At 51.4% G+C, this 99,658-nt stretch carries 105 protein-coding genes and 1 pseudogene (1 of these 106 running past the window's edge); 51 read left to right on the forward strand and 55 right to left on the reverse strand.

The features are described from left to right. Window positions 1–239, reverse strand: the 5' end (the start) of a protein-coding gene (gene zwf / locus DBZ16_RS11310; protein WP_107814064.1) for a glucose-6-phosphate dehydrogenase. 1,207 nt of this gene lie to the left of the window's left edge; 239 of the gene's 1,446 nt are visible here — the first part of the coding sequence; its start codon is at window positions 237–239; its stop codon lies beyond the left edge, outside the window. Between the two features lie 464 nt (window positions 240–703). Between zwf and edd the strand changes: the two genes are divergently transcribed. After that, complete coding sequence (edd, locus tag DBZ16_RS11315; protein WP_003741552.1) at window positions 704–2,539, forward strand: phosphogluconate dehydratase; 1,836 nt, start codon at window positions 704–706, stop codon at window positions 2,537–2,539. Window positions 2,540–2,752: 213 nt separating this feature from the next. After that, a complete protein-coding gene (locus DBZ16_RS11320) occupies window positions 2,753–3,391 on the forward strand; it encodes a bifunctional 4-hydroxy-2-oxoglutarate aldolase/2-dehydro-3-deoxy-phosphogluconate aldolase (RefSeq protein WP_107814065.1) in 639 nt (212 codons plus the stop codon). A 473-nt stretch (window positions 3,392–3,864) separates the two neighbouring features. Here the strand turns inward: DBZ16_RS11320 and DBZ16_RS11325 are convergent, their stop codons facing one another. After that, window positions 3,865–5,175 (reverse strand): sulfate adenylyltransferase subunit 1, encoded by a 1,311-nt coding sequence (locus tag DBZ16_RS11325; protein ID WP_107814066.1) that lies wholly within the window; start codon window positions 5,173–5,175, stop codon window positions 3,865–3,867. 192 nt (window positions 5,176–5,367) lie between these two features. Here DBZ16_RS11325 and DBZ16_RS11335 point away from each other — a divergent pair, with 192 nt between their 5' ends. Next, window positions 5,368–7,002 (forward strand): CTP synthase, encoded by a 1,635-nt coding sequence (locus tag DBZ16_RS11335; RefSeq protein WP_003740734.1) that lies wholly within the window; start codon window positions 5,368–5,370, stop codon window positions 7,000–7,002. Between the two features lie 126 nt (window positions 7,003–7,128). On the opposite strand, the gene DBZ16_RS11340 is transcribed toward DBZ16_RS11335, so the two are convergent. The 4 genes from DBZ16_RS11340 to DBZ16_RS11355 all read right to left on the reverse strand — a co-directional run bounded on the left by DBZ16_RS11340 (window position 7,129) and on the right by DBZ16_RS11355 (window position 11,266). Continuing rightward, the gene (locus DBZ16_RS11340; RefSeq protein ID WP_107814068.1) at window positions 7,129–8,046 is read right to left on the reverse strand and encodes a lysophospholipid acyltransferase family protein; all 918 of its coding nucleotides are present in this window, start codon (window positions 8,044–8,046) and stop codon (window positions 7,129–7,131) included. A gap of 222 nt (window positions 8,047–8,268) precedes the next feature. Continuing rightward, window positions 8,269–8,709: a TIGR01244 family sulfur transferase gene (locus tag DBZ16_RS11345; RefSeq protein ID WP_107814069.1), complete on the reverse strand. Its 441-nt coding sequence runs from the start codon at window positions 8,707–8,709 to the stop codon at window positions 8,269–8,271. Window positions 8,710–8,745: 36 nt separating this feature from the next. Continuing rightward, complete coding sequence (locus DBZ16_RS11350) at window positions 8,746–9,438, reverse strand: hypothetical protein (RefSeq protein ID WP_107814070.1); 693 nt, start codon at window positions 9,436–9,438, stop codon at window positions 8,746–8,748. Window positions 9,439–9,502: 64 nt separating this feature from the next. Further along, window positions 9,503–11,266 (reverse strand): M61 family metallopeptidase, encoded by a 1,764-nt coding sequence (locus DBZ16_RS11355; RefSeq protein ID WP_107814071.1) that lies wholly within the window; start codon window positions 11,264–11,266, stop codon window positions 9,503–9,505. Between the two features lie 329 nt (window positions 11,267–11,595). Here DBZ16_RS11355 and ccoN point away from each other — a divergent pair, with 329 nt between their 5' ends. Genes ccoN through ccoP form a run of 4 tightly spaced genes read left to right on the forward strand, consistent with a single transcriptional unit; the run spans window position 11,596 to window position 15,225 of the window. Next, window positions 11,596–13,029: a cytochrome-c oxidase, cbb3-type subunit I gene (ccoN, locus tag DBZ16_RS11360; RefSeq protein ID WP_197067790.1), complete on the forward strand. Its 1,434-nt coding sequence runs from the start codon at window positions 11,596–11,598 to the stop codon at window positions 13,027–13,029. A 23-nt stretch (window positions 13,030–13,052) separates the two neighbouring features. Then, window positions 13,053–13,664: a cytochrome-c oxidase, cbb3-type subunit II gene (gene ccoO / locus DBZ16_RS11365; RefSeq protein WP_003741675.1), complete on the forward strand. Its 612-nt coding sequence runs from the start codon at window positions 13,053–13,055 to the stop codon at window positions 13,662–13,664. A gap of 4 nt (window positions 13,665–13,668) precedes the next feature. Further along, window positions 13,669–13,836, forward strand: a complete 168-nt coding sequence (locus tag DBZ16_RS11370) for a cbb3-type cytochrome oxidase subunit 3 (protein ID WP_019270010.1) — start codon at window positions 13,669–13,671, stop codon at window positions 13,834–13,836. 30 nt (window positions 13,837–13,866) lie between these two features. Continuing rightward, window positions 13,867–15,225, forward strand: coding sequence for a cytochrome-c oxidase, cbb3-type subunit III (gene ccoP, locus DBZ16_RS11375; RefSeq protein ID WP_107814072.1), 1,359 nt, complete (start codon window positions 13,867–13,869; stop codon window positions 15,223–15,225). A gap of 66 nt (window positions 15,226–15,291) precedes the next feature. Here ccoP and DBZ16_RS11380 read toward each other — a convergent pair whose 3' ends face one another. The 6 genes from DBZ16_RS11380 to ychF form a co-directional block, all read right to left on the reverse strand. Then, complete coding sequence (locus tag DBZ16_RS11380) at window positions 15,292–15,849, reverse strand: NADAR family protein (protein ID WP_107814073.1); 558 nt, start codon at window positions 15,847–15,849, stop codon at window positions 15,292–15,294. A gap of 481 nt (window positions 15,850–16,330) precedes the next feature. Beyond that, window positions 16,331–17,629 carry a tyrosine--tRNA ligase gene (gene tyrS / locus DBZ16_RS11390; RefSeq protein WP_107814075.1) on the reverse strand — a complete coding sequence of 433 codons (1,299 nt, stop codon included), beginning with the start codon at window positions 17,627–17,629 and terminating at the stop codon, window positions 16,331–16,333. 19 nt (window positions 17,630–17,648) lie between these two features. Further along, the gene (locus DBZ16_RS11395; RefSeq protein WP_049248514.1) at window positions 17,649–18,191 is read right to left on the reverse strand and encodes a hypothetical protein; all 543 of its coding nucleotides are present in this window, start codon (window positions 18,189–18,191) and stop codon (window positions 17,649–17,651) included. Further along, entirely contained in the window at window positions 18,184–18,999 is an 816-nt protein-coding gene (locus tag DBZ16_RS11400) for a DNA-methyltransferase (protein ID WP_107814076.1), read from the reverse strand. Before DBZ16_RS11400 ends, DBZ16_RS11395 begins: the two co-directional genes overlap by 8 nt. Further along, window positions 18,989–19,807, reverse strand: coding sequence for a Dam family site-specific DNA-(adenine-N6)-methyltransferase (locus DBZ16_RS11405; RefSeq protein ID WP_107814077.1), 819 nt, complete (start codon window positions 19,805–19,807; stop codon window positions 18,989–18,991). Before DBZ16_RS11405 ends, DBZ16_RS11400 begins: the two co-directional genes overlap by 11 nt. A gap of 2 nt (window positions 19,808–19,809) precedes the next feature. Further along, complete coding sequence (ychF, locus tag DBZ16_RS11410; RefSeq protein ID WP_107814078.1) at window positions 19,810–20,901, reverse strand: redox-regulated ATPase YchF; 1,092 nt, start codon at window positions 20,899–20,901, stop codon at window positions 19,810–19,812. A 176-nt stretch (window positions 20,902–21,077) separates the two neighbouring features. On the opposite strand from ychF, the gene DBZ16_RS11415 reads away from it, so the two are divergent. After that, window positions 21,078–21,332 carry a hypothetical protein gene (locus DBZ16_RS11415; protein WP_107814079.1) on the forward strand — a complete coding sequence of 85 codons (255 nt, stop codon included), beginning with the start codon at window positions 21,078–21,080 and terminating at the stop codon, window positions 21,330–21,332. Between the two features lie 141 nt (window positions 21,333–21,473). Here DBZ16_RS11415 and ubiB read toward each other — a convergent pair whose 3' ends face one another. The 3 genes from ubiB to DBZ16_RS11430 form a co-directional block, all read right to left on the reverse strand. Next, window positions 21,474–22,985: a ubiquinone biosynthesis regulatory protein kinase UbiB gene (ubiB, locus tag DBZ16_RS11420; protein WP_107814080.1), complete on the reverse strand. Its 1,512-nt coding sequence runs from the start codon at window positions 22,983–22,985 to the stop codon at window positions 21,474–21,476. Between the two features lie 212 nt (window positions 22,986–23,197). Then, window positions 23,198–25,261: a glycine--tRNA ligase subunit beta gene (gene glyS / locus DBZ16_RS11425; protein ID WP_107814081.1), complete on the reverse strand. Its 2,064-nt coding sequence runs from the start codon at window positions 25,259–25,261 to the stop codon at window positions 23,198–23,200. A gap of 456 nt (window positions 25,262–25,717) precedes the next feature. Beyond that, entirely contained in the window at window positions 25,718–27,196 is a 1,479-nt protein-coding gene (locus DBZ16_RS11430) for a transferrin-binding protein-like solute binding protein (protein WP_240600363.1), read from the reverse strand. A gap of 323 nt (window positions 27,197–27,519) precedes the next feature. On the opposite strand from DBZ16_RS11430, the gene DBZ16_RS11440 reads away from it, so the two are divergent. Further along, a complete protein-coding gene (locus tag DBZ16_RS11440) occupies window positions 27,520–28,050 on the forward strand; it encodes a tyrosine-protein phosphatase (RefSeq protein ID WP_107814084.1) in 531 nt (176 codons plus the stop codon). A gap of 143 nt (window positions 28,051–28,193) precedes the next feature. Then, window positions 28,194–28,811, forward strand: coding sequence for a PAQR family membrane homeostasis protein TrhA (gene trhA, locus DBZ16_RS11445; RefSeq protein WP_107814085.1), 618 nt, complete (start codon window positions 28,194–28,196; stop codon window positions 28,809–28,811). A gap of 154 nt (window positions 28,812–28,965) precedes the next feature. On the opposite strand, the gene rplS is transcribed toward trhA, so the two are convergent. The 7 genes from rplS to misR all read right to left on the reverse strand — a co-directional run bounded on the left by rplS (window position 28,966) and on the right by misR (window position 35,769). Continuing rightward, window positions 28,966–29,331, reverse strand: coding sequence for a 50S ribosomal protein L19 (gene rplS, locus DBZ16_RS11450; protein WP_003740828.1), 366 nt, complete (start codon window positions 29,329–29,331; stop codon window positions 28,966–28,968). 13 nt (window positions 29,332–29,344) lie between these two features. Next, entirely contained in the window at window positions 29,345–30,094 is a 750-nt protein-coding gene (gene trmD, locus DBZ16_RS11455) for a tRNA (guanosine(37)-N1)-methyltransferase TrmD (protein WP_107814086.1), read from the reverse strand. Next, window positions 30,094–30,603, reverse strand: a complete 510-nt coding sequence (gene rimM, locus DBZ16_RS11460) for a ribosome maturation factor RimM (RefSeq protein WP_107814087.1) — start codon at window positions 30,601–30,603, stop codon at window positions 30,094–30,096. Before rimM ends, trmD begins: the two co-directional genes overlap by 1 nt. A gap of 18 nt (window positions 30,604–30,621) precedes the next feature. Continuing rightward, complete coding sequence (rpsP, locus tag DBZ16_RS11465) at window positions 30,622–30,870, reverse strand: 30S ribosomal protein S16 (RefSeq protein WP_003740833.1); 249 nt, start codon at window positions 30,868–30,870, stop codon at window positions 30,622–30,624. A gap of 76 nt (window positions 30,871–30,946) precedes the next feature. Further along, on the reverse strand, window positions 30,947–33,340 hold the full coding sequence (locus DBZ16_RS11470) for a bifunctional acetate--CoA ligase family protein/GNAT family N-acetyltransferase (RefSeq protein ID WP_107814088.1): 2,394 nt from the start codon (window positions 33,338–33,340) through the stop codon (window positions 30,947–30,949). Between the two features lie 320 nt (window positions 33,341–33,660). Next, window positions 33,661–35,076 (reverse strand): HAMP domain-containing sensor histidine kinase, encoded by a 1,416-nt coding sequence (locus DBZ16_RS11475; RefSeq protein WP_107814089.1) that lies wholly within the window; start codon window positions 35,074–35,076, stop codon window positions 33,661–33,663. Window positions 35,077–35,091: 15 nt separating this feature from the next. Then, window positions 35,092–35,769, reverse strand: coding sequence for a two-component system response regulator MisR (misR, locus tag DBZ16_RS11480; RefSeq protein WP_003740839.1), 678 nt, complete (start codon window positions 35,767–35,769; stop codon window positions 35,092–35,094). A gap of 369 nt (window positions 35,770–36,138) precedes the next feature. Between misR and pheA the strand changes: the two genes are divergently transcribed. Then, window positions 36,139–37,227, forward strand: a complete 1,089-nt coding sequence (pheA, locus tag DBZ16_RS11485; protein ID WP_107814090.1) for a prephenate dehydratase — start codon at window positions 36,139–36,141, stop codon at window positions 37,225–37,227. 67 nt (window positions 37,228–37,294) lie between these two features. Here pheA and DBZ16_RS11490 read toward each other — a convergent pair whose 3' ends face one another. Continuing rightward, window positions 37,295–37,744 (reverse strand): SRPBCC family protein, encoded by a 450-nt coding sequence (locus DBZ16_RS11490; RefSeq protein ID WP_107814091.1) that lies wholly within the window; start codon window positions 37,742–37,744, stop codon window positions 37,295–37,297. 173 nt (window positions 37,745–37,917) lie between these two features. Then, window positions 37,918–38,379, reverse strand: a complete 462-nt coding sequence (locus DBZ16_RS11495) for a type IV pilin protein (protein ID WP_107814092.1) — start codon at window positions 38,377–38,379, stop codon at window positions 37,918–37,920. A 365-nt stretch (window positions 38,380–38,744) separates the two neighbouring features. On the opposite strand from DBZ16_RS11495, the gene DBZ16_RS11500 reads away from it, so the two are divergent. From DBZ16_RS11500 to DBZ16_RS11695, 37 genes are all read left to right on the forward strand, one after another. Continuing rightward, entirely contained in the window at window positions 38,745–39,926 is a 1,182-nt protein-coding gene (locus tag DBZ16_RS11500) for an efflux RND transporter periplasmic adaptor subunit (RefSeq protein ID WP_107814093.1), read from the forward strand. 96 nt (window positions 39,927–40,022) lie between these two features. Beyond that, on the forward strand, window positions 40,023–41,960 hold the full coding sequence (locus tag DBZ16_RS11505) for a MacB family efflux pump subunit (RefSeq protein WP_107814094.1): 1,938 nt from the start codon (window positions 40,023–40,025) through the stop codon (window positions 41,958–41,960). 248 nt (window positions 41,961–42,208) lie between these two features. After that, window positions 42,209–42,880: a glutathione S-transferase family protein gene (locus DBZ16_RS11515; RefSeq protein WP_107814095.1), complete on the forward strand. Its 672-nt coding sequence runs from the start codon at window positions 42,209–42,211 to the stop codon at window positions 42,878–42,880. Between the two features lie 165 nt (window positions 42,881–43,045). Further along, complete coding sequence (locus DBZ16_RS11520) at window positions 43,046–43,522, forward strand: DUF1877 family protein (RefSeq protein WP_107814096.1); 477 nt, start codon at window positions 43,046–43,048, stop codon at window positions 43,520–43,522. Between the two features lie 96 nt (window positions 43,523–43,618). Next, the gene (locus DBZ16_RS11525) at window positions 43,619–43,993 is read left to right on the forward strand and encodes a hypothetical protein (RefSeq protein ID WP_240600365.1); all 375 of its coding nucleotides are present in this window, start codon (window positions 43,619–43,621) and stop codon (window positions 43,991–43,993) included. Continuing rightward, window positions 43,990–44,319 (forward strand): hypothetical protein, encoded by a 330-nt coding sequence (locus DBZ16_RS11530; RefSeq protein ID WP_107814098.1) that lies wholly within the window; start codon window positions 43,990–43,992, stop codon window positions 44,317–44,319. The genes DBZ16_RS11525 and DBZ16_RS11530 overlap by 4 nt, the downstream gene beginning before the upstream one ends. Before the next feature lie 78 nt (window positions 44,320–44,397). After that, on the forward strand, window positions 44,398–44,688 hold the full coding sequence (locus DBZ16_RS11535) for a helix-hairpin-helix domain-containing protein (protein ID WP_107814099.1): 291 nt from the start codon (window positions 44,398–44,400) through the stop codon (window positions 44,686–44,688). Window positions 44,689–44,763: 75 nt separating this feature from the next. Next, on the forward strand, window positions 44,764–46,146 hold the full coding sequence (locus DBZ16_RS11540; protein WP_107814100.1) for a TolC family protein: 1,383 nt from the start codon (window positions 44,764–44,766) through the stop codon (window positions 46,144–46,146). Between the two features lie 293 nt (window positions 46,147–46,439). After that, a complete protein-coding gene (gene thiD / locus DBZ16_RS11545) occupies window positions 46,440–47,246 on the forward strand; it encodes a bifunctional hydroxymethylpyrimidine kinase/phosphomethylpyrimidine kinase (RefSeq protein ID WP_107814101.1) in 807 nt (268 codons plus the stop codon). 107 nt (window positions 47,247–47,353) lie between these two features. After that, window positions 47,354–47,773, forward strand: coding sequence for an OsmC family protein (locus DBZ16_RS11550; RefSeq protein WP_003741038.1), 420 nt, complete (start codon window positions 47,354–47,356; stop codon window positions 47,771–47,773). Between the two features lie 362 nt (window positions 47,774–48,135). Further along, window positions 48,136–48,852 carry a GntR family transcriptional regulator gene (locus tag DBZ16_RS11555; protein WP_107814102.1) on the forward strand — a complete coding sequence of 239 codons (717 nt, stop codon included), beginning with the start codon at window positions 48,136–48,138 and terminating at the stop codon, window positions 48,850–48,852. 159 nt (window positions 48,853–49,011) lie between these two features. Then, window positions 49,012–49,788, forward strand: coding sequence for a DeoR/GlpR family DNA-binding transcription regulator (locus tag DBZ16_RS11560; protein WP_107814103.1), 777 nt, complete (start codon window positions 49,012–49,014; stop codon window positions 49,786–49,788). A gap of 304 nt (window positions 49,789–50,092) precedes the next feature. Next, complete coding sequence (locus DBZ16_RS11565) at window positions 50,093–50,716, forward strand: hypothetical protein (protein ID WP_107814104.1); 624 nt, start codon at window positions 50,093–50,095, stop codon at window positions 50,714–50,716. A gap of 106 nt (window positions 50,717–50,822) precedes the next feature. Then, window positions 50,823–51,422, forward strand: a complete 600-nt coding sequence (locus DBZ16_RS11570; RefSeq protein ID WP_107814105.1) for a hypothetical protein — start codon at window positions 50,823–50,825, stop codon at window positions 51,420–51,422. Window positions 51,423–51,545: 123 nt separating this feature from the next. Next, complete coding sequence (locus tag DBZ16_RS11575) at window positions 51,546–53,234, forward strand: glutamine--tRNA ligase/YqeY domain fusion protein (RefSeq protein ID WP_107814106.1); 1,689 nt, start codon at window positions 51,546–51,548, stop codon at window positions 53,232–53,234. An 83-nt stretch (window positions 53,235–53,317) separates the two neighbouring features. After that, complete coding sequence (locus tag DBZ16_RS11580) at window positions 53,318–54,220, forward strand: DMT family transporter (RefSeq protein ID WP_107814107.1); 903 nt, start codon at window positions 53,318–53,320, stop codon at window positions 54,218–54,220. 130 nt (window positions 54,221–54,350) lie between these two features. Further along, entirely contained in the window at window positions 54,351–55,247 is an 897-nt protein-coding gene (locus DBZ16_RS11585; protein WP_107814108.1) for a hypothetical protein, read from the forward strand. Between the two features lie 69 nt (window positions 55,248–55,316). Then, window positions 55,317–55,922, forward strand: a complete 606-nt coding sequence (locus DBZ16_RS11590) for a DNA glycosylase (protein ID WP_009311214.1) — start codon at window positions 55,317–55,319, stop codon at window positions 55,920–55,922. Between the two features lie 75 nt (window positions 55,923–55,997). Further along, a complete protein-coding gene (trpB, locus tag DBZ16_RS11595) occupies window positions 55,998–57,200 on the forward strand; it encodes a tryptophan synthase subunit beta (RefSeq protein ID WP_107814109.1) in 1,203 nt (400 codons plus the stop codon). A 32-nt stretch (window positions 57,201–57,232) separates the two neighbouring features. Continuing rightward, window positions 57,233–57,700, forward strand: coding sequence for a DUF4279 domain-containing protein (locus DBZ16_RS11600; RefSeq protein WP_107814110.1), 468 nt, complete (start codon window positions 57,233–57,235; stop codon window positions 57,698–57,700). Between the two features lie 321 nt (window positions 57,701–58,021). Continuing rightward, window positions 58,022–59,317 (forward strand): adenosylmethionine--8-amino-7-oxononanoate transaminase, encoded by a 1,296-nt coding sequence (bioA, locus tag DBZ16_RS11605; RefSeq protein ID WP_107814111.1) that lies wholly within the window; start codon window positions 58,022–58,024, stop codon window positions 59,315–59,317. Continuing rightward, a complete protein-coding gene (gene bioD / locus DBZ16_RS11610) occupies window positions 59,314–59,982 on the forward strand; it encodes a dethiobiotin synthase (protein WP_107814112.1) in 669 nt (222 codons plus the stop codon). Before bioA ends, bioD begins: the two co-directional genes overlap by 4 nt. Window positions 59,983–60,175: 193 nt before the next feature. Then, window positions 60,176–60,703 (forward strand): DUF4189 domain-containing protein, encoded by a 528-nt coding sequence (locus DBZ16_RS11615; RefSeq protein ID WP_240600367.1) that lies wholly within the window; start codon window positions 60,176–60,178, stop codon window positions 60,701–60,703. Between the two features lie 154 nt (window positions 60,704–60,857). Beyond that, window positions 60,858–61,373 (forward strand): DUF4189 domain-containing protein, encoded by a 516-nt coding sequence (locus DBZ16_RS11620; protein WP_107814113.1) that lies wholly within the window; start codon window positions 60,858–60,860, stop codon window positions 61,371–61,373. 182 nt (window positions 61,374–61,555) lie between these two features. Beyond that, a complete protein-coding gene (locus DBZ16_RS11625) occupies window positions 61,556–62,068 on the forward strand; it encodes a DUF4189 domain-containing protein (protein ID WP_107814114.1) in 513 nt (170 codons plus the stop codon). A gap of 64 nt (window positions 62,069–62,132) precedes the next feature. After that, window positions 62,133–62,675, forward strand: coding sequence for a chorismate--pyruvate lyase family protein (locus tag DBZ16_RS11630; RefSeq protein WP_107814115.1), 543 nt, complete (start codon window positions 62,133–62,135; stop codon window positions 62,673–62,675). 157 nt (window positions 62,676–62,832) lie between these two features. After that, window positions 62,833–63,750 (forward strand): 4-hydroxybenzoate octaprenyltransferase, encoded by a 918-nt coding sequence (gene ubiA / locus DBZ16_RS11635; protein WP_107814116.1) that lies wholly within the window; start codon window positions 62,833–62,835, stop codon window positions 63,748–63,750. A gap of 387 nt (window positions 63,751–64,137) precedes the next feature. Then, complete coding sequence (ptsN, locus tag DBZ16_RS11645) at window positions 64,138–64,587, forward strand: PTS IIA-like nitrogen regulatory protein PtsN (protein ID WP_003743926.1); 450 nt, start codon at window positions 64,138–64,140, stop codon at window positions 64,585–64,587. A 3-nt stretch (window positions 64,588–64,590) separates the two neighbouring features. Then, window positions 64,591–65,553, forward strand: a complete 963-nt coding sequence (gene hprK / locus DBZ16_RS11650; RefSeq protein WP_003756089.1) for an HPr(Ser) kinase/phosphatase — start codon at window positions 64,591–64,593, stop codon at window positions 65,551–65,553. Further along, on the forward strand, window positions 65,534–66,388 hold the full coding sequence (rapZ, locus tag DBZ16_RS11655; RefSeq protein ID WP_070612983.1) for an RNase adapter RapZ: 855 nt from the start codon (window positions 65,534–65,536) through the stop codon (window positions 66,386–66,388). Before hprK ends, rapZ begins: the two co-directional genes overlap by 20 nt. A 43-nt stretch (window positions 66,389–66,431) precedes the next feature. Then, window positions 66,432–66,662: a protocatechuate 3,4-dioxygenase gene (locus DBZ16_RS11660; protein WP_107814117.1), complete on the forward strand. Its 231-nt coding sequence runs from the start codon at window positions 66,432–66,434 to the stop codon at window positions 66,660–66,662. Window positions 66,663–66,818: 156 nt separating this feature from the next. Further along, window positions 66,819–67,760 (forward strand): ribosome biogenesis GTPase YlqF, encoded by a 942-nt coding sequence (gene ylqF, locus DBZ16_RS11665; RefSeq protein ID WP_016687478.1) that lies wholly within the window; start codon window positions 66,819–66,821, stop codon window positions 67,758–67,760. Between the two features lie 328 nt (window positions 67,761–68,088). Then, window positions 68,089–68,691, forward strand: a complete 603-nt coding sequence (scpB, locus tag DBZ16_RS11675; protein ID WP_107814118.1) for an SMC-Scp complex subunit ScpB — start codon at window positions 68,089–68,091, stop codon at window positions 68,689–68,691. Between the two features lie 204 nt (window positions 68,692–68,895). Further along, window positions 68,896–70,557: a DNA repair protein RecN gene (recN, locus tag DBZ16_RS11680; protein WP_107814119.1), complete on the forward strand. Its 1,662-nt coding sequence runs from the start codon at window positions 68,896–68,898 to the stop codon at window positions 70,555–70,557. Window positions 70,558–70,712: 155 nt separating this feature from the next. After that, window positions 70,713–71,669, forward strand: a complete 957-nt coding sequence (gene gshB, locus DBZ16_RS11685; RefSeq protein ID WP_107814120.1) for a glutathione synthase — start codon at window positions 70,713–70,715, stop codon at window positions 71,667–71,669. Window positions 71,670–71,774: 105 nt separating this feature from the next. Continuing rightward, window positions 71,775–72,167 (forward strand): diacylglycerol kinase, encoded by a 393-nt coding sequence (locus DBZ16_RS11690; protein ID WP_107814121.1) that lies wholly within the window; start codon window positions 71,775–71,777, stop codon window positions 72,165–72,167. Between the two features lie 195 nt (window positions 72,168–72,362). Further along, the gene (locus tag DBZ16_RS11695) at window positions 72,363–72,842 is read left to right on the forward strand and encodes a copper chaperone PCu(A)C (protein WP_049229883.1); all 480 of its coding nucleotides are present in this window, start codon (window positions 72,363–72,365) and stop codon (window positions 72,840–72,842) included. A gap of 337 nt (window positions 72,843–73,179) precedes the next feature. Here DBZ16_RS11695 and xseA read toward each other — a convergent pair whose 3' ends face one another. The 18 genes and pseudogenes from xseA to prfA form a co-directional block, all read right to left on the reverse strand. Continuing rightward, on the reverse strand, window positions 73,180–74,529 hold the full coding sequence (gene xseA, locus DBZ16_RS11705) for an exodeoxyribonuclease VII large subunit (RefSeq protein ID WP_107814122.1): 1,350 nt from the start codon (window positions 74,527–74,529) through the stop codon (window positions 73,180–73,182). Window positions 74,530–74,652: 123 nt separating this feature from the next. After that, a complete protein-coding gene (rfaD, locus tag DBZ16_RS11710; protein WP_107814123.1) occupies window positions 74,653–75,657 on the reverse strand; it encodes an ADP-glyceromanno-heptose 6-epimerase in 1,005 nt (334 codons plus the stop codon). A gap of 60 nt (window positions 75,658–75,717) precedes the next feature. Then, complete coding sequence (locus DBZ16_RS11715) at window positions 75,718–76,221, reverse strand: hypothetical protein (RefSeq protein ID WP_107814124.1); 504 nt, start codon at window positions 76,219–76,221, stop codon at window positions 75,718–75,720. A 79-nt stretch (window positions 76,222–76,300) separates the two neighbouring features. Beyond that, window positions 76,301–77,263, reverse strand: a complete 963-nt coding sequence (gene hldA / locus DBZ16_RS11720; protein WP_101809647.1) for an ADP-heptose synthase — start codon at window positions 77,261–77,263, stop codon at window positions 76,301–76,303. A gap of 105 nt (window positions 77,264–77,368) precedes the next feature. Further along, window positions 77,369–77,761, reverse strand: a complete 393-nt coding sequence (locus DBZ16_RS11725) for a DUF2185 domain-containing protein (protein WP_070496853.1) — start codon at window positions 77,759–77,761, stop codon at window positions 77,369–77,371. A 96-nt stretch (window positions 77,762–77,857) separates the two neighbouring features. After that, on the reverse strand, window positions 77,858–78,589 hold the full coding sequence (pyrF, locus tag DBZ16_RS11730; protein WP_070496850.1) for an orotidine-5'-phosphate decarboxylase: 732 nt from the start codon (window positions 78,587–78,589) through the stop codon (window positions 77,858–77,860). Window positions 78,590–78,704: 115 nt separating this feature from the next. Further along, window positions 78,705–79,352 (reverse strand): adenylate kinase, encoded by a 648-nt coding sequence (gene adk / locus DBZ16_RS11735; protein WP_107814125.1) that lies wholly within the window; start codon window positions 79,350–79,352, stop codon window positions 78,705–78,707. Window positions 79,353–79,434: 82 nt separating this feature from the next. Next, complete coding sequence (locus DBZ16_RS11740; RefSeq protein WP_107814126.1) at window positions 79,435–79,953, reverse strand: 3-deoxy-manno-octulosonate cytidylyltransferase; 519 nt, start codon at window positions 79,951–79,953, stop codon at window positions 79,435–79,437. Between the two features lie 98 nt (window positions 79,954–80,051). Next, window positions 80,052–80,711 (reverse strand): hypothetical protein, encoded by a 660-nt coding sequence (locus DBZ16_RS11745; RefSeq protein WP_107814127.1) that lies wholly within the window; start codon window positions 80,709–80,711, stop codon window positions 80,052–80,054. A gap of 137 nt (window positions 80,712–80,848) precedes the next feature. Beyond that, on the reverse strand, window positions 80,849–81,610 hold the full coding sequence (gene kdsB / locus DBZ16_RS11750) for a 3-deoxy-manno-octulosonate cytidylyltransferase (RefSeq protein ID WP_107814128.1): 762 nt from the start codon (window positions 81,608–81,610) through the stop codon (window positions 80,849–80,851). Continuing rightward, window positions 81,607–81,789: a Trm112 family protein gene (locus DBZ16_RS11755; protein ID WP_002221286.1), complete on the reverse strand. Its 183-nt coding sequence runs from the start codon at window positions 81,787–81,789 to the stop codon at window positions 81,607–81,609. Before DBZ16_RS11755 ends, kdsB begins: the two co-directional genes overlap by 4 nt. A gap of 70 nt (window positions 81,790–81,859) precedes the next feature. Continuing rightward, window positions 81,860–82,435, reverse strand: coding sequence for a DUF2059 domain-containing protein (locus tag DBZ16_RS11760; protein ID WP_107814129.1), 576 nt, complete (start codon window positions 82,433–82,435; stop codon window positions 81,860–81,862). A gap of 34 nt (window positions 82,436–82,469) precedes the next feature. Further along, window positions 82,470–82,565: pseudogene (locus DBZ16_RS16640) on the reverse strand (Trm112 family protein); the annotation flags it as partial. Window positions 82,566–82,601: 36 nt separating this feature from the next. Continuing rightward, window positions 82,602–83,183 carry a DUF2059 domain-containing protein gene (locus DBZ16_RS11765; RefSeq protein WP_107814145.1) on the reverse strand — a complete coding sequence of 194 codons (582 nt, stop codon included), beginning with the start codon at window positions 83,181–83,183 and terminating at the stop codon, window positions 82,602–82,604. A gap of 26 nt (window positions 83,184–83,209) precedes the next feature. Next, window positions 83,210–83,746, reverse strand: a complete 537-nt coding sequence (locus tag DBZ16_RS11770) for a DUF2059 domain-containing protein (protein ID WP_107814130.1) — start codon at window positions 83,744–83,746, stop codon at window positions 83,210–83,212. A gap of 48 nt (window positions 83,747–83,794) precedes the next feature. Next, window positions 83,795–84,820 carry a tetraacyldisaccharide 4'-kinase gene (lpxK, locus tag DBZ16_RS11775; protein ID WP_107814131.1) on the reverse strand — a complete coding sequence of 342 codons (1,026 nt, stop codon included), beginning with the start codon at window positions 84,818–84,820 and terminating at the stop codon, window positions 83,795–83,797. 65 nt (window positions 84,821–84,885) lie between these two features. Continuing rightward, entirely contained in the window at window positions 84,886–85,893 is a 1,008-nt protein-coding gene (locus DBZ16_RS11780; protein ID WP_107814132.1) for an FAD:protein FMN transferase, read from the reverse strand. 245 nt (window positions 85,894–86,138) lie between these two features. Then, window positions 86,139–87,215, reverse strand: a complete 1,077-nt coding sequence (prfA, locus tag DBZ16_RS11785; protein ID WP_070440566.1) for a peptide chain release factor 1 — start codon at window positions 87,213–87,215, stop codon at window positions 86,139–86,141. 72 nt (window positions 87,216–87,287) lie between these two features. On the opposite strand from prfA, the gene DBZ16_RS11790 reads away from it, so the two are divergent. After that, window positions 87,288–87,452: a nitrogen fixation protein NifZ gene (locus tag DBZ16_RS11790; protein WP_240600369.1), complete on the forward strand. Its 165-nt coding sequence runs from the start codon at window positions 87,288–87,290 to the stop codon at window positions 87,450–87,452. A 6-nt stretch (window positions 87,453–87,458) separates the two neighbouring features. Here DBZ16_RS11790 and DBZ16_RS11795 read toward each other — a convergent pair whose 3' ends face one another. After that, window positions 87,459–88,727, reverse strand: coding sequence for an NRAMP family divalent metal transporter (locus tag DBZ16_RS11795; protein ID WP_107814146.1), 1,269 nt, complete (start codon window positions 88,725–88,727; stop codon window positions 87,459–87,461). 606 nt (window positions 88,728–89,333) lie between these two features. Between DBZ16_RS11795 and DBZ16_RS11805 the strand changes: the two genes are divergently transcribed. Next, window positions 89,334–89,672 carry a P-II family nitrogen regulator gene (locus DBZ16_RS11805; protein WP_003756171.1) on the forward strand — a complete coding sequence of 113 codons (339 nt, stop codon included), beginning with the start codon at window positions 89,334–89,336 and terminating at the stop codon, window positions 89,670–89,672. Window positions 89,673–89,920: 248 nt separating this feature from the next. On the opposite strand, the gene nfsB is transcribed toward DBZ16_RS11805, so the two are convergent. The 12 genes from nfsB to DBZ16_RS11870 form a co-directional block, all read right to left on the reverse strand. After that, window positions 89,921–90,571 carry an oxygen-insensitive NAD(P)H nitroreductase gene (gene nfsB / locus DBZ16_RS11810; RefSeq protein ID WP_107814134.1) on the reverse strand — a complete coding sequence of 217 codons (651 nt, stop codon included), beginning with the start codon at window positions 90,569–90,571 and terminating at the stop codon, window positions 89,921–89,923. Window positions 90,572–90,767: 196 nt separating this feature from the next. Next, complete coding sequence (gene tatC, locus DBZ16_RS11815) at window positions 90,768–91,544, reverse strand: twin-arginine translocase subunit TatC (protein ID WP_107814135.1); 777 nt, start codon at window positions 91,542–91,544, stop codon at window positions 90,768–90,770. A gap of 8 nt (window positions 91,545–91,552) precedes the next feature. Then, entirely contained in the window at window positions 91,553–92,227 is a 675-nt protein-coding gene (gene tatB, locus DBZ16_RS11820; protein ID WP_080614406.1) for a Sec-independent protein translocase protein TatB, read from the reverse strand. Between the two features lie 3 nt (window positions 92,228–92,230). Next, window positions 92,231–92,434 carry a Sec-independent protein translocase subunit TatA gene (gene tatA, locus DBZ16_RS11825; protein WP_003679438.1) on the reverse strand — a complete coding sequence of 68 codons (204 nt, stop codon included), beginning with the start codon at window positions 92,432–92,434 and terminating at the stop codon, window positions 92,231–92,233. 45 nt (window positions 92,435–92,479) lie between these two features. Further along, entirely contained in the window at window positions 92,480–92,803 is a 324-nt protein-coding gene (locus DBZ16_RS11830; RefSeq protein ID WP_003740880.1) for a histidine triad nucleotide-binding protein, read from the reverse strand. Window positions 92,804–92,916: 113 nt separating this feature from the next. Beyond that, a complete protein-coding gene (locus DBZ16_RS11835) occupies window positions 92,917–93,240 on the reverse strand; it encodes a phosphoribosyl-ATP diphosphatase (protein ID WP_080614407.1) in 324 nt (107 codons plus the stop codon). A gap of 160 nt (window positions 93,241–93,400) precedes the next feature. Further along, window positions 93,401–93,799, reverse strand: coding sequence for a phosphoribosyl-AMP cyclohydrolase (hisI, locus tag DBZ16_RS11840; protein ID WP_107814136.1), 399 nt, complete (start codon window positions 93,797–93,799; stop codon window positions 93,401–93,403). Between the two features lie 122 nt (window positions 93,800–93,921). After that, complete coding sequence (gene hisF / locus DBZ16_RS11845; RefSeq protein WP_003776869.1) at window positions 93,922–94,689, reverse strand: imidazole glycerol phosphate synthase subunit HisF; 768 nt, start codon at window positions 94,687–94,689, stop codon at window positions 93,922–93,924. Window positions 94,690–94,833: 144 nt separating this feature from the next. Further along, window positions 94,834–95,151 (reverse strand): hypothetical protein, encoded by a 318-nt coding sequence (locus tag DBZ16_RS11850; RefSeq protein WP_003740874.1) that lies wholly within the window; start codon window positions 95,149–95,151, stop codon window positions 94,834–94,836. A gap of 333 nt (window positions 95,152–95,484) precedes the next feature. Next, entirely contained in the window at window positions 95,485–96,222 is a 738-nt protein-coding gene (gene hisA / locus DBZ16_RS11860; RefSeq protein WP_107814138.1) for a 1-(5-phosphoribosyl)-5-[(5-phosphoribosylamino)methylideneamino]imidazole-4-carboxamide isomerase, read from the reverse strand. 197 nt (window positions 96,223–96,419) lie between these two features. After that, window positions 96,420–96,779 (reverse strand): STAS/SEC14 domain-containing protein, encoded by a 360-nt coding sequence (locus tag DBZ16_RS11865; protein ID WP_107814139.1) that lies wholly within the window; start codon window positions 96,777–96,779, stop codon window positions 96,420–96,422. A 27-nt stretch (window positions 96,780–96,806) separates the two neighbouring features. Further along, entirely contained in the window at window positions 96,807–97,703 is an 897-nt protein-coding gene (locus DBZ16_RS11870) for a DMT family transporter (RefSeq protein WP_107814140.1), read from the reverse strand. 452 nt (window positions 97,704–98,155) lie between these two features. Here DBZ16_RS11870 and rho point away from each other — a divergent pair, with 452 nt between their 5' ends. Continuing rightward, complete coding sequence (gene rho, locus DBZ16_RS11875) at window positions 98,156–99,415, forward strand: transcription termination factor Rho (protein WP_070496795.1); 1,260 nt, start codon at window positions 98,156–98,158, stop codon at window positions 99,413–99,415. Window positions 99,416–99,658: the final 243 nt, after the last annotated feature.

Consider the following 99,658-nt stretch of genomic DNA (forward strand, 5'->3'; position numbering starts at 1 on the left):
ACGAACGATGCCCAAGCGTCGTCTGAAAAGTTTTGTTTGACATGGATTTTGGAGTTGGTTTCCACTTTTGCCAAAAAGTCCGCCGTATCCAAATCGCTGCGGCTGACACCCAAAATACGACCCTGAGGATTGAGCAACCCTGCAACGTGCGCCTGATACAGACAAGGCAGCAGCTTGCGCATTGCCAAATCGCCGGTCGCGCCGAACAACACCAAATCAAAATTTGTTTGTGTACTCATCGTTTTATCTCTCGTTGAGGAGGGCTTTGTGCCGGTGCCGTTAAATGCCGTGAAAGACGGGCGGCTTGCGGCGTAAAAGCTATGGAAACCAATCGCCTGCACCAAAATTTCAAAACAGGCGGGCTAGTGAGTAGTAATACTACACATGGCTACACATTTTGTCTATTCTCATTTTTACAAATTATTTGACTTAGTTTAAAAGTTTGATGAGTTTGGTCGGGTAGATTTTCACAAATGACGCATATCACGATTTAAATCAAATTTCTTACATTTAGCGGATTATTTTGTAACTAAATTACAAGTTTTATATTATAATAGCCTACATATATAGAGTGAGGCTTTCAGACGACCTCTATATGGTTTGAAAGGTCGTCTGAAACGCCAAACGCCCCACACCCAATACAAAAAATCAGAAACGCGCAAACAAAATCCCCATACCACCCCCTTCCGACAGGAGATCGAACATGAACCCCACTCCTATCCACCCCAAGCTCGCCGAAATCACCGAGCGCATCATCGAGCGCAGCCGTCCGACCCGCGAAAAATATCTGGCGAAAATCCGCAGCGCCAAACAAATGGGACGGCTGGAGCGCAACCAGCTCGGTTGCAGCAACTTGGCGCACGGTTACGCCGCCATGCCCAAAAGCATCAAAATCGAAATGCTCCAGGACACCGTTCCCAACTTAGGCATCATCACCGCCTACAACGACATGGTTTCCGCACACCAGCCGTTTAAAGACTTCCCCGACCAAATTAAAGACGAAGCGCAGAAAAACGGCGCAACCGCGCAAGTTGCCGGCGGCACGCCCGCCATGTGCGACGGCATCACGCAAGGCTATGCCGGTATGGAATTGTCGCTGTTCTCCCGAGATGTGATTGCCATGAGCACCGCCGTCGGCTTGTCGCACCAAATGTTCGACGGCAGCCTGTTTATGGGCGTGTGCGACAAAATCGTACCGGGTTTGATGATAGGCGCGCTTTCGTTCGGTCATATTCCCGGCATCTTCGTCCCCGCAGGCCCGATGTCCAGCGGTATCGGCAATAAAGAAAAAGCCCGCACCCGCCAACTTTTCGCCGAAGGCAAAGTTGGCCGCGACGCATTGCTCGAAAGCGAAATGGGTTCCTACCACAGCCCCGGCACCTGCACTTTCTACGGTACGGCAAATTCCAACCAAATGATGATGGAAATGATGGGCGTACACCTGCCCGCCGCCGCCTTCGTCCATCCTTATACCGATTTGCGCGAAGCCCTGACCCGCTACGCTGCCGGACACCTCGCTCGCGGCATCAAAAACGGCACCATCAAACCTTTGGGCGAAATGTTGACCGAAAAATCCTTCATCAACGCCCTGATTGGTCTGATGGCGACCGGCGGTTCGACCAACCACACCATGCACCTCGTTGCTATGGCGCGCGCCGCAGGCGTGATTTTGAACTGGGACGACTTCGACGAAATTTCTTCTATCATCCCATTGCTGATCCGCGTGTACCCCAACGGCAAGGCTGACGTGAACCACTTTACCGCAGCGGGCGGCCTGCCTTTCGTTATCCGCGAATTGCTGGACGCAGGCCTGTTGCACGACGATGTCGATACCGTCGTCGGACACGGTATGCGCCACTACACCAAAGAGCCTTTCCTCATCGACGGCAAACTCGAATGGCGCGAAGCCCCCGAAACCAGCGGCAACGACGACATCCTGCGCAAAGCCGACAACCCGTTCTCCCCAGACGGCGGTCTGCGCCTGATGAAAGGCAACATCGGACGCGGCGTGATTAAAGTGTCCGCCGTGCGCGAAGGTTGCCGCATCATCGAAGCGCCCGCCATCGTGTTCAACGACCAACGCGAAGTGTTGGCTGCGTTTGAGCGCGGCGAGTTGGAACGCGATTTTGTCTGCGTTGTCCGCTACCAAGGCCCGCGCGCCAACGGTATGCCCGAGTTGCACAAATTGACCCCGCCTTTGGGCATCCTGCAAGACCGCGGCTTTAAAGTGGCGCTGCTGACCGATGGCCGTATGTCCGGCGCGTCCGGCAAAGTGCCCGCGTCCATTCACATGACGCCCGAAGCCCTGATGGGCGGCAACATCGCCAAAATCCGTACCGGCGACCTGATCCGCTTCGACTCCGTTACCGGTGAACTCAACGTCCTGATTAACGAAGCCGAATGGAACGCCCGCGAAGTCGAGCGCATCGACTTGAGTGCGAACCAACAAGGTTGCGGCCGCGAACTCTTCGCCAACTTCCGCAGCATGACCAGCAGCGCAGAAACCGGCGCCATGAGCTTCGGCGGCGAATTTGCCTGATGCACGTTTCAGACGACCTTTTCAAACGGAAGGTCGTCTGAAAAATTATTGGAGCCGTTTAAAATAGATGCAGACGTAGCGTGGGCTTTGCCCGCGAACAAAACCCAAGCAACATCAGAATGTTTTACCCCAAAGGTCGTCTGAAAACTTAACCCCCCCCATCCCGTTTGACCTCAACAAAAACGACAACCCCATTCCACCTGGAGAACCGAAATGTCCAAACTGACCCCCCGCGAAATCCTGAGCGCAGGCGCAGTTGTGCCTGTGATGGCGATTGACGACTTAAGCACTGCCGTCGATTTGTCCCACGCCCTCGTCGAAGGCGGCATCCCCACCCTCGAAATCACCCTGCGCACCCCCGTCGGCCTCGACGCCATCCGCCTGATTGTCAAAGAAGTGCCCAACGCCATCGTCGGCGCGGGTACGGTTACCAACCCCGAACAACTCAAAGCCGTCGAAGACGCAGGTGCGGTTTTCGCCATCAGCCCGGGCCTGCACGAATCCCTCGCCAAAGCCAGCCACAACAGCGGCATCCCACTGATTCCCGGTGTAGCCACTCCGGGCGAAGTCCAACTGGCTTTGGAACACGGTATCGACACCCTCAAACTCTTCCCCGCCGAAGTCGTCGGCGGCAAAGCCATGCTCAAGGCCCTCTACGGCCCTTATGCCGACGTACGCTTCTGTCCGACCGGCGGCATTAGCCTCGCCACCGCCCCCGATTACTTGGCACTGCCCAATGTCTTGTGCGTCGGCGGCTCATGGCTGACACCGAAAGAAGCCGTGAAAAACAAAGACTGGGACACCATCACCCGCCTCGCCAAAGAAGCGGCGGCGTTGAAACCCAAAGCCTGATGCTTCAAGAACTCAGTCATATTTAGAAGCCATCTTGTCTGACTGTTAGGGTTATACAAGCAATACAAAGGTCGTCTGAAAATCTGATTTTGGATTTTCAGACGACCTTTTGCCATGTGTCCAAATATAGTGGATTAACAAAAATCAGGACAAGGCGACAAAGCCGCAGACAGTACAGATAGTACGGAACCGATTCACTTGGTGCTTCAGCACCTTAGAGAATCGTTCTCTTTGAGCGAAGGCGAGGCAACGCCGTACTGGTTTAAAGTTAATCCACTATAAAAAATGCCATGCCGCGATTCCGTTATTTAATCCGCTGTAATTTCCATCGCGTTGGATGAAGACAAGGCAACGCCGCAGGCTTAAAGCCGACTGGCGATATTTTCTGCCTTAGTCTGTCATACTAAAGAGGTCGTCTGAAAAACTCTGCTTCGGATTTTCAGACGACCTCTTCAATTCAAGATGCCTCTGTTTCAAATTTCAAAACTGTCCGCTTGGTCAGCCTTGCGTATCATGCCTGCGGCGACGGTGTGGTTGGTGGCTTCGTCTATCAGGATGAACGCGCCGAGGGCGTGGTTTTCTTCGTAGGGCGCGGCGGCGATCGGCTGCTGGGTTTTGAGACTGACGCTGCCGATGTCGTTGAGTTTGAGCGTGTCGGCGGATTCGACGCGGCTGAGGGTGTTCACGTCCCAAACGTAGGAAATCGCGCTGATTTTGACGGGGGTGGTTTGGGTGGTGTGTTTCAGCAGGTATTTGCGGCGCAGGTTGAGCGGGATGTCGTCGAACCAGCACAGCGCGGCTTGGAACTGCTGTTCGGGCGCGACGGGGCTGTCGGCGGCGGCGATGCTGTTGCCGCGCGAGATGTCGAGATCGTTGTCGAGCGTGACGGTCAGCACTTCGCCCGCTTCGGCGGATTCGGTTTTGCCGTTGGGATTATAAATTTCGGCGATTTTGGCGGTGTGTCCGCTAGGCAGGACTTTGATTTCGTCGCCGGTTTTCAGACGGCCTGCTTCCAGTCTGCCTTGATAGCCGCGGAAGTCGTCGCTGCTGCTGCCGTCTTGCCGTGCGACGCGCTGTACGGGGAAATGGGCGGCTTGGTCGGCGGCGTTTTGGCGGTTGACAGGCAGGCTTTCGAGCAGGGGCAAAAGCGGCAAACCTTGATACCACGGGGTTTGGCTGCTGGCGTTGACGATGTTGTCGCCTTTTAACGCGCTGATGGGCAGGAAGTGGATTTGGGCTTGGAGGCCGATTTGTTCCGCCAGCTTGCGGTAGGCTGCGGTGATGACCTGATATTTGGTTTCATCGAAGTCGAGCAGGTCGAGTTTGTTGACGGCGACGATGATGTTGGGGCAGCCTAAGAGTTTCAGAATCGCGCTGTGGCGTTTGGTCTGAGGCAGAAGGACGGGTTCGCTGCCGGAAAAATCGACGCGCGTTGCGTCTATCAGGACGATGGCGGCATCGGCGGTCGATGCGCCCGTTACCATGTTGCGGGTGTATTGTTCGTGTCCGGGCGTGTCGGCGATGATGAATTTGCGCTTGGGCGTGGCGAAATAGCGGTAGGCGACGTCGATGGTGATGCCTTGTTCGCGCTCGGCGGCAAGTCCGTCGGTAAGGCTGGCGAAGTCGGGTGTTTCGCCGTTTTCAGCAGCGCGGTTGAGTTTGTCGAGCTGGTCGGTCAGCAGGGTTTTGCTGTCGTAGAGCAGGCGGCCGATGAGGGTGGATTTGCCGTCGTCGACGCTGCCGGCGGTGATGAAGCGCAAAAGTGGGGCGGTGGTTGCGGTCATGGTTCTTTCCTTAATTCTCGGATTGCACGTTACTTTAATGAGGTCGTCTGAAAATGGGAAAGAACGCTTGGTTTTAAAAAAAGATGATTTCGTTATATTCGGGCGTTTTCTTTCAGACGAGGTCGGCTTCCCGCGTTTGCCAGAAAACCCGCTTAAAGGTAAAATTCCGTATTCCAACATGGGTACTGCATCATGACTAAATTTATTTTCGTAACCGGCGGCGTCGTATCTTCACTCGGAAAAGGTATCGCCGCCGCTTCTATTGCCACCATCCTCGAATCGCGCGGTCTGAACGTGACCATGCTCAAGCTCGACCCTTATATCAACGTCGACCCCGGTACGATGAGTCCGTTCCAACACGGCGAAGTGTTCGTGACCGACGACGGCGCGGAAACCGACCTCGACTTGGGACACTACGAACGTTTCATCAACGCCACCATGACCCGCCGCAACAGCTTCAGCACGGGGCAGGTGTACGAAAACGTCATCGCCAAAGAACGCCGCGGCGACTACCTCGGCGGCACGGTCCAAGTCATCCCGCACATTACCGACGAGATCAAACGCCGCATCCACGAAGGCGCGGCGGGTTACGATGTTGCCATCGTCGAAATCGGCGGTACGGTCGGCGACATCGAATCGCTGCCGTTTTTGGAAGCCATCCGTCAGATGCGCAGCCAGTTGGGACGCAACAACACCTTGTTCGCCCACTTGAGCTACGTCCCCTACATCGCCGCCGCCGGCGAAATCAAAACTAAGCCGACCCAGCATACCGTTAAAGAAATGTTGAGCATCGGTTTGCAGCCCGACATCCTGATTTGCCGCATGGACAGGGAAATGCCGGCGGACGAACGCCGCAAAATCGCCTTGTTCTGCAACGTGGAAGAGCGCGCGATTGTCGGCAGCTACGACGTGGACAGCATCTACGAATGCCCCGAAATGCTGCACGACCAAGGCATCGACAACATCATTACCGAGCAGTTGCAGCTGAACGTACAGCAGGCGGATTTGACCGCGTGGAAAAAAATCGTCCATGCCATCAAAAATCCGAAACACACCGTCAAAATCGCCATGGTCGGCAAATACGTCGATTTGACCGAATCCTACAAGTCGCTGATCGAAGCCTTGAAACACGCGGGTATCCACACCGAAACCGACGTGCAAATCACCTTCGTTGACAGCGAAAACATCGAGAAAAACAACGGCGACGTTTCCATGCTCAAAGACATGGACGCTATCCTCGTTCCCGGCGGTTTCGGTTCGCGCGGCGTGGAAGGTAAAATCGCCGCCGTGCGCTACGCCCGTGAAAACAATGTGCCATACTTGGGCATCTGCCTCGGTATGCAGATTGCGCTGATCGAATATGCCCGCGATGTGGCAGGCTTGAAAGGCGCGAACTCCACCGAGTTCGACCTCAAATGCGCCGCGCCCGTCGTCGCCCTGATTGACGAATGGCAAACCGCCGACGGCAGCGTCGAAACCCGCGACGAATCCGCCGATTTGGGCGGCACCATGCGTTTGGGCGCGCAAGAGGTTGAATTGAAAGCGGGCAGCCTCGCCGCCAAAATCTACGGCAGCGAACACATCCGCGAGCGCCACCGACACCGCTACGAAGTCAACAACAACTACGTTCCCACGCTAGAACAGGCAGGCTTGGTTATCGGCGGCGTATCCGCAGGACGCGAACGCTTAGTCGAAACCATCGAGCTGCCGAACCATCCTTGGTTCTTCGCCTGCCAGTTCCACCCCGAGTTCACCTCCAACCCGCGCAAAGGCCATCCTTTGTTCACCGCGTTTGTCAAAGCCGCGTTGAACAATAAAAAAGGCTGATGCTCGGCAAAAGGTCGTCTGAAAATAGAAAAAGCACTTCGATTGAGGTGCTTTTTTGTGTTTGCATGGTGATGGTGAAGAGAAGCAGGGTATCAGTCGCCTTTTCAGACGACCTATAAGGAATGTTCAGTCTTCTACTTGCTCAGGTTTCCAACCGGGTTCCGGTTTCCAATCGGGCGGAAGCGGTGCGCCTGCGGGCTGTTTGTAGCGGTTGTACATAAACAGATATTGGGTTGGGAAGCGGCGTATCCAGTATTCGGTGTTTTCATTGATAATTTGCGCGTCGTGTTGTTTGTCGCCGTTCAGCTCGCCGCGCATAGGCTCGATGTGCAGCGCAAACCCTCTGCCGTTCGGCAAACGCTCGCCGCAGAAAAACAGCGCCTTCACGCCCTTGACTTGCGCCAGTTTGCCCGCCAGCGTCATGGTGTAGGCGTATTTCCCGAAAAAAGGTACCCATACGCCGTCGCCGCCTTCTTCAGGGGAGGGTGCATGGTCGGGCAGGACAATCGTCGCTTCGCCGGAGCGTAAAGCCTTAATGACTTGTTTGACCCCTTGAATATTGGTGGGGGCGGTTTTCCCTTTGCCGCGAACGCGCCCTGCCTGCATGACGGAATCCAAGGCTTTGATTTTAGGCGGTTTGTACATGGCGGTCAGCGGAAACGGCAGCTGCTGGCTGATATAGCGTCCGGCGAGGTCGTAGCTGCCGATGTGCGGGGTAATAAACAACAGTCCTTCTCCGGCGTCCAAAGCCGATTGGACATGTTCCCAACCGTGCACTTCTTTAAACAGCGTTTCAATGCTTTCAGGTCGTCTGAAAAAGGCGACGGGCAATTCCAGCCCGCCTTTCGCCGTTTCGCGGAAAACGGCTTTGACCGACGAAGGCTCGGGATTCAATCCGGCAAGCCGCATATTGTCGAACACACGCTGCCGGTCGCTTTTGAGCAGATGATAGCCCAAACCGCCCGCCGCATTCCCCAGCGCGTGTAAAAGCGGCAAAGGCAGCGCCGCAAAGCATTTAAACAAAAAAGTGAGCAGGATTTGCATAATATAGTGACGAGATGGAACGGGAGGATTGTAAATGAAAACGGCAGGTCTGGATATTGAGTTTCGTCCGAATGTATCGGATTGCCGCCATGCTTAAAATGTCGGATGCGTTCATTCGGTTCGCCAAACGGCATGGCGCATAAAAAGGTCGTCTGAAACCAGTTTCATTTCGTTGAAACGGTTTTTCAGACGACCTTTGCGTTTGGGTAAACGGATAGCGTGTTACGCCAGACCGTTTTGTTGCGCGTCTTGTAGGCGGGCTTCGAAGTTGCTCAGATTGACGCCTGCTTGTTGTGCGGCAGCGACGACTTCGGCGACGCTTGCGCCGTTTTGCACCTGATGATAGCCCCAGAGCAGTGAACAGCGGGTGCCGGTGCGGCAGTAGGCGAGAACGGGTTGGGGAACGCTTTTGAGCAGGTTTTGGAAGGCGGCGACATCGGCGGCGTTGATGGCGGGCGCGACAACGGGTTGATGGTGGTGCTCGCGGATGCCCGCAGCTTCAAGCCAGCCTTCGACTTGTTTGAAAGTCACTTGGTTTTCTTCTTCGCCGTCAGGACGGTTGCAGATGACGGTTTGGATGCCGAGTTTGGCGGCTTCTTGTACATCTGCTTCGGTCAGTTGTGGAGCGATGTAGAGGTTGTCGGCAAGTTTTTGGATAGACATGGGTTTTCCTTTTCTACGTTTGAAGATGGATTGATTTTAGTCGTCTTGAGGGGTTAACAGGGCTTGTTCCAATAGTTTTTTATTGGCTTCGGACTGTTTTTGTATGTATTTGCGGACAATGCTGTCAATGGCTGTATCTTGTTCCATGTTGGATCGGGTTGACCAAATGGCAGCGGCAAGTGTGAGGTCTACATGGTCAGGGCGTTGGGCGGCAGCCGTTTGGGCTTTGATGATGTAGTCAACGATACGTTCGACCGCTTTCGGATTGCCGGTGGCGAAATAAGTTACCCAATGAAAATCCAGTGATGCAGGGGAGATGATGGGTTCTTGAAGCGGATGGAAGCTTTTGTTTTCTTTAAGGTTGTTTTTAAGCTCGGTATTTAATGTCAGGCTGTCGAGACAGGTTTGGGCTTGAGACGTGCCTGTCAGGGCGAGGGTGTAGGCGGAAAAGGTTAGGGCGTCGCCTTGATAAGTTTGGATGTTGTCACACCAAATGGTACTGCCTTGAGGATATTTTTGTAGCGCTTGCGTCCCCCATGCAAGGGTGGTTTCGCGCATGAGATCGGCTTTGACAAGCTGGTCCATCAAAGAGGCAGCGCGTTCGGCAGAGGGATTTTTGTAGAAGACGGCAATTTCTTTTCCTACCTTGATTGCCGAATCTGATTTGGGGGCGGCAGTGGCGTGCAAACTGAGTAACAGGGCGGTGATGCCGATAAGGAGTTTTTTCACGGTTGTTTCTTTCGGTGTAGATGTTTCAGACGACCTCGATCTGGCATTTAAGGTCGTCTGAAAATCAGGCTCGGTCATTATAAAGCCAGTTTTCAAATAATTCGCGGTCGGTAATGTAGAGGACGGCGGTGTCGGCTTCGGCGGCTTGGACGGTGATGTCGGCGACGTACAGGATGCCGGTGCGGAAGTAGTGGAGGCGGGCGCTGGCGCCGATGGGGAGTTGCGCCCACTGTGCGGCAAGGTCGGTACAGGCGTAGCCGTCGATGGCGATGATTTTATCCTGCGGGCAGAGGGCGGCGTTTTCTGCGCTGCCGCTGTTGAAGACGTGAGTCAGGGTGGCATGGTCGCTGTTTTGTTTGAACCTTGCGCCGAAGTCGGACGCGGGGGCAGGCGTTTCGGTTGGTGGTTCGGGCAGGAATGCGCCGCCGTGGCTGTGCGGTTGCGCCTGCCATTGCAGTCCGATGCCTATGGTGGCGAGGAGTTCGGCGAGGGGCAGGTCTGAGGTGGTGTAGAGGGTCGTCTGAAAAAAGTCTTCGAGGTCCAGACCGGTAAACGCTTGGCAACGAGCTTGCCATTGTTTTTCGGGGATGCCTTGCCGGGTGTCCAGCCAATCGCGGTAGTGTTGCTGCATGACGCTGTCGAGGGTGTGTTGCCCACTGCTTTTGCTGCGGATGGCGAGGTCGAGGCAGAGGGCGGCGAGTGCGCCTTTTTGGTAGTAGCTGACGATGGCGTTGGGGCTGTTTTCGTCTTGTTTGTAGAATTTGTTCCAAGCAGTGAAGCTGGATTCAGCAAGGCTTTGTTTCAGACGACCTTTGGTTTGCTGCACGCGGGTGATGCTTTGGGCGAGCAGGCGCAGGTAGGCTTCGGGGGCGATGGTGCGGCTGCGGGCGAGGAAGAGGTCATCGTAGTATGAGGTGATGCCTTCAAACGCCCAGAGTTGCTCGGTGTAGTTTTCGCGGTCGAGGTCGTAGGGGGCGAAAACAGCGGGTTTGATGGATTTGACGTTCCAAGCGTGGAAGTATTCGTGTGAGAACAGTTCGAGCAGTTGGGTGTAGGCGTCGTTGGCTTCGGTCATGCCGTGCGGCGGCAGGCTGTGGCGGTCGGCGAGCAGGGCGGTGCTGCTGATGTGTTCAAGTCCGCCGTAGATGTTGTCGCCGACGTGGAGCAGAAAGAGGTAATGCGTGAACGGGGCAGGGGATGGGAACATTGCCAGTTCGGTTTCGCAGATTGTGCGGATGTCTGACACGAGGCGGTCGCGGTCGAAATCGGGATAGTGGCCGCTTAAGGCGATGCGGTGTGGGATGCCGCCGGCTTCAAAATCGAGAAATTCGATGTTGCCCAGTTCGACAGGGTGGTCGATTAAGTCGTGGTAGGAGGTCGTCTGAAAGCTGTGGACGTTGGTTTGGGGCAGAGTGGTGGCAATCCGCCATGTTTTCGGCAGGATGGGGAATTCGATTTGGTGTGTGCTGTTTTCTTGTCCGTTTACCTGCAAAAAGAGGCATGCGCCGTCAAAGAACCCGCGTTCGGCAGTCAAAAACGAGCCACGGACGGACAGGTCGTAGGCGTAAATGGTGTAGTAAATTTCCCACTCGCCGGACTGTGGGGCAGTGTGCCATCGGTTTTTTTTGACTTGGGTCAGATGGGTATATTCGCCATTGCAAAAGGCGCGGATGGTTGTAATGTGGCGCGAGAAATCGCGTATCAGATAGCTGCCGGGAACCCAGTTCGGAAGGCTGATTTCTGTTTCCAAATCATGTTCTTGTCGGAATGTTAGGCGGATGTGCCACTCGTGGGCGAGCGGGTTAGGGGTGATTTTGTAATTAATCATGTCTATTGGTACATTTGTTAAATTTTATGAATATGGAGATTAGGTTATGCAATTTAATTTATATCAATAAAGCCTTATTCAAAAGGGAGGCTTGAAAAAATAAAGTAGTACTATTGGGAGGGTTTTAAAATAATATTATGATTATAAAGTAAAAAATATAAAAAATCGATGGTGTGGCCATATGGTGTGAAATGTAATTCCGCTTGGCTAGGCTTGTCTTATATGTTAAATTTAGAAAAATTTAAACTTAGCCCTTATTGCGTTTTTTCAAAATGCATACGGCAAAGTGAGATAAAAAATTTTTATTCCCATAATTCATGGAGACTCTCATGGACACACAAACTTATAACTACAAAGTGGTGCGCCAGTTCGCCATCATGACCGTAGTTTGGGGCATTGTGGGCATGTTGGTCGGCGTCATTGTCGCCGCCCAATTGTTTGCCCCCGCCCTCGATTTATCAGATGTCGGCCCCTGGTTCCACTTTGGCCGTCTGCGTCCGTTGCACACTAACGCAGTAATTTTTGCGTTCGGCGGTTGCGGTCTGATGGGTACATCATACTACGTTGTTCAACGTACCTGTAATGCACGCCTGTTTGGCGGATGGCTGCCGGCATTTACCTTCTGGGGTTGGCAGGCGGTTATCGTTGGCGCAGTCGTCAGCCTGCCTTTGGGTTATACCCAAGCTAAAGAATATGCTGAATTGGAATGGCCTATCGACATCCTGATCGCTTTGGTTTGGATTGCTTACGCCATCGTATTCTTCGGTACGATTGCCAAACGTAAAATCAAACACATCTACGTTGCCAACTGGTTCTACGGCGGTTTCATTTTGGCCGTTGCCCTGTTGCACATCGTCAATAACCTGAGCATTCCTGCGGGCTTCATGAAATCCTATCCGGTTTATGCGGGCGCAATCGATGCCATGGTTCAATGGTGGTATGGTCACAATGCCGTAGGTTTCTTCCTGACTGCAGGCTTTTTGGGCATGATGTACTACTTCGTGCCGAAACAAGCAGGCCGTCCGGTCTACTCTTACCGCCTGTCCGTCGTCCACTTCTGGGCTTTGATTTTTACCTATATGTGGGCAGGTTCTCACCACTTGCACTATACCGCTCTGCCTGACTGGACCCAGTCCTTGGGTATGGTGTTGTCCCTGATTCTGTTCGCACCTTCTTGGGGCGGTATGATCAACGGTATCATGACCTTGTCCGGCGCATGGGACAAACTGCGTACCGACCCTATCTTGAAATTCTTGATCGTCTCTCTTTCCTTCTACGGTATGTCCACCTTCGAAGGTCCGATGATGTCCATCAAAACCGTCAATGCTTTGAGCCACTACACTGACTGGACCGTTGCACACGTTCATGCCGGCGCATTGGGCTGGGTAGGTTTCGTGACCATTGGTTCCGTGTACTATATGATTCCCCGCCTGTTCGGCAAAAATGAAATGTACAGCACCAAATTGGTGGAAGCACACTTCTGGATCGCGACCATCGGCGTGGTTCTGTATATCGCCTCCATGTGGATTGCCGGTGTATTGCAAGGTCTGATGTGGGGTTCTCTGAATGCGGACGGTACTTTGACTTATTCGTTTGTAGAGTCAGTTAAACGCACTATGCCTTACTACATGATTCGTTTCACCGGCGGCCTGCTGTACCTGAGCGGTATGTGTATCATGGCATACAACGTTTACCGTACAGCCATCAGTGGCAAAGCGGTTGATGCCGAGATTCCCGCGGTGTCTCAAACCCAGCACCACTAAAAACATAAGAAAAGGCTACCAAAATGAAATTACAACAATTAGCTGAAGAAAAAGTCGGCGTCCTGATTGTATTTACCCTGCTTGTAGTCAGCGTAGGTCTGTTGATTGAAGCCGTGCCGCTGTTCTTCTCCAAGGCTGTAACCCAGCCTATTGAAGGTGTGAAACCTTATAACGCTTTGCAAGTGGCTGGTCGCGACATCTATATCCGCGAGGGTTGTTACAACTGTCACTCTCAAATGATTCGTCCGTTCCGTGCAGAAACCGAACGTTACGGTCACTACTCCGTTGCCGGTGAGTCTGTTTATGACCATCCGTTCCAATGGGGTTCCAAACGTACCGGTCCGGACTTGGCTCGTGTGGGCGGCCGCTATTCCGACGAATGGCACCGCATCCACTTGCTGAATCCGCGCGACGTTGTGCCGGAGTCCAATATGCCTGCTTTCCCATGGCTTGCACGCAACAAAGTTGATGCCGAAGCAACCGTGGCGCATATGAAAGCCCTGCGTAAAGTTGGTACGCCTTACAGCGATGAAGAGATTGCAAAAGCTCCTGAAGCTTTGGCAGACAAATCAGAGCTGGATGCGGTGATTGCATACCTGCAAGGCTTAGGCTTGGCATTGAAAAACGTAAGGTAACATCATGGACGCAAACTGGGCTCGCTCGCTCTTCACTGTTTGGGTTTTTATCAGCTTCATCTTAGTGCTTTATATTGTTTTTAATCGACGTAATAAAAAGAACTACGATGATGCTGCCAACAGTATTTTCGACAATGATGATAAAGAGTCGTCTGAAAAAGACGGGCGATAACAGTTTAGTCCGTGATCACGGAGCAAAAGAATGAACACAACATCCCAATTTACCAGCAATTTCTGGAATATATACATTGCAGTTATTGTCGTGCTCAGCTTTATCGGCTTGGCATGGCTGCTGCTTTCCCAAAACGTTGTGAAGCGTCCTAAAAAGGGCGAAGAAGTCAAAACGACAGGTCATGAATGGGACGGTATTGAAGAATACAACAACCCACTGCCGCGTTGGTGGTTTTGGCTGTATGTCTGTACTTGGCTGTTCGGTATCGGCTACCTGGTCATGTATCCGGGTTTGGGCGATTATAAAGGACAGTGGAAATGGAGCAGCAAGGGACAATACGAGAAAGAAATGGCTAAAGCTGATCAAGAGTACGGCAAAGTTTATGCCAAATTTGCCAAAATGCCGATTGAGAAAGTGGCAAAAGATCCTGAAGCACGCGCCATCGGTCAAAACCTCTTCAATACCTACTGTATCCAATGTCACGGTTCTGATGCCAAAGGTTCCAAAGGCTTCCCGAATTTGACCGACAACGATTGGTTGTGGGGCGGCGAGCCTGAGAAAATCCATGAGACCATTGAAAAAGGCCGTACGGCACAAATGGCTGCATGGGGTCCTGCACTGGGTGAAGAACGCGTAAAAGATGTGGCAAACTATGTCATGTCCTTGTCCAAACCTAAAGACCAATACGATGAAGAACGCGCTGCCCGCGGTAAAGCATTGTTCAGCGGTCCTCCGGCAAACTGCTTTACCTGTCACGGCGATAAAGGTCAAGGTATCCAAGGTTTGGGTCCGAACCTGACTGACGACGTATGGTTGTGGGGTGGTACTCAAAAATCGATTATCGAAACCATCACCAACGGTCGACACAGCCAGATGCCTGCTTGGGGTCATTTCTTGGATAAAGACAAACTCCACATCATGACTGCGTATGTATGGGGTCTGTCTAACAAAGACGGCAAAGCGCCCGTGAAAAAAGCTGAACCTGCCCCAGCACCTGCTTCTACCGCTGCATCATCTACTGCCGCTTCATCTGCTTCCGCTCCGGCTCAAGATGAAAAAGCTGCTTCAGCAACTGATGCAAAAGCGGCTGCTCCTGCTGAGGCCAAACCTGCAGAAAAAGCAGACGCTTCTTCTGCTAAAGTAGACGGTAAAGCTGTTTTTGAAGCCAACTGCAAAATGTGTCACGGCGGCACCATCCCCGGTGCTCCAGGCATAGGCAAGAAAGACGATTGGGCTCCGCGTATCAAACAAGGTAAAGATACCCTGCACAAACACGCGATTGAGGGCTTCAACTCCATGCCGGCAAAAGGCGGTAACTCAAGCCTGAGCGATGACGAAGTCAAAGCTGCGGTTGACTATATGGCCAACCAATCCGGCGCCAAATTCTAAATCGTAGAAATTAAAACGCACCTTTAAATAAGGTGCGTTTTTTTATGGGGTCGTCTGAAGTTGCTTTCAGACGACCTGAAGTTCGTCCCGTACTTTCATTAAAGCAAAGCCAAGCAGGTTTAAGCCTCGCCATTGCAGCGGATTTTGAACGCGTGGGTCATCTTGAGCAAGTCCGATTCCCCAGATTGTATCTACTGGACTGGCTTCCACTAGAATGCGGCTGCCTGTGCCAAGTAGAAAGCGTTTCAAATAGGGGTGTTGGCTAAATTTTGCATGGTTGCCCTTGCAAACGATATCGAAGCGGTGGGCGTTCCAAATGTCGTCTTTAAATCCGATGACTTGTCGCCCTAAATCCTTCGCCTGTTTTGGATGCGCAGAAGCGATGATTTGGCGTCGGATATCTTCTGCACCGAATAATTTTGCCTTTTCAGCCATCATATAGTGTTCGGCAGTCGCATAGCGGATGCCGTCGATTTCAAAGGGTGCCGGATACCATTGGCTGAAAACGGCTTTGTCTGTTTCATTTTTATGTTTTGGAGTATGTCCCCAGAAGTATAGATATTTCAGCTTTTCTTTGCGCTGATAGGCGGCTTTCAAATCAGCAAGAGAGTAGAGTGCAGGCATGGTATTTCTTTCTTATTGTGTATTATAGTGGATTAAATTTAAATCAGGACAAGGCGACGAAGCCGCAGACAGTACAGATAGTACGGCAAGGCGAGGCAACGCCGTACTGGTTTAAATTTAATCCACTATAAATTCAGATCGATAGGGTGTTGCGTGATTTAAGACTCATGATATGCGCAGGCGCAGGAGATTAACCTTAAATCAGGACGGGATGAAACCTCAGAGAATATAGATGGTACAACAAGAGAAGAGGATACCATACTGATTGAAAGTTAATTTACTGTATCGCGGAAGATATAGATGAAAGTATTTAAACCAGTACGGCGTTGTCTCGCCTTGCCGTACTATCTGTACTGTTTGCGGCTTCGTCGCCTTGTCCTGATTTAAATTTAATCCACTATATATCCGCTATTCATGCCATTACCGATAGAAAAAAAGGTCGTCTGAAAAACGTTTTCAGACGACCTTTATCATTTAAGGCTTATTTCCAAACCAAGAGCGCGTGGTTGCGTTTGCCGCGTCGTACGATGGTGTATTTGCCGAAGCGTTTGTGCGCGTCGGTCAGCAGATAGGCATCGTCGGGGCGTTCGGCGGCGTGGTTCGGGTTGTTCGATTCGGCGGCTTGTCCATTGAGCAATACCGCTTTGCTGTTCACAAAACCGCGCGCTTCTTTGTTGGAAGATGCCAAGCCGGTTTTGACCAAGGCTTCGACGACGTTGAGGCCGTCTGAAACTTCAAATGCGGGCAGGCCGTCGAGGGCGAGCTGTTCGAAGTCGCTTTCTGTCAAGCTGCTTTGGTCTTCGGCAAACAGGCTTTCGGAAATGCGCTGCGCGGCTTGCAGGGCGGCTTCGCCGTGAATCAGGCGGGTCATTTCTTCGGCAAGGATGCGTTGCGCTTCGGGCTTGGTGCCGCTGGCTTTGTCTTTCGCTTCGATGGCGTCGATTTCTTCGATAGACAGGAAGGTGAAGTATTTCAGGAATTTATACACATCGGCATCGGCAACTTTCAGCCAGAATTGGTAGAACTGATACGGCGAAGTTTTCTTCGCGTTCAGCCATACCGCGCCGCCTTCGGTTTTACCGAATTTGGTGCCGTCGGATTTGGTGACCAGCGGCAGAGTCAGACCGAATACTTGTTTTTGATTCAGACGGCGGGTCAGGTCGATACCGGCGGTAATGTTGCCCCATTGGTCGGAGCCGCCGATTTCCAAAACCGCGCCATGGCGTTTGTTCAGTTCGGCAAAGTCGTAGCCTTGCAGCAGGGAATAGGCGAATTCGGTGAAGGAAATGCCCACATCGTCGCGTTCGATACGCTGTTTGACGGATTCTTTGTTCAGCATAGCGTTGACGGAGAAATGCTTGCCGATGTCGCGCAGGAAGTCGAGGCAGTTCATGCTGCCGAACCAGTCGGCATTGTTCGCCATAATGGCGGCGTTTTCGCCTTCAAAGCTCAAAAACGGTTTCAGTTGGTTGCGGATGCTTTCTACCCAGCCGGCAACAGTTTCGGCGGAATTCAAGCTGCGCTCCACCGCTTTGAAGCTGGGGTCGCCGATCATACCGGTCGCGCCGCCCACCAAGGCAATCGGCGTATGCCCCGCCTGTTGGAAACGGCGCAATGCCAATACGGGCAGCAAGTGGCCGATATGCAGGCTGTCGGCGGTCGGGTCGAAACCGCAGTAGAGGGCGATTTTTTGCTCGTTTAACAAAGCGTCTAAAGCATCGATGTCGGTCGTTTGCGCGATAAGGCCGCGCGATTGGAGGTCTTTGATGACTGATTTCATTGTGGTTGTCCTGTGAGAGTTATTTGTGTGGTAATCCGAGCCACTTTAAAGGAATTTCATCAAATAGGTAATGACAGTTCATGGAATGGATGTAATCTAATGTATCTTTATAAACAGGATTTTTGAACCATTCATTCAATACATAAACATATTCGACACGCCAGCCTAAATTCCGTACTAATTTACTATATTGTTTACGTTTGAAATCACAGGTTTGCAGTTTTTCATCTACAGAACCCGGGACTTGCTGAAATTTGATTTCAATGATAAACAGGGTATCCCGCACTATGACAAATAGTGCATTGTCAGGTTCTAAACGTTTGGAAAGATGCTCTCGCCAATTAATATTATATGGTTCCTGTTCTAGAAAGCGATACAGTTCCTGTTTTTTAAAACAGTATGCTAATTTTTCATTTTTAAACCAAATTTCATATCCGGTTTTATTGGTGGAGTTTTTGATTTCATAGCCGTCAATTTGTTCAAATAACTGCTTAATATCTGTTCGTTGTTCAAAATGTAATCCGGTAGTGGTATTACCGCCACCTTTTCCGCCTTTAATCATTTTTCAATCTCTTTTTAGCTAATTCAAAATAATCCGGTTCCCATTCGCATCCGCAAAAATTCCGCCCATTCTTTAATGCCGCAACACCTGTCGTGCCGCTGCCCATAAATGGGTCGAAAATCAAATCTCCGATATTGGAAGCAGCCTGAATGCAGCGTTCCGCCAAAGCTGTCGGTTTCTGTGTCGGGTGTTTGCCAAATTGTTTCTCTGCTTTGTTCGGCGGAGCAATTTGCCAAACACTTTTCATTTGTTTGCCTCCGTTTTGTGCTTTCATCACTTCATAATGAAAAATATGTTTGGCTTTTTTGTTTTTCTTTGCCCAAAGCAGTGTTTCGGTGGAGTGGGTAAAAAAGCGGCAGGATAGATTGGGCGGTGGGTTGGTTTTTTCCCATGTGATGTTGTTTAAAAGATGGTAACCAATGACTTGCATCAGATAACCTGTTAAGTAAATATTATGCTGTGTGCCGCAAACCCAAATCGTACCGTTTGGTTTTAAAAGTGCGTAGCACAAACGTAGCCATTCTTCGTGAAATTCCAAATCTGCTGCCAAGCCTTTGGATTTGTCCCAGTCCCCTTTGTTTACAGAAACCATTTTTCCGTTTTGGCAAGAGAAACCGTTATTGGAAAGCAGATAAGGAGGATCGGCGAATATCATGTCAAAGCAACCTTCCGGATATTTGTCCAAAATCCGACGCATCACTTTGAAAGTGTCCTCGTTATAAATCACAATGCCGTTTGAAACGTATTTTTTCAGACAGGTATGGTAACGGGTGGCTTCTTCTTTCAGAATATTAAATTCATTTGCCATAAATTGCCAATAATTCGCCTACTTTTTGTCTGCTGCTGCCGTTTGCGGCAATATTTCTTTGTACATCAATGGTTTCTATTCGTGCGCCTTGATATATTTTTCGGGTGAATTCAGTGTCGTGATTGGAAATCAACACACCTTGGGTTTGCTCTGCGGTTTGTTGTGCGATGGTTGCCAAGCGGATTTGATCGTTAAAATCGAAGCCGCCTGTTGCATAAGCAGTAAATGAAGCAGTTTCACTTAAAGGTACATAAGGTGGATCACAATATACTATATCATCGCTGCCTGCCAGCATTAAGGTCGTCTGAAAATCTCCGTTCATCAATTCCATGCGATCAGCTTTACAGATAAACCCCTGCATTTCCGTTTCAGGAAAATAAGGAGATTTATATTTTCCAAACGGTACATTAAATCTGCCTTTGCTGTTGTAACGGCACAAGCCGTTAAAAGCATGACGGTTCAGATAGATAAATATTGCGGAACGTTCGGCAACATCATTGCTGTTGTTGAATTGCTCGCGCAGTTCATAAAAGCGGGCTTCTTGATTATTTGAAGGGGTAAAAAACGAATGAGCAAAGTCAATGAAACTTTGCTTTTCTGATTTCAAAATACGATACAGGTTAATCAAATCGGCATTGGTATCATTCAATATGTAGGCATCAAAATCCAAAGCCAGAGATACAGCCGCCGAACCGGCAAACGGCTCAATCAAACGTTTGCCGGTTCGGTTAGGCAGGTTTTTGTGAATAAAAGGAGCAAGTTTGAATTTGCCGCCTGCCCATTTTAAAAACGGTTTGAGTACTGCCATGTTTACACGTTAAACAAGAAGTGCATCACATCGCCGTCCTGCACGACATATTCCTTGCCTTCTACGCGCATTTTGCCGGCTTCTTTGGCTTTGGCTTCGCCGCCGAGCGACACAAAATCGTCGTAGGCAATCACTTGGGCGCGGATGAAACCGCGTTCGAAGTCGGTGTGGATGACGCCGGCGGCTTGCGGGGCGGTGTCGCCTTTGTGGATGGTCCAGGCGCGGACTTCTTTGACGCCGGCGGTGAAGTAGGTTTGCAGGCCCAAGAGGTCGTAGCCCGCGCGAATCAGGCGGTTGAGGCCGGGTTCTTCCAAGCCCATTTCGGCGAGGAACTCGGCTTTTTCGTCGTCTTCCAATTCGGCGATTTCGCTCTCCATCGCGGCGCAAACGGCGACGACGGGGGCGTTTTCTTTTTCCGCCAATTCTTTCAGGCGGTCGAGGTGCGGATTGTTTTCAAAACCGTCTTCGGCAACGTTGCCGACATACATGGCGGGTTTGGCGGTGAGTAGGAACAGCGGTTTGAGCATGGCGAGTTCTTCCGCGTCCAAACCGAAGGAGCGGACGGGCTTGCCTTCATCCAGATGCGGCAGCAGTTTTTTGCACAGTTCGACCAGTTTTTGCGCGTCTTTGTCGCCTGAGCGGGCGCGTTTTTCTTCGCGGATGATGGCTTTTTCGACGCTGGCGAGGTCGGCAAGCGCCAGTTCGGTGCCGATGGTTTCGATGTCGGCAATCGGATCGACTTTGCCTGCGACGTGGACGATGTTGTCGTCGTCAAAGCAGCGCACGACGTTGACGATGGCGTCGGTTTCGCGGATGTTGGCGAGGAACTGGTTGCCCAAGCCTTCGCCTTTGCTCGCACCTGCAACCAAACCGGCAATATCGACGAACTCGACGATGGCGGGCTGCATTTTTTGCGGATTGACGATTTTCGCCAGCTCCGCCATGCGCGGGTCGGGCACTTCGACGATGCCGACGTTGGGTTCGATGGTGCAGAAGGGATAGTTCGCTGCTTCGATGCCCGATTGGGTCAGCGCGTTAAAGAGGGTGGATTTGCCGACGTTGGGCAGGCCGACGATGCCGCATTTCAAGCTCATGGTTTTTCCTGAAAAGATAAAAGTTTAACGGCGGATTATAGCATATCGGGGAATGACTCAAAAACTGTAAAGGTCGTCTGAAAAGCGCGGTTTCCATGCGATGGGAACGGTTTAGCGTTTTCAGACGACCTCGATAATGAGTGGAAAAGTAGCGTGGGCTTTGCCCGCGAGAAATTATGTTGGTCAATTTTGTTTGGGACGAGGGGCAAAATATCCTGATTTTAGTGGGCGAAGCCCATGCTGCGGTTGAAGTGCGCGTTTTATTCAAATCCATAATCCAAGGTCGTCTGAAAACAAGGGTAGCGGGTTTGCCTAGCCGTAATCCGTGTTTTCAGACGACCTCGGTAATGAGCGGAAGAAGTAGCGTGGGCTTTGCCCGCGAGAAACGTATCGGTCTATTTTGTTTTTGGGCGATGGACAAGATATCCTGATTTTCGTGGGAGAGGCCCACGCTACGGTTGTGGAGGGTGTTTTATTTAAATCTATAATAAAAAGGTCGTCTGAAAACGCAGTAGCGGGTTTTTCTAAAACCACCACTTCATTTTCAGACGACCTTTTGTGTACATAGATTTTTAATCAAACAGCAAAATCAGAAACAAAATAACCGCAATCACGCCCAGCCACATGCTTTGCCGTTGCTGCACTTTGACCAAATGGATATAGGCATCGCGCATTTCCTGCTGGCGGTTTTCGTCAACCAGCGCGCTGATTTTGCGCGGTAGGGAAGGGATGATTTGCGCCCAATCGGGGGCTTCGTTTTTGAGGTTGCGCAAAAAGGCTTTCGGACCGACCTGTTCGTTCATCCACTTCACTAAAAACGGTTTGGCAGTTTTCCACAAGTCCAAATCGGGATCAAGCTGCCGTCCCAAGCCTTCGATGTTGAGCAGCGTTTTTTGCAGCAACACAAGCTGCGGCTGGATTTCGACATTGAAGCGCCGGCTGACTTCAAACAGGCGCATCAGCACCAAGCCGAAGGAAATTTGTGAAATCGGTTTGTTGAACACAGGCTCGCATACGGCGCGGACGGCGGCTTCCAATTCTTCCGCGCGCGTGTCGGCAGGCACCCAGCCCGATTCGATGTGGGCGGTGGCGACGCGGTGGTAGTCGCGGTTGAAAAAGGCGAGGAAGTTGATAGCGAGATAGCGTTTGTCGTAATCGGTCAGCGTGCCGACGATGCCGAAGTCGAGGGCGATGTAGCGGTTGTCGGCGGCGACCAAAATGTTGCCGGGGTGCATATCGGCATGGAAAAAGCCGTCGCGGAAGACTTGCGTGAAGAAGATTTCCACGCCGTAATCGGCGAGTTTGTGCAAATCAATGCCGTCGGCTTTGAGTTTGGCGATTTCCGATACGGGCGTGCCGTCCATCCATTCGATGGTCAGCACGTTGCTGGTGCAGTAGTCGTAAAACACTTTAGGCACAATCAGCATATCGCTGTTTTGGAAATTGCGTCCGAGCTGGCTGGCATTGGCGGCTTCGCGCATCAAGTCCAACTCGTCATGCAGATATTTGTCAAATTCCGCTACTACTTCGCGCGGTTTCAAACGCTTGCCGTCGGCAAACAGACGCTCGACCCAAGCCGCGCCGAAGCGCATCAGCGACAAATCCTGTTCAATCACGGGCAAAAGGTTGGGGCGCAAGACTTTGACCGCCACTTGTTCGCCCGAATGCAGGCGGGCTTTGTGTACTTGGGCGATGGATGCGCTGGCGACGGGTTCGGTTTCAAATTCAGCATACAGCGTTTCGATGGATTGCCCCAGCGATTTTTCGATTTGCTTCCGTGAAAGCTGCGCGTCAAACGGCGGGACTTTGTCTTGCAGCTTTGCCAATTCGACCGCGTAATCATGCGGAATCAAATCGGGGCGCGTGGACAGAACTTGTCCGAATTTGATGAAAATCGGCCCTAGGCTTTCTAGGGCAAGGCGCAGGCGGACGGCAGGCGCTTCGTTTTCAAATTCAGACGACTGCGGCAACATTTTCAACAGCGTCCGCGCCCAGCCCGGACGGACAAGCGCGGCAAACAGCTCGGCGAGGTGGTAGAGGTAAAGCGTGCGGAGGATGGTTTTGATGCGTTTGAGCCGTTTCATGATTAAGCGCGGAAAATGCTGAAAGTCGAAATTATATAGTAAATAGGCCTTGCCCACACGGAATGGTATGGGGCTAGGACAAGGATGTGGGCAGGAATTGGCTTTGTGCGTGGGCGGATGGCGTTAGATTCATAGAATCAAAAAGGTCGTCTGAAAACGTTGGGCAAAGCTGCTTGCCCGTTTTCAGACGACCTTTTGTTTACGGCTTTATATTATTCGCCCAAGAGCGCAATATCCGCTACCGCGTTCATTTGCTCTGCCAAGCGGTTCAGCAGGTTCAGGCGGTTTTGTTTTACGGCGGAATCTTCAGCCATTACCATCACGCCGTCGAAGAAAGCGTCGACTTGCGGCTTGACGGAAGCCAGTTCGGACAAGGCAGTTTGGAAATTGCCATCGGCAACGGCGGCGGCGATTTTCGGCTGCAAGCCTTGTGCGGCGGCGTACAGGGCTTTTTCTTCATCCTGTTGCAGCAGGCTTTCATTGACTTCGCCCAACTCGGCATCGGCTTTTTTCAGCAGGTTTTGCACGCGCTTGTTGGCGGCGGCGAGCGCGGCGGCTTCGGGCAGTTGTTTGAACGCGGCAACGGCTTGCAGTTTGGCGGTCAAATCGTCCAAACGGCGCGGCTGTTTGGCGAGTACAGCGGCGACGATGTCTTGCGGATAGTCGTTTTGCAGCAATACGGCAAGGCGCGCCTGCATGAAGTCGGCGGTTTCAGACGACGTTTTCTCGTTGAGCAAACCTTTGGGGAAGCTGTCGAAGGTCGTCTGAATCAGCTCGTTCACGTCCAAACCATACTGCATCAGCATCCGCAGGATACCCAAGGCAGCGCGGCGCAGGGCGTAGGGGTCTTTGTCGCCGGTCGGAATCAGACCGATGCCCCAAATGCCGACCAAGGTTTCCAATTTGTCGGCAAGTGCAACGGCAGTAGCGACTTTGCCGTTCGGCAGATTGTCGCCGGCGAAACGCGGTTGGTAGTGCTGCTCGACGGCTTCGGCGATTTCTTCGGTTTCGCCGTCCAAACGGGCATAGTATTTGCCCATCGTGCCTTGCAGTTCGGGGAATTCGCCGACCATTTCGGTCACCAAGTCGGCTTTCGCCAAACGCGCGGCGCGTTCGGCTGCGGCAGCGTCCGCGCCTAAAGCTTTAGCGATGTGGGCGGCGATGCTTTGCAGGCGTTCGATGCGTTCGGCTTGCGAGCCGATTTTGTTGTGGTACACCACGTTTGCCAACTTGGGCAGGCGGCTTTCCAAAGTCGCTTTCTGGTCTTGTTTGTAGAAGAACTCGGCATCAGACAGGCGCGCCCGCAAAACGCGTTCGTTGCCTTGGATGATGTGCGACGGGTCTTCGGTTTGCAGGTTGGAGACCAGCAGGAAGCGGTTCATCAGCTTGCCGTTTTGGTCGAGCAGCGGGAAGTATTTTTGGTTTTGCTGCATGGTCAGAATCAGGCATTCCTGCGGCACGGCGAGGAAATGTTCTTCAAAACCAGCTTCCAAAACAACGGGGTATTCGACCAGCGCGGTAACTTCGTCCAACAGGGCTTCATCTGCGGCAACGGTCGCTTTCAGACGACCTGCCTGCTCGTTCAAGGCCGTCTGAATCGCGGCTTTGCGCTCGGCAAACGAAGCGACGACTTTGCCTTGCTCACGCATTTGTGCAGCGTAGCTGTCGGCGTTTTCAATGGTGATTTCGCCGCTGGAAAGGAAGCGGTGTCCCAAGGTTTGATTGCCGCTTTGCAGGCCCAAGACGCTGACGTTCACAATGTCGTCGCCATGCAGCACAATCAGCCCGTGAACGGGGCGCACAAAGGTAAACGTGCTGCTGCCCCAACGCATCACTTTCGGAATCGGCAGTTTCTTAACGGCTTGATTGATAATGTCTTCCAAAAGTTCGCCCAGCGGTTTGCCGGTTTGGACATATTCGTAGGCGTACACATCCTGCTTGCCGTCGTGGACGATGGTCAAGTCTTCGATTTTCGCCCCCGCACCGCGCGCGAAGCCTTCCAAAGCCTTGGTCGGCGCGCCGTCTTTCATGGCATTCGCCACGGCAGGACCTTTTTTCACGATTTTCTGATCGGCTTGAACGGCTTTGACGTTTTTGATTTGAACGGCCAAACGGCGCGGCGAGGCGTAGGCGGTAAATTCGGCTTCGCCGTCAATCAGTTGCGCTTTTTCCAAGCCTTCGGCAACAGAAGCGGCGAAGTGATTGCCTAAATTATTCAGGGCTTTGGGGGGGAGTTCTTCGGTAAGGAGTTCGATTAAAAGGGTTTGGGTTGTCATGGGAGACTTTCTGCTCTTTACATTTGTCGGTTTTAATTTCGTTGAAGCGGATACTTTCAGACGATCTCTGGCTGGAAACCCCGTCTTGATTTGATTTGTCTGAAAGTTTGGTGATAAAGCCATCGGATCGGCGCGCCGGTATGGTGTGCATTGCCGATGTCTGTTTGATTTGGTGCAGATTATGCCACAATTGCGCCTTCTCTGCGGCGTGATTATTAGAGAAGTTGGTAATAGAAGCGGGTAGAGGGTGATGAAGATAAGAGGCAAAGCTGCCGGATAAGGATAACTTCCTTGTTTTTCGCTGATTTCAAATCAATTTGTCGCTGCATTGGGTAATCGTGTTATGCGCTTTCATATTGGTGCGGGTATGTTTGGTAGGTAAAAGAAAAAGGTCGTCTGAAACTGCAAACAGTCTTTCAGACGACCTTTTTTATTTAAAGGAAACGGTAATTAGGATTATTGACGTTTCGCGCCGTAACCACCGATGAGGTGTTCGCTGCCGTCTTGGTTTTTCAGACCGTAAGTACCGCCGATTTCAGCAGCTTTTGCACCGTAGAATTTACCGCTCAAATTACCTTTCAGACCTGCTGCGGCTGCTTCAACCGAACCCAGGAAGAGGTTGCCGTTTTCCCATTTTGCCGTACCTTTCATGTCGTACTTCGCATCAGCTTCGCTTACACGGCGGCCGTTGGCGTCGAGGGAGTGGAATTGGGAATTGGAAGTCTCAAAGCGTACGCCTTTCAAGCCGAAATCAGCAATGGCTTTAACATCCGCTGTCAGCTGACGGCTTTGGTTACCTTTCACAACATAGGCAGTAGTCAAGCCGTTGTAAGTTGCCGTACCTTTTTCAGGCAGGTCGGTGAACTTGGTTTCATCGCCCAGGCTTTGATAGCCGAATGCGACATCGTTTTTGGGATCAAAATAGTATGCAAAGGTTTGATAAGCCCAACCGGCTGCAGCGGGGTCGTGCATAACGATTTGTGTGCCATCAGTAAATTGAATGATGTATACACCGTCGAAGCGTTTGTCAAAAACGAGATGCTTACCATCCCCGGTAACCAAGTTGCCTTTTCTAAAGTATGCCAATTTATCTGCCAAGCTTTTGGCTTCGGTAGCTATAGCAGGACGCGCATCACGAAGACGACCATATAAATCGTTCAATTCGTCAAGTTTTGCCTGAGCTTTTGCGATAGCATCAGCATCGCCTTTCTCTTTAGCTTGTTTTAAAGTCTCTTTGGCTGTTTCGATTTGAGTGTACAGTTCGGTAATCTTCTCGTCGATTGAGGCGCGACCATTAATAAAGTTTTTGCTGTCACCACCTATCTTACCGTTTTGTGGACCACCATCACTTTTCGTATTTCCGCCTGAAAATACTTTCATAATCAGGGAATATGGTGTAGTCCAATTGACTTGAGTGGCATTTTGGTTGGCAATTACTACGCCGTCCAATTTTACTTCGTCATTGTTTTTGAAATCCAATGAGCTAATTAAACCGTTTTGATTGTTTTCTTTGCTGTCGGTAAGGTAGAAATCACCTGTATATTCTTTTCCGTCTGCTGTTCTGGTAAGACGTAACTGGGCATTTGGATTGCCTTGTTGTGCAGTGGCGGAGGAGATAAAGCTGGTGTGCAGTGGTGTAGCGCCATTTACTGCTTCAAGCGGTGCTTCATCAATCAAGTCCGCGAGATTGTCAGCGCGGTTATGACTAGGGGTAGCTGCTGCTACGGTATTGCCATTATTGTTGTTGGTAGCGCTGGGGGCGGCATTGCTTGGGCTGCTGTTTTTAGCAGGGCTGCCGTTGCCACTTGTGCTGGTTGATCCAGTGGAAAGAGTGGATGCGCCACCGCTGCCACCGCCGCCTCCACAGGCAGACAGGATTGCCGCGCTGATGGCGGTTAAAATGATGGTTTTGATTTTAGTGTTGATTGCAGACATATTGTCCCCTTTTTTGTTGATTGGAATGGTGCTTTTTATCAAATGGCATAAAGTATTATCATAGATATAATTATGACAAAAATAAACTGTTTTTTACATTTGTTGGGATAATTGTCCATCGATATACAGTTTGTGTTTGATTTGTACGACATAAAGGTCGTCTGAAAATGCTTGAAGCTGCCGGTTGCGGTTGTCTGCTTTAATCGGGCTTCGTTTTCAGACGACCTGCCATTACAATCACGTTTTATTTTAGAGAAGAATTTATGCGTCATTTTGTGTCTGTAATTTTGTGTTCATGTTTCCTCGCTGCGTGCTCCACTCCTATGACTCCTCAAGATATTTCTACCGCTTCCGCCCGTTGGGCGACTTTGGTAAAGCAAGATGCTAATTTGTACCGTATTGACGATAAGCTTTACCGCAGTGAGCAGCCGGTTGCGGAAGATGGGGAGCTGATTGAGCAACTCGGTATCCGTAGCGTAATTAATCTGCGTTTTTTTGATCGGAACGACAATGAAACACATTTAAAAGGCCGCAATTTGATGCTGCTGAACCGTCCTTTGTTGACGTGGAAAATTAAGCCTAAAGATATCGCGCAAACTCTTTTCTTAATTGAAAAGCAGCAGAAATACGGTCCTGTATTGGTTCATTGCTACCATGGTGCTGACCGTACGGGTTTGATTTCCGGAATGTACCGTATTATTTATCAGGGTTGGTCAGTGGAAGAGGCTAGGTTGGAAATGCAACACGGTCCTTATGGTTACCATAGTATCTGGAAAAATATTGAGAATTTGTTTACCGAAGAAAAGGTACAGGAAGTGCGCGAACATTTGGAACGTTTGCGAAAAGAGGGATGATGTTGAATGTAAGGTAAGGCCTGGATTAGGCGTCTTGGAATGATAACGGTGTTGGTTTTAACTTATCTTTATCATTTTCTTGCGCTTGTGACATTGTGTTTGGCGTACACTTTGCCGTTCTCTTTAAGCTAAGAACGATTCTTATGTATCACGGTGAACGCTTTAATGCGTATACTCATTTAATCGGCGCCATACTGGCCGTTGCGGCATTGGTGCTGATGATTATCAAGGCGGATGATTCATATCAACTTGCTAGTGCGATCACTTATGGCGTTTGCCTGTCTTTGCTTTATCTGGGCTCAACGTTGTACCACAGTATTCCCCAACCTAAAATCAAGGCTGTTTTGCAAAAAGTAGATCATTGCATGATTTATCTGTTGATTGCAGGCAGCTATACCCCGTTTACTTTGATTCCTCTTAAGGGGGAATGGGGTTGGTCGCTCTTCGGTGTGTCGTGGGGGTTGGCGTTTTTAGGGATTATTCAAGAGCTTACGATAGGGAGAAAGAGTGAAAAACGGCTCTTGTCCATGATTATTTATGTGGTGATGGGATGGTTGATTTTGGTTGCTTTATTTCCATTGGTTCAATCGCTTTCATCTGCAGGGCTGTTTTGGCTTGCGTTGGGCGGTATATTGTATAGCGTCGGTATCTATTGGTTTGTGAATGATAAAAAGATTAAACATGGTCATGGTATTTGGCATTTGTTTGTTCTTGGTGGAAGCTTGGCTCAATTTATCTGCATCTATTTTTATGTACTTTAAGAGGCTGACGGTTTACAGAAGTTATTCTAAGGTTTTGGTTGTAGGGTGGTAACCGAAATCTTATCTGTGATTGAATTTGTTGCAGAATGATAGAAAGATAATGTAAAAAAAATCCCCACTGAAAAGTAGGGATTTTGTTTTGCAATTCTTTTGCTTAACCTTTACGGGCAGGTAATTTTTCTTTAATGCGGGCCGCTTTACCGGTCAGGCCGCGCAGGTAGTACAGTTTGGCGCGACGGACGTCACCGCGGCGTTTTACTTCGATTTTTTCTACGGTAGGGGAGTAGAGTTGGAAGGTACGCTCAACGCCTTCGCCGCTGGAAATTTTGCGGACGATGAAGTTGCTGTTCAAGCCGCGGTTACGACGGGCGATAACAACGCCTTCGTAAGCTTGCAGACGGCTGCGTGAACCCTCTACTACGCGTACGGAAACGACTACGGTGTCGCCCGGTGCGAATTCGGGGATATCTTTGTTCAGGCGAGCAATTTCTTCTTGCTCTAATTGTTGAATCAGGTTCATTGTTTTTCCTAAATTATGATTGGATTTCCTGTTGCTCTTGCAAGATTTCTTTTAAGAGGCGGGATTCCTTTGGGATTAAACTGCGCTTTTCCAGTAGGTCTGGTCTGCGCTCCAGAGTGCGCCGCAGCGATTGTTTCAACCGCCATTCGGCTATCAAGCCATGATTGCCTGAACGCAATACGTCGGGAACAGTCATGCCTTGGAATTCTAAAGGTTTGGTGTAATGGGGGCAGTCTAGCAGGTCGTCTGAAAATGAGTCCTGCTCGGCTGACTGTATATCGCCCAATACGCCGGGTATCAGTCTGAGTACGGCATCCATCAGCATCATGGCGGGCAGCTCTCCGCCGGAAACGACAAAATCGCCTATGCTGATTTCTTCATCTACGCTGCTTTGCAACAGGCGTTCGTCAATTCCTTCGTATCGTCCGCAAAGCAGTATGAGATGCGGAGATTTTGCAAGTTCTACGGCTTTTTTATGGGTTAGCGGCTGACCTTGCGGACTAAGATAGATGACTTTTGCAGGAGCTGAAGATGTTTGTTTGGCTTCTTCTATCGCTGCTTGCAGCGGCGGCGCCATCATAATCATTCCCGGACCTCCGCCAAAGGGGCGATCGTCAATATAACCGAGTTTGTTGTCGGCGAATTTACGGGGATTGATGGCTTGGAATTGCCAAAAGTTTTGTTTTTTTGCGCGACCGGTTACGCCGTATTCGGTAATGCTGTCGAACATTTCGGGGAAGATGGTGATGGCTTGAATCAACATCAGTAGTCTAAGCCCCAGTCGGCGGTAATGGTTTTGCTTTCGGTATCGACGGTTTCGATGTAGTTGGATACGAACGGGATCAGAATTTGACCATGTTCCCCATTAATCATCAAAACATCGTTGGCACCAGTTTCCATCAGGTTTGTTACTTTGCCGAGCACGATATCGTTTTTGTTGACAACGGTCATGCCGACTAAATCTGCCCAATAGTATTCGTCTTCCTCGGTAGGGGCGAATTCTTCTCGGGGGATTTCGATGGTATAGCCGCGCAGGGCAAAAGCTTGATCGCGATCGTCTATCCCTTCGAATTTGACCTGAAGCTCTCCGCTGACAATTTTGCCGGCTTCGAGTGTAACATTCAGGGTTTTACCGTCTTTGCTTAACTGCCACTCAGGGTAGTCCAGGAGGCTGTCGGCGTATTCTGTATTGGCGGCTATTTTGAGCCAGCCTTTGATGCCGAATACGCCTTTGATGTAGCCCATGGCTACCCGTTGTCGAGTGTCGGTCATAGCAAGATTAGCCGGTGATTAAGCAGCAGCTTTTTGTTCTTTAATCAGTTTTGCAACTGCGTCGCTGACTTGTGCGCCTTGGGCAATCCAGTGGTTCAGGCGGTCGGCTTGGAGGCGTACGCGCTCTTGTTTTTCATTGGCAACAGGGTTGTAGAAGCCAACGCGTTCAATGAAGCGACCGTCGCGACGGTTGTGGGAGTCGGCAACGACTACGTGGAAGAAGGGACGGTGTTTAGAACCACCGCGAGCCAAACGGATAACTACCATTTTGAGTCCTTTTGAGAAAATCGGATAGATAAGAAACCGCTAATTTTAGGATATTTTGCGTTGTTCATGCAAGTTTTTATTTGTTTTTGTTGCTGTTTTGCGGAGTGGTCAGGCTGAGGTGCGCTTGGCACAAAGTGTTGTCTTCTTCGGAGGGGGTGATGGTAAAGCCTGATTTTTCAGCAAGTTTAAGCATAGGGGTGTTGGATTTGAGTATTTGGGCACTCATGACGCGGTAGCCTTGTTGTGTTGCCGATTGGATAATCAGCTTCATCATTTCTGCTGCTAACCCTTTGCCGCGCACGTTTTCGGCAAGCGTGATGCCGAATTCGCATTCGTTGCGGTTGATGCGGCTGAAGCGGCTGACGGCGACGATGAGGTCGTCTGAATTGCGTGCCGTCCATGCGGCTTCGCTGTGGTAGTCGAGTTTGCTGAAGCGCGCGAGGGTGGGGATGGGCAATTCGTTGGTGTGGGTCATGAAACGGGTGTAGCGCGCTTGCGGAGAAAGGCTGCGGACGAATTGTTGCTTGGCTTCTGCGTCTTCGGGGGTGAAGGGGCGGATGGTTACGGTTTCGCCGTTTTTCAGGGTAAACGTGGCAGGATGCTCGGTCGGGTAGGGGGCGAGTACGTTTTGGATGGGGGCGTCGCTTTCGGTTTTTGCGCCCAAAAGTTCGGCGGCAGCTTCGCCGGTATTGCGGAGGAACTCGGCGGCAGCAGGATTTTTGCTGCGCAGGTATTCCGCTGCGGTCTGTACTTTGGCGGCGGCTTGTTCGAGCTTGAGGGTGGCTATATTGGTTGATTTGTTTTTCGGGGAGGGGCGTTCGTCAGCCTGCAAGATAAAGTCGCTGCTGTATTGGTCGCCGTTGAGGTTGAGCAGGATTTCGCCGATGTATTGTTGCCGTTGGCCGAGTGTGTTTAAGGTGTGCAAGAGTTGGTTGAGGATATGCGTGTTTTCAAGTTGGGCGAAATGGGCGATGTGTTCAATGTCCAGCGTAGAAAACGGCGGGAGCGCGGCGGTGGTTCTACCTTGATGGCATACGGTCAGGATTTCGCCATAGACGGTATGGCGTTGAAAACGGAATTGCACCGCGTTATGCGTGGTGTGCTGATAAGCGGGCAGGCACAGGGCTTCGGCAAGCAAGGGTAGGTCTTTTGAAGCGAGGGCTTTGGTAATGTTTCTTGCTTGCGGGGTTTTCAGACGACCTTTTTTAGGCGTGGCGATGCGTAACTGCTCTTTTTGGAGTTGGTCGGCAATGTTTCGGAACGATAAGGCTTGCAGGGCTTGTTCAGGACGGTCGAAATGCAGGAGGTCGTCTGAAAAGCGGCTGCTGACAAGTAGGGGTTTGGCAGTGTGTTTCGCCAGCATGCTCAGGGTGCGGGTCAGATTTTTTTCGTCAGGGCTGTCGGTCGGGGAGACGATGGCGAGCAGGGCTTCGGTATGGGTGTTTTGAAGTTGTTGGCTGGCGATGCTGTGGTAATGGGCGGGCGTGGGTGTGCTGCCGATGTAACCTTGGCGGATGTTTGGCTGCTCGGTGGGGAATTGGAGTTTTAGGTTTTGAGGCGCGCAGGTTTCCAGCCACTCGGCAGGGGTGTTGGACAGGATGTCGATGCTGTTCAGAGGAGGGAGGTCGGATAAACGTGCATGCAGGGCGGCTTCGAGTTCGCTGCTGCTGAATGTGGCGAGGAAGTTGCAATGACGTGCAAGACAGCGCAACACGGCTTTTTCAGTGTCGTCTGAACAGTGAGTAACGTGGAGGATGAGCGGGGTGTGACGGGCGAAATGGCGGATGGCGCTGAACAGGTTGCGTTGGTTTTCGGCTGGGTTATGCTCGATGACGGCGACTTTGGTGTGGCGGTTGTGGCCGAAACGGTTGAGCCAGTCGGCGGAAGTGGTGGGGCTGAGTGGATAGTTGAGGCTGATATGGCGCGAAATGCCCTGTCCCATTTTTTGCAGCATGAGGTTAATTTCGCTGCTGACGGAGGCGTGTCCGGTCAGAAGGGCGGTGTAGCCTGCCGGATGGTCGGGTTGTGAGCTGATGTTGAGGCTTTGCGATGGAAGCTGTACGCCGGCGGGACTGCACACGCTGATGTTGAGCTCGTCGCCGTGGTGTTTTTTGATGGCGGCTTCAGCGGTCTGCCATTCGTCGTCGGACAGGCTTTCCCAGTCTTGGATGAGGATGATGTGGCCGAACTGTTTTTTGCGGCAGGATTTAAACAGGGCGTCGTAGCTGTCAGGCGGCGTTACGGCGATGACGAGGTCGGCGCTGCCGGGGATTTTGTTGAGATTGGTGTAGGAGGTGAGTCCGGCAACCGTGCGGTGGCGGAGGTTGACGGGTGTGATTTGACCTTGAAACGGTGCGCTCAGGAGGTTGCTCAGGATGCGTTCGCCCAAGCTGTATGGGCGTTCGCTCGCGCCCACGAGGATGATGTGGTTGGGCATGAAGAAGTAGCCGGACATGGATTGGGCGGACATGGTGCCTCCTTTTCAGTGTGTAGATGGTGCGTTTCAGACGACCTTTCGGGCGGTTTGGGTTGGAAGGGTTGCCGTGTGTAAATGAACCGGATTCGGTGTTTATTATTTGTTTTTGTTGTAAATGAAAAGTTTGTTTGTTGCTTGGAATGGCGAACATGCAAACTATAAATGATTTAATTATTTATATGAATTATATATGACAAATGGCATAAAAGGTCGTCTGAAAGGCGGGAACGTAAGGGTTTGTTCTTTTCAGACGACCTTTTATAGGTTTGGGGTGTGGCAATTTGTTTACAAACCCCGATTGGCAACATTCATGGTCAAGTGGTTTTAGGATGCGGCTTTTCCGCTTTGCCGTTCGCTTTCTTTTTGGGCAGGATAAAGTGCATTTTCAAACCATTCGGCTTGATGTTTTCAGCCATGATTTTGCCGTTGTGCTGCTCCATGATGTGCTGGGTCAGGGCAAGACCTAAGCCCGTGCCTGGTTTGCTGGCGCTGGAATCGGCACGGTAAAAGGCGGTGAAAATGTGCGGCAGTTGCATTTCGTCCACGCCGGGACCGTTGTCGGTAACGTCCACAATCCAATGCTTGCCGTCTTGTCCGATATTGACGCGGATGGTACTGCCTTCGGGGCTGTAATTGATGGCGTTGCGGATAACGTTGTCAAACGCGCGGTACAAATAGCCTTCGTTGGCGCAGACCGTGGCATTTTCGGGGATTCTGGGTTCGACCGAAAGGGTAACGGTTTGTTTGTTCTGCTGGGCGATGCTTTGGTTGTCTTCCACGATGTTTTTCAGGAAGGGGACGAGCTTCAGGCTTTCTTTTTCCAACGGGATGTTGGATGTTTCCAAACGGGAAAGCGTCAGCAATTCGCCAACCAAGGTATCCATGCGGGTCAATTCGCCTTCCAGCCTTTTCAGATATTGTTCCTGCTTTTGCGGCTGCGCCTGAATCAGTCCGACAATCGCCTGCATCCGCGCCAAGGGGGAGCGCATTTCGTGGGAGACGTGGTGCAGCAGGTGGCGTTCTTTGGCAACGAGTTTTTCCAGTTTTTCCGCCATTTTGTCGAACTGGATGGCAAGGTGGGACAATTCGTCGTCGCGGTCATCCACTTGTTGTGAAATACGGGTTTCAAGTTCGCCGTTTGCCACTCTGTCCATACCGCCGCCCAAGATTTTGATGGGCTTAGTAATGTTGCTGGCGAGGATGTACGCCATCAGCAGACCGACGACGATGATGAAGGATAGGATGATGAATTCGTGCCAAATCGGGGCGAGCGGCAGGCCCGGGATAAAGAGCGGGCTGGGCAGGCGTTGCGCCTGATGGCTGTCCCAACCTTTGATAAAGAAGAGGTATTCCTCGCCGAAACGGTCGTATTCGATGTGCGCCAAATCGGAATTGGGATTATTGATGGCAAACACGCGGGCGCGTTCGATGGTGTGTCCGTCGATGTTGCGGTCGAGGATGTCTTTTTTCTCGTCGCCCAAAATGACGTAAACGGAATTGGAGACGGGGCTGTCTTCCCATTCCGCCAAAATTTCGCGCGCACCGCTGTCCCCGCGCGCCCTAAAGGCGGAGAGGATGCTGTTCATCAAAGTGGTTTCGATGGTGCGGCGTTGGTTGAATTGGTTTTCGGCAAGGGTGTTTTGCACCAGCCAAAAAGAAAAACTCGCCACAAAGATTGCGCAGACGATGACTGCGCAAAATGTGGCGAAGATGCGTTGAAACAGTTTCATTGATCTGTTTAATCTTTAGTTTTTAACAAACAGGTAGCCCAAGCCCCGTACGGTCTGAATCAGCGAGGCATCGCCCAGTTTGTGGCGGATGCTGGAGATATGGACGTCGATGCTGCGGTCGAATTTTGCCAGTTTGCGGTCAAGCGCTTCGATGGACAAAGTTTCTTTGCTGACAACTTGTCCGGCGTGGCGCATCAGGACTTCGAGCAGGTTGAACTCGGTGCTGGTCAGCTCAAGCGGAGTGTCTTTGATGGTCGCCTGACGTTTGGCAGGGTAGAGTACAACATCGCTCACGGAAATGCTGTTTGGCGCGTTGTTCGGCTCGCCGCTTTGTTGCGCACGGCGCAGGATGGCGTTGATGCGTGCCAACAGTTCGCGCGGGGTGCAAGGTTTCGGAACATAGTCGTCCGCACCCATTTCCAATCCGATGATGCGGTCGATGTCGTCGCCTTTGGCGGTCAGCATGATGATGGGAACAGTGCTTTGGGAGCGGACGTTTTTCAATACGTCCAAGCCGTTCATTTTCGGCATCATGGAGTCTAATACGACGACATCGTACTGACCGGTCAGGATTTCGTGTACACCGGCTTCGCCGTCCGGAACGCTGTGGACGTTCAATCCTTCGGCGGTAAGGTATTCGGTGAGCAATTCAGTCAGCAAAGCGTCGTCATCTACGAGTAATACGCGACTCATGGGATTTCCTTTTCGTGATTGTATGCGCTGCGCAAACCCGAAATAAACGGGTGCGGCGGATAGTGATGGCTAATCTTAACACGCATTTTGAGTTTTTTGATAGCTTGTTTTCCTATGTTTTTGCGCTTTTTTGCATTGCAGGGACGCTGTCTTTACATTTTCAGACGACCCCTGTACCAAATCCCCAAAATATACGCCGGATACGCGCCAAACGGACGGCAAAATGATGCCGGTAAAGGCTGTGTTCGAGAAAGGACAGAGAGATTCTAAAACAGGTCGTCTGAAAACGTATTCAGGCTTTCAGGCGACCTGTTTGGTGTTAGAATGATTGTTTATATCTATGAATGAATCACAAAGGGGCTTGTCGATATGTCCTTATCCATTGACGAACAGCTTTTGCCGCACCGCAATGCCATCGATGAAATCGATGCCGAGATTTTGCGCCTGTTGAACGAGCGCGCAGGCCATGCGCACGCCATCGGCGAATTGAAAGGAACGGGTGCGGTGTACCGTCCCGAGCGCGAAGTGGCAGTATTGAGGCGGATTCAGAGTTTGAACCAAGGCCCGCTGCCTGACGAGTCCATCGCAAGACTGTTTCGCGAAGTGATGAGCGAATGCTTGGCGTTGGAGCGTCCGCTGACGATTGCCTACCTCGGTCCACAGGGAACGTTTACCCAGCAGGCAGCCATCAAACATTTCGGCCATGCCGCCCATACCGCCGCATTTCAAACCATAGACCAGTGTTTCCGACAAGTTGAAACGCGGCAGGCGGATTATTTGGTTGCGCCGGTTGAAAACTCGACCGAAGGCTCGGTCGGACGCACTTTGGATTTGCTGGCAGTAACCGCATTGAAAGCCTGCGGCGAAGTCATTGTCCGCATCCATCACAACCTCTTGCGTAAAGGTACGCACGAATTGGGCGGCATCACAAAAGTCTTCGCACATGCCCAAGCGCTGGCGCAATGCAACGACTGGCTCGGGCGCAACCTACCCAACGCCGAGCGCATCGCCGTTTCCAGTAATGGAGAAGCAGCAAGGCTGGTGGCAGAATCAGACGACCCCAGTATCGCCGCCATCGCAGGACGTACCGCTGCCGATATTTATCATTTGAACTATGTCGCCGAATGTATCGAAGACGAGCCGAACAACACCACGCGCTTCTTGGTCATGGGGCATCAAGATACAGGCAGCAGCGGCAACGACAAAACCTCGCTGGCAGTCTCCGCGCCCAACCGCGCCGGTGCTGTCGCTTCGTTGTTGCAGCCGTTTACCGAATCAGGCATTTCCATGACCAAGTTCGAAAGCCGCCCGAGCAAATCCGCGCTGTGGGAATACCTGTTCTTCATTGATATCGAAGGACATCAAAACGACGAAAAAGTCCAAAACGCACTGCGGCTCTTGAGTAAACGCGCATCGTTTGTCAAAGTCATCGGCTCTTATCCGGCAGCCGTTTTGTAATGTAATGAGAATGAGGAAGGTCGTCTGAAAACGGAGATACCGGTTTCAGACGACCTTTTCTACATCTTTAATATGCTGCATTCTCAGTGTAACCAGCCCATTCTTCCAATAAACGGTGGCGTTTTTCAAATGTCCGACGCAAAGTCGGTAGTCCGATTAGCCGATCAATCGTTTTCCCCAAACCGAAAGTAAATTCCACCGTATCCGTCACACAGGTACGCCCTCTGGAAAAATTGAATTCATGCGTATGGCGGAAGGAGCGGTAAATCCCTTGCAACATCAAGTCGGTAAACGATTGGTTCGGCTCAAGCGAAATGATTTCGGCACGATGCCGCAACCAAATCCCGCAAACTCTGTATCTGAAATCCAAAATATCTCCACGTGCCCAGTATTCCTTTTCCGACAGCCATTGCACGTCAAACGGGAACTGACGGGCAAATCCATGTCGGGAAGTGCAGTAGCGGAATATCGGTTCGAGCGGCGCATCCAGCCAGACGCTGCGGGTATAAGTCAGCATGATATCGACCGTTGTGGGTAAAAATGGGGATATTGATAAGAGTGGTGCGGTTGGTATCAGTTCATGATTACTTTGAACGGTGTGGGTTGGTTTTGTATGGATAAAGGGATAAATAAAGGTCGTCTGAAAATTTTCAGACGACCTTTATGATGAATCGCGGCGACAGGTTCAAATTATTCTTGGCTGATGGGTTCGAAGCCCGGGCAGTCTTCATTATTTTTGGAATTGCTTGCCCAGAAGATGCCGTCGCTGTTGAGGTAAACGGAGCAGGTCTCGGTGGACTTGTATTCGTCTGTGGGTTTGGCTTCGAGGATGTATCTTGAGGAGGCGGAGTTTACGATTTGATTAGCGCTATCGTCCGGACCTTCGAAGTTGAAGATGGAAATATTGAAATATTGGTTTTGAACCAAGGGGGGCAACGAGGGATTGCCTGCTTCGGCTTTTACGGTCGCATGCTGGGCGTAGTAACGCTCGAGGTTTTGGGCGTTGATCAGCAGCTCGGAACGGACGCTTTCCAAGCGTGTTTTGCGGACGTAGCGTTGGTAAGAGGGATAGCCGATCGTCGCTAAAATCGCGATGATCAGGACGACAACGAGTAGCTCGGGGAGAGTAAAACCTTGTGATTTGTTTTTCATAGTAAGTGTCATTGTGTTGTTATATTTATCATGCCGGGTCGTCTGAAAGGTTTGAGGAAGCGGCTGTTGTGGTATTCGATAGATGTTGAATTATAGTTCTTTTCTCTTGTTTTGAATGTTTGGATAAATATTGAGATTGGGAAAATATGTAAATACGTTGAAATATTCTGGAAAAGGGTTTTGATTATTTTTATTTAAAACAATAAGTTAAATTTTAGTTTGGGTGGTTATTGTCTTGGCTGGTGTGGATGTTTACAGTAAAATTTGTCCGTTTTCAGCGTTTTCGGCGGATAAGTGTTGGGATTATGCGACATGAGTCGAATGCCGGATTGAACAGATGAAATGGATGAATCAGAAAGTCAGTTATGGCAAAAATTATTAATAAATGGACGGTTGGAATAACGGTTGCTGCGGTGCTTGGGTTTGCCGCGTGGTCTTATTTTCAGCCCGAACCTCAAACTTCTTACATCACGGAAACGGTCAAACGCGGCGACATCAGCCAGACGGTATCCGCTACGGGCGAGATTTCGCCGTCGAACTTGGTGTCGGTGGGCGCGCAGGCTTCGGGGCAGATTAAGAAGCTGTACGTCAAGCTCGGACAGCAGGTTAAAAAAGGCGATTTGATTGCGGAAATTAATTCGACCACTCAGGTGAACACGCTGAATACGGAAAAATCCAAGCTGGAAACGTATCAGGCGAAATTGGTTTCTGCCGGAATTGCGCTGAACAGCGCGGAGAAGAAATATAAGCGCGAAGCGGCTTTATGGAAGGAAAACGCGACGTCCAAAGAAGATTTGGAAAGCGCGCAGGATGCGTTGGCAGCGGCTAAGGCAAACGTTGCCGAGCTGAAGGCTTCCATCAGGCAAACCAAAATTTCCATCAATACTGCCGAATCGGAATTGGGTTATACCCGCATTACCGCGACGATGGACGGTACGGTGGTGGCGATTCCGGTGGAAGAAGGGCAAACCGTGAACGCGGTGCAGTCCACGCCGACGATTATCCAGTTGGCGAATCTGGATACGATGTTGAACAAAATGCAGATTGCCGAAGGCGATATTACGAAGGTGAAAGCGGGGCAGGATATTTCGTTTACGATTTTGTCCGAACCGGATACGCCGATTAAGGCGAAGCTCGACAGCGTCGATCCGGGCTTGACCACGATGTCGCTGGGCAGCTACACCACCAGCACGGACACGACTTCCAATGCGATTTATTACTACGCCCGCGCTTTGGTGCCTAATCCAGACGGCAAACTCTCTATCGGTATGACGACGCAGAACACGATTGAAATCAACGGCGTGAAAAACGTTTTGCTCGTGCCGACCCTGACGATTAAAAAACACGACGGCAAATCGTTTGTTAGCGTTTTGGGCGCGGACGGTAAAGCTTCGGAACGCGAGATTACGGTCGGTCTGAAAGACAGTATGAATACCGAAGTGAAAAGCGGTTTGAAAGAAGGCGACAAGGTGGTGATGTCGGAAATGAGCGCGGCGGAGCAGGCTGAAGCGGCGCAACGCGCCATGCAGGGCGGTCCGCCGAGATAAATAGGCAATAGGTCGTCTGAAAGTTTTGTTTTTGAGCAAAACTCCCCTTTCAGACGACCTTTCCACTCCATACATCATTATCGGTCGGAAACACTTATGAGCTTAATCGAATGTAAAAACATCAACCGCTACTTCGGCAGCGGCGCGAACCGCGTTCATGTTTTGAAAGATGTCAGCCTGTCGATAGAGAAGGGCGATTTCGTCGCCATCATCGGGCAGTCCGGTTCGGGCAAATCTACGCTGATGAACATCCTCGGCTGCTTGGATAGTGCGACTTCGGGTTCGTACCAAATCGACGGCATCGAAACCGCCAAAATGGAGCCGGACGAACTGGCGGCATTGCGGCGCGAACGCTTCGGCTTTATTTTCCAACGCTACAACTTGTTAGGCTCGCTGACGGCGCGGGACAACGTCGCCCTGCCTGCCGTGTATATGGGCATGGGCGGCAAAGAGCGTTCTAATCGTGCGGAAAAATTGTTGCAGGATTTAGGTTTGGAAGGTAAAGAAGGCAACAGACCCAGCGAACTTTCCGGCGGTCAGCAACAGCGCGTCTCCATCGCCCGTGCCCTGATGAACGGCGGCGAAATCATCTTCGCCGACGAGCCAACCGGCGCGCTCGATACCGCCAGCGGCAAAAATGTGATTGAAATCATCCAAAAGCTGCATAAAGAAGGGCATACCGTGATTATGGTGACACACGATCCCGGTATTGCCGCCATCGCTAACCGCATCATCGAAATTCGCGACGGCGAAATCATCTCCGACAGTTCAAAAAATCCCGAAATCCCCGAAAGCAAAATAGAACGCATCAAAGAAAAATCTTCGTGGCTGTTTTATTACGACCAATTTGTCGAAGCCTTCAAAATGTCGGTGCAGGCGATTATGGCGCACAAAATGCGTTCGCTCCTGACTATGCTCGGCATCATCATCGGCATTGCCTCGGTCGTGTCCGTCGTCGCTTTGGGCAACGGCTCCGAGAAAAAAATCCTCGCAGACATCAGCGCGATGGGGACGAACACCATCAGTATTTTCCCCGGACGCGGTTTCGGCGACAGGCGCAGCGGCAGGATTAAAACCCTGACCATTGACGACGCCAAAGTCATCGCCAAGCAAAGCTACGTCGCTTCCGCCACGCCGCAGACCACCTCCGGCGGCACGCTGACCTACCGCAATACCGACCTGTCCGCCTCGCTTTACGGCGTAGGCGAACAATATTTCGACGTGCTCGGGCTGAAGTTAGAATCAGGCCGCCTGTTTGACGAGACCGATGTGAAAGAAGACGCGCAAGTCGTGGTGATCGACCAAAACACCAAAGAAAAACTCTTCGGCGCGGACGTCAATCCGTTGGGTAAAACCGTCCTCTTCAACAAACGCCCGCTGACCGTCATCGGCGTGATGGAAAAAGAAGAAAACTCTTTCGGCAATTCCGACGTATTGATGCTCTGGTCGCCCTATACGACCGTGATGCACCAAATCACCGGCGAGAGCCACACCAACTCGATTACCGTCAAAATCAAAGACGATGCCAATACCCAAGTCGCCGAAAAAGGGCTGACCGAGCTGCTGAAAACGCGGCACGGTACGGAAGACTTTTTCATGAACAACAGCGACAGCATCAAGCAAATGGTTGAAACCACCACCGGCACGATGAAACTGCTGATTTCCTCCATCGCCTTGATTTCATTGGTGGTCGGCGGTATCGGCGTGATGAACATCATGCTGGTGTCCGTAACCGAGCGCACCAAAGAAATCGGCGTGCGCATGGCGATCGGCGCGCGGCGCAACAACATCCTGCAACAATTCCTGATTGAAGCGGTCTTAATCTGTATCATCGGCGGCTTGGTCGGAGTAGGGCTGTCCACGCTCATTAGCCTTGTGTTCAACCATTTCGTCACCGAATTTCCGATGGAAATTTCCATTGGCTCCGTCATCGGCGCGGTTGTCTGTTCCACCGCTATCGGCGTAGCGTTCGGTTTTATGCCCGCCAACAAAGCCTCCAAGCTCAATCCGATTGATGCCTTGTCTAAGGATTAAAGTTTCAGACGACCTCCAAACCCAAAAGGTCGTCTGAAAATCCCGTTTGGCTATTGTCATCACAATGAATATATAGTGGATTAACTTTAAATCAGGACAAGGCGACGAAGCCGCAGACAGTACAGATAGTAAGGAACCGATTCACTTGGTGCTTGAGCACCTTAGAGAATCGTTCTCTTTGAGCTAAGGCGAGGCAACGCCGTACTGGTTTAAAATTAATCCACTATACACACATCGAGGAAAACCGAATGATTACCCTACATGTATTGGCACAATCCCGCGCACTGCGCATCGTCTGGCTGCTCGAACTCATCGGCGCACCGTATCAAATCAAAACCTACGCGCGCCATCCCGAAACCCTGCTCGCGCCCGACGAACTCAAAGCCGTACACCCGCTGGGCAAGTCCCCCGTTATCGACGACGACGGATTCGTACTCAACGAAAGCGGCGCGATTACCGACTACCTGATTCAAACCTACGGCGGACACTTCATGCCCGAACGCGGCAGCCAAGATTACTGGCATTACCAACGCTGGCTGCACTATGCCGAAGGTTCGCTGATGCCCTTGCTTTTGCTCGGATTAGTGTTCCGCAAAATAGAAAACGCCCCCATGCCGTTTTTCATCAAACCCGTCGCACGCAAAATCAGCGGCAACGTCAAAAACGGCTTTATTGAACCGCAAGCTGCCCTGCATCTAGCCTATGTTGAAAACGAATTAAACGGCAAAGACTGGCTGGTCAATAACCGGCTCAGCGGCGCGGACATCATGATGAGTTACCCGCTGCAAGCCGCCGCCGACCGCTTCGGATTGGCGGACTATCCCAACATCCGCGCCTATTTGCAGCGCATCGAAAACGACCCCGCCTATCAAACGGCGGTACAGAAAGCAGGCGGCCCGCTGCTGCGTTTGGATAAATAAGGTCGTCTGAAAAGCAAAAGTCGGGTTTGGCTGCCCGACGAGATACCGAACACACAGTTCACACAATACATTGCGAAAACAGCCCGAAGGTCGTCCGAACCCGCAACATTTTTCAGACGACCCCTCCCGAAACAGGCATTTCAAGCCTTCAATACAAGGAAACCTATGGACGTTTACGCAACATACACAGCCCATCCGCAAAGCGGCATCGAACAAATCAAAGCCTCCGCCGGCACGCCTGCCGCCGTAGCTGAATGCAGCGCAGGCAAACTCTGGGACGCGCTGCATTTCGTCCTGACCGGCAAAGGCTCGGACGATGCCGACGCGGCAAACCCGTTGAGCAAAGCCATGATTGGCAACATCCTGCGGCAGGACGAAGAAGCGGGCGAACACATCGGCTGGATTGGCGATACCGAAACCGCCGAAATAGCCCAAGCCCTGAAGCAAACCGACTTCGCCGCGCTGCTCGACGGCAAAATCGCAGCAGATTTTCAAAACAACCAAATCTACCCCGATATTTGGGGCGATGAAAAAGCCTTTGCCGAAACCCGCGCAGAATTGGCGCAGCGGTTTCAAGAACTCGCCGCGTTCTACCAAGCCGCCGCCGAACAGCATTGCGGCGTAGTGGTCAGGATTTCATGATTTCAGACGACCTTTTTGAATGGGAAGAGGTCGTCTGAAAAACGGATTCAACGGCGAAAGGCACATGAATAATTGATTTAACTGAATTTTATTGAAATGAGTAATACGAATTACGTTTGTTTTTCCTGCCGCACCGCCGTGCGCCGTCCGAAACGTTATTTCCGTCCCCAAGACAGCAGTTCGCCCCGTTGTTCGCAGTGTTCCAAACCATGTGTGGAGCTGTCGGATAGAATTCCGCTTCCGTCGAAACATAAAACCAAAGAATGGCAGAAGTTGCAGCAGGATTTGTGGCGGCAACAGTTACAAATATTGGAGATACAGCAACGCTCCAGAGTCAGGTATAAGCATGAACTCGAACACGAAGCCGATCGGTTGGAGCGTAAACTGCAAGAGCCGATGCATCCGCAAACTGCCAAACAGTTAAAACGTCTTCTGAAAAATTGTTTGAAGAATTTAGAACAAGTCAAATGACCGAGCAAGAACTGGTGTGCCGTTTCCATCAGGCTTTAACCGATATTTCCGCCCTTGCGGAAGCCATTGGCGAACTGCATTGGAAAAGGGCTTTTTTCGACAAGGCGGCACGGACGCTCGAAAATGAATCCATGCCTTTTGAAGAACGGTTGCGGCTTGCCTGCGAACAAAGCCACGTTTTCGGCGGCATGGGTTCTTGGAATGACTCCCCTCCGTTCTCCGCCCACGAACACGGCTTGTCTGATGAATTTGAAAAGACCACTTCGGCTTTGTATGAAATACGTTCGACGGCAATGGCACATTTAAGGCGGAAGAGCGTGAAGTAGCGTGGGCTTCGCCCGCGAAAACAAGTTGATACATCCGCTTTCAGGTTTTCAGACGAACCCAAAACCAAAGGCTAAAACATGAGTCCCGACAAAGTACGACGAAGCAAGCTGAACACGCTGACCGACCTGCCCAATGTCGGCAAAGCCGTGGCGGAGGATTTGGCTTTGCTCAGCATCACGCAGCCGCAGGATTTGGCGGGGCAGGACGCTTACGAAATGTACGACCGCCTGTGCAGCCTGACCGCAACCCGGCACGATCCCTGCATGATCGATATTTTTCTGTCGCTGGTTGATTTTATGCAGGGGAACGAACCGAAGCCGTGGTGGCATTTTACGGAACAGCGAAAAGCGTTTTTAGCCGATAAATAAACGCAGCCGATGAGATTGTTCAGACGACCTCGCTACCTTTCAGGTCGTCTGAAACCTTAAACCGAAAGACACAACATGCAGAAAAAACCTTTTTTTCAGACGGCATTATCCCTGTCGCTCGCCTTTGCCTTAAGCGCGTGCGCCGTCCACAGCACCGACAAAAACCTCACGCTCGAATCGACAGGGCAGGTGATGAGCGCGGCGGAAACCGCCGAACGTTACGACGTGAACGGCAACTGGTGGGAAATCTACCAAAGCCCGCAGCTCAACGCCTTGATGGCGCAGGCTTTGGAAAACAATATCGATTTGAAACAGGCAGCCATCAATGTCAATAAAGCCCTGTATCAGGCGAATATTTTGGGCGCGGATTTGGTGCCGTCGTTCAGCGGCTCGGTGGGCGCGTCCACATCCAAAAACCTGAAAACCGGCAGCCACGGCAACACCTTCAGCAGCCAGCTCGGCTTGAGCTACGAATTGGATTTGTGGCGCAAACTCAGTGCCACCGCCGACGCGCAAGTGTGGGAATACCAAGCCACGCGGCAGGATATGGCGAACACGCGCCTGACTTTGATCAACAATGTCGCCGATGCCTATTTCAATATCGCCTATCTCAACGAAGCCATCGAATTGGCGCAGAAATCCCTCAAGCAATATCAGGAAATCAACCGCATTGCCGAAGCCAAGTTCCGCTACGGCAGAGCCGATTCCAGCCAGCCGACGCAGGCGAAACAATCGCTCTTGAGTGCGCAAAACAGCCTGATTTCCCTGAAAAACAGTCTCGACACGCAAAAACAGGTTTTACGCAACCTGCTCAACCTCAAGCCGAACGAAGCCATCGCCGCCGACCCCGCACAATTCCGCCTACCGTCCGTCGAAGGCGTGAACCTCGACGTACCGATTACCGTATTGGCGAACCGCCCCGACCTGCGTGCCGCCGAATACCGCCTGCAATCTTCGCTCCAATCCGTCGAAGCGCAAAAACGCAGTTGGTATCCCTCGATTACATTGGGCGCGAGCTTGAGCACGTCGTCTGAAAAAGCCAAAAGCGCGTTCAATATCCCGCTCTTGGGCGGCTCCGCCACCATCAACCTGCCGTTCCTCAACTGGCAGACCATGAAATGGAAAGACAAAACCGCACAAGCCAATTTCGACAGCGCCAAACTCGACTTTGAAAAAGCCCTGACCACCGCGCTGAACGAAGTCAATACCAACTACCTCACCTACCAAAACGCCCAAGCCGCGCTCAACAACCAAGAACAGCGTTACGCCTTGGACAAGAAAAACAGCCGCTACTACCAAGTGCGCTACCAACACGGCAAAAACGAGCTGAAATATTGGCTGGAGGCGTTGAGTACGGAATACGGCTCTGCCCAAAACATATTGAACCAGCGGTACGAAACGCTGAAATACGAAAACATGGTGTATAAAGCGATGGCGGGACGTTATACGCCGAAATAGGGCGGTCGGCTCAGCTCAAGAGGTCGTCTGAAAACTGAAAAAAGCGGTTTTCAGGCGATTTTTGTCGGTTGCACATGGCTTAAGTTTGCTGCGGGCAAGGCGGCAAGCTGTGGTAAGATGGACGCCGTCGAAACACAGTCGGTTTGCAAAAGTCAGCCAAAACGGGCGGAGGAAACGGGTGTCTCAACGTATCAATCGTCAAGCGCAATCCGTCGGGTTGTGCTTTTTTGTTTTCAGACGACCTCAAGCCGCTGTCGGATTCGGCGCATCAAACAAAAAACAGGAGAAACCAAATGGAAGAAACATTCGTTCAAACGCTGACCATCGCCGGCTCGGATTCCGGCGGCGGAGCGGGGATACAGGCGGATTTGAAGACGTTTCAGATGCGCGGCGTATTCGGCACCAGCGTGCTGACCGCCGTGACCGCGCAAAATACGCTCGGCGTATCGGCTGTGCATCTGATTCCGACCGACATCATCACTGCGCAAATCGAAGCCATCCGCGCCGATTTTGAAATCCGCGCCTATAAAATCGGGATGCTGGGTACGGCAGAAGTGATTGAATGCGTTGCCGAAAATTTGAAAAAATGCCGTTTCGGCAAGCGCGTACTCGATCCTGTGATGATTGCCAAAGGCGGTGCGCCGCTGTTGCAGGATTCCGCCGTCGAAGCGATGAAACGCCTGCTGTTGCCAGATACCGACATTCTGACGCCCAACCTGCCCGAAGCGGAAGCCTTGACGGGCGTGCGCATTGAAAACCGCCAAGACGCGGAACGCGCCGCCAAAATCCTGCAAGATTGCGGGGTGAAAAACGTGGTGATTAAAGGCGGGCATTTGAGCGACAGCCGCAGCGAATACTGTACCGACTGGCTGTTTACGCCGGATGAAGTGTTTGAATTTACCGACCACCGCTTCCCGACGGCGCATACGCACGGCACGGGCTGCACGTTCTCCGCCTGTATCACCGCCGAGCTGGCAAAAGGTTTTGAGACGCTAGAAGCCGTGCAAACCGCCAAAAAATACATTACCGAGGCGATTCGCAACCCGTTAAACATCGGCGCGGGACACGGTCCGGTCAATCATTGGGCGTATCGGGATTGAACAAGGTCGTCTGAAACGGAAATTTCAGACGACCTCTTGCTATATTTATCAGTCAAATTTGTTTACAATATTGGGCAAACCAACTTCAACTTCGCGGAAGAGACATCATGCAAGTTACATCAAAATGGATAGACGGAATGTGCTTTGTCGGCACGACCGAAAACGGACACAGCGTCGTCATGGAAGGCGCGGCGGCGGAAGGGCAGGCGAAACGCGGCCCTAGTCCGATGGAAATGCTGCTTTTGGGTGTGGCGGGCTGTTCCAGCATCGATGTCGTGATGATTGCCGAGAAACAGCGTCAAAAGGTAGTGGACTGCCAAGCGACGGTTACCGCGAAGCGCGCTGACGATGCCCCGCGCGTGTTCACCGAAATCCACATCCATTTTAAAGTCATCGGACACAATTTGACCGAATCCGCCATCGAGCGCGCCGTGCAGATGTCTGCCGAGAAATATTGTTCCGCCTCGATTATGCTGGGCAAGGCGGCGAAAATCACCCACAGTTTTGAAACCGTCGAAGCAGAGTAAATTTTCAGACGACCTCCCGTATCTTTCAGGGGTCGTCTGAAAAGCGTTTAGAGGCGGAATACTGTTAAAGCGTGAATAAAGGCCGCCCGACAAAAAAGCAGATATATTCACGCTACACCATGAATATATCTGCTTGCTTATTGTGGATTCTCTCTCTATCAGCCTTCATAACTTGGCCTTGTGAGGATATTGTGCAAGCTTCACTAGAAATTGTCAACAATTTTTAATTATATCTTAATCAGATTTTGTGCTATATCGAAATGGAATCAAGCAAAAAGCGATAAGGGGCGGGTTGCTGCCGTTGCAAAATTTCTGTTATTTCAAACGATATGACACGCCAGACTATGAGGAGAGCTTAAATAATGAATACCGATAACGAAACCCTTCATGCGCCCACCCCTTCTTCCATGATGCCCGCAGGCAGGCACGATTCGGAGCTGTTCCGCGTTTACGCCCTGATTTTGGACGGCATCACCGATCATGTTTTGCTGCCCGGCAAAAAATTGACCGAATCCGAGCTTTGCCGCCAGATGGTTTGCTCGCGCAATACCGTGCGCGGCGCGCTGTCCCTGTTGGCGCACGACAAAATCGTCGATTTGCAGCCCAATCGCGGCGCGTTCGTCCATGTTCCCGATTTGAAGGAAATGCAGGACGTGTTCAACGCGCGTATCGAAATGGAAAGCATGATTCTGAACCTTCTGTCCGATATGCCCGATTTGGAAACCCGCCTCCAGCCGCTTTACGCCATGATCGAGCGTGAAGAACAGGCGTCCGACAGCGGCGACCGCGTGGGTTGGAACCGCTTATCCAACGCCTTCCACGTCGAACTCGCTCGCCTGATTGACAATAATGTCTTGTTCGACATCATGAACACCCTGTGCGCCCGTTCTTCGCTCATCGTCGCCGTCTTCGATGCGCAGCGTAATGAAAAACGTGCCATCAATCCCCATACCCATTCCGAACACCGCGAAATCCTCGACCTGTTGGTCAACGGCAAACGCAACCGCGTCGTCAAAGTCATGCGCAAACACTTAAGCGCGTGCGTGGAGCGTTTGGAACGCAAATACGAAGCGGAATAATCCCAATCACGCCAAAAGGTCGTCTGAAAACCAAGATTCAGGTTTTCAGACGACCTTTGGTTTTGGCAAAAGCCGAATCGACGGCTGCCTTTTCCCGCTTTGGACAAAAGGTGTACAATCCGAATTCAAACGAACCGGAACGAATGGAAACGAATCCAGATGAAACCGAAAATACAGAGACACGAACATATCCTCACGCTCGTGCGCGAGCAGCATTTCATGACGGTCGAGCAGCTTGCGGAAGCCTTGGACGTTACCCCGCAGACCATACGCCGCGACATACAGGAATTGAGCGAAAGCGGTCAGTTGAAGCGTTACCACGGCGGCGCGTCGGTCGGCGATATTTCCGGCAGCGCGGCACAAGGCAAGCGCAATCATTGCCAAAATGAAAAAAACGCCATCGCCCGCTTGATTGCCGCCCACATTCCCGACAATTCGTCGCTGTTTATCAGTATAGGCATGACGATGGAAGCTGTGGCCGCCGAGTTGGTCAAGCAGCGCAAAAACCTGCGGATTATCACCAACAATATTTACGTTGCCTCCATCACGTCCGCGCGCACCGACTACACCGTCATCATCACCTCCGGCGTTGTGCGCCCCTTGGACGGCGGGATTACGGGCGTGGCGACGGTTGATTTTATCAATCAGTTTAAAGTCGATTATGCCGTCATGAGTACGCACGGCGTGGAAAGCGACGGCTCGCTGTTGGACTACGACTATAAAGAAGTCAGCGTCATGCAGGCGATGATGAACAACGCGCGGGTCAGGTATTTGGGCGTGGACCACAGCAAATTCAACAGCAACGCCTTGGTCAGACTGGGCGACATCGGCTCGTTTGACAAAGTATTTACCGACCGCACACCTGAAGCCGCCATGCAGAAAGTTTTGGGCGATGCGGGCGTAGAATGGCTGGTTGCCGAACCCGTGTCGCTTTGATTTCAGGGGTTACAAAAGGTTAATGAAATTCGGGTACAATGGGGAAGCGTTTTCGGATGGCTGCTATTGGATGGGTAGGTCGTCTGAAAACTAAGCATCCGTACATGAATGTTCTTTTATAGTGGATTAAATTTAAACCAGTACGGCGTTGCCTCGCCTTAGCTCAAAGAAAACGATTCTCTAAGGTGCTGAAGCACCAAGTGAATCGGTTCCGTACTATCTGTACTGTCTGAGGCTTCGTCGCCTTGTCCTGATTTTTGTTAATCCACTATATTCAGAAGAACAGTTTTGAAAAGACGTAAAGATGAATTTCCCCCGTATCAGCGAAAGAACATTTTCCGGCCTTTCATTGGCTGGCAGTATCATTATTATCATCACGACTTCGATATGGTTCAGTCAGGCAGACCCCGAACGCTTCGGGATTACATTGATTGCCGGTATGTTGATGCTTGGCTCGGCGAATCTGGTTTATGTCCTGCTTTCCCATCGTTTGCGACCCGCTACTGTGGCGGGCAGCGTGTGGATAACAACCATACTTTGGTTGTTGTTTATGATGGCGGTAGACAGTGCTGACAGTCATAATGACCCTTACTCCCCTAATTACGATCATCACGGATCAGGTTTTTTGTGGCTAGGGTTGCCTGTATTTTATGTTGGTTCGCTGATTGCCTCCATTATCGCTACCGCAGCCCGCCCCAAGCTGCTCTCTTTGGAAAAATCCTCGCTGCAAGCATTTTGGGCGTCCATGCGCTGGTCTTTTATCGGCACTACCGGTTTGCTTTGGATTTTTTCCCCAATCGCACTTTTGGTTATTTTGGGTATCGTTCTGTTGATTAACCGGCTGGTTGATTTTATCGATTCATCAACGGCATCAAAACGCCCGGAAGGCAATACTTCCGACCATTCCAATCTTTCATCCGATTCGTAATTGTCTATACAGAGGTCTGCTATTTGACGGATAGGTCGTCTGAAAACCAATCATCCGTATATGAATGTTCTTTGATTCAGAAGAACTGTTTTGAAAAGTCGTAAAGATGAATTTCCCCCGTATTAGCGAAAGAACATTTGCTGGTCTTTCATTGGCTGGCAGTATCGTTATTATCATCACGACTTCGATATGGTTCTATCAGGTAGGTCCTGAAGATTTTGACAGCACATTGATTGCCGGTATGTTGATGCTTGGCTCGGCGAATCTGGTTTATGCCCTGTTTTACCGGCGTTTGCGTCCTGCTACGTTGGCGGGCAGCTTGTGGGCGACAGCCATCGTTTGGGTTTGGTATATGAGGGAAGTGGTCGATGAGCTCGCTTACATTCGGCACGGTTCAGGTACTTTGTGGTTTGTGTTGCCTTTATTCTATGGCATCTCGCTGATTGCTTCCATTATCGCTACCGCAGCCCGCCCCAAACTGCTCTCTTTGGAAAAATCCTCGCTTCAAGCATTTTGGGCGTCCATGCGCTGGTCTTTTATCGGCACTACCGGTTTGCTTTGGATTTTCTATCCAATCGCAATTTTGGTTATTTTGGGTATCGTTCTGTTGATTAACCGGCTGGTTGATTTTATCGATTCATCAACCGCATTCAAACGTCCGGAAGACAATACTTCCGACCATTCCAATCTTTCATCCGATTCGTAATTGTCCATACAGAGGTCGTCTGAAACGGTTTTCAGACGACCTCTGTACCTTGTATTGACTGTAAAGCCATCCTATTTTCAGGTAAAATCGGCACGACATCATATTTTCAGATAGCTCCCGACCATGCTCAATAAAGACCAATTCGCGGACAACCATTTCATCCGCACCATCATCGAAGAAGACCTCAAAAGCGGCAAACACGAAGCCATCCAAACCCGCTTCCCGCCCGAACCCAACGGCTACCTGCACATCGGTCACGCCAAATCCATCTGCTTGAACTTCGGTTTGGCGTATATTTACGACGGCTTGTGCAACCTGCGTTTCGACGATACCAACCCCGAAAAAGAAAACGACGAATACGTCAACTCCATCAAAGAAGACGTCGAGTGGCTCGGTTTTCATTGGGCGGGTGAGCCGCGTTTCGCTTCCAATTATTTCGACCAGCTTTACGACTACGCCGTCGGTTTAATCAAAGACGGCAAAGCGTATGTCGATGATTTGACGCCCGAAGAAATGCGCGAATATCGCGGTACGCTGACTGAAGCGGGTAAAAACAGCCCTTACCGCGACCGCAGTATCGAAGAAAACCTCGACCTGTTCACACGCATGAAAAACGGCGAATTCGCCGATGGCAGCAAAACCCTGCGCCTGAAAATCGACATGGCATCAGGCAACATCAATATGCGCGACCCCGTCATCTACCGCATCCGCCGCGCCCATCACCACAACACCGGCGACAAATGGTGCATCTACCCGATGTACGACTACACGCATTGCATTTCCGATGCCATCGAAGGCATCACGCATTCCTTGTGTACGCTCGAATTTGAAGCCCACCGCCCGCTATACGACTGGGTGTTGGACAACATCCCCGCGCCACACGCCACCCGTCCGCGCCAATACGAGTTTTCCCGTTTGGAGCTTTTGTATTCGATCACTTCCAAACGCAAACTGAACCAACTGGTTTCAGAGGGTCATGTTTCCGGCTGGGACGATCCGCGTATGCCGACCATTTCCGGTATGCGCCGCCGCGGCTACACGCCCGAAGGCCTACGCCTGTTTGCCAAACGCGCCGGTATTTCCAAATCTGAAAACATCGTCGACATGAGCGTATTGGAAGGTGCGATTCGTGAAGAGCTGGAAAACTCCGCCCCGCGCCTGATGGCGGTCTTGAACCCGCTCAAAGTAACCCTGACCAACTTTGCAGCCGGCAAAACCCAAAGCCGCCGCGCCGCGTTCCACCCCAATCACGAAGAAATGGGCGAGCGCGAAATCCCCGTGTCCCAAATCATCTACATCGAAGCGGACGACTTTGCCGAAAATCCGCCCAAAGGATTCAAACGCCTGACACTCGGCGGCGAAGTGCGCCTGCGTCACGGCTATGTGATCAAGTGCGACGAAGTCGTGAAAGACGCGGCAGGCAATGTGATTGAACTCAAATGCAGCATCGACTACGACACCTTGGGCAAAAATCCAGAAGGCAGAAAAGTCAAAGGCGTGATTCACTGGGTTTCCGCCGAACACGCCGCCGAAATCAAAGTCCGCCTGTACGACCGACTCTTTACCGTTGAGCGTCCCGATGCCGTGCGCGGCGAAGACGGCAACTATCTGCCGTTCACCGATTTCCTCAACCCCGAGTCCGTCAAAGAAATCACCGCCTACGCCGAACCTGCAGCCAAAAACCTGCCTGCTGAGAGCCGTTGGCAGTTTGAGCGACTGGGCTATTTCGTGACCGACCGCAAAGACCACAGTCCCGAGCAGCCCGTGTTCAACCGCACGGTCACGCTGAAAGATTCTTGGCAGCCCAAGTAATCTGTTTGCAATAGCGATATTGGAAGGTCGTCTGAAAACTTGAAATCGGGTTTTCAGACGACCTTTGTTGATAAAGGAATGAGATGGAACGTTATTCTGTACATTTGAAACTGCTGGGGATGGCAGTATTGTGGGGTGCGTCTTGGCCGATGGGGCGGATGCTGGGTCAGTCGCTGCCGCCGCTGACGGGCGGGGCGGTTCGGTTTGTACTGGCTTCTGTTTTGTTGTTGGGCTGGTTGTTTGCGCGCAGCAGGTTTGCAACCTTAGCGGCTTTGTCGGCGCGGCAATGGCTGGGCTTGGCGGTAGCTGCTTCCGTCGGGGTATGCGGCTATGCGGTGTTTTTCATGCTGGGTTTGCAGGTGATGCCGGCGGGCAAGGCGGCGGTGGTCGTGGCGGTGAATCCCGTGTTGACGCTGCTGCTGGCGGCTTGGCTTTTTGGCGAACGTTTAAACGCGAAGATTTTGGCAGGTATGCTGCTGGCGGTCTGTGGCGCGATAACGGCGGTCACGCAAGGGCAGCCGTTGACGGTGTTGTCGGGCGGCATCAAGGCGGGGGAGTGGCTGATTTTCGGCTGCGTGGTCTGTTGGGCGGCTTATACCTTAATCGGACGTGCGGTCTTGCGCGGGATAGACGCGTTGACGGTAACGGCGGCAACTTCGTTCATCGGCGCGCTGATGTTGTCGGTGGTGGCGTTGTGGACGGACGGATTGCCTTTTGAGGCAATGGCGGCGATGGATGTACGCGGTTGGACGGCATTGGCGTGGTTGGTCATCGGCGCGACGGTATTGGCCTACGCGTGGTATTTCGAAGGCGTGAAGACTTTGGGTGCAGGCAGCGCGGCGGCGTATATTACGCTCGTACCGATTTTCGGCATGCTCAGCTCGGCGTGGGTTTTGGGCGAACCTTTGCATATTTCGTTGGTTGCGGGTTGCGCGGCGGCAGTCGGCGGCATGACGCTGATGCGGTACGGGCAGAAGGTCGTCTGAAATTTTTGTTCGGGTATTTTTACTTTATTGAAATTGGGTTTCAGACGACCTTTTATTTATAATAGGTAAACAGAAGTGACGTGGATTTATAGTGGGTTAAATTTCAATATAACGAACAAAGAAAGCATAAATGCTGCCGCTTTATAACTTTATTTGGCTGACAGTGGTCGCCATACTGTGCTTGATGCTTGTCGATATGACGTTGAAGGCTGAAAGACCGTTGTTTAAAGCAATGGCTGTCAGGTTCAATGTGTTTTTGCTGTGCTGTTTGGGCGTTCAGGCGTGGAGCGTGTGGATGGGGCAGCAAAAGCCGGAGGGGTATGTGCTTCGTGAGGATACGGTGGTAGATGGTTTTCCATTGCCCGCCGGAACAAAGTTGCATTTTCGGTGGAAAAAGGATATTGAATCTTACGAGTATGCCGTATTCCCCAAGCCCGTCGAATGGAAAGGCGTGATGATTAAGGCGGTGGAACGGAAGTTTTATGACCAAAATATGGGCGAAGGCGTCTTTCTGAAGCCGACGGAAGTAGCCGATCGGAAACCGGTTTGGTCGGAAGGTTGGTTGTGCCGTGTGGACGCTGAAGATTTTGGGTGGAAGTATGTCGGTACGAAGGATAAGCGAACGCCTTCGCCTGACGATTACCGGCTGACGGGGTGCCAGTTGGATGAGTCTTTCGCGCTGCCGGTGCCGCAATTGGGCGAAAATGTGAAGCTCGGTTTGCATGAAGTGAGATACATTGAATCCGGCAAAGTTTGGCTGGCATGGTTGGCTCCTGAAAATATGCCTTTTACAGGCTTGATCACGCTGGACGGTAAAAAGAATATTGTGGAAATAGAGATTGAACCCAAACAAACCGATATTTTGGGTTGCGTATTTGACAATGTTTCCTTGCTGACTTGGAATCGTGACCGGCCGGATATCTGGACGGTGTCGGCCCGCCCAAAAGCGGAAAATGAGTTGGTGGAAGAGCATAATGTGAAACAGCCGGAAACTTGTTGGGGGAGAAAACTTGTCTATCAGTATTAATCGGCAGGTCGTCTGAAAAGGCGGCAACCGGCTGCTTTGTGTTCAATATTTTTTATCAAGGAAATCATGATGTCCGCCCCGCTTGAAATCGAAACCCACCCTTTCCCCGCATTATTGCCGCCGCAGGCGACGGTAATGATGATGGGGACGTTTCCGCCCAAGGAAGACAAACGCGCGATGCAGTTTCATTATCCGAATTTTCAAAACGATATGTGGCGCGTCTACGGGCTGGTGTTTTTTAATGATGCGGCGCATTTCCAGATGCCGTCTGAAAAAGCGTTTGATGCGGAGAAAATCAAGGCGTTTTTGCGCGAACGGGGGATTGCGTCCTGTCCGACTGTGTTGAAGGCGGTGCGGGAACACGGCAATGCGTCCGACAAGTTTTTGCAAGTGGTCGAAACTGTCGATTTGGCGGCGGTGTTGGCGCAGATGCCCGACTGCCGCCATATCTGCACCACCGGCGGTAAGGCGACGGAAATCCTGCTCGATATTCAGGGCGGCGGCATCAAAATGCCGAAAACGGGCGAAACCGTGCCGTTTCCGTTTGCCGGACGGGATTTGACCCTGACCCGCCTGCCGTCCACTTCGCGCGCTTATCCTTTGAGTTTGGCGAAAAAGGCGGCGGCGTATCGGGCGTTTTTCGAAATGGCGGGTTTGTGTGAAAAACAGTTATAATTGCCGACAATTTTCCCTTTCAGACGACCTTCTTAAACCGAGGTCGTCTGAAAAAACAGACAAGGAAGAAATCCGATGAAAAACTACCACGCGCCCGACGAGAAGGGCTTTTTCGGCGAACACGGCGGACTTTATGTTGCCGAAACCCTGATTCCCGCCTTGCAAGAGCTGGCGGATGCCTATAAAGCAGCGAAAAACGACCCGTCGTTTTGGGAAGAGTTCCACCGCGATTTGAAACACTACGTCGGCCGGCCCAGCCCCGTTTACCATGCCGCGCGATTGTCCGAGCATTTGGGCGGCGCGCAAATCTGGTTGAAGCGCGAAGACTTGAACCACACCGGCGCGCACAAGGTAAACAACACCATCGGTCAGGCGCTGCTTGCCCGTCGTATGGGTAAAAAACGCGTCATCGCCGAAACCGGCGCGGGTCAGCACGGCGTGGCCTCCGCCACCGTCGCCGCCCGCTTCGGCATGACTTGCGACGTGTATATGGGCGCGGACGACATCCAGCGTCAAATGCCCAACGTGTTCCGCATGAAATTATTGGGCGCAAACGTGGTCAGCGTCGACAGCGGCAGCCGCACGCTGAAAGACGCAATGAACGAAGCCATGCGCGAATGGGTCGCCCGCGTGGACGACACGTTCTACATCATCGGCACCGCCGCCGGCCCCGCGCCGTATCCCGAAATGGTGCGCGATTTCCAATGCGTCATCGGCAACGAAGCCAAAGCGCAGATGCAGGAAGCCATCGGCAGACAACCCGACGTCGCCGTTGCCTGCGTCGGCGGCGGCTCGAACGCCATCGGCCTGTTCCACCCGTATATCGGCGAAGAAAACGTGCGCCTCGTCGGCGTGGAAGCCGGCGGTTTGGGCGTGGACACCCCCGACCACGCCGCACCGATTACCAGCAAAGCCCCCATCGGCGTATTGCACGGCTTCCGCAGCTACCTGATGCAGGACGAAAACGGCCAAGTTTTGGGAACGCACTCCGTTTCCGCAGGCTTGGATTACCCCGGCATCGGCCCGGAACACAGCCACCTGAACGACATCAAACGCGTCGAATACACCGTCGCCAAAGACGACGAAGCACTCGAAGCCTTTGATTTATTGTGCCGCTTCGAAGGCATCATCCCCGCGCTCGAATCCAGCCACGCCCTCGCATGGGCAGTCGCCAACGCGCCGAAAATGGGCAAAGACCAAGTGATTTTGGTCAACCTGTCCGGCCGCGGCGATAAAGACATCAACACCGTGGCGAAGCTGAAAGGGATTGAGTTGTAGGGATGATGTGAAGGTCGTCTGAAAACAAAAATATGATGATTCTCCCCAATTGTTACAGCTATTTCCGCATGGTATCCGACCACAATTGCGCCGATGAATTGACGCAATTGCTCGGTATCCGGCCGTTTTCTGTTACCCGATGTGGAGAGACGCATTTAGCTAATGGAATGCCACGCCCACAGCCGGCTGATTGGAGCGCATGGAATGGCTGCCGCCAAGATCAGCCGGTCAATGACGTAGAAGGGCAGTGCCTGCGGATTGTCCGCCAATTACACGGGAACATTGATGCACTTGCCCGATTCCGTCGGCAATACCAAGCAAAATTTTGGTTGGAAGTTGTCCCTGAATATGTTGTGGATGCAGAACAAAATCCCTATATAGGATTTAGTCGGGAAATCATAGAATTTTGTTATCTGACGGGTACGGAAATAGACGTCGACGTCTATCATTACTGCAATTTCTGCGACTCTGATGAAGGACAAAACGGTACGCTGCATTAATCTGCCTTCATTGAACTGAATTTGTCTTTTAATGTCTTTGGTTTTGGGATATCGACAGGATATAGGGCGTATTCGTGTTCACGCCGTGATTAGCTATCTCACTTGAAATTCTCAAAACAAGCCGTTTGAAAGTCCGCCTTTCAAACGGCGTTATTTTTAGGCTACCTGATATTTTTCTGCATACTATGCCGGATATGAGCCACATCACCGAAAACCGGTTTTCAGACGACCTTTTCCTTATTCAATAAAGACTTTTCAGGTTTTCATCTAATCAGAGTGGGTTAAAATAGCGGAATTTGATATAAACCCTTCTCAGAAAATATGTTGCCCGAACACACTTCCTCCCTGCTCGATTTCGACCGCGCCCATCTGCTCCATCCCTATACGTCCATGACCGACCCGTTGCCTGTTTATCCGGTGCGCCGTGCGGAGGGCGTGCATATTGAATTGGCGGACGGTACGCGGTTGATTGACGGGATGTCGTCTTGGTGGTGTGCGATACACGGCTACAATCATCCCGTTTTGAATCAGGCAGTTGAGGCGCAGATTAAACAAATGTCGCATATGATGTTCGGCGGTTTGACGCACGAGCCGGCGGTGGAGCTGGGCAAGTTGTTGGTCGGGATTTTGCCGCAGGGGCTGGACCGTATTTTTTATGCGGACTCGGGTTCGGTTTCGGTGGAAGTCGCGTTGAAAATGGCGGTGCAATACCAGCAGGCGCGGGGTATGACGGCGAAGCAGAATATCGCGACGGTGCGGCGCGGGTATCACGGCGATACTTGGAACGCGATGTCCGTCTGCGACCCGGAAACGGGGATGCACCATATTTTCGGCAGCGCTCTGCCGCAGCGTTATTTTGTCGATAATCTGAAAAGCCGTTTCGATGATGAATGGGACGGGGCGGATTTGCAGTCTGTCCGCGCCTTGTTTGAAGCGCATCATGCGGATATCGCCGCCTTTATTTTAGAGCCGGTTGTGCAAGGCGCGGGCGGTATGTATTTTTATCATCCGCAGTATCTTCGCGGATTGCGCGATTTGTGCGACGAATTTGATATCGTGTTGATTTTTGACGAAATCGCCACCGGATTCGGGCGCACGGGCAAGATGTTTGCCTGCGAACACGCGGAGGTCGTGCCGGATATTATGTGTATCGGCAAGGGCTTGAGCGGCGGCTATATGACGCTGGCGGCGGCAATCACTTCGCAAAAAGTCACCGAAACGATTTCGCGCGGCGAGGCGGGCGTGTTTATGCACGGCCCGACATTTATGGCGAACCCGCTGGCGTGTGCCGTTGCCTGCGCTTCGGTCAAGCTGCTTTTGTCCCAAGATTGGCAGGCGAATATCCGCCGCATCGAAAGTATCCTGAAAGGTCGTCTGAAAACCGCATGGGACATTCGCGGCGTGAAAGACGTGCGCGTTTTGGGTGCCATCGGGGTGATCGAGTTGGAAAAAGGCGTGGATATGGCGCGTTTTCAAGCGGATTGCGTGGCGCAGGGAATTTGGGTGCGCCCATTCGGCAGGCTGGTGTACCTCATGCCGCCTTACATCATTTCAGACGACCTCTTGACCGAACTTGCCGACAAAACCGTACAAATCTTGAAGGAACACAGCAAATGAAAGGCGTTTACTTCGTCAGCGGCATAGACACGGACATCGGCAAAACCGTCGCCACCGGCGTGTTGGCAAAACAATTGTTGCAGCAGGGCAAAAGCGTGATCACGCAAAAGCCCGTGCAAACCGGTTGCCAAAACATTGCCGACGACATCGCCGTCCACCGCAAAATCATGGGCATACCCATGCAAGAAGCCGACAAACAGCGGCTGACCATGCCAGAAATCTTCAGCTATCCCGCCTCGCCCCACCTCGCCGCACGTCTGGACGGCAGGGTTTTGGACTTGAACAAAATCCGCGCTGCCACGGAGCAACTGGCGGCGCAATACGAAATCGTATTGGTCGAAGGCGCGGGCGGATTGATGGTTCCGCTGACGGAAAACCTGTTAACCATTGATTATATTCAGCAACAGGCTTATCCCGTCATTCTCGTCACCAGCGGACGGCTCGGCAGCATCAACCACACCCTGCTCAGCTTCGCCGCACTCAAGCAATACGGCATCAGCCTGCACAGCCTGATTTTCAACCACATCCACGACAGCCGCGACGAACACATCGCCCAAGACAGCTTGGCGTATCTGAAGGGTCGTCTGAAAACAGAGTTCCCCGATGCGGAGTGGATGGAGTTGGATAAGGTGGAGACGGACGAAAGGTCGTCTGAAAACGATTAAGAGTGGCGGAGCATTGCTGCTGAACGAAATTGCGCTGTCGCTGGCGATACTGACGGAACTGGGGTTCAGCTTGTGCTTGCTGTATGATTCGTCCAAGCAGTATTTCCAAGGGACTGAAGTTTTTTGGGTTCGTTGTTAATGTGCCTTGGGATTAAGGATAAAGGGAGTAACACAATGTCTTTGGTAGTAAGAAATGGAGGATGAAATGGTAAAAAGAATATTTTTAGTATTTTCTATGGCATTAAGTGGATTTATCTCTGCCGAAGGGCTGAATGCCATCAATGATCCGGTGATGAATCCTTGTATTCAACGTCCTGATTTGGCAGGGTGCGGGGCAAATGGTTCTGTTGCGACACAGAGGGTTTATAAAGTACCGAACCGTTGGGGCGCTATTTACTACAATCCTGCCAATGATGCGGTGGGATATTCTGAAAACAATACCGAAGGTTATCGTTCCGCCAATAAAGAGGCATTGGCAAACTGCATTAACGCAGGAGGCGGTCAAAATCCATTGCATAGAGATGGTAAAGGTTGTCGTAAGATGACGGAAGTTCGCAATGCTTGCAGTGCGATTGCTGGTGGCAGTAAAAGCTATAGTGCAAAAAGTGATGATTATTTGGAGAAAGCAGAACGGAAAGCTCTTGACGGGTGTAGCCAATATTCCAATGATTGTAAAATCTTTTATTCTGGCTGCTCTCGTCATCCCGATTACCGTTATTGATTGATTTGATTTTTCAGACGGTCTTTTTAAGATTCTAGGTCGTCTGAAAATTTTTATACGGTAACTAAGCAATATCCCATCGCGACTGGGTATTGCTCAGATTACGATCATATAGAGTGGTTTGGATTAATGATGGTCACGCTAAGGACATGAAATGAAAAAAATATTTTTAATGGTTGCATTGTTTTTATCTAATTCTTTATCTTATGCTAACGAAATGAATAATCCGTGTGTTTATCATCCTAATTTACCAGGGTGTGCTGGAAATAACCGTGCCATCGGACAAAGCAACCGCGTTATTAATATACCTGATCGTTGGGGAGCGATATATCTGAACCCTGCTAATGTGGCTATAGGTTATGCTGAGAACAATACAGAAGGCTATCGTTCAGCAAATAAAGAAGCACTAGCAAATTGTATTAAAGCAGGTGGTGGGGAGAACCCTATAGGAAAGAGTGGGAAAGGATGCCAATTGATAACACAATACCGTAATACATGTGGTGCGATAGCGATAGGTGGAGTCGTTGGCAATGGAGGATATGGAACTTCAACCGATATGGATGTTCGTAAAGCGGAAAAAGGTGCTTTATTAGAATGCAGTAAGCATTCTAATGAATGTACAATCCGTTATTCAGGCTGTTCCCGTCATCCTGATTATCTCCGTTATTGATTTAATTTTCAGACGACCTCTTTAAGATTTGAGGTCGTCTGAAAAATTTGATACGGTAACCAAGCAATATTCCATCGTGACTGGGTATTGCTCAGATTACGATCATGCAGGGCGGCTTGTGAAATGGCGAGATATAAGCCAAAAAGATGATAGTGGTACTGTAATAAAGTAAAGGATTCATAATGAAAAAAAATCTTTTCATATTTATGATATTAAGTGGTTTTGCTTCTGCCAATCCGTTGGGAGGCAACCCGACAGACGGTTATTGTCAAACTGTTGATGGTAGTGCTTGTGGTTGGGGAGGGAATGGTGGATCCTCCCAGCGTCGGGTGATTAATATTCCTAACCATTGGGGTGCTATTTATTACAATCCCGCAAATAGGGCTTTTGGCTACTCAGATAATAATACGAAAAGTTATGAATCTGCTGAAGAAGAAGCATTGGCAGGGTGTATTAAAGCAGGGGGAAATAAGAACCCTATAGCTTCAGATGGAAAAGGATGCAGGTTAGGAACCAAAAATCAAAATTCTTGTAGTGCCATTGCAATGGGTAAAGTGGAAGGTTATGCAATCAGGAGTAATAGGCGCTTGGAAAGAGCTGAACAGGAAGCATTGAAAGCATGTAGTAAATATTCTGATTCTTGTGAAATACGCTATTCCGCATGTTCCCGTCATCCTGATTATCTTCGTTATTAAATGATTTAATTTTTCAGACGACCTTTTTAAGATTAGAGGTCGTCTGAAAGTTATTTATTGTGCCATGAAACCCATTAATCTAAATCCCATGAATCCCCCTTTGAATTGGCAAGGCAAACTTCCCCTCGATCTGCCGCAGGGCTGGGGCGAACGCGCCGCTGCCTTGTGCCAAGCGCAATCGCTGACCGCCGCTTTACGCGCCTTGGGTGGCAGTTTTACGGTAAAAGTGCTGTATATGGGCGAACTGGATGTGCAGGGCAATTCGTTTGGCGAAAACCATACCGAAACCGCCACACCGCAATTCGTCCGCGATGTTTTACTGCATCTGGACGGCGTGCCCGTCGTACAGGCGCGCAGCGCGTGCAGCCTGCAATCGCAAGCCTGGCGTGGCGTGTTGGATTGCGGCACGCAGCCTTTGGGCGAGCGGCTGTTTGACGGCACGCTACCCTTGAAGCGTTCGGCGTTCGAGTTTTGTCTGATGGAAAACGCAGGCGGTCAGGATGATTTCAGACGACCTGTCGCCGCCCGCAGGTCTTATTTCGATTGGGATGGCGAGGTGTTGGAACTGACGGAATATTTTTTGGCGGGGTTGGCGCAGTTTGTGTAGGGCGCGGATATGCCGTTTTTGTATCTTTCTGTAAAAGTTGGGGATAAGGGTCTAAATAAAATAGTAAAATCTAAAAATTGATTTATAATGAACATAATACGCTAAGCAATAATTACAAATTGATTTATTATACCAATAACATATTTTTCACATTCGCATGAAGATAAGACGTGTTCTCCTACATTTTTTCCCGCGCTATGCCGTCGGACGGATGGTCATATACGGTAAATTGATGCGCATCGACAAGCCTATCGGCACGTTGCTGCTGCTTTGGCCGACCTATTGGGCGTTATGGGTCGCTTCGGAAGGCATTCCGGAAGCGGATATTTTTTGGGCGTTTACCGCCGGTACGTTCTTTATGCGCAGCGCAGGCTGCGTGATTAACGACTTTGCCGACCGCAATTTTGACGGTTCGGTCGAGCGCACGAAAAACCGCCCCTTTGCCCGCGGGTTGGTTTCTAAAACGGAAGCGATTCTGCTGACCGTCATCCTCTGCCTGCTTGCCGCCCTCTGCATGACGCCGCTGAACCTGTTGACTTGGGTGATGAGTGTTCCCGCGCTGTTTCTGGCGATGACTTACCCCTTTACCAAACGGTTTTTCCCGCTGCCGCAGTTTTATTTGGGACTGGCATTTTCTTTCGGGATTCCGATGGCGTTTGCCGCCGTCCGCAGCGGCGTGCCTTCTACGGCGTGGCTGATGTTTACCGCCAATGCTTTGTGGACGCTTGCCTACGACACGATTTATGCGATGGCTGACAAGGAAGACGATCTGAAAATCGGGATTAAAACTTCGGCAATCACATTCGGCGATCACGATATTTCCGCTTCCATGCTCTGCCATTTTTGGTTTACCGCGCTGATGGCGGTGTTGGGCGTGAAAATCGGCGCGACATGGCCGTATTGGATCATGCTGCCTGCGGTGGTGTGGCTGCAAATCGGTCAATACCATGCCATCAAAACCCGCGACCGCCAGACTTGTTTTAAAGTGTTTTTGGATAACAATCATATCGGTCTGCTGTGGTTTTTGGGTTTGGCGGGGCATTATTTGTGGACTGTGGCTGCTACGCGGTTGTAAGGCAATATAGTGGATTAACTTTAAACCAGTACGGCGTTGCCTCGCCTTGCCGTACTATCTGTACTGTCTGCGGCTTCGTCGCCTTGTCCTGATTTAAATTTAATCCACTATAGAATGGATAACACGTCGTCTGAAAAGGTTTTCAGACGACGTTTTGTGTTTTTGGGGAAGGGCGGATTGATGATGGCGCTGGGTTTTACCCGGTATCCGAACCTACTGCAAGCCATTTGTCGCCGTTTTCAGACGACCTTGTGTATGGGTTAAGAAATATCAAAGAAGCAGCGTTTCTTGTTAGCAATCTGAGTGTAAATTGCGTGTTCAGGATTGAGGTTTGTACAGACAGTCGGTACAATTCCATTTCATTTTGCCACATCAAAAGAGATTTCTATGAGCCTTATCGGCGAAATTTTGCCTTTGTCCCATATCGTTTTGGACTTGGAAGTCGGCAGCAAAAAACGCTTGTTTGAAGAAGCGGGCCTGCTGCTTGAACATGAAGCAGAATTACCTCACGGCGATGTCTTCGACTGCCTGTTTGCCCGCGAAAAGCTGGGTTCGACCGGTTTGGGGCAGGGCGTCGCCATTCCGCACGGCCGTCATGCCTGCGTGAAAAAAGCGACCGGCGCGTTTATCCGCACGAAAGAACCGGTCGCTTTCGATGCGCCCGATGGCAAACCCGTATCCCTGATTTTCACTTTGTTGGTGCCGGAAAATGCGACCGGCGAGCATTTGGAAGTCTTGTCCAAACTGGCGGGCAGGTTCTCGCAAAAAGCCGTCCGTGAAGCCTTGATGTCCGCGACCTCTGCCGAGGAGGTGCGTAAACTTCTGGCAGAAGAGTAAAGAATGCCCAGTATATCCGTCCGCCGCCTGTTTTCCGATAATCAGCACAAGCTCCAACTTGCTTGGGCGGCAGGCAATTCGGGTGCGGACAACCGCATCGGAGTAGAGGCCGACAAACCCGTTTTGGCGTTGGTCGGCCATTTGAATTTTATCCATCCCAATCAAATCCAAGTCGTCGGTGTTGCCGAAGCCGAATATCTCAAACGCCTCGAATCGGGCGAATTGAATTACGACTTCGGCGAACTCTTCGATATTCCCATGTCGCTGGTCATCGTTGCCAACGGTCTGGCGGTTTCACCCAAATTGCGCGACTACTGCCATAAAAACGACATCCCGCTGCTGACTTCCAAGCTCGAAAGCCCGTATTTGATGGACGTGTTGCGGATTTATCTGCAACGCACGTTGGCGACTTCCATCGTCAAACACGGCGTATTCCTCGATGTATTTGAAGTCGGTGTGTTGATTACCGGTCATTCCGGCTTGGGTAAAAGCGAGCTGGCGTTGGAATTGATTTCGCGCGGACACAGCCTGATTGCCGATGATGCGGTCGAGCTTTTCCGCACCGGACCCGAAACGCTCGAAGGCCGCTGCCCGCCGATGCTGCGTGATTTTCTTGAAGTGCGCGGGTTGGGCATACTCAATATCCGCCACATTTTTGGCGAAACTTCTATCCGTCCGAAAAAAATTCTCCAGCTGATTATTAACCTAGTCGCTGCCGATGACGATTACATGAAGCAGCTCGACCGCTTGAGCATACGCACGGAAACCGAGTCCATCCTCAACGTCAACGTCCGTTCCGTCACCCTGCCTGTCGCCGTGGGCCGCAACCTTGCGGTATTGGTTGAAGCGGCGGTGCGCAACTACATCCTCCAGTTGCGCGGCAAAGACAGCACCAAAGAATTCCTCGAACGCCATCAAACACAACTCAAAGAAAACGAACAAAACCATGAAAATCGTCCTGATTAGCGGATTGTCCGGCTCGGGTAAGTCCGTTGCCCTCAAGCAGCTCGAAGACCTCGGCTATTTCTGCGTGGACAACCTGCCGCTGGAAATGCTGCCTTCGCTGGTGCTGCACCACATCGAACGTGCCGATGAAACCAAACTCGGCGTGAGCGTCGATGTCCGTTCCGGCATCAACATTCAGGAAGCGCAAGAGCAAATCCAATACCTGCGCGATGAAGGCCATCAGGTCGAAGTATTGTTTGTTGAGGCAGAGGAAAGCGTGCTGGTGCGCCGTTTTTCCGAAACGCGGCGCGGCCATCCGTTGTCCGGATTGAGCCTTACACTGTTGGAAAGCCTGCAAAAAGAGCGCGAATGGCTGTTTCCGCTCAAAGACATCGCCTACTGTATCGACACATCCAAAATGAACGCGCAGCAACTGCGTTATGCCGTTCAACAATGGCTCAACATCGAGCGCAGAGGGCTTTTGGTGATTCTTGAGTCTTTCGGCTTCAAATACGGCGTACCGAATAACGCTGATTTTATGTTCGATATGCGCAGCCTGCCCAATCCCTATTACGATCCCGAGCTGCGCCCCTACACCGGCATGGACGCTCCCATTCAAGCGTATCTCGACCAGCAGCCCTTGGTGCAGGAAATGGTCGACGACATCGACCACTTTATGAACCACTGGCTCCCGCGCCTGCAAAAAGAAAGCCGCAGCTACGTGACCATCGCCATCGGCTGTACCGGCGGGCAGCACCGTTCCGTCTATGTTGTCGAAAAACTCGCCCAACGCCTGCAAGGGCATTACGAATTGCTGGTCCGCCACAGACAGGCACACAACCTGTCCGGACGCTGATTCCCCTTTTCAGACGACCTTTTCGATATAAAAGGAGAAAACCATGAAACACATCATCACCCTCGCACTCGCCTGCACACTTGCCGCCTGCGCCGCAGAAATCCCCGCCTACCGTTGGCACCGCACCGGCGCAAGCGAAGCCGAAGTTTCCCGTCAAATCAACATCTGCAAATCACAAGCGCAACACGACGCCAAACACGGACGCGAATCCAAATCCCTTGAGCAATGTATGGACGAAGCCGGCTACTACCGCTACGAACACGGCAACCTCTAAACCTTGAGCGCCCCAAACCAAAAGGTCGTCTGAAAAACCGCGAAGGCTTTCAGACGACCTTTGCACAGAAAACGGACAAACCTCAAGGTCGTCTGAAAACACCGCCGAACCACTTTTCAGACGACCCCACCGCAAATCAGACAGAAAGAACAAAACATGGCAATCCAATGGTTTCCCGGCCACATGAACAAAGCAAAAAAAGCCATCGCCGAACGCACCAAAAGCGTCGATATGGTGATTGAAATGCTGGACGCGCGTATGCCTGCCTCCAGCGAAAATCCCCTGCTTGCCCAGCTTTCCAAAGGCAAACCCAAACTCAAAATCCTCAACAAACAAGACCTTGCCGACCCCGAGCGCACCAAAATCTGGCTCGAACACTACAACAGCCGCCCCGACACCCGCGCCATCGCCCTCGATTCCTCGGAAACCGGCGCACACGGCAAAATCACCCAAGCCTGCCGCGCCATGATTCCCCACCGCCAAGGCATAGACAAACCCCTGCGCGTCCTCATCTGCGGCATCCCCAACGTCGGCAAGTCCACCCTCATCAACGGCATGATAGGCAAAAAATCCGCCAAAACCGGCAACGAACCCGGCATCACCAAAGCCGAACAACGCCTTTTCCTCGCCGACGATTTCTGGCTCTACGACACCCCCGGAATGCTGTGGCCGAAAATCATCGTCGAAGAAGGCGGCTACAACCTCGCCGCCGGCGGCGCAGTCGGACGCAATGCGTTAGACGAAGAAGAAGTCGCCCTCGAGCTTCTAGACTACCTCCGCCGCCACTACCTCCCCATGCTGCAAGAACGCTACCAAGCCGACAAAGACCCCAGCAGCCACTGGGATGACAACTCATGGCTCGAGTGGATAGCCAAAAAACGCGGCGCAGTCTTGAGCGGCGGACGGGTCAACTACCAAAAAGCCGCCGAAAACATCCTCACCGACTTCCGCGAAGGCAAAATCGGCAGAATCACCCTCGAAACGCCGAACCAATGGGAAACATGGCTCAAAAAAGCCCGCCAAAAAGAAGCCGAACTCAAAGCCATACGCGAAGCCAGAAAGGCAGAACGCAAAGGGCAGAAGCCTGCGGACGAGTAGGGCGGTATAGTGAAATGCCAAAAGATGTTTCACTGCCCTCAAAAAGGTCGTCTGAAACCTTAGACAGATTGTTCAGACGACCTGTTTGTAAAATTTATAGTGGATTAACTTTAAACCAGTACGGCGCTGCCTCGCCTTAGCTCAAAGAGAACGATTCTCTAAGGTGCTGAAGCACCAAGTGAATCGGTTCCGTACTATCTGTACTGTCTGCGGCTTCGTCGCCTTGTCCTGATTTAAAGTTAATCCACTATAAAACCAACATATAAAACTGAAAAGAATCCTTATCTAAGGTCGTCTGAAAACATCAAAACAATTAAATCTTAACGCTATGAACGAAAAACTCCCTCCCGACGCGCTGATTGAAGCCGCGCTTTTGACCCAAACCGAACCCTTAAACGAAAAATCCATGCGCGAATTGTGTGTGCCGCCGCTGTCGCAGGACAAATTGATTGACGTGTTGGCGCAGTTAAAAACGCGCTGGCAAGGTAGGGCGTTGCAACTGGTGCATACGCACGAAGGCTGGCGGTTTCAGATTGCGCAGGCGGCATTCGAGCGGCTGGGCAGCCTTCAGGAACAGCGTGCGCCGCGCTATTCCCGCGCTGTGATGGAAACGCTGGCGATTATCGCCTATCAGCAGCCGGTGACGCGCGGCGACATTGAGGGCATACGCGGCGTGGCGGTGTCGCAGAACGTGATGCAGACCTTGCAGGACAGGGGCTGGATTGAAGTGATCGGGCATCGAGATTCTGTCGGTCGGCCTGCGTTGTGGGCGACGACGCCGACGTTTTTGAGCGATTTGCGCCTGGACAGTTTGGAAGATTTGCCGCCGCTGACGGAATTGGGCGAATTGGTCTTGCCTGATTTGGTCGAAATGCCACCGACGGGCGAGGAAGAGGATCAGGAAGAAGCACCGGAGCGGCTGATTAATTAAAACAAGGCTGGAGATGTGAAAAGGTCGTCTGAAAATTTGAAACGGGTTTTCAGACGACCTTTTTTCAAAAAATAATATCATTGTATTCAGCTTGTTAGATATAAAATAAGAAAAACCTTATTCAAACTATAAAAAATCTTAGTTATAATCAGCATATCTAAAGTTAGCCGCCGATGTGCGGTCGATTTACTAAGGAATACTACCATGCTGTTGGCACTTTCCCTGCGCGATTTTGTCATTGTTGAAAACCTCAATCTGGATTTCCAAAGCGGTTTTACCGTCTTGACCGGCGAGACAGGCGCGGGCAAATCGATTACGTTGGATGCAATCGGGCTTTTGTTGGGCGATAAGGCTGATTACAGCCAAGTCCGCAGCGGCGCAAAGGAAGCGCAGTTGTCGGCATTGTTTGACATCAGCCTTTTGCCCGATCTCAAAGCCCAATTGCAGGAGCAGGGTTTTCTAGACGAAGACGCGGAAGAACTCAGCATCCGCCGCATCATCGATGCCAAAGGGAAAAGCCGCAGCTTTATCAACAATCAGGCAGCCACGCTGGCGCAGCTCAAAGCCGTCGGCGGGCAGCTTATCGACATTCACGGGCAAAACGCCCACCATTCCCTCAATCAAGAATCCGCCCAGCGCGAATTGCTGGACGCATTTGCAGGCAGCAAAGCGCAGGCGGAAACCGTCGGACAGCTTTATCAAAACTGGGTCAATGCGAAAAAAGCCCTCCAAGAGGCGCAAGAACACGCTGAGACCATCATTATCGAGCGTGAGCGTTTAGAATGGCAGTTCAACGAATTGAACCAGTTGGACGTCAAACAAGGCGAATGGGAAGCCCTCAGCCAAAGCCACGACAGCCTTGCCCATTCTGCCGAGCTGTTGCAGGCTGCCGAAGAAGTCGGCGACTACATCGATGGCGACAACGGCATCCAACGTCAAATTTATCAATGCCAAAAATTATTGACCAATCTGCAAAACATCGAGCCGCGCTTTGCCGAAAGCCTGAATATGCTGGCGAGCATTGAAGCCGAATTGGGCGAAATCAGTGCCAATATGCGCGACGTCGCAGGCCGAAGCGACATCGATCCCAACGAGTTGGCGGCGCAGGAGCAGCGCATGGGCGAGCTGATGGGGATGGCGCGGAAATACCGCATTGAGCCTGAAGCCCTGCCGCAAAAGCTGGCTGAAATCGACGAGCGCCTGCAAAGCCTGCAAGCCGCTGCCGATTTGGAAGCGTTGACGCAAACCGTTGCCCGCAACCTTGCCGAATATCAGGAGGCAGCCCACGTTCTTTCCGCCATGCGCCATCAGGCGGCGGGCAGATTGGGCGAGGAAACGACCGGACATATGCAGCATCTCGCCATGAAAGGCGCGCGTTTCGACATCGTCCTGCTGCCGTCCTCCCCGACGGCGCACGGCTTGGAGCAGGTACAGTTCCAAGTTGCCGCCAACAAAGGCAATCCGTCCCGTCCGCTGAACAAAGTCGCGTCCGGCGGCGAACTTGCCCGCATCAGCCTTGCCTTGCAGGTGGTCACCAGCCAATACACGCAAGTTCCCACGCTGATTTTTGACGAAGTCGATACCGGTATCGGCGGCGGCGTGGCGGAAATGGTCGGCAAAGCCCTGCGTGCTTTGGGTAAAAAACATCAGGTGCTCGCCGTGACCCACCTGCCGCAAGTCGCTTCCTGCGGTGAAAACCATTGGCAGGTACGCAAACACAGCGAAGGCGAACAAACCGTTAGCGAAATCAGCGTGTTGGATCACCAGCAGCGCATCGAAGAAATCGCCCGTATGCTTGGTGGAGAAATCATTACCGATACGACCCGCAGCCACGCGGCAGAATTAATCAGTCTTGCCGCCGCTTAAACGCAAAATAGAGAGAGGTCGTCTGAAAAGGGAGTTTGTGTCTAATCCAATTCACAAACTGTTTTTCAGACGACCTCTTTGCCAAACTGCCCGCGCCCTTTCAGACGACCTCAATACAAGGTATGATTACGTCGTTTGTTTATAAGGAAGTTCCCATGAAAGTCCTGTTTATTGCCGATCCGATGGCAAGTTTCAAAACCTATAAAGACACCACCTACGCGATGATGCGTGAGATGGCAAAACGCGGCTGGCAGCTTTTCCATACCTTGAGCGGCGAATTGTCCGTGCAGCAGGGATTGGTGACAGCTCAGACTGCGCCGTTTGAGTTTCTCGGTGCGAAAAACGATGATGACCATGAATGGTTTAAAGTGGCAGACAAAGTTCAGACGACCTTGAAGGACTTCGATGCCGTCATCATGCGCACCGACCCACCATTCGATATGCAGTATCTCTACGCCACCCAATTTCTGACGCTGGCGGAGCAGCAGGGTGCGAAAGTCTTTAACAGCGGACAGGCGATGCGCGATTTCAATGAAAAACTGGCGATTTTGAATTTCAGCCAGTTCACCGCGCCTACGCTGGTTACGACCCGTTCCGCCGATGTCCGCGCATTTTTGAAAGAACACGGTGACATCATCATCAAACCGCTCGACGGCATGGGCGGCATGGGCATTTTCCGCTTGACCGAAAAAGACCCCAATATTGGCAGCATCCTCGAAACCCTGATGCAGCTTGATTCCCGCACCATCATGGCGCAACGCTACATCCCCGAAATCGTCCACGGCGACAAACGCATCCTGATTATCGGCGGCGAAGTCGTCCCCTACGCTTTGGCGCGTATTCCGCAAAACGGCGAAACACGCGGCAACCTTGCAGCAGGCGGGCGCGGCGTGGCGCAGGAATTGAGCGAACGCGACCGAGAAATCGCCGAAACCCTCGCCCCCGAACTCAAACGCCGCGGCATCTTGCTGGCAGGTTTGGACGTCATCGGCAGCAATCTGACCGAAGTCAACGTGACCAGCCCAACCGGTTTCCAAGAAATCATGAAACAAAAAAACTTCGACGTCGCCGCGATGTTTGCCGACGCTGTCGAAGCTTGGTCTAAACAATAATCCCGAAAGGTCGTCTGAAACCCGAATCCGTTTTAGTAAAACCCGCTTTGCTCGTTTTCAGACGACCCCTTTTTACAAATATAAATATTGATACAAACATTACTTATGAAACCATCTTCTTACGCTGCCGATAAAAAAGGCAAAAGCGGCATCAAACGCATCGTCAACGCATTCGGCTATTCCAAAGACGGGCTTGCCGCCGCCTACCGCTATGAAAGCGCGTTCCGCCAAGTATTGTGGTTGAACCTGATTTTGATTGTCTTGACCTTCATCCTCAATTTTGACTCCACGACCAAAATGCTGCTGATTATTGCGTCGTTTGTTTCACTGATTACCGAATTGTTCAACACCGCCGTCGAAGCTGCCGTCGATCACACGTCCACAGAAAAACACGAGTTGGCAAAACGCGCCAAAGATGCCGGCTCCGCCGCGCAATTGCTCGCTTTGACGATGTTGGGTATCGTGTGGGCGATTGCATTGTGGCGCGGGTATGTTTGAATTTACTTTAAGATGATTTATACTTACTAAGTATTAATTCTCATGAATTAATTTGAATCATTTTGTTTAATCTGAGTCAAAGCATTCAGACGACCTTTGCCTGTAAGATAAAAAGCAGTATTATCAACATGCAAAGTCGCGCGGAAGGATTTTCGCCGCAACAAACCCACCCATTTCATCATAAAGGAGCAATACATGAAAAAATTATTGGCAACCCTGATCGCAGCAGGTTTGGTATCCACCGCTTCCGCAGCCGGTGTTCACGTTGAAGACGGTTGGGCGCGTTCTACTGTCGAAGGCATGAAAATGGGCGGCGCGTTCATGAAGATCCACAACGATGAAGCCAAACAAGACTTCTTGGTCGGCGGCAGCAGCCCGGTAGCTGACCGCGTTGAAGTGCATACCCATGTCAACGACAACGGCGTAATGCGCATGCGCGAAGTTAAAGGCGGCATCCCGCTGGAAGCAAAAGGCGTAACCGAGCTGAAACCAGGCAGCTACCACGTTATGTTCATGGGTCTGAAAAAACCGCTGAAAGAAGGCGAAAAAGTACCTGTTACCCTGAAATTCAAAAACGCCAAACCTCAAACCGTACAACTGGAAGTGAAAACCGCACCGCAATCCGGCATGGATCACGGTCACGGCCATGGTCACGGTGGCGCGCATCAACACTAATCGTTCATAGTTTGAACTCAAAAGGTCGTCTGAACATTTTCAGACGACCTTTTTGTTTGGCTCAGTTTCGAGTTGATGCAATATAGTGGATTAAATTTAAATCAGGACAAGGCGACGAAGCCGCAGACAGTACAGATAGTACGGAACCGATTCACTTGGTGCTTCAGCACCTTAGAGAATCGTTCTCTTTGAGCTAAGGCGAAGCAACGCCGTACTGGTTTAAAGTTAATCCACTATATTAGGCAACAGAAGGAAAACGCTTGCCATTAAAGTCAAAAGGTCGTCTGAAAACTTGCCGCGCTTGTTTTCAGACGACTTTTTTCAGTCAAGCCGACGATTAATCAAACAATTCCCGCTGCGCCTGCTCTTTGGTCACGCGCACGTCGGTTTCGCCGTCGGCAAAAGTGATGTGCAGTTTCTGCCCTTGTTTCAGCGCGTCGGCGTTGCGGATGACTTGTCCGCGTGTGTTTTTGACGACGGAGAAGCCGCGCTCCAGAATCTGCTGCGGCGAGACGGCTTCGAGCAGGGCGGTTTGGGCGGTCAGGCTTTGGCGGCGCTGGGCGAGCAGTTGGCGGAAGGTGTGCGACAAGGTCGTCTGAAAGCGGTCGATGTCTTGCCGGTAAACGGAAATATCGGGGCGGAAATGTTGCAGGGCTTGGGTTTGGCGTTCGAAACGGGCGGTGTGGGCGCGGACGTTTTGCGTCATCGAGTAGGATAGGGTTTGCGCCAGTTTGTGGATGTAGGTACGCTGTTCGTCGAGTTTTTGGCGCGGGTGGCGGATTTGCCGCGCGAGCCAGTCGAGCTTTTGGCTGGCATCGAAATAGCGTTGTTCCAAAACGGTTTTCAGACGACCTTTGGCTTGGGTGAGGCGGTGTAACGATTCTTGGCGGTTGGGGCTGACCAGTTCCGCCGCGCCGGTCGGTGTGGGCGCGCGTACGTCGGCGACGAAATCGGCAAGCGTGAAATCGGTTTCGTGTCCCACACCGCTGACGACGGGAATCGCGCAGGCTTCGATGGCGCGCACGACCGGTTCTTCGTTAAACGTCCACAAGTCTTCAATGCTGCCGCCGCCGCGACAGACAATCAACACATCGCATTCGGCGCGTTGCGATGCGGTTTTAATCGCCTGGGCAATCTGAAACTCGCTGCCTGCGCCTTGAACGGCGGTCGGATAAATGATGACGGGAATTTCGGGTGCACGGCGTTTCAAGGTGGTCACGACGTCGCGCAATGCCGCCGCAGCCAGACTGGTTACGATGCCGATACATTGCGCTCGGGCGGGCAAAAGTTTCTTGCGTTCCGCCGCAAACGCGCCTTCCGCCTGCAACTGTGCCTTCAGACGCTCGTAGGCTTCGTAAAGCTGCCCCAAACCCTTGAGCCGCACCTCGTTCACCGTAATCTGAAATTCGCCCCGCGCCTCGTAAATACTGATTTTGCCCGCCACTTCGATATGGTCGCCTTCTTTCAAAGGTTTCGCCAAACGCGCCGCCGCACCCTTGAACATGGCGCAACGCACCTGCGCGCGGCTGTCTTTGAGCGAGAAATAATAATGCCCGCTGGCGGCACGGGTCAGATTGGACACTTCGCCCGCAATCCACAAACCGGCAAGATGGTCTTCCAGCAAGGCTTTGGCGAGGGCGTTGAGTTCGGAGACGGAAATGGAGGAGGGCGCGAAGAGTTCGGACATTGGGGCGGGGATAAATGGGGAAAGGTTGGATTATAAGGGGTTTCAGACGAGGTTTGTATGGGAAAGGTCGTCTGAAAACCTCAAATCCGAGTTTTCAGACGACCTCTTTTATGGGCATCCAAATTAAGCCAGATTTTCCAGCATCCATTTGACGTAGCGCTCGACGCCTGCTTTGACATCCAAAAATTCTTCCTTATATCCGGCTTCGCGCAGTTTGGTGATGTCGGCTTGGGTGAAGCTTTGGTATTTGCCTTTGAGCGCGTCGGGGAAGGGGATGTAGCGAATAAGTTCTTCTTCTATAAGTTCTTTTAAGCTCAATTCAGGTTTGCCTTCGGCGGCACGGCAGGCGTTGACGGTGGCGGCGGCGAGTTCGTTGAACTGTTGGCTGCGGCCGGTGCCAAGGTTGTAGATGCCGGAGAGGTTGGGGTGGTCGTAGAAGTAGAGGTTGACTTTGGCGACGTCTTCGACGCTGACGAAGTCGCGGGTCTGTTCGCCGTTGCCGTAGCCGTCGTTGGCACCGAACAGGTTGACGTAACCGTGTTCGCGGTATTGGTTGAAATGGTGGAAGGCGACGGATGCCATGCGGCCTTTGTGTTGTTCGTGTTGTCCGTAAACGTTGAAGTAGCGGAAGCCGACGACTTGGGCGGTCAGGCCTTCTTTCATGCGGCGGCGCAATACTTGGTCAAACAGGAATTTGGAGTAGCCGTACACGTTGAGCGGTTTTTCAAGTTCGCGCTCTTCGCGGAAGATTTCGCCTTTGCCGTACACGGCGGCGCTGGAGGCGTAGAGGAAGGGGATGCGTTCGTCCTGACACCAGTCCAAGAGGTCGAGCGTGTACTGGTAGTTGTTGTCCATCATGTAGAGGCCGTCGTGGTTCATGGTGTCGGAACACGCGCCTTGGTGGAAGACGGCTTCAATGTCTTCGTAAGGCAGAAGATGGCCGCGCACTTGGCGGATGAATTCGTGTTTGTCGAGGTAGTGGGCGATTTCGCACTCAGCAAGGTTTTTGAATTTTTCGCCACGGGTCAGGTTGTCGACGGCGACGATGTCGGTGATGCCTCGTTGGTTGAGAGCTTTGACGATGTTGCTGCCGATAAAGCCGGCCGCGCCTGTTACGATGATGGTCATATTGGGTTTCCTTTGTTTTTTGTAGAGTAATTAAAAAATTCAAATCTTTTGAAGAATAATTTAATTTCCCACAACTGTCTTCAATAGGGCGATCAGAGTGGAAGCTGGAATGGAATCTATCCCCTTCTCAATCAATTTACTTAAAGCTACATCTTTCATCTTGCTTAATTCTCTAAGGAAAAAGTTCTTATCCTCCTTCTTGATATCTGATTCTCCTATTTTTTGTTCAAATATCTTATAAATTGTATCCTGATGTAACTTAACAGTAACGACACCCAAAATAGCTGACAATCCACCATCATCCTCTAGAAAATCAAAAGCTTTTTCCGTTGGTGTTATCAGCGACCAGACTATATTTGGTATTTCACTCTCTAAATAATCCAAATAAGCAGATTCATTGCATAAAAGCATTTCATGCATTTTTAAATATAATATTGTTCCAACAACTTCTTTCTCACCATACTGTCGTAATAAACTAGAATAAAACTCCTCCTCTGGGCGTTCTGGAAATTTTTCAGTTATATGTTTAAGTATTTTTTCTTGAAGTTCCCTATTAATCTTCATTAAAACCATCCTAAATTAATTTTATTTTTTAAATGCTCTATATTTTTTTAATATTGACATAAGGTCGTCTGAAAAGAAATTACTGCTCTTCTAATGCTTTGTTCAACTCTGCAAACGAGCAAACCGCTGTGCCGAGTTTGGCGACGACGACGCCGGCGGCGGTATTGGCAAGGTGCATGGCTTCGGGCATGGTGTAGCCTGCCGCCAGCCCCAAACCCACTCCGGCAATGACGGTGTCGCCTGCGCCGGATACGTCGTAAACTTCTTGGGCGCGGGTGGGCTGGTAAATGGGTTCGCCTTCGCTGAACAGGGTCATGCCCTCTTCGCTTCGGGTCAATAAAACGGCGGTCAGGTCGAGGTGGCGGCGCAGGTTTTGCGCTTTTTCGGTCAGCTCGCTTTCGTTTTTCCAACTGCCGACCACTTCTTTCAATTCGGCGCGGTTGGGCGTAATCAGCGTGGCGCCGGCGTATTTTTCGTAATCGTCGCCTTTGGGGTCGATTAATACGGTTTTACCTGCGTGTTTTGCCCAATCTATCATATCGGAGATATGCGACAGGCCGCCTTTGCCGTAGTCCGAAAAAATGATTGCATCGTATTCGGGCAATATTTCACGGTATTTCTGCTTGATTTGCTCCAACACTTCGCGGTTGGGATGTTCTTCAAAATCAAGGCGGATAAGCTGCTGGTTGCGGGCGACGACACGCAGTTTGACGGTGGTGGCGATTTGTTTGTCGCGCATCAGATAGGAGGCAACGCCATCTTGCGCCATCAGCGCGTCGAGCGCGTTGGCGGCTTCGTCGTCGCCGGTTACCGACAACAGCCCTGCTTTGCCGCCCAACGAAGCGATGTTGCGCGCAACATTCGCCGCTCCGCCCGCGCGTTGGTCGATTCGTCCGATTTTCGCCACCGGAACGGGGGCTTCGGGCGAAATACGGGACACGTCGCCAAACCAATAGCGGTCGAGCATCACGTCGCCGACAACCAGGACTTTGGCTTGTGCGAAACGGGATTTGAGGGTTTCTTGTTGGAACTTGGTGGGCATTTTCTGCACTCCAAAATTAGTTATTTTTTGTGTGTGAAAACTTCAATGTATTCTCAGCGCACTCACCTGCAGATTTACTGATTAAAAATAAAATCTGACTTTTTATTATTCTTCAAAATCGAAAGGAGACCAATCGGTAACAGGAGAAAAATAATCCTCTCCCTCTTTTTTTTCAAAAACGCTACCTATATCCGCCCAAAACAGCTCCCCAACATCTGCTTGATAATGAGTAAGTCGCGTCAAGCTTTGAAAGGAGAAGTTTTCAGAGTTATTCATGTATTCATCATCTTCTGTTCCGGAAAGTACTCGCCATCCGCTATCAAATGGTAAATCCCCTTGATGTTCCCGATACATAAATCTAATAGGAAGCCCCTCTTCAACAATTTTATGTGACACAATCGCATACCATCCAACAGGGGTATCCTTTACAAGTAAATCATCTTCTGGAAATGCATCATGATCAAAAATATTGCTCGCATCTGAACCACATTGAGACATCGAATAATTTCCTTTCTAAGCTGAAATTTTTTGGTTATTTATCTATCGTATCAAAGTAAGGTAGTTTCCTTTGAACGGTATCAAAATTGTTGATGTTCAAGCGTTTGCCACGCGGTTCACTTCGCGCAATACGGCTACCGAATCGGCCGCTTGGGTAACAGGTCGGCCCATCACCAGATAAGTCGAACCTGCCGCCAATGCTTCAGCAGGCGTCATGATGCGGCGTTGGTCGTCGTTGTTGCCGGCAACGTCCAAACGGATGCCGGGCGTTACCAAGACAAAATCCTGCCCCAATTCGCGGCGCAGCGGCGCGGCTTCTTGGGCGGAGCAGACCACGCCGTCCAAGCCCGAACTTTGCGCCAGTTTCGCCAAGCGGATGACTTGCTCTTCAGGGGCAATGTTCAAACCGATTTCTGCTAAATCGCTTTGTTCCATGCTGGTCAATACGGTTACGCCGATTAGGAGCGGTTTCGTGCCGTATCCGGCAACGGCTTCGGCGGCGGCCTCCATCATGCGGCGGCCGCCCGATGCGTGCATATCGACCATCCACACACCCATGTCGGCGGCGACTTTGCACGCCTGCGCGACGGTGTGGGGAATGTCGTGGTATTTCAAATCGAGAAAGAGTTTGAAACCCTGATGAATCAGGCTTTCCGCCAAACTGCGTCCCGTCGCGGTAAACAACTCTTTGCCGATTTTGATTTGGCACAACGTCGGATCAAGGTTGCGGACAAATCCGAGCGTGTCTTTTTCGTTGGCAAAATCAAGGGCAACGATGACGGGGGTGCGTTGTTGCGGAGTTTGGAAGTCGGTGATTAAAGGATTCATGGTGTTTTCGTTTCGGGTTTTGCCCGTAGGCACGGCCGTTATTGTCTATCACGCAGTTTATCAAAAAGAGGTCGTCTGAAAACCTGATTGCTTGTTTTCAGACGACCTTTTCGATTTATTTGCCCAATGCGCCCAATACTTCGGCTTTCACGGCTTCTACCGGTTGAGTGCCGTCAACCTTGATGTATTTCGGCGCGTGTTCGCCCTCCAGCTTGCTGTAAAAATCGACCAGCACTTCGGTTTGCTCGTGGTAAACGGCAAGGCGTTTTTTGACGGTTTCTTCTTTGTCGTCGTCGCGCTGAATCAAATCTTCGCCGGTTACGTCGTCTTTGCCTTCGACTTTGGGCGGATTGTAGGTAACGTGGTAGGTGCGGCCGGAAGACAAGTGAACGCGGCGGCCGCTCATGCGGTCGACAATCACGCTGTCGGGTACGTCGATTTCAACCACGGCGTCCAAATCCACGCCCGCTTCAACCATCGCTTCGGCTTGTGCCAGCGTGCGCGGGAAACCGTCAAACAGGAAACCGTTTTTGCAGTCGTCTTGCGCGATGCGTTCTTTCACCATGCCGATGATGATGTCGTCGCGTACCAAGCCGCCTTCGTCAATGATTTTTTTCGCTTCCAAACCCAGCGGCGTGCCTGCTTTAATCGCAGCGCGGAGCATGTCGCCGGTGGAAATTTGCGGAATGCCGAACGCAGCGGTAATGAATTGAGCCTGAGTGCCTTTGCCCGCGCCCGGCGCGCCTAACAATAATACTTTCATGGTTGTTCCTTCTTGTTAAGTGATATGGATTTGAAACGTGATTCAAATGATTTTACACGGCTTGCGTTTATCGTTCAAAACTTCAGACGGCCTGTCCCGCGCCGAAATGTTTCCATGCGTCATCGCGCATTTCGGCAAACCATGTGTCTTCGGGAAACCGTGCCAACGCGTCTTTCAAAGTGGAAAGCAGGTTTTGCGATAAAGTCTTAGCCAAATACTCTTCCTCGTTGGCTTCCGCCGCCTTGTCCGCCTGCTGCGCCAAACCGCGCGCGCGCGTCTGATGCCCGTGTGCCAAGTAGTTGAGCGCAATCACCTTTTGTGCCCAAAGCTGCGGAATCTTGGGGCTGTCTTGCAGCAATACCGACAAAATCGACACGGCAACCGTCAGCCTGCCGCCGTTCAAACGCAAATCCAGCGAACGGTTGGGCGGCAGCGTGCTGAGCGTTTCCGCCATACGGAACCAAAACTCGCCGCTGGCTTCATCCGGCGCGGCGGCTTTCAACATCTCATAGTTAAACTCTTGGTCATCGTTTTGAACCAGCAGGGCAACATCGGCAAGCAGTTTTTGCTCCTCGCGGCTCAAATGGCGTAAATCGGTCATAAAGGGCTTTCTGTTGGTGTTTGGGTAGAACGGATTATCGGGTTTGGTGTGTACTGAAAAACAGCTTTTTACGGCTCATCATTTTCAGACGACCTATCTCACTCCATTGGATCGTGATAAGGCTCGTCCAAATAATAAGGTTTCGCTTTCAATCTTTCCCATTTGACTTTCGGACGGTCTTTCGACGAACCGAACACATTGCCGCCAGTCGTTCTCTTCCGCTTTCCAGTCAGATAATTGTCGCTGTACTCCTCAATTTTGCCCGAAGCTCTGTGATATTCGTGATATGAATATCCAATCAGTAGAAAGCGGTCGTTTTGGTAACGGAATAGGTAGTCACTGCGGTCTTTCCACCAGTTTCCGCAACTGAAAAAACCTTCAAAATGGACTTTCAGACGACCTTTATCGATGGATACATCAGAAAGTGGGTCATTCAGACATCCTTTATCTTTATCGCTTTCAGGCGGAATCAGCGTTGTGTTTTCGACAGCCGTCTTGTAACCGTCTGCCTGCTTGAACAATACTTTCAACATCCTCGGGTTGGTATCCAAATCAGGTAGTCCCATAGAGTCGTTTGGGATGATGTTTGCCTTGTCTTGCTTTTGCAGCACCAAAACGGCATCGGCTTGATTGTCGCCGTTTAAATCCCCCTCCACGCTTTTGATGATTTTCCAGCCTTTGGGAACGTACGCGGAAAAATCGGCGGCGTAAACAGGTAGGGCGATGCAGGATAAAAATATCAATATGCTGCGTTTCATAGCAATTCCTGATGGTAGAAAATTCAAGCAGCCCGTAGCACGGGCTTCACTTGCGAAACCTAATGCCGAAACCGACTGATTTCGGATTTTGGCGAAATCTGCTTCGCTTGTTTTAGCGAAACTCGCTTCGCTCGTTTTCAGACGACCTCGAACGCAGCCCTGACCCTGTCCAAATCCTCTTGCGTATCCACACCGGCAGCAGGGGCTTCTTTGGCGGTTTCGACGGCAATCGGGTAGCCGTGCCACAGGACGCGCAGTTGTTCCAGCGATTCTATGGTTTCCAGCGGCGAGACGCTCATTTCGGCGTAGCGTTGCAGGAAGCCGGCGCGGTAGGCGTAGATGCCGATATGGCGCAGGACGGCGGTTTCGGCGGGCAATTCGCGTTTTTCGGCGCGCATGGCATCGCGCGGATAGGGAATCGGGGCGCGGCTGAAGTAGATGGCGTTGCGGTTTTTGTCGAGGACGACTTTGACGACGTTGGGATTCATAAATTCGTCGAAATCGTGCAATTCGTGCGCCGCGGTCGCCATTTGTACGTTGTTTTCTACCAAGACTTCGGCGGTGCGGTCGATGAGTTCGGGGGCAATCAGCGGCTCGTCGCCCTGTACGTTGACGACCACCAGATGTTGCGGCAGCTTCAGCGCGGCGGCGGCTTCGGCAAGGCGGGTCGTGCCGCTTTCGTGTCGGTTTGAAGTCATAACGACTTCGACGCCGTGCGCCTGACAGGCTGCATGAATATCGGGATGGTCGGTGGCAACGACGACGCGCGCCGCCTTGCTTTTTGCCGCCTGTTCGGCAACGCGCACGACCATCGGTTTGCCGTGAATATCCGCCAAGGCTTTTCCGGGCAGGCGCGATGAATCCAGCCGCGCCGGAATCAATACGACGAATTCGGTCATGCTTTGAGTTCCTCTTCGCTCAACGCTCGTGCTTCGTTTTCCAGCATATAGGGAATGCCGTCTTTAATCGGATACGCCAGCTTCGCCTGACGGCTCCACAATTCCTGTTTGTCCTGATGATATTCCAGCCTGCCTTTGGTAACGGGGCAGACGAGGATGTCTAAGAATTTTTTTTCCATGGGGTTTCTTTCGGGTTTGATGGTTTTAGCGAAACTCGCTTCGCTCGTTTTCAGACGACCTCAAGCGGCATTATTTTGTCCGTGCCGGTTTTTGGGGTTGCGTTGAGCAGGCTGGGGCAGGATTTTTGCCGCTGCACATAATCTGCTGGATTTCTCGGACTAATTTTTCGTTTTGATTTGATTTTTCGTATTTTTCGGCAATGATGTTCATTGTCGGATTCATCGTTGCCTCAAGATAGCGCGGCATTTTATCGAGTATTGATTGACCTACCTCCGTGCCGTAAAAGCCAATCAACGCATCGACTTCTTCCTGAGTAAGAACTGTTTTTATGCCCTCCATAGTTGCTTTACGCAATTGGGCACGCACTTTCGGGGTATTGATTTCGGCGGCTATTTGGTTTGCATGATTTTTCAAGGCTGCCTCCAACTGAGGACGCTTGTCCGCCGGCGCATCTTTCAAAAAATTCTGTATATTAGGATTGGAGAGCATAATGCCTCCAACCCTTTGGAAAGACTGATCCAACAGAGCGTCCATCCTTTGTACTTCAAACAGACGTTTCAGCGACGCATCACTGGGCGGGGCGGCAAATGCGTTGGCACACAATGCCAGCGCGGCGAAGGGCAATAATAAGGTTTTCAGTTTCATCTTTTTCTCCTTTTTAAGATTTAAGAGGTGCATTTTTGTCCTGATGATATTCCAGTTTGCCTTTGGTAACGGGGCAGACGAGGATGTCTAAGAATTTTTTTCGATGGGGTTTCTTTCGGGTTTGATAAATTGGAGGTCGTCTGAAATATTTTCAGACGACTATAATTTATTTCTTATGCTTTTTTTCAACCTGTTTGGCTTGTTTGCAGCTTGCATCAGGGTTTTTGCCGCCGCACATGATACCTTGTATCTCTTTCGCAAATTCAGGCATATGACGCTGTACAGCTTTCTCTGTTAATGTAAATCCAAACGTCGTTATTTCACTCATCGCTTGATTGAACATAAGAGGTGTCTTGGCAACAATAGCCTGCCCGATAGGCGAACTATAAAAGGCAATCATGCTGTCAACTTCTTCTTGAGTGTATGTTGATTTGGCATTCTTTAATAAAGTATTGCGAACAGCCTGCTTCATTTCGGGTGTCATCAAATCTCTCAAAACATTCTCGCGATAACGGTCAATAGCTTTTGCCATTTGTTCTTTTTTCGCTTCAGGTACGTTGGCAAGGGCTTTATCTGCATATGGTTTAAATTCAATATTGAAACCGTCAATCATATTTTTTTCCATATCCCGGTCGAAATTCTGCGTATCCAACCAACGCTCCAGCGACGCATCGCTGGGTGTAGCGGCAAATGCGTTGGTACACAATGCCAGCGCGGCGAAGGGCAATAATAAGGTTTTCAGTTTCATCTTTTTCTCCTTTTTAAGTTTAAGGGTTAAGGGGTACATTCTTCAGGCATGATTTTTTCGACTTCTTTTTCAAATTCAATTAGGTAGCGTTCGCTAATTGTTTCTATTTCTTTCATATCCGCTTCGCTTGGCTCTATATTGGCGAGTTTTTTTAAGAATGACGAATTTTTCTCCGCGATTGATTGTCCTACGGGAGTCTCATAAAACGCAATCATGGCATCAATCTCTTGTTGAGTGAATTCGTCTCTAGCAATTTTTTTTATTTCTTTTATTAGCTTGTTTCTACGTTGCGGTGTGAAATAGGCTGTAATCATTTTGTTTATATAACGGTCTGACGCAGCTTGTAATTGCGGCTGAAGTTCCGGTGGATATGAGGCGATGACCGGTTGCATGAGCTGTCGGTTTTGTGCTTCCGTCATGTTGGTCAAATTTTTGAGAAAGTCGCGTTCGATATGCTGGACTTCCATCCATCTATTTAAAGACTTATCGCTTGGAGGTGCGGCAGTTGCGGCGGAACAGGCGGCAATGGCAATGAAAGTGAGCAGCAGTTTTTTCAGGTTCATAAATTTCCTTATTATTAAAGACAAACAGCAACAAAGATTCAATTGATTTCAGACGACCTGTCGAGAGCCTTCCAAGCGTCCCAACACGAATGCCGCCAAATCAGGTTCGATTATCGCACAAACGGGCAAAACCCATACATGATTCAGATTGAGGTCGTCTGAAAACTTGACCGCATCCTTTTCCGTAATAATGACTGCATCCGCATTGGGCAAATCTGCCGCTGCGATGTCGGCATGGTCAGGCAGCGCGACGGTTTGGTTCAAGGGGATGCCCATGTTCCGCAGTGAATCGAAAAAACGCTCTGGCTTGGCGATACCTGCCACAGCGGCGACGGTTTGTTTTTTCAGACGACCTGTGTCCAGTGTTTCGGACGGCTGGTTCAAACGGTAAATTTGTCCCGTTTCGATACGGCTGTGGAACATATTTTCAGACGGCGCAAACGACGCATCCGCCTTGCCGCCGCTGACCACGACCGCATCCACCGAGTCCAGCCGCGACAAAGGTTCGCGCAAACTGCCGTTGGGCAGCAGATCCAAATCTGTTCGCCCCGTATCCACTGCCGGAAACACCGCGATTTCCACATCCCGCCGCAAGGCGTAATGCTGCAAACCGTCGTCCGCCACAATCAGCCCGATGTCGGGATGCGCTGCCAGCAACGCCCTGCCTGCCTCCGCACGGCTGCTGCCCACCGCCGTCGGCGCGTCGGTTTTACGGAACAGCAGCAAAGGCTCGTCGCCCGCATCTTCCGCTCGGCTCGCGACATTCAATACATGAACCGCCTTGCTCTTGCGCCCGTAGCCTCGGCTGATGATGCCGACCTTGATGCCTTTTTCCTGCAAGCTAGACACCAGCGCGGCGACAATCGGCGTTTTCCCCGTCCCGCCCGCGTGGATATTGCCGACCACGACCACGGGCACGGACAGCTTTTCGCTTTTCAGACGACCTGAAACGAAATCATCGCGCCGTTTCGCCGCAATTTTGGCAAACAGCTTGGATAAGGGTTTGAGCAGGAAAGATAAAAACGGATTGGGGCGTTGCCAATGGCGTTCGATGATTTGATGGAGTTTGGGCATTCAGACGACCTTGTAGCTGCGTTTCTTTGTAGGCAGAGCCTACACCATTTTGGAGAATAAGTCGTTCAGGCTAGGGTTTCGATGCGGTTATCGGGCATGACGAGCCAGACTTTTGCTTGTTTGGCGCGGGCGGCGGTACGGATGGCGGCTTCGTCCATGATGGAAAACGCGGTGGAGAAGGCATCGGCAACGGCGGCGGTCGGCGCCATGACGCTGACGCTGCGGTAGCGCGGTTCGGCAGTGCCGGTGCGCGGGTCGAAGAGGTGGGTGAACTTGCCGGCTTCGTCCATCACGGTACCGTAGCCGCCTGAGGTGGCGAAGGCTTGGTTTTGCATGGGGAGGGTCAGGAGGGTGGCTTCTTCGTTTTGGGGATTGCGGATGCCGACGTTCCATGTGCGTTGGTTGTCGGTGTCGAAACCGCGGATTTCGCCCATATCGACGAGGGCTTGGCGGATCCCGTGTTGTTGCAGCAGGGCGGTGATTTTGTCGGTGATGTAGCCTTGGGCGATGCCGTTGAGGGACAAGCCCATGCCTTTTTGTTCGAAGAGGATGGCTTTTTGGTCGAAGACGACGTGTTTGAAGCCGACGAGTTTGAGGGTGCGCCGGATGTCTGGTTCGGACGGCGGGGTTTCAGCACGCGGGTTGCGGCGGAAATGGTCTGCGTAAAGATTCCACAGCACTTGGACGGTGGGGTCGAACGCGCCGTCTGTCAGGGCGTGGATGTCGCGGCAGATGCTTAAAAGGGCGAGGAAGTCGGGTGGCGGGTTGTTCAGACGACCTTCTTTGTTCAGTCGGTTGATCAGGCTGTCTTCGCGGTAGAGGCTGAAGATTTTTTCGAGGCGGGCGACTTCGGCGAGAACTTTGTTGACAAGGATTTCAGCTTCTTTGCGGTCAACGCCGAAGAGGCGGAGCTCGGCGCCGGAACCCAGCGCAATGCCTTTCCAGATAACGGGCTCGCCGGTGGTTGGTAACGGGGTAGGGCGGTTGCGGTTTAGGAGAAAGGGTGCGGTCGCTCCGGCGGCAGTCAGGGCGACGATGGCGAAAAAGCGGCGGCGGGTGAGCGGGGTGTTCATGGCTTGGGATGGGTCGTCTGAAAAAGCGGCAGTGTTGGAGGAACGGGCGGAAGTCGGCTTATCTGGGTTTGCGTTTGAAGGCGTTGGGAAAGTGTTTTAGAAGCGCCGCCATTTCCGCACAGGATTTTTATGGTTACGGAAAGGACGGCGGGCGACGGCTGGGGCTTGATTTACGTTGCGGCAGAACTTGTTTTCTTGCCATCAAGCCTGCCTTCACGCTTTGAAAGCAAGCGACAACCGCCCCATCAATCGCCCATTGCCGCCAGAAGCTCTGCCTGATGCTCGGCAATCAGGGCGTTGGTGATTTCTTCCAAGTCGCCGTCCATCACAAAATCCAGCTTGTGCAGGGTGAGGTTGATGCGGTGGTCGGTCACGCGGCCTTGGGGGTAGTTGTAGGTGCGGATGCGTTCGCTGCGGTCGCCGCTGCCGATAAGAGATTTGCGTTCGGCGGCTTCTTTGGCTTGGGCTTCGCGTTTTTGCGCATCGTTCAGGCGGGCGGCGAGGACTTTCATCGCCTGCGCCTTGTTGGCGTGTTGACTGCGGCCGTCTTGGCATTCGACCACCATGCCGGTGGGCAGGTGGGTGATGCGGACGGCGGAGTCGGTTTTGTTGATGTGCTGACCGCCCGCGCCGGATGCGCGGAAGGTGTCGATGCGCAGGTCGGCGGGGTTCAACTCGATGTCTTCCAGTTCATCCGCTTCGGGCATGACGGCGACGGTGCAGGCGGAAGTATGGATACGGCCTTGGCTTTCGGTGGCAGGGACGCGCTGTACGCGGTGGCCGCCCGATTCAAATTTCAGACGACTGTACGCGCCCAAGCCGACGATGCGGGCGATGACTTCTTTATAACCGCCCAACTCGCTTTCGTTGGCGGAGACGATTTCAACCTGCCAGCGGTTGCGCTCGGCGTAACGGCTGTACATACGCAGCAAATCGCCGGCAAACAGCGCGGCTTCGTCGCCGCCCGTTCCAGCGCGCACTTCGATGAAGATGTTTTTGTCGTCGTCGGCATCTTTGGGTAGCAGCAGTTTTTGCAGTTCGGTATCGAGCGTGTCGATTTTAGCTTTTGCCACTTCGATTTCTTCGGCGGCAAAGTCTTTCATTTCGGGGTCGGACAGCATTTCTTCGGCATCCGCCAAGTCGCTTTGAGCCAACTGATAGTTTTGGAATACTTCGACCACGGGCGTCAATTCGGCGTGTTCGCGCGTGAGCTTGCGGTAGTTGTCCATATCGGACGTGGCTTCGGGCTGTCCGAGAAGGTGGGTGACTTCTTCCAGTCGGTCGCTGAGTTGTTGTAGTTTTTCTAAGATAGACGGCTTCATAATTCTTCCATAACAAATGCCGTCGGGAGTCGTCCGCGACGGCGTGAGGAGGAGTTATTATAATGGGTTTGGTTGGAAATTCAAAAAGATATGGCGGAGTTTCTAATGGTGAGCGACGATGTCGGTTTGCTTTGCGGCATCGGTTTGAAGTTCATCCCTTCGATTACCCGTTTTGCTATACATGGCAAAAGGTCGTCTGAAAACCGAAATCCGGTTTTCAGACGACCTTTGTTTTGATTGGGCTTACTTAGGTGCAGCCAAGATGCCTGTCAGGTTCAGCAGGAACAAAACCGTAAACCCGGTCAGGTAAATCAAGCCGAGGATGGCGAGGAAGTTCATGCCTGCCGTCAGCTTGTGGCGTTCGTCTCCTTTAACGAGGCGGTAGTTCAGCCAAGCGAACACGGGGGCGGCAACGAAGGCGGTAATCATGGCGAATTTGAGCAGCTCTGCCATCGCGCTGTTGAACCAGAAAATCACTGCCAAGCCCGTACCTGCGACCCAAACGTTCCAGGCGAACAGTTCGACGTTGCCCGTTTTGTCTTTGCCGCGCAGCAGGCGCACCGGCTCGGCAATCGCACGCGCGTAGCCGTCCACTACGGTAATCGTCGTGCCGTACATGCAGGCGAAGGCGATGAATGCCACCATCGGACGCGACCAGTCGCCGATGGTGACGGCGTACATATTAATCAGTTGTCCGACGTATTTGCCGCCCGCCATTTGCACTGCTTCGCCGTTGCCGTACTGTACATACGCGCCCAAGGCGAGGAAGACGACCGCCAACACTGCGCTAGTGATGTAGCCGACGTTGAAATCGAAAATACCGTCGCGGTAGCTGGAAGGATTGATGCGTTGTTTTTCAGTAACCCACAGCGAGTTGATGGCGGAAATTTCAATCGGCGCCGGCATCCAGCCCATCAGCGCGATGAGGAAGCCCAAGCCTGCCAGTGTCCATGGGGTAGGCTCGATAAAGTCGGGTTTCATCTGCATGCCGCGCGACATAGCGATGGCGGCCGCGGCGACTGTGGCAATCGTCAGGCTGACGATGATGATTTTGGAAACGTTGTCCAAGGCTTTGTAGCGTCCGCTCGCCAAGATAATCAGGCAGGAAACCATAATCAGCGCGGAGATTGCGCCGACATTCAGCGTCAGCGAAGGAATCGCCATTTTGACGATGGCGGCGGTCACGATGGCGACTGCGCCCGCGTTAATCGTTGCCGATACGACGCATAAAATCAGGAATACCCACAAGTAAACGCGGCTTTTCTCGGCATAGCCTTCAATCAGGCTTTTGCCCATATCCAGCGTGTAATGCGCGCTGAAGCGGAAAAACGGGTATTTGAAGAGGTTGGTCAAAATAATAATCAACGCGAGCTGCCAGCCGTAAAGCGCGCCCGCCTGCGTGGAGGCAATCAGGTGCGAACCGCCGACCGCCGCCGAAGCCATCATGATTCCGGGACCCAGTGCATTAATTTTGCTTTTCCAAGTCGAAGCGTGTGTGTGTTGTTCAGACATCATTCTCTCCGTCTTTTTCAGACGACCTTCACAAAAAAAGGCATATTTTAACGTAAATCAAAATCCTGAATGGTGAATATTGGAAAACATTATGCTGAATTTTGGATAAAAAATACTAATCAAATAAAAAAATAGAATATTCAGGAAATTTTATGCCTAAAAATCTTTTTCAGACGACCTTGTATCGCTTTTTATTCCTGTTTGTCCGTGTTATGGTGGATTAACTTTAAACCAGTACGGCGTTGCCTCGCCTTAGCTCAAAGAGAACGATTCTCTAAGGTGCTGAAGCACCAAGTGAATCGGTTCCGTACTATCTGTACTGTCTGCGGCTTCGTCGCCTTGTCCTGATTTTTGTTAGTCCACTATAAATGGAGTGTGTTGGAAAATGGGTGAAAACCGATGGAACGCGCGCCATAGCGGTTTTGTCAGGGTTTCACTATAATATTTAATCTGTTCTACGCTAGGGTGGGCGGGCAATTCGACCGTAGTATCTTGTGTAAAAAATGAACGCGAGGCTGTGTGTTTGATTTGATTCGGCGCTTTTGCCCAAACAAAATCGGTTGAGGGTTGAATGCCGCGCCATCCTGAAATTTAAGGAAAAATATCATGAAAAAAATCGAAGCTGTGATTAAGCCGTTTAAATTGGACGATGTCCGTGAAGCTCTGACAGAAATCGGGATAAGCGGCATGACGGTCAGCGAGGTTAAAGGTTTCGGCCGTCAGAAAGGGCATACCGAAATTTACCGCGGTGCGGAGTATGCGGTTGATTTTCTGCCCAAAGTCAAAGTCGAGCTGGTGTTGGCTGATGAAGATGTGGAACGCGCCATCGATATCATTGTCGAGACTGCGCGGTCGGGCAAAATTGGCGATGGCAAGATTTTTGTGTTGCCGGTTGAAGAAGTGATTCGGATACGGACGGGTGAACGCGCGGAAGCGGCGATTTAATCCTATCGTTGCCGCGATTGGCTGATATAGTGGATTAACAAAAATCAGGACAAGGCGACGAAGCCGCAGACAGTACAGATAGTACGGAACCGATTCACTTGGTGCTTCAGCACCTTAGAGAATCGTTCTCTTTGAGCTAAGGCGAGGCAACGCCGTACTGGTTTAAAGTTAATCCACTATACAAATAAGGTCGTCTGAAATCCTGCATTGTCGGGTTTCAGACGACCTTGTTTTTGTTTCTATCGGGTTCAGATTTTGGTGAAGATGACTTCGTTTTCAAAACGCGATTTGGGCAGGGCGGCGTTGAAATCGTCTGCGGCACGGTAGCCGAAGGAGACAACGGCGACGGCTTTGTAGCCTTTTTCAGTCAAGCCGAATTCCTCATTCAAAACCTGCAAATCCACGCCTTCCATCGGGACGGCGTCGATGCCTGCTGCGGCAGCGGCGAGCAGGGTGAAGCCCATGTTGATATAGACTTGTTTGGCAAGCCATTGCTCTTCATCTTGGAATTGGTTGCGGTGGATGCCCAAGAACAGGCTGCGGGTAGAGTCGCCTGCCTGCTTGGCTTCTTCAGTGGCGAAACGTCCGTCTTTGTCTTCTTGCGCCAATACGGCGGCGACATAATCATCGTCGGCGCAAACGCGGGCGGCGAAAACGACGACATGGGACGCATGAGTGATTTTCGGGGTGTTGTAAGGGAGTTTTTCGGTGGATTTGGCAATGCGCGCTTTGCCCGCTTCGTCATCGGCGATGATGAAGTGCCACGGCTGCATATTGACGCTGGAGGGGCTGTTGCGCAGGGCGGCTTCGATATGGGCGAAGTCTTCGGCAGCGATTTTTTTGGACGGGTCGAAAGATTTGGTGCTGTATCGTTGGCGGACGATTTCTGTGATGTTCATGAAATGTTTCCTGTTTTTAGGATGGAAACGGGGATTATAGAGGGGTCGTCTGAAAGGGGCAATGCAGGAAATTGGTGAGGATTTCGGTATAAGGTCGGTAAAACGCAAACGTTGGCGTATGAAAAAGGTCGTCTGAAATGGAAGTTACGTTTCAGACAACCTTTTTTCCTTTGCAAGCTATATCCGCAGGCTGTATTTAAGTTTCTGCGGGCGGAAGGGGTGGGTGTTCGTCGGTTTCGTCCGATTTGGGTTTGACAAAGCGGCTGCACCAGATGCCTGCTTCGTAAAGCAGGATAAGCGGGACGGCAAGCAGGGTTTGGGAAATCACGTCCGGCGGGGTAATGATGGCGGCAATGACGAATGCGCCGACAATGACGTAGGGTCGTGCGTTTTTGAGTTGTTCGGTGGTCACAACGCCGATTTTGGCGAGCAGGACGACGACGACGGGGACTTCGAAAGTCGTGCCGAATGCGACGAACATGCCCAAAATAAAGGACAGGTATTTGTCGATGTCGGTCGCCATGTTGACGCCGACGGGGGTAATGCCCGCGAGGAATTTAAAGATAACTGGGAAAACGAGGTAGTAGGCAAACGCCATACCGACAAAAAACAGGCTGACGCTGGAGAGGACGAGCGGGGTAATCAGGCGTTTTTCGTTTTGGTAGAGGGCGGGCGCGACGAATGCCCAGATTTGGTAGAGCGTGTGCGGCAGGGAAACGAGGAATGCCGCCATCAGCGTCACTTTCACCGGTACAAAAAACGGCGCGATGACGTCGGTGGCAATCATGCTGGTGTCTTTGGGAAGATTCACCATCAATGGTTCGGCAACGAAGGTATAAAGCTGCTGGGCAAACGGCATCATGCCGAGAAAGCAGACGACGATGCCGATGACGATCCACATCAGGCGGCGGCGCAGCTCGATAAGGTGTTCGATAAGAGGTTGGACGGGTTGTTCGTTTTGAGGTTCGGACACCGGTTTACTCACTTTTTACGGACGCGAAGTTTGGGTTTGGCATGAAATTTCGGGCGCAGGTCGCGCTTGCGGTTCATCGCTTGTTTTTTGAGGGAAGTGATATGCAGCACGGGCGCGTCTGCGGAAGTGTCGATATAGCTGACTTCTACGACATTGGACGCCGGAGCGGCGCTGCCGGTCAGGTATTCGCGCCATGCGCGGTCTTGCTCGGATTCTGCAGGCGTGTCGGTTTCGACGGCATCCGTCGGATTGCCTGCTTGCGCCATAGCGTTTTCAGACGACGTGGAAACGGACAGGTCGTCTGAAACTTCCGTGCTTAACGAAGGAAGCGGGTTGCCGTGTTCATCCAAACCGAAATCGGCAGGCGTGCGTTGCGCCGGCAGGCGTTCCCAAGGTTTGAGTCCGTCGGAAATGTCGTGCAGGTTGTCCTGCATATCCGTACCGGTTTCTTTGAGGCTGTCGCGCACTTGTGCGGCGGCGGCTTCAAATTCCTGTTTGGCTTTGCGCAGCTCTTCCAATTCGACTTGGGTGTTGAATTCCTGCTTGACGCTGCTGACGAGGCGTTGCAGCTTACCGATGAGCCGTCCGGCGACGCGGGCAGCTTCGGGCAAACGCTCGGGGCCAAGTACAATCAGGGCGACGATGCCGACTAAAAGCAGCTCGCCCAAACCGAAATCAAACATAGATTATGCTTTGTCTTCGTCTTTTTTGTGTTCGATGACTTCGTCTTTTTTGGCATCTTTGCCGTCGGTACCTTCGTTCAGGCCTTGTTTGAAGTCATGCACGGCACCGCCGAGGTCTTTGCCGACGTTGCGCAGTTTTTTGGTACCAAAAACCAAAACAACGATGATTAATACGATAATCCAGTGCCACAGAGAGAAGCTACCCATAATAAATCCTTGATATAGTTGAAAATGGATGGTGGGAATGTTGGTTTATGCAGGCGTACCCATGATGTGGATATGCAGGTGGAACACTTCCTGTCCGCCGCCTTTACCTGTGTTGATAAGGGTTTTGAAGCCGTCGGTCAAACCTGCCGCTTCGGCGATTTGAGGGACTTTCAGCATCATTTTGCCCAAGAGGGTTTGATGTTCGGGCGCGGCGTGTGCCAGCGAGTCGAAATGGACTTTCGGAATCAGCAACAGATGAACCGGCGCAGCGGGGCGGATGTCTTTGAAGCACAACATCTCGTCGTCTTCGTACACGGTTTGCGCCGGAATGTCTTTGGCGGCGATTTTACAGAAAATACAGTTGTCCATAATGGCTCCGAGGTCGTCTGAAAACGAGCGCAGCGAGTTTCGCTAAAATGAGCGAAGCGCGTTTCGTCAAACAGACGGCAGAAAAACGAATAAGGTCGGATTGTAATATAAATTCAAGGCTCTTTGCGAGAGGCTTTTTCCGCCAAGCCTGATAAACCTTGACGGCGCGCAAGCTCGTTGACGACATCTTCGGCACGCAAACCGTGGTGCGCCAAGAGAACCATAGTGTGAAACCATAAGTCGGCAACTTCGTAAACGAGATGTTCGCCGCCGCCGTCTTTCGACGCCATCAGCACTTCGCCCGCTTCTTCGATGACTTTTTTGAGGATTTTGTCTTCGCCTTTGTGCAGAAGCTGGGCAACGTAGGAAGCTTCGGGATCGCCGCTTTTGCGGGAGTCGACGGTGTTTTGGATTTGGGAGAGGATGGTGTCGGTCATGGGATTTTCGGCTTTGAAGGATAAGGATTATTCGGATAAGGCATCGGTTTGCCGGGTTTTGGGCGAGTGTTCTGACAACAGTCAATCATCAACCCGATTTTTAGCGAAACTCACTGCGCTCGTTTTGGCGAAACTCGTTACACTCGTTTTCAGACGACCTCTAAGGATGCGTATGCCCATAAATGGCTTCTTCGTCTTTCAACACGGCATCAACCGTCTGCCATGCGCCGTCTTTCCAAACTTTGTAGAAACAGCTTTCTCGCCCCGTATGACAGGCGATGCCGCCGTTTTGGTCTATCAGCATCACGATGGCGTCGCCGTCGCAGTCTAGGCGTAATTCGTAAACCTTTTGCGTATGTCCCGATTCTTCGCCCTTCATCCATTGTTTTTGGCGCGAGCGGCTGTAATAGTGGGTGAAACCGGTTTCTACGGTTTTTTGCAGGGCTTCGGCGTTCATCCATGCGACCATCAATACGCGGCGGGTCTGCCTATCTTGGGCGATGGCGCAGACCAAGCCTTTTTCGTCGAATTTGACGGCTTCAAGCAGGCTGTTATCCATATTCGGCATCCTTATTTATTTTGACGAACTCGCTTCGTTCATTTTAGCGAAACTCGTTACACTCGTTTTGGCGAAACTCGCTGCGCTCGTTTTCAGACGACCTCGAGTCAATCAAGTTCAACTTACAGCCGCACTTCGATTCCGGCTTCACGCATGGCGAGCTTCGCATCGCGGATACTGACTTCGCCGAAGTGGAAAATACTGGCGGCAAGCACGGCATCGGCTTTGCCTTCTTTGATGCCGTCAATCAGATGCTGAACATTGCCGACGCCGCCGGAGGCGATGACGGGAATATCGACCGCTTCGCTGACGGCGCGGGTCAGCGGCAGGTTGAAGCCTTGTTTCGTGCCGTCCCTGTCCATGCTGGTGAGCAGGATTTCGCCTGCGCCGCGCCGCTGCATTTCAACCGCCCATTCGACTGCGTCCAAGCCGGTCGGCGTGCGCCCGCCGTGGGTGAAGATTTCCCAGCGGGTGTTTTCGGGATTGACGGCTTTGGCATCGACGGCGACGACGATGGCTTGCGAGCCGAAAAATCCGGCGGCTTCGTTGACTAAATCGGGGTTGGTGACGGCGGCAGTATTGATGCTGGCTTTGTCCGCACCGGCATTGAGCAGGCGGCGGATGTCGGCTACGGTGCGCACACCGCCGCCGACGGTTAGAGGAATGAAAACTTGTGAGGCAACGTCTTCGATGACGTGCAAAATGGTGTCTCGGTTGTCGGAGGAGGCGGTGATATCGAGGAAGGTCAGCTCGTCTGCGCCTTCGTCGTTATAGCGTTTGGCGACATCGACGGGATTGCCCGCATCGCGCAAACCGAGAAAGTTCACGCCTTTGACGACGCGGCCGTCTTTGACGTCGAGACAGGGGATGATGCGTTTTGCCAGTGCCATTTCGAATGCCTTTCCAAACCTAGGAATGAGGTCGTCTGAAAGTGAACGAAGCGGGTTACGCTAAAACCCATACAACGGATTCCACCCAAACGGATAATCCGTTTCAGACGACCTTTCAAATCATTGATACCGGCAAGGCAGGTGTTACGCCAGCCAGTTGTGAACCCATTTGGGCAGGTGTTGGAGTAGTTGGAAATAGCCGACGCCCGCAATAGCGGCGAATACGCAGGAAGTCATAAAGTTGCCGCTGAAGCGTCCGACGATATAAAACACTGCGCTGGCAAATGCCCACAACGCGCCGTTAAACACCATCCAATAGGTGTCGATCATCGGCATATCGAATGCAGAAAGCTGGCGGACGAGGATGGCGATGATGGTAAATCCCAAGCCCTCGCTGACGGCGCGCACGTTGCGACCGGACGACCAGATAATCCAAAAGCCCAAAATAAATGCTTCAAACATGAAATACCCCTTAAAAAAGTAAATAAAACAATTAAATGTGGAATGGTGAATCCCAAGCAATATTCGGCGGTCAGCCGCCTTTTATTGTGAAGAAAATGGACGAGCCCGTCTTTTGTCCTGTCTATGAAGACAGGGCAACAATGAAGGCAAACGGGTTCAGCCGATTATTGTGTATATTCGCCCCGCTATATTGTTTTAAAACGGCGGGACAAGTGAGTAAGTAAACGTTTGGTCATTTCAGACGACCTTGATGGTTGTTTTTAAATAAGGTCGTCTGAAAAAGAGCGCAGCGAGTTTCGCCAAAACGAACGCAGCGAGTTTCGCTACACCAACTTATGCCAGCGAATCCGCCAACTGCTGCGCTTGGGCAAAATCAATGCTGCCTTCGTAAATCGCGCGACCGGTAATCGCACCCGCCACGCCGTGTTTCTCAACGGCACACAAGGCGCGGATGTCATCCAAATTGGTCAACCCGCCCGACGCGATAACCGGAATGGCGACGGCTTGCGCCAATTTGACGGTTGCGTCGATGTTTACGCCGCTCATCATGCCGTCGCGGCCGATGTCGGTATAGATGATGCTGTTGACGCCATCGTCCTCAAAACGTTTCGCTAAATCAATCACATGATGCTCAGTTACCGTCGCCCAGCCGTCTATCGCCACCATGCTGTCTTTGGCATCCAGTCCGACGATAATCTGCCCAGGAAACGATTTGCACGCCTCGCGTACGAAGTCGGGATTTTTCACCGCCGCCGTGCCGATAATGACGTCGTTCAGTCCCAAATCCAAATATTTTTCAATGGTTTCCAAGTCGCGTATCCCGCCGCCCAGTTGCACGGGAATGTTTTTGGCAACAGCAGCGAGGATATCCTTGATGGCGGGAAAATTTTGCGGAACGCCGGCAAATGCGCCGTTCAAATCCACCAAATGCAAACGGCGCGCGCCTTGTTTGAACCAATGCAGCGCAGTTTCAGCGGGCGAGTCGGAAAACACCGTCGCCTGCTCCATCAAACCTTGTTTCAGGCGCACGCAGCGGCCTTCTTTTAAATCGATTGCGGGAATCAGCAGCATGGGAGTCCTATCCTTATGCGGAGTGTATTTTACACAAATTATCGAGTTTTAGCATATTTAAATGAAAAAACGTCATTGATAACACTAAAACGAGGTTATTTTGTGTGTATTTTGCATGTTTCAGACGACCCTTTCCTAAAGTGTTTCAGAGGGTGAAAAGGGTAGAAAGATGTTTCATCTGATTCAGTGTTTCATTTCTATTGCTTGAAATTGCTTGCCAACAGCCATTCTTGAGCCTTGGTGGCATCGTCAAAATATTTCGGATGCTGGTTGGTCAACAGGCTGGAGAGGCGTGCGCCGAGTTTGATCCAAATGTCGTCTGTAATGACGGCGACGCGGCCGAAGTCGTTTTCGTGTTGATTGAGGAATTTGATCTGCTCCATCGCCATATCGATCGTGAAATCTTTCAACATGGACAAATCCAAAAGGATGTCGGGCAGGTGGATTTTTTGCTTGCTTTCCAATAAGGCGGCTTCAAGCTGGCGGAAATCGTCCAGTGTAAATTCGTTGTACAGCGCCACATTCAAACCGTAAGACTGTTCGCGGATGGAAATCATCATGCTCTCCTTTTTAAAGGTTAATGGTCAGCTTGTTTTGGTAAACCACTTTTTAATCGAAACCGGCCGGATGCTGCTCAATATGCCGCTTGTGACAATAATAATCATACCAAAGGTTTCCTGCCAAGTGACGGTATCGCCCAAAAATATCATGCCCGATAGGGCGGAAAAGACGACGGTCAGATAAGAAAGAGAGGCGACGGTGAATTTGTTGCCGACTTTATAGGCGCGGGTCATTGAAAGTTGGGCAAGCATGGCTGCAAGCCCGATGCAGCAAAGATAGGGCAGGGCGGAAAGAGGGATGCTGTGCCAGCCGGTTAAAGTAGCCCAAACCGACGCCATGACGACACCGGTTATTGAAAAATAAAACACCACCCGCCAACCCGGCTCGCCGAGCAACGACAGTTCGCGCACTTGCAAATACGCCCAGCCTGACATAGCTCCTCCCGCCAAGCCTGCCAGTGCGGCAATTTCCTGTCCGCCTTTGAAAGAAGGGTTCAGCAGCAGGACGACACCGAGAAAGCCCAATAACAAAATCGCCTGCGTATAAAGTGCAATCCGTTCTTTCAAGATAAAAAATGAAAACACCGCCAGAAAAATCGAAGAGGTATAGCTTAAGGTTACTCCCGTTGCCAGCGGTAGGTGCATGACGGCATAAAACAGACAAAACATAGCGGCTGTGCCGACAACGCTGCGGTTGAGGTGGGTTTTCCAGTGTGGCGTAGCAAAGGTGTCACCCCGTGCTTTTGCCATTATGCCTAAGACGATGGCGGCAAAACTCATACGCCAAAATACCAGTTCGCCACTGTTGAAGCCGAATTTCGCCGCCGCTGCTTTGATGCACACGTTCATGACGGTAAAGCCGAGTGCGGCAACAATCATCCATGCAGAACCGAGAGGGTCTTTGGTTGCGGGTGTGGTCATTTATCAAATTTCCAAAGAGGAAATGGTTGTGTGGTTATAAACGGGGGTCGTCTGAAAAGATTTTAGCATTTATTCTATGACGTTCTGGCTGATTCCTGCTTTAGTCATGCTGGGGTAGACCTGTTGCTGCTATTTATGATGACGATTTGGCGATACACCACATATCACAGCATCTTCCCCGAAGGTTATCTGAATAAACACTAAATAGTAGAAGATTGCTATTTCCTTTAATGGGCCGTCTGAAACTCATTTTTCAGACGACCTGTTTTCGTTTTGTGTTGTTCGCCATACAACAAATCTTATAAACCTTACCCCGCCTAAATTTGACACCCGCCCTCCGACTGCCTACAATTCAGGTTTCTCAAATATCACTGTACATTCCGTACACCATTCTTTTCAGACGACCTCTGTCTTCCGAATCCCATTCTTTTCCAATACAACTGTCAAAAATCATGCACGTTTCAGAACTACAAACGCTACACATTTCCAAACTTTTGGAAATGGCAGAAGAACACGGCATTGAAAACGCCAACCGTTTCCGCAAACAAGACCTCGTATTCGCCATCGTCCGCCAAATGATGAAGCAGGGTGAAAGCTTTACCTGCTCAGGCACGCTTGAAATCCTGCCCGACGGATTCGGCTTTTTGCGCAGCGCAGACACTTCCTACCTCGCGGGGCCCGACGACATCTACGTCTCCCCCACACAAATCCGCCGCTTCAACCTGCATACGGGCGACACCATCGAAGGCAGCGTGCGTGTACCCAAAGACAACGAACGCTATTTCGCACTCGTCCGCCTCGACAGTATCAACGGCGATCATCCCGAAGTTTGCAAACACAAAATCCTCTTCGAAAACCTCACCCCGCTTTTTCCCACCAAACAGTTCAAACTCGAGCGCGACATCAAAGCCGAAGAAAACCTTACCGGCCGAGCTATTGATTTAGTTTCCCCCATCGGACGCGGACAGCGCGCCCTTTTGGTTGCGCCACCCAAAACCGGTAAGACCGTGATGTTGCAAAACATCGCCCACGCGATTACCGCCAATTATCCCGATGTCGAACTCATCGTCTTGTTGATTGACGAACGCCCTGAAGAAGTTACCGAAATGAGCCGCTCCGTGCGCGGCGAAGTCGTCTCCTCTACATTCGACGAGCCAGCGCAACGCCACGTCCAAGTGGCTGAAATGGTGATTGAAAAAGCCAAGCGCATGGTAGAACACAAAAAAGATGTGGTCATCCTGCTCGACTCGATTACCCGTCTTGCCCGCGCCTACAACACCGTTGTACCCACTTCCGGCAAAATCCTGACCGGCGGCGTAGATGCTAATGCCCTTCATCGTCCTAAACGCTTCTTCGGCGCAGCACGCAACGTTGAAGAAGGCGGCTCGCTCACTATTATTGCTACTGCGTTGGTAGAAACCGGCAGCCGCATGGATGACGTGATTTATGAAGAATTTAAAGGTACAGGCAATATGGAGCTGCACCTCGACCGCCGTATGGCAGAAAAACGCCTGTTTCCTGCTATCAGCATCAATAAATCCGGCACGCGCCGTGAAGAATTGCTGGTACCGAACGACCAGTTGCAGCGCATGTGGCTCTTGCGCAAATTCCTGCATCCAATGGACGAAATCGAAGCGACCGAATTTTTGGTGGGCAAACTCAAAGATTCCAAAAATAATGATGAGTTTTTTGAATTGATGCGTGGTAAATAGTGATAAAGGTCGTCTGAAAGAGATTTCAGACGACCTTTGGTGTTGGAGGGGTGGGTTGTTGAGTTTTGTTTGAGAATGGTTTTGAAAGTTTCGAAATAAAAACCGTTGAATTTCATATTGTTGGTGTGTTTTGTAGAATTTTTTATTGTTTGGGAGTTGACGGTTTTTTTGGAGGGGGGTATAGTTCGGTTCTTCGCTGCTTCGGCGGCGGTTAAACGAACAAATAAGTATATCACAGTTGGT

This window comes from Neisseria sicca (assembly GCF_003044565.1).
GTDB lineage: Bacteria > Pseudomonadota > Gammaproteobacteria > Burkholderiales > Neisseriaceae > Neisseria > Neisseria sicca_A.

Coding starts and splice junctions, on each gene's coding strand:
- edd (WP_003741552.1), top strand. CDS start 704: ATGAACCCCACTCCTATCCACCCCAAGCTCGCCGAAATCACCGAGCGC.
- DBZ16_RS11320 (WP_107814065.1), top strand. CDS start 2,753: ATGTCCAAACTGACCCCCCGCGAAATCCTGAGCGCAGGCGCAGTTGTG.
- DBZ16_RS11325 (WP_107814066.1), bottom strand. CDS start 5,175: ATGACCGCAACCACCGCCCCACTTTTGCGCTTCATCACCGCCGGCAGC.
- DBZ16_RS11335 (WP_003740734.1), top strand. CDS start 5,368: ATGACTAAATTTATTTTCGTAACCGGCGGCGTCGTATCTTCACTCGGA.
- DBZ16_RS11340 (WP_107814068.1), bottom strand. CDS start 8,046: ATGCAAATCCTGCTCACTTTTTTGTTTAAATGCTTTGCGGCGCTGCCT.
- DBZ16_RS11345 (WP_107814069.1), bottom strand. CDS start 8,709: ATGTCTATCCAAAAACTTGCCGACAACCTCTACATCGCTCCACAACTG.
- DBZ16_RS11355 (WP_107814071.1), bottom strand. CDS start 11,266: ATGATTAATTACAAAATCACCCCTAACCCGCTCGCCCACGAGTGGCAC.
- ccoN (WP_197067790.1), top strand. CDS start 11,596: ATGGACACACAAACTTATAACTACAAAGTGGTGCGCCAGTTCGCCATC.
- ccoO (WP_003741675.1), top strand. CDS start 13,053: ATGAAATTACAACAATTAGCTGAAGAAAAAGTCGGCGTCCTGATTGTA.
- DBZ16_RS11370 (WP_019270010.1), top strand. CDS start 13,669: ATGGACGCAAACTGGGCTCGCTCGCTCTTCACTGTTTGGGTTTTTATC.
- ccoP (WP_107814072.1), top strand. CDS start 13,867: ATGAACACAACATCCCAATTTACCAGCAATTTCTGGAATATATACATT.
- DBZ16_RS11380 (WP_107814073.1), bottom strand. CDS start 15,849: ATGCCTGCACTCTACTCTCTTGCTGATTTGAAAGCCGCCTATCAGCGC.
- tyrS (WP_107814075.1), bottom strand. CDS start 17,629: ATGAAATCAGTCATCAAAGACCTCCAATCGCGCGGCCTTATCGCGCAA.
- DBZ16_RS11395 (WP_049248514.1), bottom strand. CDS start 18,191: ATGATTAAAGGCGGAAAAGGTGGCGGTAATACCACTACCGGATTACAT.
- DBZ16_RS11400 (WP_107814076.1), bottom strand. CDS start 18,999: ATGGCAAATGAATTTAATATTCTGAAAGAAGAAGCCACCCGTTACCAT.
- DBZ16_RS11405 (WP_107814077.1), bottom strand. CDS start 19,807: ATGGCAGTACTCAAACCGTTTTTAAAATGGGCAGGCGGCAAATTCAAA.
- ychF (WP_107814078.1), bottom strand. CDS start 20,901: ATGAGCTTGAAATGCGGCATCGTCGGCCTGCCCAACGTCGGCAAATCC.
- DBZ16_RS11415 (WP_107814079.1), top strand. CDS start 21,078: ATGTTGGTCAATTTTGTTTGGGACGAGGGGCAAAATATCCTGATTTTA.
- ubiB (WP_107814080.1), bottom strand. CDS start 22,985: ATGAAACGGCTCAAACGCATCAAAACCATCCTCCGCACGCTTTACCTC.
- glyS (WP_107814081.1), bottom strand. CDS start 25,261: ATGACAACCCAAACCCTTTTAATCGAACTCCTTACCGAAGAACTCCCC.
- DBZ16_RS11430 (WP_240600363.1), bottom strand. CDS start 27,196: ATGTCTGCAATCAACACTAAAATCAAAACCATCATTTTAACCGCCATC.
- DBZ16_RS11440 (WP_107814084.1), top strand. CDS start 27,520: ATGACTCCTCAAGATATTTCTACCGCTTCCGCCCGTTGGGCGACTTTG.
- trhA (WP_107814085.1), top strand. CDS start 28,194: ATGTATCACGGTGAACGCTTTAATGCGTATACTCATTTAATCGGCGCC.
- rplS (WP_003740828.1), bottom strand. CDS start 29,331: ATGAACCTGATTCAACAATTAGAGCAAGAAGAAATTGCTCGCCTGAAC.
- trmD (WP_107814086.1), bottom strand. CDS start 30,094: ATGTTGATTCAAGCCATCACCATCTTCCCCGAAATGTTCGACAGCATT.
- rimM (WP_107814087.1), bottom strand. CDS start 30,603: ATGACCGACACTCGACAACGGGTAGCCATGGGCTACATCAAAGGCGTA.
- rpsP (WP_003740833.1), bottom strand. CDS start 30,870: ATGGTAGTTATCCGTTTGGCTCGCGGTGGTTCTAAACACCGTCCCTTC.
- DBZ16_RS11470 (WP_107814088.1), bottom strand. CDS start 33,340: ATGTCCGCCCAATCCATGTCCGGCTACTTCTTCATGCCCAACCACATC.
- DBZ16_RS11475 (WP_107814089.1), bottom strand. CDS start 35,076: ATGAAACTGTTTCAACGCATCTTCGCCACATTTTGCGCAGTCATCGTC.
- misR (WP_003740839.1), bottom strand. CDS start 35,769: ATGAGTCGCGTATTACTCGTAGATGACGACGCTTTGCTGACTGAATTG.
- pheA (WP_107814090.1), top strand. CDS start 36,139: ATGTCCTTATCCATTGACGAACAGCTTTTGCCGCACCGCAATGCCATC.
- DBZ16_RS11490 (WP_107814091.1), bottom strand. CDS start 37,744: ATGCTGACTTATACCCGCAGCGTCTGGCTGGATGCGCCGCTCGAACCG.
- DBZ16_RS11495 (WP_107814092.1), bottom strand. CDS start 38,379: ATGAAAAACAAATCACAAGGTTTTACTCTCCCCGAGCTACTCGTTGTC.
- DBZ16_RS11500 (WP_107814093.1), top strand. CDS start 38,745: ATGGCAAAAATTATTAATAAATGGACGGTTGGAATAACGGTTGCTGCG.
- DBZ16_RS11505 (WP_107814094.1), top strand. CDS start 40,023: ATGAGCTTAATCGAATGTAAAAACATCAACCGCTACTTCGGCAGCGGC.
- DBZ16_RS11515 (WP_107814095.1), top strand. CDS start 42,209: ATGATTACCCTACATGTATTGGCACAATCCCGCGCACTGCGCATCGTC.
- DBZ16_RS11520 (WP_107814096.1), top strand. CDS start 43,046: ATGGACGTTTACGCAACATACACAGCCCATCCGCAAAGCGGCATCGAA.
- DBZ16_RS11525 (WP_240600365.1), top strand. CDS start 43,619: ATGAGTAATACGAATTACGTTTGTTTTTCCTGCCGCACCGCCGTGCGC.
- DBZ16_RS11530 (WP_107814098.1), top strand. CDS start 43,990: ATGACCGAGCAAGAACTGGTGTGCCGTTTCCATCAGGCTTTAACCGAT.
- DBZ16_RS11535 (WP_107814099.1), top strand. CDS start 44,398: ATGAGTCCCGACAAAGTACGACGAAGCAAGCTGAACACGCTGACCGAC.
- DBZ16_RS11540 (WP_107814100.1), top strand. CDS start 44,764: ATGCAGAAAAAACCTTTTTTTCAGACGGCATTATCCCTGTCGCTCGCC.
- thiD (WP_107814101.1), top strand. CDS start 46,440: ATGGAAGAAACATTCGTTCAAACGCTGACCATCGCCGGCTCGGATTCC.
- DBZ16_RS11550 (WP_003741038.1), top strand. CDS start 47,354: ATGCAAGTTACATCAAAATGGATAGACGGAATGTGCTTTGTCGGCACG.
- DBZ16_RS11555 (WP_107814102.1), top strand. CDS start 48,136: ATGAATACCGATAACGAAACCCTTCATGCGCCCACCCCTTCTTCCATG.
- DBZ16_RS11560 (WP_107814103.1), top strand. CDS start 49,012: ATGAAACCGAAAATACAGAGACACGAACATATCCTCACGCTCGTGCGC.
- DBZ16_RS11565 (WP_107814104.1), top strand. CDS start 50,093: ATGAATTTCCCCCGTATCAGCGAAAGAACATTTTCCGGCCTTTCATTG.
- DBZ16_RS11570 (WP_107814105.1), top strand. CDS start 50,823: ATGAATTTCCCCCGTATTAGCGAAAGAACATTTGCTGGTCTTTCATTG.
- DBZ16_RS11575 (WP_107814106.1), top strand. CDS start 51,546: ATGCTCAATAAAGACCAATTCGCGGACAACCATTTCATCCGCACCATC.
- DBZ16_RS11580 (WP_107814107.1), top strand. CDS start 53,318: ATGGAACGTTATTCTGTACATTTGAAACTGCTGGGGATGGCAGTATTG.
- DBZ16_RS11585 (WP_107814108.1), top strand. CDS start 54,351: ATGCTGCCGCTTTATAACTTTATTTGGCTGACAGTGGTCGCCATACTG.
- DBZ16_RS11590 (WP_009311214.1), top strand. CDS start 55,317: ATGTCCGCCCCGCTTGAAATCGAAACCCACCCTTTCCCCGCATTATTG.
- trpB (WP_107814109.1), top strand. CDS start 55,998: ATGAAAAACTACCACGCGCCCGACGAGAAGGGCTTTTTCGGCGAACAC.
- DBZ16_RS11600 (WP_107814110.1), top strand. CDS start 57,233: ATGATGATTCTCCCCAATTGTTACAGCTATTTCCGCATGGTATCCGAC.
- bioA (WP_107814111.1), top strand. CDS start 58,022: ATGTTGCCCGAACACACTTCCTCCCTGCTCGATTTCGACCGCGCCCAT.
- bioD (WP_107814112.1), top strand. CDS start 59,314: ATGAAAGGCGTTTACTTCGTCAGCGGCATAGACACGGACATCGGCAAA.
- DBZ16_RS11615 (WP_240600367.1), top strand. CDS start 60,176: ATGGAGGATGAAATGGTAAAAAGAATATTTTTAGTATTTTCTATGGCA.
- DBZ16_RS11620 (WP_107814113.1), top strand. CDS start 60,858: ATGAAAAAAATATTTTTAATGGTTGCATTGTTTTTATCTAATTCTTTA.
- DBZ16_RS11625 (WP_107814114.1), top strand. CDS start 61,556: ATGAAAAAAAATCTTTTCATATTTATGATATTAAGTGGTTTTGCTTCT.
- DBZ16_RS11630 (WP_107814115.1), top strand. CDS start 62,133: ATGAAACCCATTAATCTAAATCCCATGAATCCCCCTTTGAATTGGCAA.
- ubiA (WP_107814116.1), top strand. CDS start 62,833: ATGAAGATAAGACGTGTTCTCCTACATTTTTTCCCGCGCTATGCCGTC.
- ptsN (WP_003743926.1), top strand. CDS start 64,138: ATGAGCCTTATCGGCGAAATTTTGCCTTTGTCCCATATCGTTTTGGAC.
- hprK (WP_003756089.1), top strand. CDS start 64,591: ATGCCCAGTATATCCGTCCGCCGCCTGTTTTCCGATAATCAGCACAAG.
- rapZ (WP_070612983.1), top strand. CDS start 65,534: ATGAAAATCGTCCTGATTAGCGGATTGTCCGGCTCGGGTAAGTCCGTT.
- DBZ16_RS11660 (WP_107814117.1), top strand. CDS start 66,432: ATGAAACACATCATCACCCTCGCACTCGCCTGCACACTTGCCGCCTGC.
- ylqF (WP_016687478.1), top strand. CDS start 66,819: ATGGCAATCCAATGGTTTCCCGGCCACATGAACAAAGCAAAAAAAGCC.
- scpB (WP_107814118.1), top strand. CDS start 68,089: ATGAACGAAAAACTCCCTCCCGACGCGCTGATTGAAGCCGCGCTTTTG.
- recN (WP_107814119.1), top strand. CDS start 68,896: ATGCTGTTGGCACTTTCCCTGCGCGATTTTGTCATTGTTGAAAACCTC.
- gshB (WP_107814120.1), top strand. CDS start 70,713: ATGAAAGTCCTGTTTATTGCCGATCCGATGGCAAGTTTCAAAACCTAT.
- DBZ16_RS11690 (WP_107814121.1), top strand. CDS start 71,775: ATGAAACCATCTTCTTACGCTGCCGATAAAAAAGGCAAAAGCGGCATC.
- DBZ16_RS11695 (WP_049229883.1), top strand. CDS start 72,363: ATGAAAAAATTATTGGCAACCCTGATCGCAGCAGGTTTGGTATCCACC.
- xseA (WP_107814122.1), bottom strand. CDS start 74,529: ATGTCCGAACTCTTCGCGCCCTCCTCCATTTCCGTCTCCGAACTCAAC.
- rfaD (WP_107814123.1), bottom strand. CDS start 75,657: ATGACCATCATCGTAACAGGCGCGGCCGGCTTTATCGGCAGCAACATC.
- DBZ16_RS11715 (WP_107814124.1), bottom strand. CDS start 76,221: ATGAAGATTAATAGGGAACTTCAAGAAAAAATACTTAAACATATAACT.
- hldA (WP_101809647.1), bottom strand. CDS start 77,263: ATGCCCACCAAGTTCCAACAAGAAACCCTCAAATCCCGTTTCGCACAA.
- DBZ16_RS11725 (WP_070496853.1), bottom strand. CDS start 77,761: ATGTCTCAATGTGGTTCAGATGCGAGCAATATTTTTGATCATGATGCA.
- pyrF (WP_070496850.1), bottom strand. CDS start 78,589: ATGAATCCTTTAATCACCGACTTCCAAACTCCGCAACAACGCACCCCC.
- adk (WP_107814125.1), bottom strand. CDS start 79,352: ATGAAAGTATTATTGTTAGGCGCGCCGGGCGCGGGCAAAGGCACTCAG.
- DBZ16_RS11740 (WP_107814126.1), bottom strand. CDS start 79,953: ATGACCGATTTACGCCATTTGAGCCGCGAGGAGCAAAAACTGCTTGCC.
- DBZ16_RS11745 (WP_107814127.1), bottom strand. CDS start 80,711: ATGAAACGCAGCATATTGATATTTTTATCCTGCATCGCCCTACCTGTT.
- kdsB (WP_107814128.1), bottom strand. CDS start 81,610: ATGACCGAATTCGTCGTATTGATTCCGGCGCGGCTGGATTCATCGCGC.
- DBZ16_RS11755 (WP_002221286.1), bottom strand. CDS start 81,789: ATGGAAAAAAAATTCTTAGACATCCTCGTCTGCCCCGTTACCAAAGGC.
- DBZ16_RS11760 (WP_107814129.1), bottom strand. CDS start 82,435: ATGAAACTGAAAACCTTATTATTGCCCTTCGCCGCGCTGGCATTGTGT.
- DBZ16_RS11765 (WP_107814145.1), bottom strand. CDS start 83,183: ATGAAACTGAAAACCTTATTATTGCCCTTCGCCGCGCTGGCATTGTGT.
- DBZ16_RS11770 (WP_107814130.1), bottom strand. CDS start 83,746: ATGAACCTGAAAAAACTGCTGCTCACTTTCATTGCCATTGCCGCCTGT.
- lpxK (WP_107814131.1), bottom strand. CDS start 84,820: ATGCCCAAACTCCATCAAATCATCGAACGCCATTGGCAACGCCCCAAT.
- DBZ16_RS11780 (WP_107814132.1), bottom strand. CDS start 85,893: ATGAACACCCCGCTCACCCGCCGCCGCTTTTTCGCCATCGTCGCCCTG.
- prfA (WP_070440566.1), bottom strand. CDS start 87,215: ATGAAGCCGTCTATCTTAGAAAAACTACAACAACTCAGCGACCGACTG.
- DBZ16_RS11795 (WP_107814146.1), bottom strand. CDS start 88,727: ATGTCTGAACAACACACACACGCTTCGACTTGGAAAAGCAAAATTAAT.
- DBZ16_RS11805 (WP_003756171.1), top strand. CDS start 89,334: ATGAAAAAAATCGAAGCTGTGATTAAGCCGTTTAAATTGGACGATGTC.
- nfsB (WP_107814134.1), bottom strand. CDS start 90,571: ATGAACATCACAGAAATCGTCCGCCAACGATACAGCACCAAATCTTTC.
- tatB (WP_080614406.1), bottom strand. CDS start 92,227: ATGTTTGATTTCGGTTTGGGCGAGCTGCTTTTAGTCGGCATCGTCGCC.
- tatA (WP_003679438.1), bottom strand. CDS start 92,434: ATGGGTAGCTTCTCTCTGTGGCACTGGATTATCGTATTAATCATCGTT.
- DBZ16_RS11830 (WP_003740880.1), bottom strand. CDS start 92,803: ATGGACAACTGTATTTTCTGTAAAATCGCCGCCAAAGACATTCCGGCG.
- DBZ16_RS11835 (WP_080614407.1), bottom strand. CDS start 93,240: ATGACCGACACCATCCTCTCCCAAATCCAAAACACCGTCGACTCCCGC.
- hisI (WP_107814136.1), bottom strand. CDS start 93,799: ATGGATAACAGCCTGCTTGAAGCCGTCAAATTCGACGAAAAAGGCTTG.
- hisF (WP_003776869.1), bottom strand. CDS start 94,689: ATGGCACTGGCAAAACGCATCATCCCCTGTCTCGACGTCAAAGACGGC.
- DBZ16_RS11850 (WP_003740874.1), bottom strand. CDS start 95,151: ATGTTTGAAGCATTTATTTTGGGCTTTTGGATTATCTGGTCGTCCGGT.
- hisA (WP_107814138.1), bottom strand. CDS start 96,222: ATGCTGCTGATTCCCGCAATCGATTTAAAAGAAGGCCGCTGCGTGCGC.
- DBZ16_RS11865 (WP_107814139.1), bottom strand. CDS start 96,779: ATGATTTCCATCCGCGAACAGTCTTACGGTTTGAATGTGGCGCTGTAC.
- DBZ16_RS11870 (WP_107814140.1), bottom strand. CDS start 97,703: ATGACCACACCCGCAACCAAAGACCCTCTCGGTTCTGCATGGATGATT.
- rho (WP_070496795.1), top strand. CDS start 98,156: ATGCACGTTTCAGAACTACAAACGCTACACATTTCCAAACTTTTGGAA.